At 58.3% G+C, this 101,448-nt stretch carries 89 protein-coding genes, 1 tRNA gene and 1 riboswitch (1 of these 91 running past the window's edge); of the genes, 52 read left to right on the top strand and 38 right to left on the bottom strand.

Annotated elements, in window-relative coordinates; translation table 11 throughout:
* Positions 1 to 72: 72 nt before the first annotated feature.
* From H8B15_RS11510 to H8B15_RS11495, 4 genes are all read right to left on the bottom strand, one after another.
* Positions 73 to 555: a hypothetical protein gene (locus H8B15_RS11510; protein WP_187319827.1), complete on the bottom strand. Its 483-nt coding sequence runs from the start codon at positions 553 to 555 to the stop codon at positions 73 to 75.
* A 202-nt stretch (positions 556 to 757) separates the two neighbouring features.
* Positions 758 to 1,894, bottom strand: a complete 1,137-nt coding sequence (locus H8B15_RS11505; protein WP_187319826.1) for a tetratricopeptide repeat protein — start codon at positions 1,892 to 1,894, stop codon at positions 758 to 760.
* A gap of 103 nt (positions 1,895 to 1,997) precedes the next feature.
* Positions 1,998 to 4,580, bottom strand: coding sequence for a DNA gyrase subunit A (gene gyrA / locus H8B15_RS11500; protein WP_187319825.1), 2,583 nt, complete (start codon positions 4,578 to 4,580; stop codon positions 1,998 to 2,000).
* A 126-nt stretch (positions 4,581 to 4,706) separates the two neighbouring features.
* Positions 4,707 to 4,949 (bottom strand): hypothetical protein, encoded by a 243-nt coding sequence (locus tag H8B15_RS11495; protein ID WP_187319824.1) that lies wholly within the window; start codon positions 4,947 to 4,949, stop codon positions 4,707 to 4,709.
* 181 nt (positions 4,950 to 5,130) lie between these two features.
* Between H8B15_RS11495 and H8B15_RS11490 the strand changes: the two genes are divergently transcribed.
* On the top strand, positions 5,131 to 5,670 hold the full coding sequence (locus H8B15_RS11490; RefSeq protein ID WP_187319823.1) for a hypothetical protein: 540 nt from the start codon (positions 5,131 to 5,133) through the stop codon (positions 5,668 to 5,670).
* A gap of 293 nt (positions 5,671 to 5,963) precedes the next feature.
* Here H8B15_RS11490 and H8B15_RS11485 read toward each other — a convergent pair whose 3' ends face one another.
* A complete protein-coding gene (locus tag H8B15_RS11485) occupies positions 5,964 to 6,623 on the bottom strand; it encodes an STN domain-containing protein (RefSeq protein WP_187319822.1) in 660 nt (219 codons plus the stop codon).
* A gap of 17 nt (positions 6,624 to 6,640) precedes the next feature.
* Entirely contained in the window at positions 6,641 to 7,312 is a 672-nt protein-coding gene (locus H8B15_RS11480) for an HD domain-containing protein (protein WP_187319821.1), read from the bottom strand.
* 358 nt (positions 7,313 to 7,670) lie between these two features.
* Here H8B15_RS11480 and H8B15_RS11475 point away from each other — a divergent pair, with 358 nt between their 5' ends.
* The 3 genes from H8B15_RS11475 (at position 7,671) to H8B15_RS11465 (ending at position 9,680) form a co-directional block, all read left to right on the top strand.
* Positions 7,671 to 8,003 carry a DUF7674 family protein gene (locus tag H8B15_RS11475; protein WP_187319820.1) on the top strand — a complete coding sequence of 111 codons (333 nt, stop codon included), beginning with the start codon at positions 7,671 to 7,673 and terminating at the stop codon, positions 8,001 to 8,003.
* A gap of 314 nt (positions 8,004 to 8,317) precedes the next feature.
* Positions 8,318 to 8,584 (top strand): hypothetical protein, encoded by a 267-nt coding sequence (locus tag H8B15_RS11470; RefSeq protein ID WP_185283679.1) that lies wholly within the window; start codon positions 8,318 to 8,320, stop codon positions 8,582 to 8,584.
* A gap of 274 nt (positions 8,585 to 8,858) precedes the next feature.
* Positions 8,859 to 9,680 (top strand): alpha/beta fold hydrolase, encoded by an 822-nt coding sequence (locus H8B15_RS11465; RefSeq protein ID WP_187319819.1) that lies wholly within the window; start codon positions 8,859 to 8,861, stop codon positions 9,678 to 9,680.
* Between the two features lie 38 nt (positions 9,681 to 9,718).
* Here H8B15_RS11465 and H8B15_RS11460 read toward each other — a convergent pair whose 3' ends face one another.
* The 4 genes from H8B15_RS11460 to H8B15_RS11445 form a co-directional block, all read right to left on the bottom strand.
* Positions 9,719 to 10,561: an alpha/beta fold hydrolase gene (locus H8B15_RS11460; protein WP_187319818.1), complete on the bottom strand. Its 843-nt coding sequence runs from the start codon at positions 10,559 to 10,561 to the stop codon at positions 9,719 to 9,721.
* 244 nt (positions 10,562 to 10,805) lie between these two features.
* Positions 10,806 to 10,878 (bottom strand) — tRNA-Thr (locus H8B15_RS11455).
* Positions 10,879 to 11,046: 168 nt separating this feature from the next.
* The gene (locus H8B15_RS11450; protein ID WP_187319817.1) at positions 11,047 to 13,407 is read right to left on the bottom strand and encodes a DUF349 domain-containing protein; all 2,361 of its coding nucleotides are present in this window, start codon (positions 13,405 to 13,407) and stop codon (positions 11,047 to 11,049) included.
* A gap of 61 nt (positions 13,408 to 13,468) precedes the next feature.
* Positions 13,469 to 14,035, bottom strand: a complete 567-nt coding sequence (locus H8B15_RS11445) for a YqgE/AlgH family protein (protein ID WP_187319816.1) — start codon at positions 14,033 to 14,035, stop codon at positions 13,469 to 13,471.
* Between the two features lie 174 nt (positions 14,036 to 14,209).
* On the opposite strand from H8B15_RS11445, the gene pdxH reads away from it, so the two are divergent.
* The 5 genes from pdxH to H8B15_RS11420 all read left to right on the top strand — a co-directional run bounded on the left by pdxH (position 14,210) and on the right by H8B15_RS11420 (position 19,159).
* A complete protein-coding gene (pdxH, locus tag H8B15_RS11440; RefSeq protein ID WP_187319815.1) occupies positions 14,210 to 14,860 on the top strand; it encodes a pyridoxamine 5'-phosphate oxidase in 651 nt (216 codons plus the stop codon).
* Positions 14,861 to 15,030: 170 nt separating this feature from the next.
* Positions 15,031 to 15,993: a glycosyltransferase family 2 protein gene (locus H8B15_RS11435; protein WP_187319814.1), complete on the top strand. Its 963-nt coding sequence runs from the start codon at positions 15,031 to 15,033 to the stop codon at positions 15,991 to 15,993.
* Positions 15,994 to 16,032: 39 nt separating this feature from the next.
* Positions 16,033 to 17,184: a dTDP-4-amino-4,6-dideoxygalactose transaminase gene (rffA, locus tag H8B15_RS11430; protein ID WP_187319813.1), complete on the top strand. Its 1,152-nt coding sequence runs from the start codon at positions 16,033 to 16,035 to the stop codon at positions 17,182 to 17,184.
* 84 nt (positions 17,185 to 17,268) lie between these two features.
* A complete protein-coding gene (locus tag H8B15_RS11425) occupies positions 17,269 to 18,585 on the top strand; it encodes a DUF1015 domain-containing protein (RefSeq protein ID WP_187319812.1) in 1,317 nt (438 codons plus the stop codon).
* Complete coding sequence (locus H8B15_RS11420) at positions 18,554 to 19,159, top strand: Maf family nucleotide pyrophosphatase (RefSeq protein WP_187319811.1); 606 nt, start codon at positions 18,554 to 18,556, stop codon at positions 19,157 to 19,159. The genes H8B15_RS11425 and H8B15_RS11420 overlap by 32 nt, the downstream gene beginning before the upstream one ends.
* A gap of 123 nt (positions 19,160 to 19,282) precedes the next feature.
* On the opposite strand, the gene H8B15_RS11415 is transcribed toward H8B15_RS11420, so the two are convergent.
* The 6 genes from H8B15_RS11415 to sdaAB form a co-directional block, all read right to left on the bottom strand.
* Positions 19,283 to 19,693 (bottom strand): DUF4259 domain-containing protein, encoded by a 411-nt coding sequence (locus tag H8B15_RS11415; RefSeq protein ID WP_187319810.1) that lies wholly within the window; start codon positions 19,691 to 19,693, stop codon positions 19,283 to 19,285.
* 154 nt (positions 19,694 to 19,847) lie between these two features.
* Positions 19,848 to 21,014: an MFS transporter gene (locus H8B15_RS11410; protein ID WP_187319809.1), complete on the bottom strand. Its 1,167-nt coding sequence runs from the start codon at positions 21,012 to 21,014 to the stop codon at positions 19,848 to 19,850.
* Between the two features lie 372 nt (positions 21,015 to 21,386).
* On the bottom strand, positions 21,387 to 22,376 hold the full coding sequence (locus H8B15_RS11405) for an NAD(P)H-dependent glycerol-3-phosphate dehydrogenase (protein WP_246455406.1): 990 nt from the start codon (positions 22,374 to 22,376) through the stop codon (positions 21,387 to 21,389).
* Positions 22,377 to 22,507: 131 nt separating this feature from the next.
* Positions 22,508 to 23,896: an efflux RND transporter periplasmic adaptor subunit gene (locus H8B15_RS11400; protein WP_187319808.1), complete on the bottom strand. Its 1,389-nt coding sequence runs from the start codon at positions 23,894 to 23,896 to the stop codon at positions 22,508 to 22,510.
* Positions 23,897 to 24,026: 130 nt separating this feature from the next.
* Positions 24,027 to 25,574, bottom strand: a complete 1,548-nt coding sequence (locus H8B15_RS11395) for a TolC family protein (protein ID WP_187319807.1) — start codon at positions 25,572 to 25,574, stop codon at positions 24,027 to 24,029.
* Between the two features lie 33 nt (positions 25,575 to 25,607).
* Positions 25,608 to 26,288 carry an L-serine ammonia-lyase, iron-sulfur-dependent subunit beta gene (sdaAB, locus tag H8B15_RS11390; RefSeq protein ID WP_185283692.1) on the bottom strand — a complete coding sequence of 227 codons (681 nt, stop codon included), beginning with the start codon at positions 26,286 to 26,288 and terminating at the stop codon, positions 25,608 to 25,610.
* An 85-nt stretch (positions 26,289 to 26,373) separates the two neighbouring features.
* On the opposite strand from sdaAB, the gene H8B15_RS21030 reads away from it, so the two are divergent.
* The 4 genes from H8B15_RS21030 to H8B15_RS11370 all read left to right on the top strand — a co-directional run bounded on the left by H8B15_RS21030 (position 26,374) and on the right by H8B15_RS11370 (position 29,359).
* Entirely contained in the window at positions 26,374 to 26,952 is a 579-nt protein-coding gene (locus tag H8B15_RS21030; RefSeq protein ID WP_246455404.1) for a nuclear transport factor 2 family protein, read from the top strand.
* 143 nt (positions 26,953 to 27,095) lie between these two features.
* Positions 27,096 to 28,073, top strand: coding sequence for a tryptophan 2,3-dioxygenase family protein (locus H8B15_RS11380; protein ID WP_187319806.1), 978 nt, complete (start codon positions 27,096 to 27,098; stop codon positions 28,071 to 28,073).
* A gap of 54 nt (positions 28,074 to 28,127) precedes the next feature.
* A complete protein-coding gene (locus H8B15_RS11375) occupies positions 28,128 to 29,042 on the top strand; it encodes an SRPBCC family protein (RefSeq protein ID WP_187319805.1) in 915 nt (304 codons plus the stop codon).
* 176 nt (positions 29,043 to 29,218) lie between these two features.
* On the top strand, positions 29,219 to 29,359 hold the full coding sequence (locus tag H8B15_RS11370) for a hypothetical protein (RefSeq protein WP_187319804.1): 141 nt from the start codon (positions 29,219 to 29,221) through the stop codon (positions 29,357 to 29,359).
* Positions 29,360 to 29,504: 145 nt separating this feature from the next.
* Here the strand turns inward: H8B15_RS11370 and H8B15_RS11365 are convergent, their stop codons facing one another.
* The gene (locus H8B15_RS11365; RefSeq protein WP_246455402.1) at positions 29,505 to 30,056 is read right to left on the bottom strand and encodes a DUF2911 domain-containing protein; all 552 of its coding nucleotides are present in this window, start codon (positions 30,054 to 30,056) and stop codon (positions 29,505 to 29,507) included.
* Between the two features lie 152 nt (positions 30,057 to 30,208).
* Between H8B15_RS11365 and mgrA the strand changes: the two genes are divergently transcribed.
* The 4 genes from mgrA to H8B15_RS11345 all read left to right on the top strand — a co-directional run bounded on the left by mgrA (position 30,209) and on the right by H8B15_RS11345 (position 34,716).
* Positions 30,209 to 31,210, top strand: coding sequence for an L-glyceraldehyde 3-phosphate reductase (gene mgrA / locus H8B15_RS11360; protein WP_187319803.1), 1,002 nt, complete (start codon positions 30,209 to 30,211; stop codon positions 31,208 to 31,210).
* 329 nt (positions 31,211 to 31,539) lie between these two features.
* Complete coding sequence (locus tag H8B15_RS11355) at positions 31,540 to 32,862, top strand: OmpA family protein (RefSeq protein ID WP_187319802.1); 1,323 nt, start codon at positions 31,540 to 31,542, stop codon at positions 32,860 to 32,862.
* A gap of 151 nt (positions 32,863 to 33,013) precedes the next feature.
* A complete protein-coding gene (locus H8B15_RS11350) occupies positions 33,014 to 34,102 on the top strand; it encodes an NADH:flavin oxidoreductase/NADH oxidase (protein WP_187319801.1) in 1,089 nt (362 codons plus the stop codon).
* A 179-nt stretch (positions 34,103 to 34,281) separates the two neighbouring features.
* Positions 34,282 to 34,716 carry a hypothetical protein gene (locus H8B15_RS11345; protein WP_187319800.1) on the top strand — a complete coding sequence of 145 codons (435 nt, stop codon included), beginning with the start codon at positions 34,282 to 34,284 and terminating at the stop codon, positions 34,714 to 34,716.
* A gap of 7 nt (positions 34,717 to 34,723) precedes the next feature.
* On the opposite strand, the gene H8B15_RS11340 is transcribed toward H8B15_RS11345, so the two are convergent.
* Complete coding sequence (locus H8B15_RS11340) at positions 34,724 to 36,004, bottom strand: MFS transporter (protein ID WP_425489801.1); 1,281 nt, start codon at positions 36,002 to 36,004, stop codon at positions 34,724 to 34,726.
* Positions 36,005 to 36,207: 203 nt separating this feature from the next.
* Here H8B15_RS11340 and H8B15_RS11335 point away from each other — a divergent pair, with 203 nt between their 5' ends.
* From H8B15_RS11335 to H8B15_RS11310, 6 genes are all read left to right on the top strand, one after another.
* Entirely contained in the window at positions 36,208 to 36,567 is a 360-nt protein-coding gene (locus tag H8B15_RS11335; protein WP_187319798.1) for a hypothetical protein, read from the top strand.
* 84 nt (positions 36,568 to 36,651) lie between these two features.
* A riboswitch (cobalamin riboswitch) is annotated at positions 36,652 to 36,849 on the top strand.
* A 181-nt stretch (positions 36,850 to 37,030) separates the two neighbouring features.
* Positions 37,031 to 37,438, top strand: coding sequence for an acyl-CoA thioesterase (locus H8B15_RS11330; protein ID WP_187319797.1), 408 nt, complete (start codon positions 37,031 to 37,033; stop codon positions 37,436 to 37,438).
* 218 nt (positions 37,439 to 37,656) lie between these two features.
* Entirely contained in the window at positions 37,657 to 39,234 is a 1,578-nt protein-coding gene (locus H8B15_RS11325) for an NAD(P)/FAD-dependent oxidoreductase (protein WP_187319796.1), read from the top strand.
* A 52-nt stretch (positions 39,235 to 39,286) separates the two neighbouring features.
* Positions 39,287 to 40,168, top strand: coding sequence for a helix-turn-helix domain-containing protein (locus tag H8B15_RS11320; RefSeq protein ID WP_187319795.1), 882 nt, complete (start codon positions 39,287 to 39,289; stop codon positions 40,166 to 40,168).
* Positions 40,169 to 40,330: 162 nt separating this feature from the next.
* Entirely contained in the window at positions 40,331 to 41,125 is a 795-nt protein-coding gene (locus tag H8B15_RS11315) for an SDR family oxidoreductase (RefSeq protein ID WP_187319794.1), read from the top strand.
* A gap of 152 nt (positions 41,126 to 41,277) precedes the next feature.
* A complete protein-coding gene (locus H8B15_RS11310; protein WP_187319793.1) occupies positions 41,278 to 41,637 on the top strand; it encodes a CoA-binding protein in 360 nt (119 codons plus the stop codon).
* Between the two features lie 101 nt (positions 41,638 to 41,738).
* Here the strand turns inward: H8B15_RS11310 and H8B15_RS11305 are convergent, their stop codons facing one another.
* On the bottom strand, positions 41,739 to 42,533 hold the full coding sequence (locus H8B15_RS11305; protein ID WP_187319792.1) for an SDR family oxidoreductase: 795 nt from the start codon (positions 42,531 to 42,533) through the stop codon (positions 41,739 to 41,741).
* 188 nt (positions 42,534 to 42,721) lie between these two features.
* Between H8B15_RS11305 and H8B15_RS11300 the strand changes: the two genes are divergently transcribed.
* From H8B15_RS11300 to H8B15_RS11290, 3 genes are read left to right on the top strand one after another with little or no spacing between them, the layout of a single operon-like run.
* Positions 42,722 to 43,300 (top strand): RNA polymerase sigma factor, encoded by a 579-nt coding sequence (locus tag H8B15_RS11300; RefSeq protein WP_185283708.1) that lies wholly within the window; start codon positions 42,722 to 42,724, stop codon positions 43,298 to 43,300.
* Complete coding sequence (locus tag H8B15_RS11295; protein WP_187319791.1) at positions 43,281 to 44,066, top strand: hypothetical protein; 786 nt, start codon at positions 43,281 to 43,283, stop codon at positions 44,064 to 44,066. Before H8B15_RS11300 ends, H8B15_RS11295 begins: the two co-directional genes overlap by 20 nt.
* 12 nt (positions 44,067 to 44,078) lie before the next feature.
* On the top strand, positions 44,079 to 45,290 hold the full coding sequence (locus H8B15_RS11290) for an outer membrane beta-barrel protein (RefSeq protein ID WP_187319790.1): 1,212 nt from the start codon (positions 44,079 to 44,081) through the stop codon (positions 45,288 to 45,290).
* Between the two features lie 178 nt (positions 45,291 to 45,468).
* On the opposite strand, the gene H8B15_RS11285 is transcribed toward H8B15_RS11290, so the two are convergent.
* Positions 45,469 to 46,209, bottom strand: a complete 741-nt coding sequence (locus tag H8B15_RS11285; RefSeq protein WP_187319789.1) for a TrmH family RNA methyltransferase — start codon at positions 46,207 to 46,209, stop codon at positions 45,469 to 45,471.
* Between H8B15_RS11285 and tamL the strand changes: the two genes are divergently transcribed.
* Positions 46,200 to 48,689 (top strand): translocation and assembly module lipoprotein TamL, encoded by a 2,490-nt coding sequence (gene tamL / locus H8B15_RS11280; RefSeq protein WP_187319788.1) that lies wholly within the window; start codon positions 46,200 to 46,202, stop codon positions 48,687 to 48,689. The genes H8B15_RS11285 and tamL overlap by 10 nt on opposite strands.
* A 213-nt stretch (positions 48,690 to 48,902) precedes the next feature.
* On the opposite strand, the gene H8B15_RS11275 is transcribed toward tamL, so the two are convergent.
* On the bottom strand, positions 48,903 to 51,008 hold the full coding sequence (locus H8B15_RS11275; RefSeq protein ID WP_216859138.1) for an alpha-ketoacid dehydrogenase subunit alpha/beta: 2,106 nt from the start codon (positions 51,006 to 51,008) through the stop codon (positions 48,903 to 48,905).
* 136 nt (positions 51,009 to 51,144) lie between these two features.
* Here H8B15_RS11275 and hemF point away from each other — a divergent pair, with 136 nt between their 5' ends.
* The 7 genes from hemF (at position 51,145) to H8B15_RS11240 (ending at position 63,052) form a co-directional block, all read left to right on the top strand.
* Positions 51,145 to 52,095: an oxygen-dependent coproporphyrinogen oxidase gene (gene hemF, locus H8B15_RS11270; RefSeq protein ID WP_281383933.1), complete on the top strand. Its 951-nt coding sequence runs from the start codon at positions 51,145 to 51,147 to the stop codon at positions 52,093 to 52,095.
* Entirely contained in the window at positions 52,088 to 52,675 is a 588-nt protein-coding gene (locus tag H8B15_RS11265; protein ID WP_187319787.1) for a phosphatase PAP2 family protein, read from the top strand. The genes hemF and H8B15_RS11265 overlap by 8 nt, the downstream gene beginning before the upstream one ends.
* Positions 52,676 to 52,813: 138 nt before the next feature.
* Positions 52,814 to 56,005, top strand: a complete 3,192-nt coding sequence (locus H8B15_RS11260) for a GH92 family glycosyl hydrolase (protein WP_187319786.1) — start codon at positions 52,814 to 52,816, stop codon at positions 56,003 to 56,005.
* 192 nt (positions 56,006 to 56,197) lie between these two features.
* Positions 56,198 to 57,967 (top strand): class I mannose-6-phosphate isomerase, encoded by a 1,770-nt coding sequence (locus tag H8B15_RS11255; RefSeq protein ID WP_187319785.1) that lies wholly within the window; start codon positions 56,198 to 56,200, stop codon positions 57,965 to 57,967.
* A 246-nt stretch (positions 57,968 to 58,213) separates the two neighbouring features.
* A complete protein-coding gene (locus tag H8B15_RS11250; RefSeq protein WP_216859137.1) occupies positions 58,214 to 59,014 on the top strand; it encodes a DeoR/GlpR family DNA-binding transcription regulator in 801 nt (266 codons plus the stop codon).
* Positions 59,015 to 59,147: 133 nt separating this feature from the next.
* Positions 59,148 to 60,524 (top strand): sugar porter family MFS transporter, encoded by a 1,377-nt coding sequence (locus H8B15_RS11245; RefSeq protein WP_187319784.1) that lies wholly within the window; start codon positions 59,148 to 59,150, stop codon positions 60,522 to 60,524.
* Between the two features lie 152 nt (positions 60,525 to 60,676).
* Positions 60,677 to 63,052 (top strand): GH92 family glycosyl hydrolase, encoded by a 2,376-nt coding sequence (locus H8B15_RS11240; protein WP_187319783.1) that lies wholly within the window; start codon positions 60,677 to 60,679, stop codon positions 63,050 to 63,052.
* Positions 63,053 to 63,125: 73 nt separating this feature from the next.
* Here the strand turns inward: H8B15_RS11240 and H8B15_RS11235 are convergent, their stop codons facing one another.
* The 3 genes from H8B15_RS11235 to H8B15_RS11225 form a co-directional block, all read right to left on the bottom strand.
* The gene (locus tag H8B15_RS11235) at positions 63,126 to 63,716 is read right to left on the bottom strand and encodes a riboflavin synthase (protein WP_187319782.1); all 591 of its coding nucleotides are present in this window, start codon (positions 63,714 to 63,716) and stop codon (positions 63,126 to 63,128) included.
* Between the two features lie 98 nt (positions 63,717 to 63,814).
* Positions 63,815 to 64,165 carry a four helix bundle protein gene (locus H8B15_RS11230; protein WP_187319781.1) on the bottom strand — a complete coding sequence of 117 codons (351 nt, stop codon included), beginning with the start codon at positions 64,163 to 64,165 and terminating at the stop codon, positions 63,815 to 63,817.
* Between the two features lie 78 nt (positions 64,166 to 64,243).
* Positions 64,244 to 65,662, bottom strand: coding sequence for a sugar transferase (locus H8B15_RS11225; protein WP_246455400.1), 1,419 nt, complete (start codon positions 65,660 to 65,662; stop codon positions 64,244 to 64,246).
* A 157-nt stretch (positions 65,663 to 65,819) separates the two neighbouring features.
* Between H8B15_RS11225 and H8B15_RS11220 the strand changes: the two genes are divergently transcribed.
* A complete protein-coding gene (locus H8B15_RS11220) occupies positions 65,820 to 66,473 on the top strand; it encodes a protein-L-isoaspartate(D-aspartate) O-methyltransferase (RefSeq protein ID WP_187319835.1) in 654 nt (217 codons plus the stop codon).
* 167 nt (positions 66,474 to 66,640) lie between these two features.
* On the opposite strand, the gene H8B15_RS11215 is transcribed toward H8B15_RS11220, so the two are convergent.
* Complete coding sequence (locus tag H8B15_RS11215) at positions 66,641 to 67,849, bottom strand: serpin family protein (protein ID WP_246455415.1); 1,209 nt, start codon at positions 67,847 to 67,849, stop codon at positions 66,641 to 66,643.
* Positions 67,850 to 68,057: 208 nt separating this feature from the next.
* On the opposite strand from H8B15_RS11215, the gene H8B15_RS11210 reads away from it, so the two are divergent.
* Both H8B15_RS11210 and H8B15_RS11205 read left to right on the top strand, forming a co-directional pair.
* Positions 68,058 to 68,573 (top strand): acyl-CoA thioesterase, encoded by a 516-nt coding sequence (locus H8B15_RS11210; RefSeq protein ID WP_187319779.1) that lies wholly within the window; start codon positions 68,058 to 68,060, stop codon positions 68,571 to 68,573.
* Positions 68,574 to 68,576: 3 nt separating this feature from the next.
* On the top strand, positions 68,577 to 69,344 hold the full coding sequence (locus H8B15_RS11205; protein WP_187319778.1) for a hypothetical protein: 768 nt from the start codon (positions 68,577 to 68,579) through the stop codon (positions 69,342 to 69,344).
* 268 nt (positions 69,345 to 69,612) lie between these two features.
* Here H8B15_RS11205 and H8B15_RS11200 read toward each other — a convergent pair whose 3' ends face one another.
* The 5 genes from H8B15_RS11200 to alaS form a co-directional block, all read right to left on the bottom strand.
* Positions 69,613 to 70,746, bottom strand: a complete 1,134-nt coding sequence (locus H8B15_RS11200) for a TlpA disulfide reductase family protein (protein WP_187319777.1) — start codon at positions 70,744 to 70,746, stop codon at positions 69,613 to 69,615.
* A 174-nt stretch (positions 70,747 to 70,920) separates the two neighbouring features.
* Positions 70,921 to 71,931 carry a TlpA disulfide reductase family protein gene (locus H8B15_RS11195; protein ID WP_187319776.1) on the bottom strand — a complete coding sequence of 337 codons (1,011 nt, stop codon included), beginning with the start codon at positions 71,929 to 71,931 and terminating at the stop codon, positions 70,921 to 70,923.
* A 185-nt stretch (positions 71,932 to 72,116) separates the two neighbouring features.
* A complete protein-coding gene (gatB, locus tag H8B15_RS11190; RefSeq protein ID WP_187319775.1) occupies positions 72,117 to 73,574 on the bottom strand; it encodes an Asp-tRNA(Asn)/Glu-tRNA(Gln) amidotransferase subunit GatB in 1,458 nt (485 codons plus the stop codon).
* An 88-nt stretch (positions 73,575 to 73,662) separates the two neighbouring features.
* The gene (locus H8B15_RS11185) at positions 73,663 to 74,457 is read right to left on the bottom strand and encodes an energy transducer TonB (protein ID WP_187319774.1); all 795 of its coding nucleotides are present in this window, start codon (positions 74,455 to 74,457) and stop codon (positions 73,663 to 73,665) included.
* A 93-nt stretch (positions 74,458 to 74,550) separates the two neighbouring features.
* Positions 74,551 to 77,244, bottom strand: coding sequence for an alanine--tRNA ligase (alaS, locus tag H8B15_RS11180; protein ID WP_187319773.1), 2,694 nt, complete (start codon positions 77,242 to 77,244; stop codon positions 74,551 to 74,553).
* Between the two features lie 321 nt (positions 77,245 to 77,565).
* Here alaS and H8B15_RS11175 point away from each other — a divergent pair, with 321 nt between their 5' ends.
* From H8B15_RS11175 to H8B15_RS11160, 4 genes are all read left to right on the top strand, one after another.
* Positions 77,566 to 78,642, top strand: a complete 1,077-nt coding sequence (locus tag H8B15_RS11175) for a glycoside hydrolase family 53 protein (protein ID WP_187319772.1) — start codon at positions 77,566 to 77,568, stop codon at positions 78,640 to 78,642.
* A gap of 77 nt (positions 78,643 to 78,719) precedes the next feature.
* Entirely contained in the window at positions 78,720 to 79,088 is a 369-nt protein-coding gene (locus tag H8B15_RS11170) for a MerR family transcriptional regulator (protein ID WP_187319771.1), read from the top strand.
* A gap of 226 nt (positions 79,089 to 79,314) precedes the next feature.
* On the top strand, positions 79,315 to 80,436 hold the full coding sequence (dprA, locus tag H8B15_RS11165; RefSeq protein WP_187319770.1) for a DNA-processing protein DprA: 1,122 nt from the start codon (positions 79,315 to 79,317) through the stop codon (positions 80,434 to 80,436).
* Positions 80,437 to 80,630: 194 nt separating this feature from the next.
* Positions 80,631 to 81,461: an aminotransferase class IV gene (locus H8B15_RS11160; RefSeq protein ID WP_187319769.1), complete on the top strand. Its 831-nt coding sequence runs from the start codon at positions 80,631 to 80,633 to the stop codon at positions 81,459 to 81,461.
* A gap of 17 nt (positions 81,462 to 81,478) precedes the next feature.
* Here H8B15_RS11160 and H8B15_RS11155 read toward each other — a convergent pair whose 3' ends face one another.
* The 5 genes from H8B15_RS11155 to H8B15_RS11135 all read right to left on the bottom strand — a co-directional run bounded on the left by H8B15_RS11155 (position 81,479) and on the right by H8B15_RS11135 (position 85,631).
* Positions 81,479 to 81,748 carry a hypothetical protein gene (locus H8B15_RS11155; RefSeq protein ID WP_187319768.1) on the bottom strand — a complete coding sequence of 90 codons (270 nt, stop codon included), beginning with the start codon at positions 81,746 to 81,748 and terminating at the stop codon, positions 81,479 to 81,481.
* A 195-nt stretch (positions 81,749 to 81,943) separates the two neighbouring features.
* Positions 81,944 to 82,501 (bottom strand): energy transducer TonB, encoded by a 558-nt coding sequence (locus H8B15_RS11150; RefSeq protein ID WP_187319767.1) that lies wholly within the window; start codon positions 82,499 to 82,501, stop codon positions 81,944 to 81,946.
* Positions 82,502 to 82,708: 207 nt separating this feature from the next.
* Positions 82,709 to 83,320 (bottom strand): energy transducer TonB, encoded by a 612-nt coding sequence (locus tag H8B15_RS11145; RefSeq protein ID WP_187319766.1) that lies wholly within the window; start codon positions 83,318 to 83,320, stop codon positions 82,709 to 82,711.
* 94 nt (positions 83,321 to 83,414) lie between these two features.
* Positions 83,415 to 84,209: a thymidylate synthase gene (locus tag H8B15_RS11140; RefSeq protein ID WP_187319834.1), complete on the bottom strand. Its 795-nt coding sequence runs from the start codon at positions 84,207 to 84,209 to the stop codon at positions 83,415 to 83,417.
* Positions 84,210 to 84,509: 300 nt separating this feature from the next.
* Positions 84,510 to 85,631, bottom strand: a complete 1,122-nt coding sequence (locus tag H8B15_RS11135; protein WP_187319765.1) for a type I restriction endonuclease — start codon at positions 85,629 to 85,631, stop codon at positions 84,510 to 84,512.
* 261 nt (positions 85,632 to 85,892) lie between these two features.
* Between H8B15_RS11135 and H8B15_RS11130 the strand changes: the two genes are divergently transcribed.
* The 5 genes from H8B15_RS11130 to H8B15_RS11110 all read left to right on the top strand — a co-directional run bounded on the left by H8B15_RS11130 (position 85,893) and on the right by H8B15_RS11110 (position 93,042).
* Positions 85,893 to 88,193, top strand: coding sequence for an efflux RND transporter permease subunit (locus H8B15_RS11130; protein ID WP_187319764.1), 2,301 nt, complete (start codon positions 85,893 to 85,895; stop codon positions 88,191 to 88,193).
* 341 nt (positions 88,194 to 88,534) lie between these two features.
* Positions 88,535 to 89,149 carry an RNA polymerase sigma factor gene (locus H8B15_RS11125; RefSeq protein WP_187319763.1) on the top strand — a complete coding sequence of 205 codons (615 nt, stop codon included), beginning with the start codon at positions 88,535 to 88,537 and terminating at the stop codon, positions 89,147 to 89,149.
* A complete protein-coding gene (locus tag H8B15_RS11120; RefSeq protein ID WP_187319762.1) occupies positions 89,146 to 89,589 on the top strand; it encodes a hypothetical protein in 444 nt (147 codons plus the stop codon). The genes H8B15_RS11125 and H8B15_RS11120 overlap by 4 nt, the downstream gene beginning before the upstream one ends.
* Before the next feature lie 254 nt (positions 89,590 to 89,843).
* Entirely contained in the window at positions 89,844 to 90,269 is a 426-nt protein-coding gene (locus tag H8B15_RS11115) for a hypothetical protein (RefSeq protein ID WP_187319761.1), read from the top strand.
* Between the two features lie 367 nt (positions 90,270 to 90,636).
* A complete protein-coding gene (locus H8B15_RS11110) occupies positions 90,637 to 93,042 on the top strand; it encodes a TonB-dependent receptor (protein ID WP_187319760.1) in 2,406 nt (801 codons plus the stop codon).
* A gap of 153 nt (positions 93,043 to 93,195) precedes the next feature.
* On the opposite strand, the gene H8B15_RS11105 is transcribed toward H8B15_RS11110, so the two are convergent.
* Together H8B15_RS11105 and H8B15_RS11100 are read right to left on the bottom strand one after the other, a co-directional pair.
* The gene (locus H8B15_RS11105; RefSeq protein WP_187319759.1) at positions 93,196 to 94,338 is read right to left on the bottom strand and encodes a multinuclear nonheme iron-dependent oxidase; all 1,143 of its coding nucleotides are present in this window, start codon (positions 94,336 to 94,338) and stop codon (positions 93,196 to 93,198) included.
* A gap of 19 nt (positions 94,339 to 94,357) precedes the next feature.
* On the bottom strand, positions 94,358 to 94,519 hold the full coding sequence (locus H8B15_RS11100) for a chryseobasin-related MNIO class RiPP peptide (protein WP_187319758.1): 162 nt from the start codon (positions 94,517 to 94,519) through the stop codon (positions 94,358 to 94,360).
* A 161-nt stretch (positions 94,520 to 94,680) separates the two neighbouring features.
* On the opposite strand from H8B15_RS11100, the gene H8B15_RS11095 reads away from it, so the two are divergent.
* From H8B15_RS11095 to H8B15_RS11080, 4 genes are all read left to right on the top strand, one after another.
* The gene (locus H8B15_RS11095; RefSeq protein WP_187319757.1) at positions 94,681 to 95,244 is read left to right on the top strand and encodes a hypothetical protein; all 564 of its coding nucleotides are present in this window, start codon (positions 94,681 to 94,683) and stop codon (positions 95,242 to 95,244) included.
* 11 nt (positions 95,245 to 95,255) lie between these two features.
* Positions 95,256 to 95,606 carry a hypothetical protein gene (locus H8B15_RS11090; protein WP_187319756.1) on the top strand — a complete coding sequence of 117 codons (351 nt, stop codon included), beginning with the start codon at positions 95,256 to 95,258 and terminating at the stop codon, positions 95,604 to 95,606.
* 314 nt (positions 95,607 to 95,920) lie between these two features.
* Positions 95,921 to 98,443: a zinc-dependent metalloprotease gene (locus H8B15_RS11085; protein WP_187319755.1), complete on the top strand. Its 2,523-nt coding sequence runs from the start codon at positions 95,921 to 95,923 to the stop codon at positions 98,441 to 98,443.
* A gap of 219 nt (positions 98,444 to 98,662) precedes the next feature.
* The gene (locus H8B15_RS11080) at positions 98,663 to 99,184 is read left to right on the top strand and encodes a hypothetical protein (protein WP_187319754.1); all 522 of its coding nucleotides are present in this window, start codon (positions 98,663 to 98,665) and stop codon (positions 99,182 to 99,184) included.
* 97 nt (positions 99,185 to 99,281) lie between these two features.
* Here H8B15_RS11080 and H8B15_RS11075 read toward each other — a convergent pair whose 3' ends face one another.
* Positions 99,282 to 99,578 carry an HPF/RaiA family ribosome-associated protein gene (locus tag H8B15_RS11075; protein ID WP_187319753.1) on the bottom strand — a complete coding sequence of 99 codons (297 nt, stop codon included), beginning with the start codon at positions 99,576 to 99,578 and terminating at the stop codon, positions 99,282 to 99,284.
* Positions 99,579 to 99,785: 207 nt separating this feature from the next.
* Between H8B15_RS11075 and H8B15_RS11070 the strand changes: the two genes are divergently transcribed.
* Both H8B15_RS11070 and H8B15_RS11065 read left to right on the top strand, forming a co-directional pair.
* The gene (locus tag H8B15_RS11070; protein ID WP_187319752.1) at positions 99,786 to 100,655 is read left to right on the top strand and encodes a helix-turn-helix domain-containing protein; all 870 of its coding nucleotides are present in this window, start codon (positions 99,786 to 99,788) and stop codon (positions 100,653 to 100,655) included.
* Between the two features lie 104 nt (positions 100,656 to 100,759).
* Positions 100,760 to 101,448 carry the 5' portion of an SDR family oxidoreductase gene (locus H8B15_RS11065; RefSeq protein WP_187319751.1) on the top strand. The gene runs 172 nt beyond the window's last position, so 689 of the gene's 861 nt are visible here — the first part of the coding sequence; its start codon is at positions 100,760 to 100,762; its stop codon lies off the right edge, out of view.

Genomic DNA, 101,448 nt, shown 5'->3' with positions numbered 1-101,448 from the left:
CTTTATGACCCCAACCGAGTTTCGTCAAGCCGCCTGACCTCTATTTTTCACTGGCCTACCGGACAGGGAAGCCTACAGGCGCTCAGTAGTAGTGCCAACGAGGGTTTCGGCATATCTTAGAGCTAGGTGCCCGCCAGCGGAAAAGCCTCCAATAAATATATTGCGCCCCACCGTTGGGTACTGCTGCAGCACGCGCTGAAGAACTTCATCTAGGAAGTGAGTACCCGCTGAGTCCAAGTAGAGTCGATTATTCAGCGTCGGAACTATGGTTAGTATGCCAGCCCGGGAAGCTTCCCAACCTAAAGCTGTTTCCCGAAATACGCGTTTAGCTTTTCCTCCAAGCCCAGGTAACAAAAGCAACACGCCGCGCGGAGTAGGTGTCTGTGCGGGCAGGCAGTAGAAAGCTAACTCACTGGTCGAGTTACTGGTGCGATATAAATGGGTAGGGTCGTGCAGTGGCAAGCGCTGTTTTTGCACCGTTTGGGCGGCCATCGGCAACACTATACCGATCTGCAATAACAAAGCATTTTGTAGAAGGCGAAGAACGGAAGGCATAAAACAGAAAGGCAGGTGTATATATGTGCATACCCAGATGTCTCTTTAGTGCCTTCAGTTGCCTACAAACGACGCAGCCTTTTCTCCTTTATCCTGTTTGTCTTATAATTTATATTATGTTAAGTAGAATTTCCAAAAAAACTGCCCGAAGCTAAGTAGTAGCCTCGGGCAGCATCCCCTATCCTTTTGGATAAGGCAAACTCTATTTGCCTTCCAGCTTGGCGTTCAAGCGGTCAGCATCTGCGTTGCGGCCCAACCGAACATATACTTTCTGCAAAGGCACAATGACGGCCCGTTCGTCTGGCTGTAGCTCAAGTGCTTTTTCAAAGTATGGCAACGATTGCTGGAAATACTTCTTACCATTCGCTTCTAAAGCCTTACCTGACTTCTGGTACGCTGCCAGATCCATTTTGCTGGCTTTGGTATACAGTTCCGCTGCTTTGTTGTAGTAGTATACGCCAAGGTTGTACTGCGCATCGAAGTTGTTTGCGTCCAGCTCAATGGCCTTCTTATAAGCTGCTTCCGCTTGCTCTGGCTGTTTCAGCTTATCGTACACCGAGCCAAGCACACTTTGCAGGTTGGAATTCTTTGGGTCCAACTCAATCGCGTGCTGTAGTTTGCTGATGGCTTCTTTATCCTTACCCGCCGTGATTAGCTGGTTCAGATCCTCCAACACAAAGGTTTTGTTGTTTGGATACGCCTGCAAACCGCTTTGCAATAGCTTATTGTACTCGTTGGTATTGTTCTCCTGCCGGGCAATCTGCATCAATTGGCTGTACATAGTAGGCGATTTATAGTTCATCGCCATCAGCTTGCCATAGTATTCTTTGGCGCCGGCAGTATTCTCGTTGGCCAGAGACGCATATGCAGCATACAGATACGCCGTTGTATCCTGAGGATTCATCTGCTGCGCCATCTTATACGACTTGATAGCCTCATCGTAATTTTTGGCATTGTAGCTTTCCACGCCGGCATTCAGTGCCAGGCCATACAGACCCTGCATCTTCGCCGCGGCCTGCTTACCGAACTCCCCATCTTTGCCATCCAGCTCTATCGCCTTCTGATACGACTCATAGGCTATGTTCATGCCTTCGCCTGCTTTCAGCGTTTTGCCGTAGATAGGGTTACTAGTCATGGCGTCATAAATCTCGCCACGGGTGTACCAGGTTTTGGCCTTATCCTTGGTTTTATCGTTCGTAATGGCCTTGTCAATTTCGGTGCGGGCCTTATCTAAAGTGCCTTGCTTTTGGTAGAGCAACGCGTTATTGACAGCTGAGTTTTGAGCTGATGCAGTAGTTAGCGCGGCCGCAGCCACGAGGGTTAACACAAGTTTCTTCATGGTGTTCTTTGCGAAGAATAGGTAGAGATTGGGTGAATTTAGAAAGCAAACTAACGCAAAACGGCAGAACCCATTGCTGAGTTCCGCCGTTTTATCGTAGCTTTTAGTTTGCGCTGAGGGTATCAGGGTCGGTTAGCGAGGTCAGATCTGTGTCTGTTGCGCCCTCCGGTAGCCCCTCCCCGCTCCCATTGTCTGGGGTGCCATTTGGCTCTACAAAGCCGTCAACAGCCTCGTCGTCTTTCTCTTCGGCCGCCACCTTGGCTACCGACGAAATTTCGTCGCGCTCGTTGATTTTCAGTAGCCGCACACCCTGCGTGGCCCGGCCAATGGTGCGCAAATCGGCCATTCGCAGGCGAATGGTGATGCCCGATTTGTTAATAATCATCAGATCATCGGTGTCCGTTACGGCCTTGATGGCCACCAGCGCACCGGTTTTGTCGGTAATCTTCATGGCGCGCACGCCCTTACCGCCGCGGTTGGTGGTGCGGTACTCCTCCAGCTCCGAGCGTTTGCCGTAGCCGTTTTCGGATACCACCAACAACTCCTGGGTCTGGTCGGAGAGGCACACCATGCCTACTACCCTATCGTTGCCGTCTTCGGCCAGCGAGATACCACGCACCCCGGCCGCGTTGCGGCCCATGGAACGTACTTTCTCCTCGTCGAAGCGCACGGCCCGGCCGGCGCTGGAAGCCAGAATTACCTGGCTGTTGCCGGTAGTGAGCTGCACGTCCAGCAGCCGGTCGCCCTCGTTGATGCTAATGGCGTTGATGCCAGCGGTGCGGGGACGCGAGTAGGCTTCCAGCGGCGTTTTCTTCACGGTGCCCTGCTCGGTGCAGAACATCAGGAAAGTATTTTCCAGATAATCGGGGTCCCGCAGGCCGCGCACGTTCAGAACAGAACGCACGTTGTCTTCCCGTGGAATCTCAATTAGGTTCTGAATTGGGCGACCTTTGGCGGCCTTCCCTCCTTCCGGCACCTCGTATACTTTCAGCCAGAATACGCGGCCGGCTTCGGTGAAGAACAGCAGATACTCGTGGGTAGTAGCCACAAACAGGTGCTCCGTGAAGTCGTCCTGCTTGGTGGCGGCGCCGCGGGCACCTACCCCTCCCCGCCCCTGCGAGCGGTATTCATCCAGCGGCGTGCGCTTGATGTAGCCTTCGCGGGAGATGGTAATCACCATGCTCTCGTCGGCAATCATGTCCTCCATCGAGAAGTCGCCGCCGGCATACTCAATGGCCGTGCGGCGCTTGTCGCCGTACCGCTCCCGAATATCCACCAGCTCATCCTTGATGATTTGCCGCTGCAATGTGGGCGAGGCCAGTACCGATTTCAGGTAGTCGATCTGCTGCATCAGCTCCTCGTACTCCTGCACAATCTTGTCGCGCTCCAGGCCGGTGAGGCGCTGCAAGCGCATGTCCAAAATGGCGCGGGCCTGTACCTCGCTCAGCTTAAACCGCTCGATGAGCTGGCCACGGGCCACCTCGCCGTCGCGGGAGCCGCGAATCAGGGCAATTACTTCGTCGAGGTGGTCGAGAGCAATCAGCAGGCCTTCCAGGATGTGGGCACGCTTCTCCGCTTCGGCAAGCTCGTAGCGTGTACGGCGCACTACTACCTCCTCGCGGTGCTCGATGAAGTAGACAATCAGGTCCTTCAGGTTCAGCGTCATGGGCCGGCCTTTCACCAGCGCCACGTTGTTGACCCCAAACGAGCTTTGCAGCTGCGTGTATTTGTAGAGCTGATTCAGCACCACGTTGGGCATAGCATCGCGCTTCACTTCGTACACCACCCGCATCCCCTCGCGGTTCGACTCGTCGCGGATGGCGGAAATGCCCTCGATTTTCTTGTCGTCGACCAGCGCGGCGGTTTTTTCCAGCATGGCGGCCTTGTTCACCATGTAGGGAATCTCGGTCACCACAATCTGCTCGCGGCCTGAGGGTAGCGTTTCGAAGTGCGCTTTGGCGCGCATCACGACCCTACCCCGACCGGTTTCGAAGGCCTGCTTCACGCCCTCGTAGCCGTAGATGATACCGCCGGTGGGGAAGTCTGGGGCGATGATGTGCTCCATCAGCTCGGCAATGGTCACGTCCTCGTTGTCGAGGTAGGCTACGATGCCGTTCACCACTTCCGTGAGGTTGTGAGGGGCCATGTTGGTGGCCATACCCACGGCAATGCCCGAGGTGCCGTTCACCAGCAGGTTCGGGAACTTGGCCGGCATCACCGACGGCTCCTCCAGGGAGTCGTCGAAGTTGGGCTGGAAGTCTACCGTGTCCTTGTCCAAGTCGCCCAGCAGCTCGTCAGACAGGCGCTTGAGGCGGGCCTCGGTGTAACGCATGGCAGCGGCCGAATCGCCGTCCACGCTACCAAAGTTACCCTGACCGTCTACCAAGGGGTAGCGCAGGCTCCAGTCCTGGGCCATGCGCACCATGGTATCGTACACGGAGGAGTCGCCGTGCGGGTGGTACTTACCCAGCACCTCGCCCACGATACGGGCGGATTTCTTGTAGGATTTGTTGTAGGAAACGCCCAGCTCCGACATGCCGTAGAGCACGCGGCGGTGCACAGGCTTCAGGCCGTCGCGCACGTCGGGCAGGGCCCGGGAGATGATAACCGACATCGAGTAATCGATGTAGGCGCCACGCATCTCGTCTTCAATGTTAATCGGAATGATCTTTTCGCCTTCCGCCATAAGAGAACAAAGTCGGCCGGCGTGCCCCGAAACGAGGCCCGCCGGCGCCGGTGAATGTGTACTGCGTTAAGCCTGCAAGATACGAAAAAAAGGCCATTTTCCCTTGCTTGGCGGGCTTTTGGCAGCCTACTTCAGCGGCTTGCTCTTATCGGCTTTGTGCTTACCTTTTTCTTGCCGGTGCCATTTGATTTTCTCGCCAATGGCGGGGTTTTGTTTCTTCCACAACGGCTGCCCGCGGTACTTGGCGCCATCGTGCATGTGCACCTTGCGGGTATGGCAGGAAGCAATAGGACACGTGCGGCAGCCGGCGGCCAGCAGCAATACAAGTAACAGAAGATACAGGCGTGAGAAGGGGTAGCGAAGCGTCATGCAACAAAGGTAGGCAGGTTGCGCAGGGCGTGCGCAAAAGCCGGGCCGGGGTTACTCATATGCGCCTTGTTATAAACTAGTTTCTTGTTTATTTGAGATTTTTCGTTTTATCCCCACACTCGCCTACTCATTCATTATAGTACTTTTGAGAATTCTCTACAAACAAAAAACAAATACTACCATGCAAGTTCTATCTCATCGAAATACGGAAGAGTTTGTTGTTTACAAGGAATTTAATTACACCTATTTAACTCCTATAAATAAATATGTACAAGGAAAGCTAGAAGAAAACCGATGGGATGATTACAATGAACTTTATCACGCAATTAAACTAGTGGAAACGGTACAACGGGCACCCGACCTCTGGATGGAAACTCATTGTCTTATCCGTCAGGAAACTATTTTGGGAGTACTATTAATTTTGGGCGGCGAGATAGATAAAATAGAAACCAAATATCCTATTCCTAATAAAAACAACTCTCTGTTACTGAAGTATTTTCACATTATTGAAAAGGGTAAAGGATATGGAAGCCACTGGTTAAATTCTGTTGTTCTTCCTTATTATAAGGAAAGAAATTACAAACAAATTTATATTAATTCAAGCCATGTCAACTCATTTCCTTTTTATCAAAGATTGGGTTCACAAATCATAGACTATCAGCAAAGCAGTGACAATGGTTTGTATCAAAGACAAGGAAAAAGCTTCTTAATTACATTATAGTATAAAGCCGTTTCCTGGTACCGTGTATTCTCGTAGAGAGGATGGAAAGGTCCATCGTTTTTCTTGAGACTCCCGCAGAAACTGCATCAGAAATGCCTCCATAAACCGCTGCCTACCCTCGGCCACGCGCTTGGCGGCGGGCGTGTTCAGCCGCTCCCGCAGGTGCAGCAGCTTCTCGTAGAAGTGGTTGGTGGTAGGGCCGTTGTTCTTCTTGTAGCCATATCCAAAAAGGCCCCTATCCGCTCACCATGAGTAACGCGGATAAGGGCCTTTTCAAATACCCGTCAGCCCTTTTATTTCGGCTGATTCGGCTGAGCCAACGCTTGCTCTGCTTTAGCAAACGTGCGCTGATAACTCGCTTTTTCTGCCGCGCTGACAAAACCTTGCTTTTTCGCCAATTCCACCACTGAGGTTCTAACCTCTCCCAATTCTGAATACAGGGTATTGGCCGTATTCTGCGTGAGCTGTTGGGACTTTACCGCCTGCCCTAGCTGGGCTTGCAGCGTAGCCACTCTAAGCCCGATAGCGGCTTGATCGACCCGACTAACCTCCAGTCCATTCCGGTCGACATGGGCTTCCAAACCAGTACCCTGTACTATCCGGATCAGCGCATCCGTAGGCGTGAATGTTCCTTGCACGGCCGGGCTACGGAACTGCTGCGCTATCTTCTTATCGTAGTGCACCGGGCAACCCAACTGCTTGGCAAGGTCGGTAAGCGCTTTATCCAACGAACCCGCCGTAATGCGTACGGCGGCAGGAGTGGTTTTGCAGGAATTCTGCGCGGAGGTCGATATGCTGGATCCGGTGAAAACACCTAGTGACAACAGAAAGACCACATGTTTTGTGTTCATGTTTTTGCTCTTGGGGAGAGCGTGCCCGTTAGAAGTTGATTGAGGAACAAAAATACCTTTAAACAGATCAAAAATCCAGCTTTCTACCCCTCTAACGGGCAAGAAATTTTATCCACAAATCACCCCACATCCTCCCCCTCCCACTCCCGCAGGAACTGCGTCAGAAACGCCTCCATAAACTGCTGCCTACCCTCGGCCACGCGCTTGGCGGCGGGCGTGTTCAGCCGCTCCCGCAGGTGCAGCAGCTTCTCGTAGAAGTGGTTGATGGTAGGGGCATCGTTTTTCTTGTAGCTCTCGAAGGAGTCGTGCTGCACGGGCGGCACGGCGGGGTCGTGGAGCAGGCGGCCTTTGTGGCCACCGTAGGCAAAGGCCCGCGCCACGCCAATGGCACCAATGGCGTCGAGACGGTCGGCGTCCTGCACCAGGGCGCCTTCCAGGGTGCTCATGGGGGTAGGCACGCCCAGGCCCTTGAAGCTGATTTCGCGGATGATGGTTTCGACGGGTTGAATGGCCTCCTCGCCTACCCCCTGGCTCTGGAGCCACGTGCGGGCGGCGCGGGGGCCGGCTTCCTCGTCGCCGCCGTGGAACTTCCAGTCGGCTATGTCGTGCAGCAGGGCGCCCAGCTCGGCAATGGTAGCATCGGCGCCAGGCGTTTGGCGGGCCAGCGCCTGCGTGGTGCGCCAAACGCGCTCAATGTGCGCCCAATCGTGGCCGGAGCCTTCATGCAGGAATTTTTCGCGCACGAAGGCAGCGGTATTGGTAATCAGGGTAGGCGCAGATGGCATGGACATGGTATGCGAATGGCACTGAATGATACGGGTACCAAAAGTACGACGCTCACTATAGAACGTGCATCCAAACGATTACGAAAAGGTATTTTCAGTTTACACTATAGTATCGTGTATAATGGCCTTGCAGGCAGGAGGCAGATACTTATTTCCGCATATATTATCTTCATTTTATCCCATTATATCCGCTTTTATTCTCGAATCTGGAAATCTTCACCTCTGTAGCCTTAGATTGCTCAGCTGTAACTCATTGATAGTTAGCTATTGGACGATACAGCAGGTGGATGGCACAACAGTTGGCTTAGTACAGCAACTTAACAGTGGCTTTGTTGTGTGTCGATTTGCTTTACCAGGAATAGCTATGATTTGCCCCACCCAGGTTAAAGATTTTTTAGTTAGTCATTTTCCAGAATTAGCCCCTGAGCTAAACGTACCGGAAATACAGTATTCCCTGCCGCAGCAGCTCCGCATCTTTGCCGTTTTCACCCAACAGGCAGTAGAAGAAGGTAGCTTAACGACATTGAAGGAATGTCTTATGGTAGCGGATATGCTGCGGGCAGAAGACGAGCAGTTGGCGTATGCCATTCAAAACACGTACCTACGTGGCCTACATTTCAAGCAAAGTACGTATTCGGCTCAGCTGGCGCGGCTGCTGATGCCTACTCAACTCTACGCCGTTTTCACCCGTAATTAAGCTAGCCGCTAACGTTTCTCACTTCTATCTGTTAGCTGCAAGAACTCTTTCACCTCTGCGGCTATGAAACCAACCGAAATAGAACCCCGTCAGAATCGGGTTTTGTATATTCTGATGAGTGCCGTGGCTTTCACAGCTTTAGTATATGCTATTTGGCACCATTTTCAGTAAGTAAATTACTATAATTACCTTATTATAGTTCTATAAATACCGGTTTGCCATATATTGTATTTCAAATTTCTGCTCTACGCCTGATTAAGCAGTAGATCGGCATACCATTTGACCATTGGAGTATTCGACTAACTGTTTACTCTATGGCTCACTCCTACTTTACTACCCTACCACCAGATTTACCGGTGGCTGAAATTACTGCCCGCCGCCGCCGCCAACGCCACGCTGAGTGGGGCGTTGCCGTTGCCCGTATGGGTGGCGCGCCCCTTGATGATACCATTATTGCCGGCTTGCAGGCTTACATCAATGGCGTACTTTCTATTGAAGAGCTGGCCCGGATAGAATCCGAGCAACAGCCCTCCCCTGCCTACTTGGCTACGCTCACCCGCCATCGCCTGAGTGGGAGCTGAATGGTCATAAAAGCTACTGATACCGCACTTACCAGGGGGCCAACTTCACAAGTGAAGTTGGCCCCCTGGCGTTTTTACAGCTATTACAATCAAGGTTGCACCCTTACGCTCTAGGTGTATAGACCCACGGCGGGAAAATATGTACTTTGTTGGGAACAGCTTGTCTTATATGCATAGTATTAGCAGATTTAGCTCAATTCTCTTACAGAGATGGATCTGCCTCCTTCGCATCGTACGGTACGCTCAGATAAGCGTACACAAGTACTTATCTCCTATGGATGTTTTTTGTCGTCACCACGTCTGTTCTTATGGTACTGGGCCACGCCCGATTGTATTTTCGCATGGGTTTGGCACTGATCAGCAGATATGGCATTATGTAGCGCCTGCTTTCGCTGCACACTACCAAGTAGTGCTGTTTGATCTCATGGGGGCAGGCAGCTCCGACAAAGCCGCTTATGACTTCACTCGGTATCAGACCCTAGATGGCTACGTATCTGATCTACTGGAACTGATCCGTGCTCTACAAACACCTAAGGTGGTCTACGTAGGACACTCCGTAAGTGGTATTATAGGAGTACTCGCGGCTATTCGGGAGCCCGCATTATTTGAGCGGCTGATCTTGCTAGCTGCTTCCCCTTGTTATCTTAATGATGGCGAGTACGCAGGCGGCTACGACTCAGCTGATCTGGAAGAGCTTCTTGGGTTTCTGGACCGGGATTATAATGCCTGGAGCAGCAGTGTGGTCCCAAACCTAGTAGGCGGCGATATGCGCCCAGATTTGGTGGACGAAGTACTGCAGAGTTTTTCCCGCGTAGACCCGGCTATTGCCCGGCAGTTTGCCCGCGCCACATTTCTATCTGATTACCGGCATATAATATCCCAGTTGCAAGTACCGGCGCTCATTCTGCAGTGTGCAGAAGATTTTATAGCTCCCCCCAGTGTAGGACACTACCTGCACCAGCATCTACAAGGCAGTACTCTACAAATCCTTGACACTACGGGGCACTACCCTCATTTGAATGTACCTGTTGCTACTATTGCTCACATGGAACACTATTTAGCATCTCTGCCCACCGGCTCCGCTTCAGCATACTAAAAGGTGACTTCTTACACTCTGAGAGAAGCCCGGCAGTGCTACCCCAAAAAAGCTTCTATGGCAGCAAGTGTCTCCAATGGGGCACTCAAATGGGGGCAGTGCCCCGTTGCTTGCATAGATACGAGGATACCCTGGGGTAAGTGTCGTGCCAAATAAGCTCCTACCTCCTCGGGAGCAGCTACATCTTGCTGACACTGCAAAATAAGCGTAGGCACATGCACACTGGGCACCACAGGGCGAACATCGGTATAGAACGTTAAGCGCGCGAGGTTTTTCGTGATAAGATGATCGGCCTGACAAAAGAAGCCATTCAATTGTTCGCCCAGTGTGGCGGGGTTTTGCGACCCGATCAGTAAAGAGGACAGTAATGAAGCCCAGCCATCGTAGTCCTGTTCCATTAACGACAGAAGCTGGTCTACATCCGCCTGTTCAAACCCTCCATAGTAGCCTGGTTCATTCAAATAACAAGGCGATGGCGCGAGTAATACCACCGACGCCAAGGTAGGCGCGTGCACAGCGGTTAACAGCGCAATACCAGCCCCCACGGAATGCCCAACAAGAATAATACGCTGTAGATCCAGCGCCTGGCAAATTGCTACAATATCCTCTACGTACCCTTGTAGCGTACTGTGGCGATGAGCATCATATGCATCCGGCTGTGCATTGCCGGTGCCCGGATAGTCAAACAATACCAATTGATAGCGCGTACTGAGGCGCGGCGTAAGGTATTGCCATATTTCCTGACTACATCCCAAGCCATTGCAGAAGAATAAGGTCTGCTCTCCTTCTCCCTGCACATGCACATTGTAGCGCTGTAGTAACTGGCTATTGACAGTGGATGTAAGAGCGCTGTTATTCTCTGGCTTACTAGCTGGCGTCATAACAATCAAAAAAAGAACTTACTATTATCCTATTCACTCCTTAATTACACCCTAAAAATACAATTAGTCAACTAAACACAACTGCTCAATCTGTTTTTTGAGTAGATATCCCCTCGCTATTCAGTAGAAATCCCGATACAAAACATGAATCTCTTTCCACAATATTCCCAGTATGAAACCATCCAGGCTTTAATAAAAAAACGCCTTGCAAATCATTGATTTACAAGGCGTTTCAGGAACCGTGAGCCCCCAGCCGGGATCGAACCAGCGACCTACTGATTACAAGTCAGTTGCTCTACCAGCTGAGCTATGGAGGCGTGTTGGTGGTGCAAAAGTAGCTACGCGAGACTATTTTGCAAATAGCAAACGAATAATTTTACACCGCATATCTGTATCCTTCTCCGTATCAGCGGCTTAAATTTTTCAACAAAAAAGGGCCTGCTAATGCAGCAGGCCCTTTTTGTTGGTTTTATGTCAGTGTAGTACTAGCTACGCACTACCTTCAGTTGCTTTTTCAGCTGCTCGATGCGGACCTTCGCCTCATCAATGCGGCCTTGATACTCACCGCGCAACTGATCCGCATTCTTCGAGCGAGCGAAGAAATCGAGGTTGGTTTGCAGGGTAGCAATGTCGTTTTCCAACTCGTTAATTTCGCGGCGGAGCATTTGCTCTTGTTTGTGCAGGGCTTGCTGCGAATCGGGACTCGCCTTCAGTCGTTCTACCTGCAATTGAAACAGCAGGTTGGCGCGCTCTGAGTAGCTTACCCCAGGTACCGCATCTAAGTATTGCCCCATCAGTGACTGAAACTTCTCCTCAGCGCGGTCGGCGCCACGGCCACCACTGGCGCCAGCTTGCGTGCGCCACTCCGCGGCGTGCTGGCGGAAGCCTTCTAGCGTGCCCGGTGCCTCTGGCGTGAGCAGCGAAATGCTTTCCTCCAGTTGATCGAGGTAGGCCGACTGCTCCTGCGACACTTGCTGCTGCTGCTGCTGACGCTGGCGGGTCTCCTCGTGCTTGCGTTCAAAGAACGCGTCGCAGGCGGTGCGGAACCGGTTCCAGATTTTATCCGACTGTTTCTCGGGCACACGACCCACCGTCTTCCATTCCTTTTGCAGCCGAATGACGATTTCCCTACCCTCTTCCCAATTCGGATTGGCCAGGGCAGCTTCAGCCTGCTCGCACATTTCCTGCTTGCGCTTCAGATTGGCGTTCTTCTCCTCGTCCATCGCCTTGAAGAACTGATTCTTGCGCTGGAAGAAGCCTTTGTAACCGGCCCAAAACTGCTTGTTGATAGCCTCAGCCTGCTGGCGAGGCACCAAACCGGTGGCGTCCCATTCTTCCTTCAGCTTTTGCAGCTCGTCGGTTTTGGCCCGCCACTCATTTACCCGTTCCGTCTGGAAATCCGCCAGCGGTTGCAGGCGCTCTAGCAGGGCTTGCTTACGGGCTAGGTTTTCTTTTTCCTGAGTGCCGCGGGCGTCCAGAAGTTCCTGCTTGCGGGCGTGCACCTGCTCCGAGGCAGTCAGGAAACGAGCCCACAATGGCTCACGCTGCTCATTGGGCACAGGCCCAATGTTCTTCCACTCCTCATGCAGCTGCCGCAGCTCCTGCAAGGCTTTGTTAACGTTGGACTGCGCGCTCAGACCCTCGGCCCGCACAATCAGCGCTTCTTTGGCCTCTTGGTTGCGGCGACGGTCCAGCTCCTTCATTTCGAAGAACAGGCCGCGGTTGTTGTAGTAAATATCAAGCAGGGCGTGGTAGTTGTTCCACAGCTCCTGCGAGTCTTGCTGGGGCACAGGACCAATAGCCTTCCAATCGTTTTGCAACGCCTTCAGACGGGCAGAACTATCTTTGGTTTCGGCCGATTCTACCAGCTGCCGGAGCTGGGCCAGCAGATGCTGCTTGTGCGTGAGGTTGCGGGCGCGCTCCTCATCTTCCGCTTTCGCATCACGGGCGCGGCTCTCGCGGAACTCCTGCACCGCTTTGCCCACTTCCGGGTAGCCCTCGGGGCCCAGGTAGGCAAAGGCGTCGGCAGGGTTGCCTTCGTCCACAAAGCGCTGTTGGGCAGCGGTGCGGTCGGCAGCCACGGCGGTTTCGTACTGGCGGTTGAGGTCGAAGATACGCTTGCGGTTCTTGCGGGCACCCTTGTCGCGCAGCAGCCCCAATAGGTAGGTACCTTGCTCGGGTAGGCTCAGGGAGCTGAAATCGGGTTCGGTTGCACCAGCATCGGTGGTTTCTTCACCTGTTTCGTCCGCAGTAGCATCTGCCTCCTCGGCTACAACAGATTCGCCACTTACGGGCGTTTCGGCGGAGGTGGAGAGCATCGCTACGCCTTCAGGAGCTTGCTCGATGGCCTCTGCTGAAGACAACGACACGTGCGGCACATGCTCTTCTATCTCCTTGATATCGGCAATGCCATGCGGGGTAGTAGGTTCTTCGGTAGTAACGGACGCAGCGGACGCGGAGGCGGTATCTGCCAGCACTTCATCGTTCTGGGCGCCTTCGTGCGCCTGAGCCCGCTGCTGCGAAGCCGAAATATCGGAAGCAGGCGGCGTGGTTTCCGGCGCCACATCGGCCGGCGACTGGGCGCTGCCGGGTGCTGGGGCGGGGGCTGCTTCGGGCTCCGGCTCAGCAGTACCGGCACCGGGTGGCGTGCCCTCGGGCAGCGCGGGCGTACCCTGGGCGGGCCGCTCCTGAATCTGCTCGGTTTCCGAGTCAGTCGAAGGGGCGGGTGTAGTAGCGGGCTGCTTCTGGGCGTTGATTTCGGCCAGGCGGCGCTCCAGAATGCTCTGCGGGGTTTCCGCAGAATTTTCGGGGCTCTGAGGGGCGGTGTTGGGGTTCTCGGGTTGCATACGATTCAAACAAAAAGCCGGCGGCTTGGGTGGGCGCCGACGCGGCACATGACCAACTGATTTAGTTCAGGCGAGGGTCTACGGGATAGTTGGACAGCATTCGGTAGCGGCCCCCTTTTTCGCGCAGAATAGCTTGCCAGAAGGCATCATTATCCAAAGTAAATACTTTCCCGGCAGCATTAGGGTGCACGATCCAAACATTTTCCCGCACTTCCTCGCGCAGCTGCCCCGCCGTCCAGCCCGAATAGCCGGCATAAAGACGAATATCGGTGGGCGGCAGCACACCGGTTTCTACCAGGGTGAGCAGTTGTCGGAAGTCGCCGCCCCAGTATACCCCATCGCCCAGGGGTAGGGCGTCGGGTAGGTTGGGGGAGCGGTGCAAGTAGTGCAGCGTGTCGGGCTCCACGGGGCCACCCAGGTGTAGCGGCAGGGTAGCCACCACCGAATCGGTGGGGCCGGGCAGCTCCAGCACGTCGCCCAGCCGCAGGTTCGACAAGCGGTTGAGGGTCAAGCCAAATGCCCCATCGTCGTCCTCGTGGCGGCAGAGCAGCACCACGGAACGCTCGAAGTTTGGGTCACCTAGAAATGGCTGAGAAATCAGGAGGCTGCCGGTACGTAGCTGAGACATAAGACAAACAGTGAAAAGGGTAGCCGATAGGATAGTTAGGGAAATAGAGGGTCAATAAAGTACTTTTACTGGAAGTAAGACCGTAGGTTCGGCTGCTTTGCGCTGGCGCCTGATGGCTGCCGGGGCGAGGGCAGGCCTCTTTCTTCGTTACGCATTCCTTTTTATTTCGCTGCCATGACCGACCAGGAACTTGCCGACCTGCGCCAGAGCTACTCCCAACGCACCCTCTCCGAAGCCGATGTACAACCCACGCCCGTCCCGCAGTTTCGGGCCTGGCTGGATGAGGCCCTGGCCGCTCATCTCGACGAGCCCACGGCCATGACGGTTTCCACCGTTGGCCCCGATGGGCAGCCCTCGGCCCGGGTGGTGCTGCTCAAAGGCTTGCCCGACGACGCCACGTTTTTGTTTTATACTAACTACGATTCGCGCAAGGGCCAGGAGCTGGCCGCGCAGCCGCGCGCAGCCCTCACCTTTTTCTGGCCCGGTCTGGAGCGGCAGGTACGCGTGGAAGGCCGCATCGAAAAAGCCCCGGAAACCATGTCGACGGAGTACTTTCAGAGCCGGCCGCGCGGCAGTCAGGTAGGCGCCTGGGCCTCGCCCCAAAGCCAGCCCATTGCCGACCGGGAGACGCTGGAAGCCCGGGAGCATGAAATAGAGGAACGTTTTACCGGGCAAGATCCCCTACCCCGCCCTCCGCACTGGGGTGGCTATCTGCTCCGTCCTACCCGCGTAGAGTTCTGGCAGGGCCGCCCCTCGCGTCTGCACGACCGGATTGTGTATGAGCTGGCCAGCGACACCTGGCGTTTAAGCCGCTTGGCGCCGTAAGGGTTGTCTTGCTATTTTGCTTTGTCATCCTGAGCTTGCAAAGGACCTTCGCACGTAGGAACGACAGACGTAACAACGACTCGTTCAACCGGCAGAAGGTCCTTCAACACTGGCTTGATGCGCCACATGCTCAGGAGGACAGGTGTTTTCTAACTCCCTACCTCACCCCCATGCCCCCCATCGGCCACGCCCTATCAGTGCCCCATCTCTCCATTGTCAGCCCGGTGTATCAGGCGGAGGCGATGCTGGTGGAGCTGGTGGAACGGATTGCGGCCAGCGTGCAGCCGATTACGGAGAGTTTTGAAATTATCCTGGTGGATGACCGCAGCCCGGACAACTCCTGGCCGGTGATTGAGCAACTCATGCGCCAGGACCACCGCGTGCGCGGGGTGCGCCTGAGTCGCAACTTTGGGCAGCACCGCGCCATCACAGCCGGCCTCGACTACAGCCGCGGCGAATGGATAGTAGTGCTGGATTGCGACTTGCAGGACCGCCCCGAGGAAATCCCTACGCTCTACGCTCAGGCACAGCACGGATACGAGTTGGTACTGGCCCGGCGCCACCAACGGCAGGATGGCTGGGAGCAAAAAGCCTTCTCACGGCTGTTCTACGCCACGCTGGCCTACCTCACCGACACACCCCAGGACCGCACACTGGCGAATTTTGGCATCTATCACCGCAAAGTGGTGGATGCCATTGGGCAAATGCGCGAGAGTGCGCGCTACCTGCCCACTATGGCCCGCTGGGTAGGGTTTCGGGCCGCTACGGTGAACGTGACACACGCCGAACGAGGCAGCGGCACTACCGGCTACCGCTTCCGCAAGCGCCTGCATCTGGCCCTGGACGTGATGCTGGCCTACTCCGACAAGCCCCTGCGCCTCACGGTGCAGTTGGGCCTGCTCATTTCGGGAACGGCGTTTCTGGCAGTGCTCTACACGCTAGTGCGCTACTGGCTCGGACAGATTACAGTACTCGGCTATGCCAGCCTGATTATTTCTATCTGGTTTTTTTCGGGCTTACTACTCAGTGTGTTGGGCGTGGTGGGACTGTACGTGGGCAAAACCTTTGAGGGCGTGAAGAACCGCCCACTCTATATCGTCGATGAGGCGCCCCCTACCCCGCCACGTGCGTAATCCCCACGGGCTGTACCTTTGTTGAAGTCCCTGCCGCGCATGTCCGTTTCGCCTATTCCGTTCAGCAAGCCCTATTTCTCCGGCCGCGAGTTCCAGTATATGGAGCAGGCCATACGCTCGGGCAAGATTTCCGGCGACGGGCTATTCACCCAAAAATGCCACGCTTTTTTTGAGCAGGAACTAGGATTTCAAAAAGCCCTGCTGACCTCGTCTGGTACCGATGCGTTGGAACTGGCGGCCCTGCTGCTCAACATCCAGCCCGGCGACGAGGTGCTGGTACCCTCCTACACGTTTGTATCCACGGCCAACGCCTTTGTGCTGCGGGGGGCGCGCATCGTGTTCGTAGACAGCACCGCCGAGAACCCCAACCTCGACGTTGCACAGCTAGAGGCGCTCATCACACCCCGCACCCGCGCCGTTGTGCCGGTCCACTACGCCGGTATTGCCTGCGACATGGACGAACTGCTGGCCGTGGCCACCCGGCACAACTTGGCCGTGGTGGAAGACGCCGCCCAAGCCATCGACAGCTTTTACCGGGGTAGGCCGCTCGGCACGCTCGGCACGCTGGGGGCTTTTTCCTTTCACGAAGCCAAGAATATTATAGCCGGCGAGGGCGGCTTGCTGACCGTGAACGACCCACAACTAGTGCGCCGGGCCGAGATTATCCGGGAAAAGGGCACCGACCGGACTGCGTTTTTTCGGGGCGAAGTGGACAAGTACACCTGGATGGAGCCCGGCTCGTCGTTCCTACCCTCCGACCTTACGGCTGCTTTTCTGTGGGCGCAGTTGGAGAATATGACGCGCATTCAGCAGCGGCGCCATGTGCTGTGGCAACGCTACGACGCAACCCTGCGCGCCCCACTGACGGCCCGGCAAGTGGGCCTGCCCGTCATTCCCACCTACGCCACCAATAACGCTCATATGTACTACCTCACGTGCCGCTCCCTAGCCGAGCGCACGGCCCTGATTGCGCACCTTGCCCGGCAACAGGTACTACTGGTGTTTCACTACCTCTCCCTGCATCACAGCCCCTACTATGCGCCTTACCACGACGGCCGCGCCCTCCCCTGGGCCGACTACTACACCGACCACCTGGTGCGCTTGCCTCTCTACTATGAGTTGGCCGAAGCAGACCAGGACCGGATTATAGAGGCTATTCTGGAGTTTTATGCGGATTGGGATAAGGGCTAGCTCCCCTCCTTTTTTTCTAGGAGGGGAGCTAGCTCTACTACCTCTCGCTCTACTAACGTTCTTTTCACTTACAACTTCCTCTACTTGGCCGAGATTCAACCCGTACGCGGCTGGCGCTACGCACCGCCCCTAAGCCAACAAATTGACGACTACGTATCGCCGCTGTTTGATGTGGTGTCGGAGCGGCAGCGCGAGGCGTTGTACCGCAATCCACTCAACAGCCTGCACCTGACCGTACCGCGCGGCGACGACCCAGCTGCCGAGGCCCTCACGCGCCTGCGCGAGTGGCAGCAGCAGGGCGTGCTGGCCCAGGATGTGCTGCCGGGCATCTACGTGTACTACCAGTATTTCCGCCTGCCCGGCAACCCCGGCCACGAGTATTGCCGCAAGGGCTTTATGTGCCACATTCGGGCGTATGAGTGGGCCGATAACGTAGTATTGCGCCACGAAAACACCCTACCCTCGTCGGTGAATGACCGCGCCGAGCTGCTCAGCCGCTTGCAGCTGCAAACCAGCGCCACCCACGGCCTCTACCGCGACGACGCTCATGAGCTGGAACGCTACCTCGACGAAGCCATCCAGGACCCGCTCTACCAGACCGAGGAGGACTACCAGGGTGCCCGCGACGTGCTGGCCGTGATTCAGGACCGACGTGTGATCCGGCGGTTTCAGGAGCTGCTGTCCGATAAGCAGGTGATTCTGGCCGACGGCCATCACCGCTACGAAGGTTCCCTGGCCTACCGTCAGGCGCGCCGCGCCGCCGCTGGCGATGCCTATACCGGCCAGGAACCGTGGAACTACCACCTGATGTACCTGACCAACGCCGCGGCCGACGACCTGCGTATTCTGCCTACCCACCGCCTGCTGCTGGAGCTGCCCGGCAACCTGACGGCCGAGGAGTTTCTGGCTCGCCTCCTGCCCTATTTTACGGTTCTGCCCCAAGACGACCCCTACGGCCTGCCCGAACTGATTGCTGGCAAACCCTGGGCCTTTGGGTTGTACCTGGATGGGCAGTCCTACAAAATCAGGCTGCGACCCGAGGTGCACGCCCAACTCGACTGGCCCACCACCCCCGAGGTGAAAGCCTTGGACCTGACCGTATTGCACTACTTTGTGTTGGGTAGGGCATTGGGCCTAGGCAACATAGATGCCCAGCGCAGTTGGCCGGGCGTGGCCTACGTGCGCAACTTTCCTGAGTGCCTCACCCGCGTAGACCGGGGCGAGGCCCGCGCCGCCCTCATCACCAACGAGGTAACCATGCAGGCCGTAGAGCGCGTGTGCCATTCTGGAGCCGTGATGCCACCCAAATCAACGTTTTTCTACCCCAAAACCATCGGAGGCTTTCTGTTCTCCTCCATTCGTGACGACGATGCCCATCACCCATTTGCTGCTTGCTTCTAACTCGCCCCGCCGCCGTCAGCTGCTCACCGAGTTGGGCCTACCCTACGAAATCCGGCTGAAGGAGGTAGACGAGGAGTTTCCGCCCCACCTGCGCCGCGCCGAGGTAGCCGAGTTTTTGGCTGCCCGCAAAGCAGCCGCCTACCGCGAGGAACTGGCCGCAAACGAGGTCATTCTAACCGCCGATACCATCGTCTGCCTCGACGAAGACGTGCTCAACAAGCCCGCCGACGCAGCCGAGGCCATCCAAATGCTTACGCGACTGCAAGGCCGCACCCACGACGTGTTCACCGGCGTGTGTCTGCTCACCAGCGACGGCCGTCAGGTCGTGTTCTCTGACCAAACCCGCGTGACGTTCCGCCCGTTGTCTTTAGCTGAAATTGAATTTTACGTCAAGAAATATCAGCCTCTGGACAAAGCCGGTGCCTACGGCGCGCAGGACTGGATTGGGATGGTAGGCGTGACGCGGCTGGAAGGTTCTTATTTTAATGTGATGGGGTTGCCCGTGCATCGGGTATGGGAAGAGCTAGAACAGTTGCTGGGAGAGGACTTTGTGGGGTTGGTGGGTAGGAAGTAGAAAAAACGTGTGATCCTGCGCTTGCAAAGGACCTTAGCACGCTAGAACAAGCCGTTGTTATGACTTTCGTTCTTACGTGCTAAGGTCCTTTGCAAGCGCAGGATCACACGTTTTTTCTACTCTCTACTCTACCGGCTCAGCCTTGAGCCTACCCAGCAAATCCTGCTGAGCAGCTTCCCAGGCCGCTAACTCGCTACCCTCAGCCCACTGCTCCTGCATTTCCGATTCTTTCAACACCGATTCAACGGCGCGGCGGGCCAGGTCGGTTAGCTCGTCCTCGTCGCTTACGTCGAGGTGCTGCACTTTAGGAAGCAAACCGGGTAGGAAATCGGAGCCGGGGTGGCCGCGCCAGGCAGCTACAATTTCGGCGGCTACCAGTGCGGCGGCGGCTACGTCTACTTCTAAGTATTCGTCGGCCTCGGCGGCGGGTATTAGGGCTTCCAGCAGTGTTACTTCGCTGCCCGAGTCCATAAATTCGCCGGCAAAATCGACGGCGTCGTCGTTGTCAAAGTTGAAATGGCCCCAGGCGCCCATGTGGTGAGTGGTGAAATTGTGAAAGGTGAAGTTGTGAAATGGTACGGCAGCGCTGCGCGAATCGTTATTCTTCTTGCCGTTTCTACCCTTCCTAAGCTCACAACCTTACCCTTTCCCACTGCTCCTTTCGCTCTTCTTTCACAAATTCACAACTTTACAATTGCTGCGCCCTGGTGGCTGCCCACGTTACGCATAAGCCCATCAGGGCAATAAGGGAATAAGACACGCGTAAGCTAGTGGCGCCGGCCACCAGCCCAATCAGGGGCGGGCCAATAAGAAAGCCCAGAAAGCCAATGGTCGAAACCGCCGCCAGTGCCATGCCCGGCGACATCACCTTGGACTTGCCCGCTGCGCTATACACCAACGGCACCACCGACGACACCCCAAAGCCCACCAGCACAAACCCTACCAGCGCCGTGATGAGGGTAGGCACGCCTACGGCAATGAGCAGCCCCACGGCCGTGAGCAGCCCGCTCAATTGAATGACGCGGCGCGGCCCCAGACGGCCCGTTAGCCAGTCGGCCCCGAAGCGACCCAGCGCCATGGTGCTCATGAAGGCCGTATAGCCGGCCCCTACCCACGCGCCCTGGGCCTGCACTACTTTCTTGAAGTAGACCCCGCTCCAGTCGAACATGGCGCCTTCGCAAATCATGGCGCAAAAGGCAATCATGCCCAAACCCAGCAACGGTCCATCGGGACGCACAAATACGGGTTGGTTGGCGTCGGTTTGCGCATCGTGGGTGAGAATTTTGCCCTGGCTGAGTACAGCTAGTACGGCTACCATCCCAATGATCAGCGCAAAGTGCGGCAGCGGCACCACGCGCCACCCAATCATGGTAGTGCCGATGGCCGCACCCACAAAGCCCGCGGCGCTCCACACCCCGTGAAAGGACGCCATAATGTGCCTACCCTCATACAGTCCCTCAACGCCCACAGCTTGGGTGTTCACGGCAATGTTCATCAGGTTGCTGGCAAACCCAAATAGCACCAGGCAAGGCACCAGCAGGCCCACGGTGGGCGCCGCACCCAGGCCCATCAGCCCCAGGCTGTAGAGCACCACACCCAGCAGCAGCACGCGCCGGCTACCGTGCTTGGCAATCAGCCAGCCGGCTAGTGGCAATGAGGGGAGCTGCCCCAGCGGAATAGCCAGCAGCACCAGGCCCAGCTGGCCATCGGTGATGCCCATGCGCTGCTGCACAAACGGAATACGGGAAGCCCAGCTGGCAAAAATCAGCCCTTGCAGGAAAAACCACGTGGCCACGGCTACGCGGTGCACGTGGCGGGCCCGGGGCAAGGAAGGTTGAGTGAGTGTCAGATTCATATACAGCGGCAAAAGCAACAGAACATCTTCTGCCACACAAAGGTAGCGCACTCCCACGCACCATTGTCCTTTTCTGGTACCGGCAGAAGCTGCGCCTGGCTGGCGTAGCCTCGGTTTTGCGTGCCAGATACCGGCTTTGTGGTCTGCGGGTTTGCAAACGTTTCAGGGGGATTTTCAACCGTATTCCTACCCTTTTTGCAGCGCTATTTTCTGGCTGCCGCGCGGCCTGCACATGTTGTCGCCTACCCTCCGCAGCACTCATAAAAAAGATAAACGGCCGCTTTCTTTTCTTTTCCGAAGGGATGATTTTAGTGAGCGAAGGCCCGTGACTACCTCGGTAATCACGGGCCTTCGCTCACTAAACCAGCAACGCTACCGTAGCTTTTCTTTCAGAATTTCCAGCTCCACGGCCGGGGCAATTTTCTCGTAAAGCACATGGTAGGCGGCCGAGGTGATGGGCATCGTTACCTTCAGCTCCCGGTTCAGCTCGTAGATGCTTTTCACGGCGTAGTAGCCCTCGGCAATCATGTTCATTTCCAGCTGCGCCGATTTCACGGAGTAGCCCCTACCCACCATGCTGCCGAAGGTGCGATTGCGCGAAAACTGCGAGTAGGCCGTCACCAGCAAATCGCCCAGGTAGGCCGAGGCCGACAGGTCGCGGGGCTCGGGGCTGAGGGCGTGCAGAAATCGGCGGATTTCCTGCACCGCGTTGCTCACCAGCACCGCCTGAAAGTTGTCGCCGTAGCCCAGGCCGTGGGCAATACCGCAGGTGAGGGCGATGATATTCTTCATAACGGCGCAGTACTCAATGCCGTCGAGGTCGACGGCAGCGTGGGCCCGCACATAGCGGTTGCGCAGTAGCTGGCAAAACTGCTCGGCCAGGGCCACATCGGGCGAGCCGATGGTGAGGTAGCTTTGCTTTTCCAGGGCTACCTCCTCGGCGTGGCAGGGGCCGGCTACTACGCCCATACACCCTTCCTTCAACCGAAACCGCTCCATGGCGTAGTCCGTCACCAGCTCGTTGCGCCCCGGAATCATACCCTTAATGGCGGAGATGATACGCTTGCCTTTCAGCGCATCGCGGTCGAGCTTATCGAGCGCCTCTTTTACGAAGGCAGCAGGCACAGCCAGCACCACCCAGTCGGCCTCTTTCACTACCTCCGCAATATCCGTGGAAGGAAATACCCGTGTCAGATCAAAAGCCACCGACGACAGGTAGCGCGGGTTGTGGCGGGTGGTGCGCAGGTGCTGCACGTCATCTTTGCCGCGCAGCCACCAGTTCACGCGCGCGCCGTTTTCAGACAGAATTTTAGTAAGTGCCGTGGCCCAGGAGCCGCCGCCCAACATGGCTATTTTTTCCAAGGTATCGCTTGCTTTATCAGTTATACATCGATGTCATCCTGACGAAGGAAGGACCTTATCACGCATCGAGCAACTGCCCCAGCGTGATAAGGTCCTTCCTTTGTCAGGATGACAATGAGGGTAGAGCCGCGCTACTTCGCGGCTACGTCCTCCTTCATCTCCGCCTTGTTAATCGTGTTGGCGTCTTTAATGGTCACTAAATCCCCGTTTTTCAGGGTTTTCGACACGGCCCGGAAAGGACCGCTCACCACTTGCTCGCCCGCTTGCAGACCGCTCTTGATTTCAATGTTGGCGAAGTCGCTCACGCCGGTTTTCACGGGCGTCATTACGGCTTTGCCGCCGCGCACCACAAATACCACTTCCTGCACGTCCACTTTCGGAGCGCCTTTGTCGGCCTCGGCGTCGTTGGCGCTGTTGCCGCCGCGCTGGGCCATGGCGGCCTTATAGGCCGTAGAGTCGGAGCGGGTAGCCACGGCGGCCAGCGGCACGCTCAGCACGTTGCTCTTCCGGTTGGTGATGATGTCGACGGAGGCCGTCATGCCGGGCCGGAACGGAATGCGCGTGCGTCCGTTCACAGTGGTAATCAGGTCCTGGTACGAGGCAGGCAACAGACGAATCCGTACTTCAAACTCGGTTACGGCTTCGGCCGTCACCGCATCTTTGGCCGTGTTGGCAATGCTAGTCACCAAGCCCCGGAAGGTTTTGTCCTGGGCGGCGTAGCTGTCTACTTCCACGTCCACCGAGTCGCCCAGGTGCACGTTGATGATGTCGTTTTCGTTCACGTTCACGCGCACCTCCATCGAGTTTAGGTTGGCGATGCGCATGATTTCAGTACCAGCCATCTGCGAGGTACCTACCACCCGCTCGCCCTTCTCCACGCTGAGCTTGCTCACGGTGCCGCTCACAGGCGCGTAAATGGTGGTTTTATCCAGTGTGCGGCGGGCTTCCTCCAACGAGGCCTGCGCGCTGGATACGTTGCTCTGCGCCGCTTTTATGCTGGCGCGGGCGCTGTTTAGCTCTTCCTGCGAGGCATTGTAGGCCGCTTGCGAGGCTTCGTAATCCGCCTGCGAAATCACTTTTTGCTTGTACAGGGAAGCATTGCGGCGGTAGGTCAGCTCGGTTTGCTTGGCGTTGGCAATGAGCTGCTGCAAGCGGGCCTGGCTCTGCGCCACGTTGGCGCGCTGGGTGTTCACCACCGCCGACTGCTGGCTGACAATGGCCTGGTAGTTATCGGGGCGAATGCGCAGCAGCAGCTGGCCCTGCTTCACGGAGTCGCCTTCCTGCACGTACAGCTCCGTGATTTCGCCCGATACGTCGGGCGAAATCTTCACTTCTACCACCGGCTGCACTTTACCCGAGGCGCTGACTTTCTCCACAATATTGGTCGGGCCAGCCTTGGCCACCAGCACTTCCGTGCCCACTGGCTGCCCAATCCAGCCCTGTTTTTTCCCGACTATCACGACGAGTACGACCACCACGACCAGGCCCAGCAGAATATAGAGTAAACGGTTATTTTTCATAGGTTTTGAAGTTGGGGGCTTGGGAGTCTTAGGATCTTGGGGACTTGGGGACTTAGTTGACGTTCTGACACGTAGTGGTTGAACAAAGAAACCAAGTCCCCAAGATCCTAAGACCCCAAGACCCTAACAATTACAATTCAATCGATTTACCCTGGTAGAAGTCCAGCACCTTGCGGCGGAAGATGAAGCTGTACTTGGCCTGAATCATGCTCGACTCAGCAGCCGTAAGGTTGTTTTTTGCAATGTTGAACTCCGTGCCATTGAGCAGACCGTTGTTGAAACGAATTTCCGAGTTACGGTACGAAAGCGTGAGGGCCTCTACCTGCTGGCGCGAGGCAATATACTGACGTTGGGCGGCCAGCGCGTCGGCATAGGCCTGCTGGATGCTTTGGCGCAGCACCAAACGGGCTTGCTCGGCCTGCACCTCGGCCTGCTGCACGGCAATCTGGGTGCGCTGCACGTTGGTGCGTACCTGCAAGCCGTTGAGAATCGGAATCTGGAGGTTGAACTGCAACGAGCGGCCCAGGTTATTTTTCAGCTGGCTGCCAAAGCTGCTCGACTCCTGCGCCCGCACCGGCTGCGTAGTGAGCACGGCATAGGGCGTAGGCTGCGGATTCACCAGCGGGTTCAGCGGATCGAGCTGAAAAACAGGTAGTGGAATCGTAATGGAATCGCCGGTGATAATAGGTCGGGTGTAGACCGAGGAATAGCCCGTGAAGGCGCTGGCCGCAAACGTGAGGCGGGGGTAGTAGGCGCCGCGGGCTACTTCCACGTTGCGCAGGGCGCTCTGCACGCGCAGGTCGGCTGCCTTAATTTCGGGTAGTCGGGCCTGGGCCGTTTCGTATACGCTCGCGGGGCTGGCATCGGCCAGCGACTGCTCATCGGGGTCGGGTAGAGAGGGCATCACAATCTGCAAGCCCTCCAGGCCGGCTTCGTCCAGGTTCATCAGCTGCGCCAGTTGCAGGCGGGCAATCGTCTCTTGATTCTGGGCCGTGATGACATTGTATTGGTCGGTGGCCAGCTGTGCCTGCAAATCGAGCAGGTTACTTTCGGCTACGCTACCGGCCTTTAGCAGCACTTGCGTGCGCTCTACCTGCTGCTGGGTACTGCTCACGCGTACCTGATTGGTCCGCACCAGTTCCTGCGCCAATAAGGCCTGCAAATACACCGAGGCCACGTTCAGGGCCAGATCATTGCGTGCCTTTTCAATATCACTCAGGGCTGCTTGGTAGTTAAGCACGCTCCGCTTGACGGTGTTGCGCAATTGAAAGCCCGAAAACAGTGTAACCTGCGACACAGCCGAGAAGTTGTTGGTGCGCGTGGTCTGGCTCTGGAATGTAAAAGTCAGCGGGTTCACGTTGGTGCCGTAGTTCCAGGCCTGGGTGCCGCTTAGGTTGGCCGTAGGCAGCAGGGCCGCGCGGCTCTGGAGCAGGGTAGCGTCCAGGGCCTGGGCGCTGAGACGGGCCTGCTTCACATCCAGGTTATTGGCCAGGGCGTAGTCTACGGCGGCTTGCAAGGTCCAGGGGCCACTGGGAGTTGGGGCCTGTATGCTGCCGGCGGGCGGCTGCGCGGGCGGATTCCGTTGCTGGGCGTGCGCCCCGGGCAGGTTCCCTACCAGTAGCAACAAGCCAAGGCCAGCCACCAATGGCCGCCGAAACAAAGTAAACGTTGTTTTCATAAGCACAAGCGAAAGAAACAGGAAGCAATTTCTTCAGGCAATATTCGGAATATAAATAACGCGGTGTATCCAGCGCAGCTGGCGCAGGTACTCCAGGGTAATGGGTTTCAGGTCGGAGTCCATCTCGATAAAATGCCGCGCCCGGTCGTTGCGCCCCTTGCGCGACACCGACATGGTCGCAATATTACATTCATCGTGCGCAATGACGGAGGCAATAAAGGCGATGGAGCCCGTGCGGTCGTCGGCGTCGAGAATCAGTGTGTGCAGGGCCGCCGAGAAATCAGCTGGAAAGCCGTCTACCTCCACAATGCGAATGACGCCCCCACCCCGACTCTGCCCTACCACCTCCACCTGGTGGCCGGTGCGCTCATCGCGCAGCTGTAGCTTAATGGTGTTGGGGTGCATGGTAGAGGCGTTGCCCACGCTCTGAAACGTGTACTGCAAGCCGGCCTCTTTCGCATGATCGAAGGCGTCGCGGATGCGCACGTCGTCGGTGGCGTAGCCCAACAGGCCACCAATAATGGCGCGGTCGGAGCCGTGCCCCTCGTAGGTGCGGGCAAAGGAGTTGTAGAACGTGACGGTGGCGTGGGTAGGCAAGCTGCCCAAAATGCGGATGGCGGCGCTGGCAATGCGCACCACGCCCGCCGTGTGCGAGGAGCTGGGCCCGATCATCACCGGCCCAATCATATCAAAAATACTGCTCTTCTCTGCCATAACGGGCTAAAGGTATCAGATTCGCGGGGAAAGGCCATACCCGGTAGCTGCCATTGCCTACTAGATACCAAAAAGTAGGTAGGGGTTGCCTGAGCTTGCCCACACTATTCAGCTACTATGTAATACATTAGCCTGCCTGGAACACAGTCCAGGTGGTCGATCAGCAGCGCCTTATGCGCGGCTCACTTATGTGACCAATCACATACTGGAGCATGTGCTCCCTCAGCCACAATCAAGTAAAGGAGAGCGAATGAGTAAAACCATGCACGCCGTACAGAATAAACCTCATTCATTCAAAAAAATACTACGCATGGATACCCAAGTCCAGGACCTACTTAAAAAAGCATACTTCGCTTTTAACTCAAGGGACATTGCTACAGCCCTTTCAACGTTTCACCCGGACGTGCAATGGCCAAAAGCCTTTGAAGGTGGTTACGTAAGCGGGCACGACGCAATACGAAGCTACTGGACAAGACAGTGGTCAGAAATAAATCCCATTGTAGAACCAACTGGATTTAAGGAAAGACCAGACGGTACAATAGAAGTGACCATTCACCAACTAGTGAAGGACTTACAAGACGCGCCTCTGTTCGATGGTATCGTAAAGCACGTGTATACTGTACAGGACAACTTGTTGCGCAGAATGGATATTGAACTTGAATAGGTTGAGCATAGCTAAGCAGGGCCGATAGTACGACATACTTCGGTGCTGAATATAGCTTTGCCGTTCTTTGCGCAGTAGTTTGCCTGGTTTTAAAAGTTGTACCAGGCCTACCCTGTTGCTGATACGCGCTTGCTTCTATACTTATGCCTACTTCCACTCCCGAAGAATTCTCTCCCGCCGTGCTGGCCCAGCTGCGCCGCTTGCAAGCGAAATACGCCGCCGATGGCCAGGACCTGGCCGCCTACCTCGAAGGCCTCTACTACGCCGACTACGTCAACTACTGGGACTATATTGAGCTGGACACGCTGCTGAGCCTGCAACGCCCCCTCACGCAGATTCCCGACGAGCGGATTTTCATCATCTACCACCAGATTACGGAGCTGTATTTCAAGCTCTGCCTCTGCGAGTACGAGCAGCTCGGTGACCTGCAAGAGCCTACCCTTCAGGAAGTAGTGCTGCGGGTAGGCCGTATCAACCGCTACTTCGAGAACCTGATCGACTCGTTCGACGTGATGGTGGACGGCATGGACAAGCAGCAGTTCCTACAATTCCGGATGGCGCTGATGCCAGCCTCGGGTTTTCAGAGCGTGCAGTACCGCATGATTGAGCTGGCCTCAACCTCCCTCGACAATCTGGTAGACAAGGAAAAGCGCCGCCTGCTGGGCGAATCGGCCGACGCGACGGAGCTACTAGGCTGCATCTACTGGAAGGCCGGCGCTACGGTGGAAGAAACCGGCGCCAAAGCGCTTACGCTCACCCAGTTTGAGGAAAAATACACCAAGCAGCTGCACCAGCACGCCGCCGAATACACGGACCGCAACGTGTGGAGCGTGGTGCAGCGCCTACCCCAGCAAGACCAGCGCCACCCGCGCCTGGTGCGCGCTCTGCGCCAGCTCGATGTGAGCGTGAACGTGAACTGGCCACTGATGCACTTCAAATCGGCGGTGCGCTACCTCCAGCGCGACCCCACCGATGTGCCCGCCACCGGCGGCACCAACTGGCGCAACTACCTGCCTCCCAAGTTTCAGCGCCGCATCTTCTACCCCCAGCTCTGGACCGAGCAAGAGCAAGCCGATTGGGGCAAGGCCTGGGTGGAAGAGGTACTGGGAGAGGAAATGTAGATAAGGAAGTGCTGTGCGGCTAGGCTATTTTTAATCAGGATATATTGAAGTGATATGAAGTCCTTATTCGCCGATAAAAGCTTCCGCACGGCCGCTATTATTTCATTCGTTTTCCTATCGCTCGGCTTTCTGCTGCTCCATTATGGCTTGGTAGCCTATGGTTGGGCATTTTTTATTCTGCTACCCATTGTGACGGGGGTAGCCATTGGGGCGCTGCCTAACCGCAAGTGGGCACACATTGGGTTAATCACAAGCCTGGCGATATTTTTTCTACTGCTACTAGTTGGCCAGCTGGAAGGCATGATTTGCGTACTGATGGCCTTGCCCTTGGTGGTATCGTGCTTGTTTGTGGGGAGCGTGGCCACGCATCTGCTGCGTCGCCGACAACAGCTACTCGACCAGAACAGCCTGCCGGTAATAGTGCTTCCATTCCTGCTTTTTTTGCTGAGCGCCCCTGCCGAAAAAGCGCTGGAAAGTCGTCCTGCCATCGTCGCGGTTCGCACTGATATTCTCCTGCCTTACTCAGCAGCACAGGTGTATGAGCAAATAAAATCGGTGGATACGCTGGATGCGCCGAAGCCCTTCTTATTACAAATCGGCCTACCCATTCCGCAGAAATGTGTGCTGGAGCGCGAAGCAGTGGGTGCCCGTCGCATCTGCTACTTCAGTGGTGGTCAGATAGTAGAGCGCGTCACAGAACTACGCCCAGGGGAAATCCTGCGCATGGATGTGGTGAAGTATCAGTTAACAGGGCGTAAGTGGCTGGGTTTTAAAGAAGCTATCTACCTGTTTGAGCAAGTAGATGCGCACCAAACGCGCCTTAGCCGCATCACCACCTACACCTCCGAGCTAAACCCCCGTGCTTACTGGCAGCCGCTGGAGCAACTCGGCATTTCGCAGGAGCACCAGTACGTATTCGATAATCTGCGGCAGGATTTAGAACGAGCGTACGGGCAAGCCAAGTTCTAACATTACTAAAATAATTAGCAAAATACTTCTACTATCTTGCTAATATCCTTATCTTTGAACTAACGTACGGTTGTCACCCCGCCAACACGGCTGCTTCTGAAACAGCGAAGCCCGTGTTGCGAGCACGGGCTTCTGGATAAGTAGGGTGTTTTGGCCACCCTCAAATCCACTGGACTATGGGTAAGAGACGTATGCCGCTGGATGGCTTGAAGCTGCGCTTCGACATCCAGGTAAGCAGCACTTTCGTTGTAAAAGTGCTGGCAGCCTGCAGCGGCGGGAGCGGATTGTACCTGCTACTGTCGCACTGGCTGAAGTAGTGAAGATGGCAGTCAGCCTAGTAAGGTTGGCTGCCATTTTCGCTACACAAACATACGCGATATTTTCAATATGTAACGGAAACCGGCAAGGTAAGGGTAGCGCCCGGGTATCAAGCGTATGTGGCTGACTTGCTACGCATTGCCTTTACTTCACCATAAATTCCACCCCCGTCGTGGCCCACTGCATGGTCACTTTGCCGGAGTTGGCAGCCGTGATGGTGAAGCGCTCTACAGGTTGTTTGAGCGTGGTAGGCTTCACTTTCACGCGTAGCGCATCCTCGCTTTCTTTATACTCGAAAGCACCCCATTGCTTGGCAGTTTTGTTGAAGATAATCGTCCACTCATCTTTGCCGGGGATGGAAAACAAGGCGTAGGTGCCGGCTGGCAGCGCCTGCCCGTTGATTTTCACGTCTTTGCTTACCGTGAAGGTGGTGGCTTCGTTGGCGCCGGTGCGCCACACTTTGCCGTAAGGCTCCAGGGCACCGAATATTTCCCGGCCTTTCACCGATGGTTGGCTGTAGTCAATCATCACCTTGGTGCCGCCCACGGTGGCCGAAGCAGTAGCTGGCGGGCTGGGCCGCTTGGACTTGTCCTGCGCGGGCTTGGTGGTAGAGGTGGTCATTTGGGCGTGGCTGCGGGTAGGAGCCGCCACTAGCAGAAGGGCGCAGGCGCCCAGCAAGAAGGAAATGCGTTTCATGAGAGAAATAGGTTGAGATGAGTACTGCGGCTATAAGCCAGAACGGTTGGGCTTTGTTTCCTCCCCAATAGCTTTCGCCTGCATAAGTAGACCACTAGATAAGCAGCTTTTCGTTATTTGCGGCTGCTGATCTTCTTTTCACCCCTACCCTCATGACGACGCCCTACCACCCCAACCCCGACCGCTACCACCAGATGGAATACCGCCGCTGCGGGCGCAGCGGCCTGAAATTGCCCGCTATATCGCTGGGCCTGTGGCACAACTTCGGCGACGTAGACGTGCCCGCCACGTTTCGCGAAACGCTGCGCACGGCCTTCGACCACGGCATCACGCACTTCGATCTGGCCAACAACTATGGCCCGCCCTACGGCACCGCCGAAACCAACTTTGGCCGGATTCTGAAAGAGGATTTCCTACCCTACCGCGACGAGCTCATCATTTCCACCAAGGCTGGTTACGACATGTGGCCCGGCCCCTACGGCGAGTGGGGCTCCCGCAAGTACCTCATTGCCAGCCTCGACCAAAGCCTCAAGCGCATGGGCCTGGAGTACGTGGACATCTTCTACTCGCACCGCCCCGACCCCGAAACGCCCCTGGAAGAAACCATGGGCGCCCTCGACCACGTGGTGCGCCAGGGCAAGGCGCTGTACGTGGGCATCAGCAACTACCAGCCCGAGGAGGCCGCCGAGGCCATTCGTATTCTGCGCGAGCTGGGCACGCCCTGCCTGATTCATCAGCCCAAATACTCGCTGTTTGAGCGCTGGGTGGAAGGTGGCCTGCTCGATTTGCTGGAAGAGCAAGGAGTGGGCTGCATTCCGTTTTCGCCACTGGCCCAGGGCATGCTCACGGATAAGTACCTGCACGGCATCCCGGCCGACTCGCGGGCGGGCCGCGAGGGGCGCCACCTCACGCCCGAGCAGCTCACGCCCGAGCGCCTAGAGCAAATCCGGCAGCTCAACGAATTGGCCCAGGAGCGCGGGCAAAGCCTGGCCCAGATGGCACTGTCGTGGCTGCTAAAGGACCCGCGCGTCACGTCGGTGCTCATTGGTGCCAGCCGCCCCGCCCAGCTGCTCGACTCCTTGCAATGCCTGCGCAACACCGGTTTCCAGGACGACGAGCTGCAACGCATTGAGCAGATTTTGGGGGCGCGGTAACTGCTCCCATCTACACCAACTCTGCCTTGATTGAACGCTCAGGGGCAACAAAACCAAAATTTTGCTGCCCCTGAGCGTTTTATTTTATTCCGATACCATCATGCTACAGTACAGCTTGTTTGAAAGAGTATTTTTCCGATACCCAACACTACCTTTTTTCTTCTATCCGCACTGACGTTGGACAGTTGCGGAATTTAGTGCAAACCAGGTAATTTTAGTACAAGTTATCTAATTGAATAATAGCATTTTACCTATCTTTTTTTGTTCAAAAAGCGCTTAAAAACCTTTATCTTCGGTGCATCCATCCGCACGTTCTATCTCTTACAGCCATGGGAAAAAGTTTACTTCAAACGGTGAAAAGCTGCTTCACCGCGCAGCAGATCAGCCAGATTAGCGCCACAGTTCGGGAGAACGAAGCGGGTGTTGAACAGGTCGTCAACCAAGCGGCTACCCTGGTGGTGCAGCACCTGATGGCGCGGGCGCAGCGACCAGGTGGCACCGAAGTACTGGCCACACTGGCGCAGGAAGCTTACCGCGCCGGCGTGTTGCACCACCTAGCCGACCTGCACACCACCGACTGGCAGCGCCGCGGCCTTGACCTGATGCAGGGCCTGCTGGGCGATGCCTATGCTCTCACGCTCAACCGATTGTCTGTATCGGCCTACGTGGAGCCCACGGCGGCCCGCACGCTGCTGGGTACCGTGGCCGCGGCTACGCTGGCAGCGCTGGGGCGCTACGCCGCCGAGCAAGAGCTGAGCGTACAACAGCTCAGTTCCTACCTGCAAAACCAGCCGGAGGAACTAGGGGCCATTGGAGCAGCCGCCTGGCATCCCGTTAGCGCTGGTACACCCGAGCTGGCACCCCGGCCAACGCCCGAGCTGGTGCGTGCTGGGGTGGGTAGCTGGGGCACTTCCCCTGCCTCTCCTGAGCCCGTTGAGGGTGGGCGCGCCGCTACCTCGCTACGCTGGCAGTGGGGACTGCTGTTGCTGCTGGCCGTTAGCCTGGGGTACTATTTCGGGCACGAGCGGCTGTCGGCCGTGCCGGGTACTGTGGCCTTTGCGGGCACTGCTCCTACTCCTGCCGCCACTACCTATGCGGGCACGGAAAACGCGGCTACGGCTACCAGCACAGCTGCTACCGGCCACTACGACAGCGAGAGCGACAGCTACATCTACGATACGGGCCAGCCGGTTATCCTGCAACTCGCCAATGGCACTACCCAGAAGGTAGGCGCCCGCTCCACCGAAAACCGCCTGTATACCTTCCTGGCCGAACCCAGCATTCAGGTGGACCCGGTGAACCGCACGAAGGGCTGGATCAACTTCGACCGCGTGTACTTTGAGCCGGCCAAAGCCGTGCTCACGGCGGAATCGCACCAGCAGCTGGTAAACGTGGCCGGCATTCTGAAGTCGTTTCCGAAGGCCGTGGTGAAGATAGGCGGCTACACCGACAGCCTCGGCAACGACTTACAAAACCTGCACCTAAGCGAGGAGCGCGCCCGCGCCGCCATGTTTGCCCTGGCCGATATGGGAATTCCTGTGGCCCAGCTGCAAGCCAAAGGCTACGGTTCCAAACATTCGCTCACCAGCAACGAAACCGTGGAGGGCCGCGCCCTCAACCGCCGCATCAGCATTCGGGTAGTGAAGAAATAACCACTACTTTCTTTGCCTATTACACGACGCCTCTTCTGCCCCCGCGGAAGAGGCGTCGTAACTTATTGGGGGGCGTGCTGTTTTCCCTACCCCGGCAGTTCCGACTTGGCCGTTGCCGGGGCTAGGGTTTTCGTTCACGCTTTTCCTACCTATGTCTACGCTTCTTTTTTCCCCGCTGCGTTTGCGCGGCCTTGAGCTTAAAAACCGCATTGTGGTGTCGCCGATGTGCCAGTATTCCTCGGAAGACGGCTTTGCCAACGACTGGCACCTGGTACACCTGGGCAGCCGCGCCGTGGGCGGGGTAGGCCTCATCATCTCGGAGGCCGCCGCCGTGGCGCCCGAAGGCCGCATCACGCCCCAGGACCTGGGCATCTGGAAAGACGAGCACGTGCCCTTCCTGAAGCGCATCAACGACTTTGTGCGCCAGCAGGGCACCGCCATGGGCGTGCAGCTGGCCCACGCCGGTCGCAAGGCCAGCACCACGCCTCCCTGGGAAGGCGGCAAAGCCATTGCGGCCACCCAGCCCGACGGCTGGGAGGTGGTAGCGCCCAGCGCCCTCCCCTTCTCCTCCGACAAAGCCACGCCGCACGCGCTGAGCGAAGCCGAAATCCAGCAGATAACGGCTGATTTTAGGGCCGCCGCCCGCCGCAGCCTGGCCGCTGGTTTTCAGCTGATTGAAGTGCACGCCGCCCACGGCTATCTGCTGCACGAGTTTCTGTCGCCGCTCAGTAACAAGCGCACCGACCAATACGGTGGCTCCTTCGAGAACCGCAGCCGCTTGCTGCTGGACGTGGTGGCCGCCATCCGCGCCGAGGTACCCGACGACTACCCCGTTATCGTGCGCGTTTCGGCCACCGACTGGACCGAGGGCGGCTGGACCAAGGACGATTCGGTGCAGCTGGCCCGCGTGCTCCAGGCCAATGGCGTCGATCTGCTGGATGCCTCTACTGGCGGCAACGTGCCCGATGCCAAAATCCCGACCGGCCCCGGCTACCAAGTGGAGTTTGCCGAGGCCGTGAAACAGCAAACCGGGATGCCCACGGGTGCGGTGGGCATCATCACCACCGCCCAGCAAGCCGAGGAAATCCTGCAAAAAGGCCAAGCCGACTTGGTGCTGCTAGCCCGCGAGTTTCTGCGCGACCCCTATTTCCCTTTGCACGCCGCCTCCGAGTTGGACGTGGACCTGGCCTGGCCTGTGCAGTACGAGCGCGCCAAGCGTCCGAAGCGGGCGGATAAGTAGGTTTTCCCGTAAATAAGACTAGTTCTGATATAACCCTGGCTGCTGCAGTAGCCAGGGTTTCTTGTTTACGCCAGTGAGCAACCTAATTTTCCCAAAATAAAAAAGATTGTGTCATATTGATTCAACCTACTACAAATCTTATCTTTATAACTGTACTTTTATAGATATAATCCGTGATTTTGCGCACTATTACCGACTTCTGTTTGCAATATGACGAGGTAGTAAGCGTGCTGCGAGTGGAATGGATAAGCGGGCGCAACGTGCGCCAACTACGCCGTAGTGCCAGTCAGTTGCTCCTGCTGCTACAACAACTAGCCGTGCGCCGGTTGCTGCTTGACATGGACAGCGTCCCCGACCTATCAGTAGAAGATGAGCTATGGCTGGGCACACACTGGATGCCTGGCTTGGTGGCCCTACCCCTGGAGCGACTGGTATTGGTGCTGGATAGCGGGCAGATGCATAACCAGTTGGCCATTGATGCGTTGCACGACCTGGTACAGCCAGCCATTCGCTTCGATGCGCAGTATTTTTCTGATATACAATCGGCTATGGGCTGGCTGACGGATGACTCAGACCGCCTTCCGGCCCTCGCGGCCGAGTGGAGTGCCCGGTAGTCAGCTTTTATACTTGGTTCATGCGCGAGGTGTGCCGGGTGTCGGCCATGCGCAGGTAGGTGACAAGGGAAATACTGGCGCAGGCCGTCACGTACCAGTAAAACCATACTTCCACATTGTGCTGCTTCGCCAACAGCGCTACATACTCAGCCGTACCTCCGAAGATGGCCACCGTGAGGGCATAGGGTAGCCCTACCCCCAACGCCCGGATTTCGGTCGGAAATAGCTCGGCTTTTACCACGGCGTTGATGGCCGTGTAGCCGCTCATAATAAGCATGGCAATGACCAGCAACCCAAAGGCTTCCCAGCTGCTGCCGGCGTGGCCCAAAGCCGTCAGCAGCGGCACGGTGCCCAGGGTGGCGCCTACCCCAAAGGCCAGCAGCACCGGCCGCCGCCCTACCCTATCCGACAGCGCCCCCACCACGGGTTGCAGCACCATAGCCACGGCCAGCGCCCCAAACGACACCAGCGTAGCCTGGTCCTTGCTGAAGCCCGCCGTATTCACTAAAAACTTCTGCGTGTACGTGGTAAACGTATAGAATACAATGGTGCCGCCCAGCGTGAGGCACACCACCGTAAGCACTTCGCGGGGGTAGCGCAGCAGCACGCGCAGCTTGCTTTCGGCTTGCTCTGGTGTTGGCGCGCCCGGCTTATCGGCTTGCACGAAGGCGTCGGTTTCTTCCATATGCTGGCGCAGAAACAGCGCTACTACGGCCGCCGCTGCCCCTATCACAAACGGAATGCGCCAGCCCCAGGCGTGCAGTTGCTCTGCGGTTAGCAGCGCCTGCAGGCCCAGCTGTACCAGTAGAGCCACCAATTGCCCGGCAATCAGGGTCACGTATTGAAAGCTGGAAAAGAACCCCCGATTCTTCTGATCGGCCATTTCGCTGAGGTAGGTGGCCGAGGTGCCGTACTCGCCGCCCACGCTCAGGCCTTGCAGCAGCCGCGCTACTACCAGCATCACCGGCGCCAATACGCCAATGCTGGCGTAGCCGGGCGTGAGGGCAATAAGAAGAGAGCCGGCGCACATCAGCAGCACCGACAGCAACAGGGCGGCTTTCCTACCCCGACGGTCGGCGTAGAGGCCCAGCAGCCAGCCACCCAACGGCCGCATCAGAAACCCCACCGCAAAGATGGCCGCCGAGTTGAGCAGCTGCGCCGTTTGATTGCCTTTGGGAAAGAAAGCCGGCGCGAAGTACAGCGCAAACGCCGAGTAGATGTACCAGTCGTACCATTCTACCAGGTTGCCGATGGAGCCGCTGAAGATGGATTTCACCCGCGAAGCCATAGTGCGGGTAGGTGTTGTTGTCATGCAGTATCCGGCGGGGCGTTGTTTTCTAAATAAGGGTTGAAATTGCTTATTACGCCATTCCATATGCTATGCTTCGTGCAATGTGCAACCATTCTCGCCTTTTCAACCCTCCTATCTGTAGCGAAGAATTTTCTAACAGTCATTCATAAGGCGGTTTCTATCCCGATAACTCTTTGGCCATGATACGCTATTTCCTATTGCTGGGCATTCTATTGGTGGCGTTTAGCTGCCAGAAAAACGACGCTGCACCGAAAGAGTACGAGGTGGTAGCCCAGGGGGTCGGCGGTGACTGCCGCTTGCCGTTGATAGATTTTGTTGATAAGCAGCAGAATAAAGAAGTGGGGCGAATGTTCGGCTCCTCGCTAAGCGCTTACTCTGAGAGCGGACGCTATTACGCTCTCAACCTACCTACAACTATACCTCAAGGCACGAAAGTATACATCACCATCCGTCAACTCAAGCCCGATGAGGAACGCGCTTGCACGACAATGGGACCAGCCTACAATACTGTTTTTACCTTTACCTACCGCGTCGAATAACTGTTGTGTTTGCTGCTATGTAACGCTTACATGCGTATTCCCGCGCCAGCGCCTACCTTTGCCGGCAGTTGTTCTTTGCCTGTTTTCCAACAGACGACGGAAGGTGGCCACTCCTGCGAGTGGCCTGAAAAGGGAATCGGGTGCAACTCCCGAACAGACGCGCTACTGTGAGTGCCCCACAGTGTCCCCGCTTTGCTACCCATTGCCTGGCTCCGCGGCCGGGTGAGAAGGGTCGGGTGATACGGCACGAGTCAGGAGACCTGCCTGCCGTCGACTGGCAACATGTTGCCCCCGCGCCTGGGGCCGTTGTCGGGTATGCGAGAAAGCACACGACCCACCCCGGAGCGCCTCGCGCCGCCGGCCTGGGGTCGTGCGCATCTTCCTACCCTCCTATCGGCTTTGTGGTGCGGTGGCTTCCTGCGGAAGGCCGTCGAAGGGCGTTTCACCCTTTCACTCCGTTGTGATGACCCTCGAAGAAAAGATTACCCGCGCCGAAACGCGCATCTTCAAAGCCGTATTCCCCAACACCACCAACCACTACGACACGCTGTTTGGCGGCGCTACCCTGCACATGATGGACGAGGTAGCCTTCATCGCGGCCACCCGCTTCTCGCGCCTGAAAATGGTAACAGTTTCCTCCGAGCGGGTCGATTTCACCCACCCCATCCCCGGTGGCACCTTGGTAGAGCTAATTGGTCGCGTGGAGCACGTTGGCAACACCAGCCTGAAAGTGCGCGTGGACCTGTTTGTGGAGCAGATGTATTCCGAGGAGCGTGAAAAGGCTGTGTCGGGCGTGTTTACGTTTGTGGCCATTGATGAGAACAAGCGCCCCGTCCGCATTCTGGATACGCCCGTGGAGGCGGTGGGGTAGGCGGTTTGAGAGCATCATTTAGAACGTCATTCCGAGCTTGTCAAGGAATCTCGCGTGCCACGGTAATTTCAATCGTCAGGAATTAGCGGAAGCACGCGAGATTTCTCCCTACGGTCGAAATGACGTTCTAATGGCTATTTTCTGCTACAGAAACCAGCTCCTGCGTATCTTTGCGGTCCTTTTCCTACGCCGGTTTAAAGGGTAACTACCTTTCACCCATGTCTACCCCTTCCCCCCAGGAAGTCGAGCTGCTGCTTGCGCCCGAGCAAGCTTACGACGAACTTACCCGCTACGAAGCCCTACTGGCTGCTGCCGGCTTGCGCCCCGGCCAGGCCGATTTTGTGCACCTGCGCAAGCGCAGCATCGACGCCCGCGGCCGGCAACCGTTGGTGCGCCTGCGCGCCGACATCTACCGCACGGCGCCCCCGGCCGAGCTATTCGGGCCGTGGTTCCAGTTTCCCGACGTCAGTCGGGCCCGCCGCACGGTGCTGATTGTGGGCGCGGGTCCGGCTGGGCTGTTTGCGGCGCTGCGGGCTATTGAACTTGGTATCAGCCCCATTGTGGTGGAGCGCGGCAAGGACGTGCGCACCCGCCGCCGCGACCTGGCCGCCCTCAACAAGCAGCAAGTCGTGAACCCCGACAGCAACTACTGCTTCGGCGAGGGCGGCGCGGGCACCTACTCCGATGGCAAGCTCTACACCCGCTCCACCAAGCGCGGCGACGTGCAACGCATCCTGCGCCTGCTGGTGCAGCACGGCGCTACCCCCGATATATTGGTAGATGCCCATCCGCACATCGGCACAAACAAGCTGCCTGCCGTGGTAGCTGCTCTGCGCGACTCGGTGCGCCAGGCCGGCGGCGAGGTGCGGTTTGACACGCGGGTAGATGATCTGGTACTGACCGGCAACCACCTGCGCGGCGTGGTCACGGCCCAGGGCGAGGAGCTGCTGGCCGATGCCGTGATTCTGGCCACCGGCCACTCGGCCCGCGACATCTACGAGCTGCTGCACCGCCGCGGCGTGCTCATCGAGGCCAAGCCCTTTGCCCTGGGCGTGCGCGTGGAGCACCAGCAGCAGCTTATTGACAAGGCCCAGTACCGCCTACCCGACCGTGGCCTGCTGCCGGCCGCTTCCTACGCGCTGGTGCACCAAACCCAGGGCCAGGGCGGGCAACGGGGCGTCTTTTCGTTTTGCATGTGCCCCGGCGGCTTCATTGTGCCCGCCGCCACTGCCCCCGGTGAGGTAGTAGTCAACGGCATGAGCCCCAGCCGCCGCGACTCGCAGTATGCCAATTCCGGTATCGTAACGGCCGTGGAGCTGGAGGATATGGACCTGCGCCAGCACGGCCCACTGGCCGGCCTGCGCCTGCAACAGCAGATTGAGCAGCGCGCCTGCCAGCTGGCCGGCCACACCCAGGCCGCCCCCGCCCAGCGCCTGGGCGACTTCCTGAAAGGCAAGGTATCGGCCGAGCTGCAGGAAACGTCCTACCAGCCGGGCCTGGTATCGGTGCCCATGGACAAGGTGCTGGGTAAGAATCTGGCGGGCCGGCTGCGGCAGGGCTTCGAGAACTTTGGCCGCAAGATTCCGGGCTACGCCACCAACGCCGCCCAGATTGTGGGGGTAGAAAGCCGCACCTCCTCGCCCGTGCGCATTCCCCGCGACCGGGACACCTTGCAGCACCCGGTGGTGCGCGGGCTGTTTCCGTGCGGCGAGGGCGCGGGCTACGCCGGCGGCATCGTATCGGCGGCAATGGACGGCGAGCGGTGCGCGGAGGCGGTTGGCGTAGCTGTTGGCTGATGGCTAGTAGTTGTTAGTTTGCTTTTTTCAAGCATTTACAGGCTTTTGCCACATGAGCACTACCCTTTCTCCCCTTATAGACTTACAGTTGAAAGGCTTTAAGGTGTACGAGAAAAACCTGACGTTGCAGGAGGCAGAACGGCCGCTGCTGGCGGCGCAGATCTTCAGCCGGCGCGACTATTATAAGGTGCTGCTGCTGGAGAGTAAATGTGTGCTTCACTACGCGCACCAACGCCTGGAGCTGGACGGGGGGCAGTACCTGTTCTTTACCAATCCGCATATTCCGTATTCGCTGGAGCTGCGCACGGACCGGCTGCACGCCTACGCCTGCCTGTTTACTGAGGAGTTTGTGGCCGCCGCCCGGTCAGAAAGCCTGCACCAGTCGCCGCTGTTTCGCATTGGCAGCACGCCGCTGTTTAAACTCCCGGCGTCCCAGGCGGACTACGTTAGGGGTATCTTTCACAAGATGCTGGCCGAACAGCAAGGGGACTATCCGTTCAAGGGCGACCTGATTCGCACGTATGTACAGCTGCTCATTCATGAGGCGCTGCACCTACAGCCGGCAGATCCCGTTGTGCAGCCGAACAATGCCGCCACCCGCCTCACGTCGCTGTTTCTGGAACTGCTGGAGCGCCTGTTTCCCATCGAGCTTCCAACGCAGCAGCTGACCCTCAAAACACCGCAGGACTTCGCCGACCGGCTGGCCGTGCACGTCAATCACCTCAACAAAGCCGTGAAGCAGGTGACGGGTAAGCCCACCAGCGCCCACATTGCCGGCCGCATCCTGGACGAGGCCAAGGCGCTGCTGCAACACACCGATTGGAGCGTAGCCAGCATTGCCACTTGCCTCGGCTTCGAATACCCTACCTATTTCAACAACTTCTTTAAGAAGCACACCGGCGTTACGCCCCTGTCACTGCGCCGCAAAGATTGAGTTAGGCATTGCCCTACTCTACCGGCGCATCATGGCCTGCTGGGGGTAGGGCAGGGATATAGGTGGCGTGATTTGTATACTTTTTCGATTGATTTCAGTTACCTGCCCGTTGGGGAAGGCCGGACCTTTGCGTCTGTATCTTACTTCAGAAGCAACAGTCAGATGGAAAGCAACCACAAACCCTACCCAGACCTCGCCGGGAAAACGGCGTTGGTAACGGGCGGCACCAAAGGCATTGGCAAAGCCATTGCAGACAAGTTAACGCAAGCAGGAGCCCAGGTACTCATTACCGCCCGACAGCAGCCCGCGGAAACCAACCCGGCCCATCACTTTATCGCAGCCGATCTAACCCAGCCGCAACAGGTAGACCAGCTGGCCCAAACCATCCAGGACACATTTGGTGGCCTGGATATTCTAATCGACAATATTGGCGGCGTAACGGCGCCCGGTGGGGGCTTTAGCAGCCTAACGGATCAAGACTGGGAGCAGGAGCTGCAATTCAACCTGCTGGCGGCCATTCGGCTGGATCGTGCGCTGCTACCCCACATGCTGGAGAAAAAAAGCGGGGTGATTATTCACGTTTCGTCGGTGGCGGGGGTGAAGCCCGTGTGGTATCAAAATCTGGCCTATGCCACGTCGAAAGCGGCGCTAAATGCCTACAGCAAAGCTCTGTCGAATGAGCTGGCCCCCAAAGGTATCCGCGTGCTGACCGTTTCCCCCGGGGCCACCAACACGCCCCTGATGCAGCAGCTCATCCAGAAGGCGGCGGCCACTTCCGGCCTGAGTGCAGAGGAAACCTTTCAGCAAATGGCGACGCGAGCGGGCGGCATTCCGATGGGTCGGATGGCGGAACCGGAGGAAGTGGCGGCGCTGGTTCATTTTCTGGTTTCGCCCGCCGCGTCCTACCTCACCGGCGCCAACTATCTGGTTGATGGGGGTACTGTGCCCGTGGTATAGCGTTGGTTACGGGTTGAATGCGGCAGGGTCGACCGACGCCCGTATTTCAAACTAGCGGCGGTTAGTCAACTGGTTTACGAAAACTCTACGTATACCCTTGTGTTTAACCTGAACACAAATGCTAGCAGCCAACCGCTACTAGCCCTCAGCTTATGAAAAAGACCGTTGTTATCGGGGCCAGTGACAACCCCGCCCGCTATTCGTTCCGGGCCGTAAACATGCTCAAAAACCACGGCCACGAGGTAGTGCCCGTGGGCATCCGCAAGGGCCAGGTGGCCGGCCTCGACATTCACACCGACCGCCCCGCAGAGGAAGCCGTAGATACCGTGACGCTGTACGTCGGGCCCCAGAACCAGCCCAGCTGGTATGATTACATCCTGGACCTCAAGCCCAAGCGCATCATCTTCAACCCTGGCACCGAGAATGAAGAGTTGGAGAAAATGGCCCAAGCGAAAGGCATCCGCACCGAAGAAGCCTGCACGCTGGTGATGCTGTCCATCGGGAATTATTAGCACCGGAAACCAGAGATTCTGCTGGTAGTCAGGCCCACAAAGAAGCCCCCGTACGTAGCGTACGAGGGCTTCTTTATTAGCGTGGTTCAAGAAAGACCAGCTTACTCCGCGTTGCCGTACATGTTCGACTCACCGCCATCCACGGCAATGGTCTGGCCGCTCACATAGGAAGCGTCTTCGCTCAATAAAAACGCCACCAACTTCGCTACCTCTTCTGGTTGGCCCAGGCGCCGGGTAGGGTTGTTGCTGGCGTACTGCGCTTCGGCCTGCTTGGGGTCGGTGGGGTTGACCTGCTTGAACGCCTCGGCGACCATGGGCGTCAGGATGGCGCCGGGCGCAATGGCATTGGTAGTGATGCCGTAGCGGCCGTATTCCAGGGCTGCGTTTTTGGTCATGCCCGACACGGCGTGCTTGCTGGCTACATAGGGCATCTGGTTCAGCACGCCCCGGATGCCGCCAACGGAGGCCACATTCACAATGCGGCCACTACCCTGCTGCTGCATCACGGGCAGCACGTAGCGCAGGCCGTAATATACGCCCATCAGGTTGATGTCGATGACCTTTTTGAATACGACCATATCGTACTCGGTGATGCTGGCTTGTTTGCCTTCGATGCCTGCGTTATTGTAGAAGCCATCAATGCGGCCAAACTGGGCCACAGCTTCATCGACGTAGTTTTTCACGGCCGCCTCATCCGATACATCGGCTACTACGGTCAGCACTTCCACCTCTGAGAACTGCTCGGTAATGGCTTGGCGCGCCTCTTGTAGGCCTTGCTCGTTGTAATCCACCAGTACCAGGGTAGCGCCCCGGCTGGCCAGCTCTTTGGCGGCGGCTAGGCCCAGTCCCATGGCGGCGCCCGTAATCAGCATTACTTTTCCTTTCATCGTACTCATAGCAGCAGAATTAATGTTGGTACATATAACAGTACTACTCGTCGAATTGTTGTGCTTGCCCTTTGCCTCTCACGCTATTCCAGGCCCCGCACAATTATTTTTATCAACTCAGGCAACCGTTTTCACTACCCCTCCATCTACCTTCCCAAACACGCTCTCTATTGCCCTAGACCTCTACCCCCGCACCCGTGACCGACGCCGACCTCATTGCCGCTTGCCGCCAGGGCAACAGCCGCGCCCAAAAGCTGCTCTACGAGCGGTTTGCGGGGCTGATGCTCTCCGTGTGCCTGCGCTACCTACGCCACCGCGAGGATGCCGAGGAAGTGATGATTGGCGGCTTCGTGAAGGTGTTTCGGGCGCTGGACCAGTACCGGCACGAAGGCTCGTTTGAGGGCTGGATCCGGCGGATTATGGTGAATGAGGCCCTGGGGCAGCTGCGTCGCAAGGAGCCTCTGCACCTAGCAATCGACGACGTGCCCAGCACCGCCGCCGTGACGCCCGCCACCGCCGACACCCAGCTGCAGGCCGACGACATGCTGGCCCTGCTGGCCGAGCTGCCCGCCGGCTACCGGACGGTGTTCAACCTGTACGCGTTGGAGGGCTACTCCCACCCCGAAATTGCCGAGCTGCTGGGCATTTCGGAAGGTACCAGCAAGTCGCAGCTGAGTAAGGCGCGGGCCATGTTGCAGCGCCGCCTGACCGTAGCCAACGCCACGGCCATTTCTACCACCCCACCAAAAGAATACTATGCTACCGGAAGATATTGATCAGCTGTTTCGGGACCGGCTCCAGGGCCACGCCCCTACCCCGCCCGACCATCTATGGGCTCAACTGGAAGAAGAGCTGCAACCTGCTAAGAAGCGCCCTACCATGTGGTTATATTCCATGGCCGCAGTGGTAGCCCTGCTGCTGGCTGTGGGCCTGGGCTGGCTGCTGCAAGCTCCCGGCACCGTAGATACAGCGGGCCAACTGGCTACTAATTCCCCTACAACTTCAGCCCCAAAAAAAGAATTGCCTACCCAGGCAACCGCTCCCCAAGACCTCGCATCTACCCCTTCAGAAGCCCCGGTTGCTACCGCCCCCGATGCTTCGGCAGCGCAATCGGCGCTACCAGCCTACCACCAAGAAGCAGCCGCTTCGGGTATGGTGGCGGCCGCCACTACTTCTGCTCGCCCGGCGCCGGCTGCCGTGGCTACGCTTGTTACCCCCAAGGCGCGTCCGGAGCGCCTAGGTGCGGTAACGACTTCGGAAGTAGCGGCTGTAGCTGTGCCAGCCACGCTGACCACCACCCAGGTGCCCACCAGGCCCATTGAGGTGGAGGTAGTGCGCGAAACAGCAACACCGGTGCTGGCCGCAGCCGAAACTCCGGCTTCCACGCCCCAGCAGCGTAGCCGCCTGGGTGCGGTGCTGCGCCAGGCCCGCAATGCCGTGGTGGGCGACCCGGTAGACCTACAGCAAGTAGGCTTACCCGAAACCCTGACGGTGCAGGCCCGCGTGGCCGGCCATCAGCTCAACAAAACGATTCAACTCTAACGCTCCCACGCCATGAAACGCGTATCTTCCCTGCTAGCCGCCGCCGCGCTGCTGGCCCTGGCCGCGCCTTGCTCGGCCCGCGCTACCGACCTCTTCTCCGTTCGCTCGCTTCGTCCTACCCCTGTCCACAACGACGATACCATCATCGTGCGCCTACCCAATCAGGCCGTGATGACGCTGTATGTGAAGAACAAAGCCCAGCTGCGCCAGCTCCAGAACTACAAGCTCGACTCGCTGATGACCGTGCTGAACGGCTACATCTCGCAGGCTGAGGCCGCTGGCAAAAACTCACAGTCGGGTGAGGTGACGACGGAGTTCTACCCCGCCAAAGACCACCCCGGCGCCGGCGTACCCGAGCAAATCCGCATCACGGTGCGCAACGAGGACGCGCAGGGTAAGCCTCAGAAGCCCACTGCCGAGCGCGTAGACGTGACCCTGGGCCGCGTGGGGAGCGTGACGGTGGTAGAAAACAAAGACGGCCAAGGCAACGGCCACGTCTCCATCCACATCGACAACGACGGCAAGAAGGAAGTCAACCGCGACTCGGTGCGCCTGGCCCGGCGCCAGCACGAGGCCAACCGCAGCAGTAAAAACGCCTTCGGGATGGATTTGGGCTTGAATGCGCTGGTGAACAAGAGCATGCCCACCAACGGCCAGCCCATTGATCTGCGGCCCTTTGGCTCGCGCTACGTAAGCCTGTACTGGCGCTACGCCCAGCGTTTGGGTAGTAAAGGCTCGCCTATGTACCTGCTGCTAGGCCCCGAGTTTTCCTTCAACAACTACATGCTCGACAACAACACCCGGTTTGTGTCGAACTCCAGTTTGGTAAGCGGCCAGCCCGACTTCACCACCGTGCAGCGCACCGGTTTCAACGTGGAAAAGAGCAAGCTGACGATGTCCAGCGTCAACCTGCCCATCATGCTGCAAGCGAATCTGCGCGACAAGGAATACCGCAAAACGTTCAGGCTGGCCGCTGGTGGTTTTGTGGGCTACCGCCTGGGCACGCACACCAAGCTGAAGTACGACCAGGACGGCGACACCCGCAAAGACAAAGACCGCGGCAGCTACAACCTGGAAGACTTTCAGTACGGCTTGCAGGGTAGCATTGGCTTCCGCAAGGTAGACCTGTTTGCCAAGTACCACCTCAACCAGCTCTTCAAAGACAACCGCGGCCCCCAGGCCCAGAGCCTAAGCTTCGGCATCACGCTCTTCGGGCTGGATTAACGAGTAGTATTGGCTGTATAGAGCCCGTCCCGTCATGCTGAGCGCAGCGGAGCGGAGTCGAAGCATCTCGCGTGCTGACGTTGAATTAGTATCAGACGTCAGCACGCGAGATGCTTCGACTCCGCTCCGCTGCGCTCAGCATGACGTTCTTTTTTTGGAGCAAATGCCCCTCAACTCCCTACCCTGCCCGGAAGAAGTTATCTAGCAGGATAGCCGCTGAAATGGCCACGTTCAGGCTTTCGGCCTGGCCGCGGCCGGGGATGTGCAGGCGCTGGGTGAGGCACTGCTCTACGGCCGGCGTGAGGCCATGGCTTTCGCTGCCCATCACCAGCACGCCCTGGGGTTGCAGTTGCAGGCGGTGCACGTTGTCGCCGTGCAGGTCGGCGCCGTAGATGGGCGTGCCGGGGGGTAGGGCGGCCAGCCATTGTGGTAAGTCGCGCTGCCAGACCGGCACGCGGGTGAACGAGCCCATAGTGGCGGCCACGGTTTTAGGGCTCCAGGGGTCGGCGCAGGTGTCGGAGCACACCACGCCGGGCAGGCCGTACCAATCGGCCAGGCGGATGAGGGTGCCCAGGTTGCCGGGGTCGCGCACTTCATCCAAGGCCAGCAGCAGGCCGGGCGCGGTGGGTAGGGGCGGCTCCTGAGGTAGGCGGGCCACAGCCAGCGCCGTTTGGTTGGTAGCCAGCGTACCTAGGCGCGTCAGCTCCTCGGCCGAAACCACCTCCACGGGTATCTGAGGCGGCAATGGCGAAATTTTTGCCGCAAACTCCGCTGTCACGAACAACCGTTCGGTCAGAAGTGCAGAACTTAGCAGCTCCTGAACGCTTTTGCCCCCTTCCACCAAAAAAGCGCCGTGCCGCAAGCGGTATTTTTTCTGGTGCAAGGCGTGCACGTATTTCGCTACTGCTTTTGAGACCATTGTTATTTCGTAATACATCCGCAGGAAGCCTACCCTGGCGCCGCTTGCTACCCGTGTGCTGGCTGCTGCTGGCGCTAGCCGGCTGCGCGCCCACCAAGCTATTGCCGCCCGGCCGGAATCTGCTGAATGAGATTGAGTTGAAGGGGGTAGACAAGGCCGATGCCGAGCGCATGCAAACGCTCTATCAACAAAAGCCCAACTCCCGGTTTCCCATCCCAAAGCTACTCATCTATCAGCTGGGGACGAATTTTTATGACTCAGCGAAAGTTCGGCGTAAGCTCAATGCCGACCTTGAGCGCTACAACCGCCTCATTGCCCAGGCCCGCCCCGACTCGGCCGAAGTAGCTAAGCTCACGCTGAAGCGGGAGCGGCGCAACCGCCGCTACCAGCAGAAGCTCGATAAGGGCAACGCCATCATGCGCATCGGCGAGCCGCCCGTGCTCTACGACACGGCCCTCACGCGCCAAACTGTTACGCAGCTCGGTATCTTTTTGAAATCCAAGGGTTTCTTCCGCAGCAGCGTGTACGCCACCGATACCGTGGAGGACCGCCGCGTGACCGTGACCTACCACGTGCACGAGGGCCCACCCTTCCATTACGCCCAGCTCGACTACACCATCCCCGACACGGCCGTGGAGCGGCGGGTGTTGGCCTCGCGGCCCCAGTCGTTGCTGCACGTGGGCGACCAGTACGATGAGGAGGTGATTGGGCAGGAACGCACCCGCATCGAGACGCTGCTGAAAAACGCGGGCTACTACGATTTTCGGGACCAGTACATCACGCTGGAGGCCGATACTAGCTTTGTGCCGACCACCGTACGCCTGCGCACCTTCATTGCCGATCCGGCCCCGGGCCAGTCGCACCGCCTGTATACTATTGAGCGCGTGAGCTTTATTGCCGACGCCGGCATCGTGCGCTTCGGGGTAGCCCGCGACACAGTGGTGCGCGACTCCATCAAGTTTCTGGCCTACGAGCACAAAATCCGGCCGCGCATCCTGGACGACAAGCTGGAAGTGCGCCCCGGCGACCATTACAGCCTGGCCAACACCCTGCTCACGCAGCGGCAGCTGGGCACGCTGGATATGTTTCGCTTCAACACGGTGAACTACCGCCGCCTCCCCCGCCAGTCGAACACCCTGGCCGACTCGGTGCAGGGCCAGCTGGCGGCCATCGTGAATGCCTCGCCGGCCAAGAAGTACCAGGAAACCACCGAGTTTGGCGGCACCTACGTGAGCGGTCTGGTAGGGCCGTTTGCCAACGTGCGCCTGCGCGTGCGCAATCCGTTTGGTGGGGCCGAGGTGCTGGAATTTGGCGTGCGTACTGGCTTCGAAGGGCAGTACAACATTGCCAATACCGACAACAACGACGGCAGCACCCCGCGGGCGGTGCTTACCACCCAGATTGGCGGCAACGTGAACTTGGTGATTCCGCAGTTTATCATTCCATTTCGGCCCCAGCGCTACCTGGTGCGCTACAACCCGCGCACCCGCATCAACGCGTCGTACACCTTCGTGAGCCGGCCGCAGTACACGCGCACCAACGCCGAGGCCACCTACGACTACATCTGGCAGCGCTCCGAGTTTCACCAGTATGTGTTCACGCCCGCCGATTTAAGCGTGGTAAATACGCCCTTCAACTCAATTGACAAGGCTTTCTTAGCGAACTTACAAGCGCTGTCAAACCAGGGCTTTCCGCTGATTCAGAGTTTTACGCGGCAGCTGGTGCCCAGCATCAACTTCACTTCCCTCTACAATTCCAACGATTTCAACGAAACCCGCGACGCGCGCTATCTGCGCGTGTACACTGAGGTAGGTGGCCTCACACGCAAGCTTTACCAAGCGGTTTTCCCGAATCTGAACGTATTTAACTTTGCCCGTTTCAGCGCCGATTATCGCCGCTACATCAAGCTGAATCCGAAGTCGTATTTCGTCTACCGCTTCAATGTGGGCGTGGCGCGGGCCCTCACCCCTACCACGTATTACCCCCCCGGCTCCGACGTGCAGCGCACGGGCCTGATTATCCCTTACGATAAATTTGTGTTTGCCGGTGGTAGCTCCAGCGTACGGGCATGGGCGCCGCGCCGCCTGGGCCTGGGCTCGGCGCAGACGCTCGACGCCGATGGCCGCCAAAACCTGGCGCTGGAACAGCCCGGCGAGCTGCTGCTGGAAGGCAACCTGGAGTACCGCTTCCCGCTGTACAGCTTCATCAACGGGGCCGTGTTTACGGACTACGGCAACGCCTGGCTGCTGCACAAAGACAGCCGCGAAAACGCTGATTTCCAGCTCAATCGCTTCTACAAGGAGTTTGCCGTGGGCTCGGGCTTCGGCCTGCGCTTCGACTTCACCTTCCTCATCCTGCGCCTCGACGTCGCCACCAAAGTCTATGACCCTACCCACCCCGGCAACCGTTGGGTGATTCGCAACTTCGGCTTCGGCGCCCGCCAAACGGCCTTTAACCTGGGTATCGGGTATCCATTCTAAGAGTGGTGAAATTGTGAGTGGTGAGTGGTGAGTGGTGAGTTTATAAGTAGAAAATACGCCTGTCATCCTGAGCGCAGCGAAGGACCTTCTCAAGGTAGAACGACAGGCGTAACAACGACTCGTTCAACTGGCAGAAGGTCCTTCGCTCTGCTCAGGATGACAGGCGTATTTTCTACTCACAAACTCACCACTCACCACTCACAATTTCACCACTTACCACCCCAGTAGCTCACCCAGCGTTTTGGCTACCTTCTCAGCGTTGGGGAGCATTTGGTTTTCCAATGCTACGTTTAGCGGAACGGCAGGTAGATTGGCGGCGCCTAGGGTGAAGACGGGCGCGTCGAGGTGCTGGAAGCAGGTGCGCTGGATGCGGCCCGCGAGGCTTTCGGCGAAGGAGTTGAGCAGGGGTTCTTCGGTGAGCACCAGCACTTTGCTGTGCTGACGTACGGCTCGTTCTACTGCCGCGTAGTCGAGGGGATTGAGCGTGCGCAGATCCAGGATTTCGACGCGGCCGGGAAACTGCTGGCTGGCGGTTTTGGCCCAGTACACGCCCATACCGTAGGTGATGACCACGCAGGTAGCGCCCCGGCGCGTCTGCTCGGGGTCGGCGGGTTGGGCAATGGCGGCCTGACCCAGGGGCAGCACGTAGCCGGTGGCGGGCTCGGGCGTGCGGGCGTCTTCGGTGCCGGGTACTTTACTCCAGTACAGGCCTTTGTGCTCCAGCAACACCACCGGGTTGGGGTCGAGGAAAGCGGCGCGCAGCAGGCCCTTCATATCGGCGGCGTTGCTGGGGTAGACCACTTTGATGCCCCGGATGTTCAGCAGGGTGCTTTCCACCGAGCCCGAGTGGTAGGGGCCGCCCCCACCGTAGGCGCCTACCGGCACCCGAATCAGGCTCTGCACCGGAAACTGGCCGTTGGAGAGGTAGCACGATTTCGACAGCTCCTCTACCAGCTGGTTCAGGCCCGGCCAGATATAATCGGCAAACTGAATTTCAACAATGGCCTTCGCCCCTACCGCCGACATACCGGCCGTGCTACCCACAATATACGCCTCCTGAATGGGCGTATTGAACACCCGCGCCGCGCCGTGCTTCTGCGCCAGCAACGCCGCCTCCCGGAACACGCCGCCCAGAGCGCCGCCCACGTCCTGTCCATAGAATAGCGCCTCCGGAAACTCGCGCAGAATATCGTCCACGGCGTGCAGGGCGGCGTCTACCATCGTTACTTTCTCGGCACCGACTGGGCTTCGCTCGCCGGCTTCCTCGGTCACGGCGGGTGGGGCAAATTCATGGTCGGCGAAGGTAGCCGGGTCGGGGTCGGCGGCTTGCAGGGCGCGCTGGTAGTCGGTTGATACCGTAGTGCGGGCCTGGGCGGCGAGGTCGTCCAGCTCGGTTTCGGTGGCCAGGCCCATGTCCAGCAATTGGCGGTGTAGGCGCGGCAGGGGGTCGTGGGGTTCGTGCTGGGCGAGGTTGTCGCCGCGGTACTTTTCGCGCCGCACGCCGCTGGTGTGGTGGGCCAGCAGTGGGCAGGTAGCGTGCACCAGCACCGGCCCGCGGGTGTCGCGGGCGTGGGCAAAGGCAGCGGCCAGCCCGGCGTAGGACACGGCAAAATCGGCCCCATCAATCTTGAGTCGATGCAGCCCCTTGAAGCCGGCCGCAAACTCGTAGGCGTTCATGGCGCGCATCTCCGCGCCAGTGGCCGAAATGCCCCAGTCATTGTCCTGCACCAGAAAAATAATGGGCAGCTCATGCAGCACGGCCATTTGCAGGGCCTCGCTCACCTCGCCCTCGGTCATGGCCCCGTCGCCGATGGAGCACAGCACCACGGGGCGCTGGTCGGCGGTTTTCAGCAGGCCCTGGCTTTCTAGGTATTTGATGCCGTGGGCCATGCCGGTGGCCGGAATGGCCTGCATGCCGGTGGCCGAGCTTTGGTGCGGAATCATGGGGAAACCCTCCCGGCGTAGCGAGGGGTGCCCGTAGTAGGTCCGCCCGCCCGAAAACGGGTCGTCGCGCTTGGCCAGTAGTTGCAGCATCAGCTCGTAGGGCGCCAGGCCCAGGCCCAGCAGCAGGGCGTCGTCGCGGTAGTAGGGAGCGGCGTAGTCGGTGGGGCGCAGGTGGAAGGCGGCGGCCAGCTGCACGGCCTCGTGGCCGCGGGCGGTAGCGTGCACGTAGCGGGCCGTCACGGCCTTATTTTCTTCGTAAAGACGCGCCAGCTCGGCGGCCGTGTGCATCAGGCGGTAGGCGCGCATCTGGGTATCCGGGCGGGGAACGGTGAACGGGGAAGCAGGGTCGGAAAACGGGATGGGTGGGGTGGTCATGCGGGTGGGGTAGGAAAAAGCGAAAGTACGGCTTTGGGCGAAGAATGCCTGCGGGGCAGGTTTTGTACGTATTTTTGCACCTTCGGCCCCGGCGCCCTAGCGCGGCGGCTTTTGTTAGGCTACATCTACCGTGCTTTTGTCTGCAACTCCCTCCCCTCTTCCTACCACTTTTCGCGCCACTGTGGAAAGCTGGATGCGTGACTTTCAGGACCGTCTTTGCCAACAGCTAGAGCAGGCCGACGGCACCAGTGAGTTCCTGACCGATGCTTGGCAGCACCATCAGAGCGGCGGCGGCCGCACCCGCGTGCTCATCGAGGGCACGGTGCTGGAAAAGGCTGGCGTGGCGTTTTCGGCGGTGGCCGGCGAGATGAGTGCCCAGGCGGCCCAGCTGCTGCACATGCCCAACCCAGCGTTTTTCGCCACGGGTGTGTCGGTGGTGCTGCACCCGCGCAGCCCGCGCGTGCCCATTGCCCACATGAACGTGCGCTACTTCGAGGCCGGCGACGGGCAGGCGTGGTTTGGTGGCGGGCTCGACCTAACACCCATTTATGTAGATGAAGCCCAGGCCCGCTGGTTTCACGAGCAAATTCAGGCTGTGTGCCAGCGCCACGAAGTAGCCTCCTACCCCCGCTTCAAGCAGTGGGCCGATGACTACTTTTTCCTACCCCACCGCCAGGAAACCCGAGGCGTGGGTGGCATCTTCTTCGACCGCCTCACGGTGGGCAAAGACGGCTCGGCCGAGGAATTATTTACCTTCGTGCAGGACATAGGCAACCTGTTCGGCCCTACCTACACCGAGCTGATGCGCCAGAATCAGGCCCTACCCTTCGGCGAAGCGGAAAAGCAGTGGCAGCTGGTGCGCCGCGCCCGCTACGCCGAGTTCAACCTGGCTTTCGACCGGGGCACGCGCTTCGGGCTGGAAACCGGCGGCCGCACCGAAAGCATCCTGATGAGCATGCCGCCCCGCGCCGAGTGGCACTACAACCGCGTGCCCGCGCCCGGCTCGCCGGAGGCCGCTACCCTGGCCTGGCTGCGCAAGGGCGTCGACTGGGTATCTTCTACCCCAAACGCCGATTCCCTTGCTTGAGCAACTGCGCGCCTTAGACCGGTGGCTGATCATTGCCATCAACCTGCATCACTCGCCCGCCCTGGATAAATGGATGGTGTTCTTTTCGGAGCGCTTCGTGTGGTTTCCGGCGTATTTTGTGCTGGTGGTGGTGCTTGGCTACCTCTACCAGCGCCGGGCCCTGCTGCTGCTGCCCCTGCTGGGCCTGAGCGTGGCGCTGGCCGACGTGATTTCCAGCCGCTTCTTTAAGCCCTACTTCGCCCGCCTGCGCCCCTGCCACGACCCACAGGTATCGACTACGCTGAACCTAGTGAACGGGTGCGGCGGGCAGTTCGGGTTTCTCTCGTCGCACGCGGCCAATGCCTTTGCCTTAGTCGTCTTCCTGTGGCTGGTACTGCCCACGCGCTACCGCCTGGCTAAGTGGCTCACGCTGGCGTGGGCCGTCGTGGTGTCCTATAGCCGTATCTATTTGGGCGCCCACTACCCCACCGACGTGCTGGCCGGCGCCACGCTGGGCAGCCTCACGGCTTGGGGCTGTGCCGAGCTCTACAAATGGGGCGCTGCTCGCTGGTGGCCGCAGGCAACCACCCGCATGCGATAAAGAGCAGTCAGAAGCACGCGCCCTTTCACGGCGGGGTGCTTCTGCCCTACTGCCGGGAACCGCATGAGTATCAGCCTTACGCAGTTTGTTTCCTCCTAATTCTGCCTATCTTCTGCCCGTTCTTTTGGCACGACAGGCATGATGAAAACACTTTTTGGGCTATTGCTGCTGTTGAGCGTAGCGGCCTCCTCCTACGCGCAACAGCCGGAGCGCGTGCTCTGGCAAATAGGCAAAGCTGATCGATCGGGAGCGGAGTTTGCGCTGGCTCCGGCGGGCTTTCGCAAGTTTGTGGGCCAGGATTTTGGCTACGAAGACAAGTGTTTTTTCATTGGGGCGTCGAAGGAGAAGCAGGACTTTCCCTACGTATTGCCTGGGCCAGTAGACACGTGGGGCGGCACTTGGAGCACCGCCGGCTGGCGCACCAACCAGGTGAATCTTCTATTTACTTTGAAGAAACTGCCCGCTGCTGGCAGCTACAGACTCGTCATTCGCCTGGCCGACTATGCTAAAACGTTTTTGCCGCTGCTGCACGTTAGCATCAACGGGCAGGAAGAACGAATACAACTGACCGCCGCGGGCTACGACGTGCGCCAACAGCGCCGGCCTAAGATGACCGAAAGCCCCGTTGACACAGCTTCTATTAGCGGTAACCTGGCAAAGGCTACCCCCAAAGTCATCGAAATTCCGCTGGATAAAGGCGTTTTGCAAGCAGGTGGCAACCACGTAACTATCACCATCACGGAAGGCTCCTGGATTCTTTTTGACCAGGTAAGCCTGCTTGGCCCAGCGGGCGTGACGGTGCAACGGCCCCAGCAGCTTTTTGTGCGCTCCGTAACGCCCGCTCCGTACGAGCTACCCGCCGATGGGCAGCGCCGGCAGCCGTTGCTGGTGAGCGTGCAGCACGTGACGGGCACGCCTACCCTGAGCGTGCAGCTGGATAAGCAGACTATTTTCAGCGAGCCGGTAGAAAAAGGCGCATACGAGTTTGAGGCGCTGATGCCGGCCGTAACCGCTCTTACCCAAAGTCGCTACGCCATCCTGGAAAATGGAAAAGTGGTGCAGGAAGGCGTGGTGCAACGGGCACCTCAGAAACAGCAAACCCTAGCCGACTACGTGGATACGCGCATGGGCACGGCCCACTCTCGGTGGATGATTGCACCGGGACCGTGGATGCCGTTCAGCATGGTAAAAATGAGCCCCGACAACCAGAACGGCGGTTGGCAAGCGGGCTACCAGCCTACTTATGAAAGCGTGGGCACCTTCAGCCACATCCACGAGTGGACGATGGCCGGCCTGGGCGTATTCGCCACCAACGGCAAGCTCCAGACCAGCATCGGCGACGAGTTGAGGCCAGAATCGGGGTACCGCTCGCGTATCGACAAGAAAACGGAACAGGCCCCCATTGGCTACTACGCCGTGCAGCTGGCTGATTACGGCATCAAGGCCGAGGTGACGGCCACTACTCGCTGCGGGTTCGAGCGGTTCACGTTTCCGCAGGACCGCGACAGCGCCCGCGTGCTGCTCGATTTTCACATTCCGTCGGAGTACGATTATCAGTTGAAGGACGTACAGGTGAAGCAGGTGAGCCCCTACCGCCTCGAAGGGAGCATCCACCAGTTTTCGGGTGGCGTGTGGAGCCACGACGCGGACCAGAACTACACGCTGCATTTCGTGGTCGAGTTCGACCAGCCCATCAAACGGCTGGGTGGCTGGCGCAACAACCAGGTGCAGTACGGTACTACCCTCACTGGCAAAGACTTGAAAGACGCCGGCTTGTTTGCTGAGTTCGACGCCCAGCAGCATCCTGTGGTGCAGGTGCGGTCCGGCATTTCGCTGGTAAGCATTGCCAATGCCGCCCAAAACCTGCAAACCGAAGTAACAACGCCCTTCGGCTGGCGCTTTGAAGCCGTGCGCCAGCACCAACTCGATACGTGGAATGAACTGCTCAATCGTGTGCAGATCACCACCACCAACCGGTTGGAAAAGGCGCGGTTCTACAACGCCCTGTACCGGTCTATTTGCAGCCGCAACACCTGGAGCGACACCAACGGCGACTGGCGCGGCACCGACGGCCAAGTGCATCGCCTACCCCACCCCGCCGACGATGTGGCCCTGGGCTGCGACGCGTTCTGGAATACCTTCTGGAACCTGAACCAGGTCTGGAATCTCATTACGCCCGAATGGAGCAGCCGCTGGGTACGGTCGCAACTAGCACTCTACGACGCCTACGGCTGGCTGGCGAAGGGCCCGGCCGGCATGAACTACATTCCGGTGATGGTGGCCGAGCACGAAATTCCGCAGATGGTGGCCGCCTACCATATGGGTATTCGGGATTTTGACGCGAACAAAGTGCTGGCAGCGGCGGTGAAAATGCAGACTACCCCGGCCCAAAAAGTTTTCACGGGATTTGCCGGCAACCGCGACCTGGTGGCCTACGAGCGCTACCACTACGTGCCCTCCGACAAAGGCCGCTTTTCCAACTCGCTGGAGTATTCCTTCGACGATTGGACGGTAGGGCAACTGGCCAAGTCGCTCAACCAACCTGCTCTCTATCAAAAATTTAATGACCGTGGCTATTGGTGGCAAAACACGATAGATAGCGCCGGCTACAGCCACACCAAACTCAGCAACGGCACCTGGACAAAGAGTTTTGACCCGTTCCGCAGCGGCGCCAACGAGGAATACGTGGAGGGCAACGCATGGCAGCTCACGTTTTTTGTGCCCCAGGATGTACCCGCGCTGATCAACCGGGTGGGTAGGCAAACCTTCATCGACCGGTTGGAGTGGGGCTTCCGCGAAAGTGAGCCGTGGCGCTACAATGGCCTAAACGACCAGTACTGGAACTACCCCGTGGTGCAGGGCAACCAGCAGTCGATGCACTTTGCCTTTCTGTTCAACTGGGCCGGCAAGCCGTGGTCTACCCAGAAATGGAGCCGCTCTATTCTGGAACGCTACTACGGCTACGGCGTGGGCAACGCCTACCTCGGCGACGAGGACCAGGGCCAGATGAGCGCGTGGTTGGTAATGGCGGCCTTAGGCCTGTTTCAGACCGACGGCGGCACCAGCGCCGCCCCGGTGTACGAGATTGGCAGTCCGCTGTATACTAAGGTTGAAATTGACTTGGGGCAGCGGTTTGGGCGGGGCCGTAAGTTTACCATTGAGGCCAAAAACGCTTCCCGCCGCAACCTCTACGTGCAGGCTGCCACGCTCAACGGCAAGCCGTTGCAGTCCTTTCAGTTTCCGGCAGCGGAGTTGTTGAAGGGGGGCTCGTTGGTTCTCGTGATGGGTCCGCAGCTCAACGAACAGTGGGGAATAGCCCCGGCTAAATGAGCGTTATATAGTAAATCGAGCAAGTTATTTTGATCGTTTACTGTCAAAACGATCATATTATTCTTAATATAGCAGCGACAAACTCACCGCTAACTGGTCGACAACAGCCGTCGGCACGCGATGATACCAAGTTTCGCGTCCCTCTTTACAAGTGTGATGCGGTGCCTATACTACCCCTGTTGCTGCCTTTCTATGCGCTCTTCTACTTACGATAAATTTCCCTTTGTGCCGGTTGCCGCGAGGCCGCAGGCTTGCCAAGCCGGGTGGCCTGCTATTGCTGAAGCATTGCGCGCCGCCCTACCCGCAGCTGCCACTCCCCCTGACCACCCTCTGGTGCTGGCCGTGGAATGCTACCCTGGTACCGACCTCAAGCAACTCCAACAAGAACTCGTACAGGCCTTGCAGCCAACGCAGTGCCTGGTAGCCGACGACCTCTACCGCTCCCCCGCCGACATCGACGCCATGGTGGCGGGTCCGCTCACCGACGACCCCGTTTTCGGCCGACTCAATGGGCTGACGGTGGCCGACTTCTTTGCCCCGGCGAAGCTTCAGGAAGCGCAGGCGACGCTGGCTTCGGCAGCGGGCAAACTGGTGGTAATTATAGGCACTGGCGCTACGTTGGTGTGCCCTACCCCTACTCTTGTAGTCTACGCTGACCTGGCCCGCTGGGAGATTCAACTGCGTCAGCGGCGCGGCGAGATTGCCAACCTGGGCAGCGAAAACTTCACCGAAAAAGCCAGCCTGAAGTACAAGCGGGCGTATTTCGTAGATTGGCGTGCGGCTGACCGCCTGAAAAAGCAAGTTCTACCCCGCGCCGATTTTCTACTCGATACCAACGACCCTACCCTACCCAAGCTCATTACGGGCGCCGACCTCCAAGCCGGACTAGCGGCCGCCGTGCGGCGGCCGTTCCGGGTGGTGCCGTTTTTTGACCCTGGGGTGTGGGGCGGGCAGTGGCTGCGCGAGGTATGCGACCTGCCCGACGGTCCGCCCAACTACGCCTGGGGCTTCGACTGCGTGCCCGAGGAAAACTCGCTGCTGCTGGGCTTTGGCGAGGCGCGCGTGGAAATCCCGAGCATCAACCTGGTGTTTGCCCACCCTCGCGAGCTGCTGGGCGAGGCAGTGCACGGACGCTTCGGCACCGAGTTTCCCATCCGCTTCGACTTTCTCGATACCATGGGCGGCGGCAACCTCTCGCTGCAAGTACACCCGCTCACGGAGTACGCTTTCGACAAGTTCGGCCTGGCCTATACGCAGGACGAAAGCTACTACATGCTGGACGCCGAGCCAGATGCTGTGGTATACCTGGGCATGAAGGAAAACGCTGATTTTCCCGCCATGCTGGCCGATTTGCAGCGCGCCCAGGACGACCCCGCCGCACCCTTTCCGGCCACGGAGTACGTCAACGAGTTTCCGGCCCGCAAGCACGACCACTTCCTGATTCCGGCGGGCACGATCCACTGTTCGGGTGCGGGCAGCATGGTGCTGGAAATTTCGGCCACGCCCTACATCTTCACCTTCAAGCTCTGGGATTGGGACCGACTGGGCCTCGATGGTCGCCCCCGACCCATCCACCTCACCCACGGCGCGGCCAACATCCAACCCGACCGCACTACCACGTGGGTAGAGCAGAACCTGGTAAACCACTTGGAGCCCGTAGCCAGTGGCCCCGGCTGGCGGGAGGAGCGCACCGGCCTGCACGAGCGCGAATTCATTGAGACGCGCCGCCACTGGTTTACGGATGTTGTGCCCCACCACACCCACGGCGGCGTGCAGGTGCTCAACTTGGTAGAGGGCGCCGAAGCTATTGTAGAAAGCCCCGATGGCGCCTTCGAGCCCTTTGTGGTACACTACGCCGAGACGTTTATCGTGCCCGCTGCCGTAGGCGCCTACACCATTCGGCCCTACGGCGCAGCCGTCGGGACAGAGTGTGCTACCCTGAAAGCCTACGTGCGAACCTAGTGAGAGCACCCGCCAGCCGGTTCGATGCTTGCGGCGTCGGACCGGTATCGTTGCACGAGCTTCGTGCTACCGTTTACACGCCCTTGCTAGTAGATCGAGAAACAAGCGACGCAGGCATATAGCAACGATACCGGTCGGGCGCCTACGTCGGGCCGGCAGACGCCTCCGGCCCCCATAGGCAAGAAACCGTGAAATGTGAATCCCCTACATTCATAACTTCACTTTTCACCACTTCACCATTTCATCGTGTCTGATTTACTGACCTCCGATAACGCCGCCACCACCCGCGCCCAAACTATTGTTGAAAAGCTTCTGCACACCGGCACCGTAGCCGTGGAGGAGCTGGCCGCCGAGTTTGGTGTATCCGTGGCTACCATCCGTCGCGACCTGACAGAGCTGGAGCAGCAGGGGTGGCTGCGCCGCACCCACGGTGGCGCAGTGCCCCGGGAGCCCCTGCTCTACGAGCCGTTTCGTTATAACTCAAGCTTTCACGAGCAAATAGACCGCAACCTCTCCGAAAAGCGCCGCATTGGACTGGCCGCCGCGGGCCTTATCCAGACTGGCGAAATGATTTCCCTTACGGCCGGCACCACCACCACGCAGGTAACGCGCAGCCTACGGCCGGGGTCCAACGTGACGGTCATTACCAATACTGTGAATGTGGCCATGGAGCTCAGCCACCGCGACGACGTGCGCGTGTTCGTGACGGGCGGTTTCCTGACGGGCAGCTGGTTTTCGGTGGTAGGGCCAGCCACGGTGCAGGCACTCAGCCAATTCTTTGTGGATAAGCTCTTTATCGGCGTCAATGGCATCGATGCCCAGAAGGGACTGACTTCTCTGCACCCCGAAGAAGCCGCCGTAATTCAGGTGATGGTGCGCCAGGCCAAACGCTGCATTGTAGTGGCCGACCACACCAAGCTCGGCACGGTAGCCACGTCGCTGATCTGCCCGGCTACCGATGTGCACCAAATCATCACCGATACCGGCGCGACGGAGGCCCAAGTAGCTCCTTTCCGTGCCCTGGGCATCGACGTGATGCTGGTATGAGGCACCTCGTCTCTATAAATGACCTGAATTGTGTGACACCCGCCTAGAAAAACAGGTGGCCTTTACGAATACTTCTCCTTATCGGCAAAGCGCCGCTTCCTTCTGATTCTTACCCTAACCTACCCACCTTCTGATGCTTACACCCGCTGCCCCAGGCCCTACCCCTCGTCACGCTGCTGATGGTCCAACTGGTAGTGCCGGCTACGTGTACCTGATTGCCACCGTAGCGGCATTGGGTGGCCTGCTGTTTGGTTTCGATACGGCCATCATTAACGGTGCGCTGGTCTTTTTGAAGAAGGACTTTGGCTTGACCGACGCGCAAACCGAGCTGGCGGCCAGCGCCATCCTGTTTGGGGCAGTGGCTGGTGCTGCCGTAGCCGGCTGGCTCACCGACCGCTACGGCCGTCGTCGTTTGCTGTTTGGGGCCGCCATGCTGTTCACGCTTTCGGCGCTGGCGGCGGCGGTGCCGCGCACGCTCACCGAGTTTGTGGTGGCACGGCTGGCGGGCGGCCTCGCCATTGGGGTAGCCTCCTTGCTCGTGCCGCTCTACATAGCCGAAATTGCCCCGGCCCGCATTCGCGGCAAGCTGGTGACGCTGAATCAGTTGGCCATTGTGACGGGTATTCTGCTGGCCTACGTGGCCAGCTACTACCTGGCCGATTTAGGGTTGGCGTCGTGGCGCTGGATGTTCGCGTCGGCGGCGGCGCCTTCGTTGCTGTTTATGCTCACGCTGCTGCTGGTGCCCGAGAGCCCGCGCTGGTTGCTGGGTAGGGGCCGCGAGGCCGAAGCCCTGGGTACGCTCACCCGCCTCAACGGCCCGGCTGCCGCGGCAGCCGAAGCCGAGGAAATTCAGGCGGCCCTGGTGGCCGAGCGCGGCGAAGATGCCAATCTGTATCAGCCGCGCTTGCGCCAGCCGCTACGGATTGCGGTGGTGCTGGCCGTGTTGCAGCAAATCACGGGCATCAACACTATTCTCTACTACGGCTCCATCATTTTCACCGAGTACAACGGGCAAAGCGCCTCGTCGGCCATTGGGGCTAATGCCCTTATCGGGGGCATCAACTTCGCGGGCACTGTGGTGGCCCTGTTCGTGATTGACCGGGTAGGGCGCAAGCCGCTGCTACTTTTTGCCTCGGGGGGCATGGCGCTGGCGCTGGGCGCACTGGTGGTAGCCTTGCAGCTGCACGCACCGGGCACGCTGCTGCTAGGGCTGATTATGCTCTACGTGGCCTGTTTTGCCGTGGGTCTGGGACCGGGCGTGTGGGTGGTCATCACCGAGATTTTCCCGAACGCCGTGCGCGGCCGGGCCGCCTCGCTGGCCACGGTGGCCCTCTGGATAGCCTGCACGCTGATTTCCTACACGTTTCTGTCGCTGGTGAAAACTGCGGGCTTAGCCGGCGCCTTTGGGCTCTATGCGGTGCTGTCGGCCTTCACCTTCTTCTTTGTGTGGCGGGCCGTCCCCGAAACCAAAGGCCGAAGCCTAGAAGAAATCGAGCGCAGCTGGCAGTAGCAAATAGACAGTCATGCTGAGCTTGTCGAAGCATCTCGCGTGCTGACTTCTAATTAGTATCTCACATCAGCACGCGAGATGCTTCGACAAGCGGACGCCAGATCAAGCAGGACATGCTTGATCAACTCTTAAAAATTAACACTACCCTGTATATGAAACTGTCTTTCCCTACCGGCGTTTTGCCCCTGGCTCTGCTGCTAACGCTCAGCGAAGCCGGCGCGCAGAACGTGCTCAAGTACGTGAACCCCAACATTGGCACGGCGCACAGCCGGTGGTTTTTCTACACCCCGGCGGCCGTGCCCTACGGCATGGCCAAGCTAGCGCCTTCCACCAACGGCCACTACGGCAATAAGTCGGGCTGGGAAGCCGTGGGCTACGACACCCGCCAAAACTCTATCGAAGGCTTCGTGCACTTCCACGAGTGGCAGGTAGGCGGCGTGAGCTTCATGCCCACCACCGGCAAGCTACAAGTGCAGCCCGGCGAGCTGGAAAAACCCGACAGCGGCTACCGTTCCCGCTTCGACCGCAAAAACCAGGTGGCCGAGCCGGGCTACTACAAGGTTCTGCTCGATGATTACAACATCACGGCCGAGCTGACCGCCACCAAGCGGGTAGGTTTCCACCGCTACACCTTCCCCAAAAACGACCAGGCCCACATCATCCTCGACATCGGCAACACGCAGGGCGAGAGCGGCGAGGTAACCAATGCCAACATCCGGATGGTAGACGCCACGCACGTGGAGGGCTTCGTGAAAACCTACCCCAAATACGTGAAAACCTACGACCCACAGGGCCAGGTAAACATGTATTTCTTTGGCGAAATCAGCAAAAAACCGGCAAGCGTAGAGGCCTTCACGGCCGCGGGCACGCAGGGAAAGAAGAATGAAGCCACCGGCAAAGGTGCGGGCCTGGTGCTGAACTACCAGACCGCCGCGCAGGAAAAAGTTGAGTTGAAGGTAGGGATGTCCTACACCTCTATTGCCAATGCGAAAGCCAACCTGCAAGCGGAAGCACGCACGCTGACGTTCGATCAGGCCCGCACCGCCGCCCAGGCCACGTGGCAGCGCGAGCTGGGCAAACTGGCCGTAGAAGGACCCAACGAACAGGACAAGACCAAGTTCTACACTGGCCTCTTTCACGCCCTGCTGGGGCGCGGCATTGCCAGCGACGTGAACGGCGACTACCCCAAGCACGCCGGCCAGACGGGCAAGCTGGTAACCACCGGCCGCGGCCCCAAGCCCGAGTTCATCAACACGGACGCCATTTGGGGTGGCTACTGGAACCTCACGCAACTCTGGGCACTGTCCTACCCCGAGTGGTACGGCAGCTTCGTGAACACCCAGCTGCAAGTGTACCGCGACCGGGGCTGGTTTAGCGACGGCATGGCCAACAGCCAGTACGTATCGGGGGTAGGCACCAACTTTGTGGGGCTAGCCATTGCCGCCGCCTACCAAACCGGCATCCGCAACTACGATGTGAACCTGGCCTACCAGGCCGTGCGCGCCAACGAACTGAACTGGCGCAACCGCCCCTTCGGCTCGGGCAAAATGGACGTAAAAGCTTTCACGCAGTACGGCTATGTGCCCTTTAAGGAGGAATACAAAGAGTACAAAGGCGAGTGGTATAAAACCGATTCTACGGGCGCTTATTTCGCCAACTCGCACACGCTGGAGTACAGCTACAGCGCCTTTGCAGCGGCCCAAATGGCGAAGTCTTTGGGTAAAAAGGACGATTACGAACGCCTGATTACGCTTTCCAATGGCTGGAAGAAAATTCTGAACCCGCAGAACAAGCTGATGCAGCCCAAGCTAGCCGACGGCTCGTTTGTGAGCAATTTCAAGCCCTACGAGCCGTGGCGCGGCTTCCAGGAGGGCAACGCCATGCAGTACACCTTCTACGTGCCCCAAAACCCCGCCGGCCTGATTGACGCCATGGGCCGCGAGAAGTTCAACAACCGCCTCGACAGCATCTTCACGGCCTCGGCCAAAACGGACTTTGGGGGCGGCAAGGAAATAGACGCGTTTGCCGGCGTGAATGCCATCTACAACCACGGCAACCAGCCCTGCCTACACATCAGCTGGCTGTTCAACTTCTCGGGCAAGCCCTGGCTCACCCAGAAGTGGACCCGCCAGATCTGCGACGATTTCTACGGCACCGAGCCCATCCACGGCTACGGCTACGGGCAAGACGAGGACCAGGGCCAGTTGGGCTCGTGGTACGTTATCACGGCCCTGGGCTTGTTCGATGTGAAGGGCTTCACCGATGCCCGCCCCATCGTGCAGCTGGGTAGCCCCCTCTTCAGCAAGGCCACCATTCAACTGGGCAATCAGAAAAAGCTGATCATCGAGGCCAAGAACACTTCCAAGGAAAACGTGTACGTGCAGTCGGCCACCATGAACGGCAAGCCGCTCAACAACTGCTGGCTCTACCGCGACGAACTGATGCAGGGTGGCACGCTGGTGTTCACGATGGGAAGCCAGCCTAACACAACCTGGGGCACCAAAACTCCGCCGCCGTCGGCGCAGTAAGGGTTTTACTACCCTCGCATTCGTTGTACAACCAACCGACGCCTACCCTCCGCAGAGGGTAGGCGTCGTGTTTTTATCGCCCCAGCAACTTCGCCACGTACTTGCCCACAATATCAAATTCCAGATTCACCCGGTCGCCGGGGCGCAGGTCCTGGAAGGTGGTATGCTCGTAGGTGTAGGGAATGATGGCCACCGAAAAGCCGTCGTCGGTCGAGTCGAAGCACGTGAGGCTGGTGCCGTTGATGCAGATGGAGCCCTTTTCGACCGTCACGCGGCCGGGTCCGGGCGCGTGACGGAAGCGGTAGCGCCAAGAGCCGTTCTGGTCCTCCACCGACTCGCACTCGGCCGTGAGGTCCACGTGGCCCTGCACGATATGGCCGTCGAAGCGGCCGTTGGCGGAGAGGCAGCGCTCCAGGTTCACGCGGCGGCCAGGCTGCCAGTTGGCCAGGTTGGTTTTTTGCAGCGTCTCGTCGATGGCCGTTACGGTGTGCGTGCCGGCCGCGGCATCCACGGCCACCACCGTCAGGCACACGCCGTCGTGGGCCACGCTCTGGTCGATTTGCAACTCGCCGGCGAAGGGCGATTCAACCGTAAAGTGAATGTTGGAGGCGTCGCGCCGTACGGCGGCGATAGTGCCCAGGGCTTCTATGATTCCGGTAAACACGTTGGTTGATGTGCTGATTGATGATGTGTTGATATGCTAATGGCTGATATGCTGATTATTGATGTGCTACTTGTTGGCAACACATATCCTTTTGTATTTTAAACAGCGCGGGAAGAAGAAATGATTTTTGAGAGAACCTTGCGAATACTCAACAGCTTTGCTCTCAGTTCGTTTGTATCGCCGTAGCCAACGGAATGATGACAGAGCAACAACCAATACTCTGTTTCTTCGGCTTCCTTCGCAGCTACCTTGCACTTATGGGTGAAATCGGCTCGACTCTCCGCGCTCTGCGCTTCCCGCACATTTGCTCCAATGGCAGTGCCACTCTTCAACAGTTGATTCGCTATAACAAACCGCCGTTTATCTTCCAATTGCTGAGTGAATTGAATGATGCACAGCGCAAAATCAAATGTCAGCTGCACAATCAGATTATCCCGTTCCGGCATCATTTATCATCGAAAAATATACATCATCAATCTGTAAAAAATCATTTCAACCAATAAATCAACACATTAAAAATCAGCACATCATTTTCCTCTCCCTTCCATAATAATCTTGAGCGTGTAAAGGAGCACCCGCAGGTCCATAGCCAGGCTCATGTTTTCGATGTAGAGAATGTCGAATTTGAGACGTTCTACCATCTGCGGAACAGTTTCGGCGTAGCCATACTTCACTTGGCCCAGGGAGGTTAGGCCGGGGCGCACGCGGTGCAAGTGGCGGTAGTGGGGCGCTATTTTGGCAATTTGCTCGATGTAGTACCGCCGCTCGGGGCGAGGACCTACTACGCTCATGTCGCCTTTTAGCACGTTCCAGAACTGGGGCAGCTCATCAAGGCGCACCTTGCGCATAAAGCGTCCCCAGCGCGTAATGCGCGGGTCGTAGTCGGAGCTAAGGGCGGGGCCCATTTTCTCGGCGTCTACCACCATTGAGCGGAATTTGTAGATCCGAAATGGTTCTCCGTGACGCCCAATACGCTCCTGCGCGTAGAACACGGGCCCTGTAGAAGTCAGCTTCACCATCAAGGCCGTGAACAGGTAGATAGGCCAAGCCAGCAACAGAAAGATGATGGCCAAGCCTACGTCGCCACTACGCTTGAGCACAGCCTGCCATACGGGTAGCAAATCCTGCTTGATCTCGATAAGCGGCGTTCCGAACAGGTGATTCACCTTCACCGAGCCTAGCAGCATCTGGTAGAGGTCGGGTAGTACACTGATGCGCACAGGCACGCCTTGCAGAAGCGTTAGAATATCCTGAATAAGGCGGTGCTCGGAGGGCTCAATGGCAATAACCACCTGTTCAATCTTCTGCTCCGCGATGATGCTGACCAGTTCCTGGTAGGAGCCCACGTTTGGCAGCTCGGCGGCCAGGCGCGCATCGGGCTGCTCGCCTACCTGCGCAAACCCTACCAGCCGCAGTCCCAGGTGCTGGCCCGTCCGGCGCAAATCGTGGAAGGTTTCATGAGCCAGTGCCTGCGCCCCTACCAGCAGGGTATTAAAGGAGATAACACCACTGCGCACCAACCGCTGCACACTCGATACGGCCCAAGTGCGCACTACCGCCGTGAGCACAAAATGCAGCAGAAAGTAGACCGTAATGGTTTTGTAGTACAGTCGGTAGTCATTCACGCCTTCATCATCGAGCAGCCGGGTGAAAAAGATAACAACGGCGCCCGCTACCGACACGCGCCCCAGCCGGATAACCTCCGTGAGGCGGGACTTGCGAAAAATGTCGCGGTACTCGCCGATGAGCGTGTAAAGTATCGTCCAGAATGTAGCAATCAGCACGGCCGCGCCCAGCATAAAGAACCACATGCTGGTGGTAAGGTGAAAGCCCGCATCGGCTTCCTTCAGTAAGTATTTGCGTAGCAGGAAGAAGCAGATCCAGGCCAGCAGCGCCGCGCCGAAGTCGGCGGCCACCAGTTTGAGCTTCTGCAAGGTTCGGAGCAAGGGAAAGAAAGGAAAAGGTGAGGCGGAAAAGCGGTTTTTCGGGGCCGAAACCGTAGTTTCGCAGCCCGTGCCGCCAGCCTGGCCCTGCGGGCTGGCCGGGCACAAAGGTAGGGCATACACTGGAACCCGCTACACCGCCCGGCCTCTTCCTTCCGCTATGGACCCCGACAGCTACCGGCACCGTGGCCAGCGCCGCGCCCTCGCGGCCGAGCTGCGCCACAAAGGCATTCACGACGAGCAAGTGCTTACGGCCCTGCTGGCCGTACCGCGCCATCAGTTTTTCGATCCTGCATTTCAGGCTCACGCCTACCAGGACAAGGCCTTTCCTATCGGCGAAGGCCAGACCATCTCGCAGCCCTACACCGTGGCCTACCAGACGCAGCTGCTGCGCGTGCGCCCCACCGACCGGGTGCTGGAAATTGGAACGGGCTCGGGCTACCAGTGCTGCGTGCTGCTCCAGCTCACCAGCCACGTATTCAGCATCGAGTACAACCAGGTGCTATTTGAGCGTACGCGCCGCCGCCTGGCCGCCATGCACCAGCCGGCACACCTGTTCTGCGGCGACGGCTCGCTGGGCCTACCCGCCCACGCCCCTTTCGATAAGATTCTCGTGACGGCCGGTTCGCCTACCATCCCGCGCCCCCTACTCCGCCAGCTGCGGGTAGGCGGCGCGTTGGTCATCCCGGTAGGCGATGCGCAAACCCAGCGCATGCTGCGCATCGTGCGCGAAAGCGAAGAGGAATTTGTGCGCGAGGAATTCGAAACGTTCCGCTTCGTGCCGCTGCTGGGTAGGGCCGGCTGGGAGGGGTAGATGGTGAAATGGTGAGTGGTGAAATGGTGAGTTTTGCTGTTCTGTCATCCTGAGCGCAGCGAAGGACCTTGTCACGTGTGAACGATACTCGTTATTACAACTTGTTCTGACGTGAGAAGATCCTTCGCTGCGCTCAGGATGACAGAACAGCAAAACTCACCATTTCACTATTTCACCAACTGTCCAATAAAAAGAATGGCGTTGGAGGATTTTTCCCGAATCAGAAACAGGAAGGGGCGGTTCAGCCAGATTTCGGGCGGGGGGCCAATGCTTGTAGTAACCATGCCTACTGCCGTGGCGGCAGCAGCTTCGGTGCCTTCTTCATCTACCTCTACAAAGGTTTTGTGCAGCACTTTATCAATAGCTAAATCGCTGCGCCCTTCTAGCATCTTGCTAAAGTTGGCTCCTCTGCCAAACGCTTCGCCCATACCAAGCTGTATCAGCACTTGTTTAAGGTCAGCTTCGTACTCCAGCTTGAACTTGGGTAGGCGCAGCGGCATACTCATGGTATCGGCGCGGGACAGGCACGCGGCGAGCTTGGCGCTGCTGAGCGTGGCGGTGAGGGCAGCCAGCGTGCGTGTGCCACTGGGTTGCAGCAGGGTCAGGCTGTACTGGCGGTTGCCGTAGGGCAGGTCGATGAGTTGCATATCGGCGTCGGCAGCGTACAGGTAGCGCCCTTTGGTCAGCGCCATAAAATCACGGGAGGTAGTGCTGCCGTCTTCTAGGTAGAAAGGCGCTTTTTGCGTTTGCTTCTTATCGAAGGTGTAGGTCCAAGTGCCTTTGAAGTAAAGCGCATTCACCAGGTATAGGGCATCATCGCTCGTAGTCTGCTTGATCAGGTCTTTAATCCTACCATTGGTTTTGCTTTCTACCCACTTGTTAATCGTGTTCTTGGTGCTGCTCTCGGCAAAGTTTACGCCCTGCACCTTGGCGTCGAAATACGTTTGGTTGAGCTGTACGAAGGGCGCTTGCAGCTTGTACTGCTGCGCATACCAGAGCGAGTTGGCGGCAGCGAAGTTCACCTTCTTGTCTACCCCTTGCAGCAGCGCAAACAGGCTTTTGTACGACTGGCTGATTTCTTCGTTGGTGGCAGTCGGCGCGTAGCCCAACGTTTTGCGCATGGCCTCTTTGGTCGTCCCATCGGCGCCGTTGTAGGTCATGGTGAGGGCCGCAGAGATACTCAGGGGCGAGATAAATAGGTTGTTGGCAGCCTCGGCCTTCCGCAACGCGGCAAAGCTGCGAAAAGCAAAATCGTTGGCACTCCCAACGGTTTGCGACTCCTGCGCCGTGAGGGGCCGTACGTTGGGTGTATTGTCGGGCGACACGTCGCTATCGGTTTGGCACGCAGCCAGCAGCGCGGCGCTGCATAGTACCATCAATCTGCTTTTTGTAAACAATGCGTTCATAAAACCTGCTCAATGAAAAGTATACGACTCCCAACTCTGCTTATCTGGAAGAGGCAGGTAAGCTAATTAAAGGTTGCAAGGCACGCGTTGCTTAAGTAAACAATTCAGATAAGGCCCGAACATACCCGGCGCGACTACCTATCTTTGCGGCTCTTTTCGCCTACTCTCGCCTACCCCCATGCGCAAGCAAAAACCCGTTAAAGAATCCTTTGTGAGCATGACCGAGCTGGTGCTGCCCAATGATACCAACACGCTCAACAACCTGATGGGTGGCCGCATGATGCACCTGATGGACATTGCCGCCGCCGTGTCGGCACAGCGCCACAGCAACCGCATTGTGGTGACGGCTTCTGTCGATAACGTGTCGTTTCGGGAAGGCATCCGGCTGGGCAGCGTGGTGACGCTGGAGGCGCAAGTGACGCGCGCGTTCAGCTCCTCAATGGAAGTGCATATTGATGTGTGGGCCGAGGACATTCCCAGCGGCACCAAGGTGAAATCCAACGAGGCCTTCTTCACCTTCGTGGCCGTGGATCAGTCGGGCCGCCCCATCGACGTGCCCGATGCCCTCCCCGAAACGCCCGAAGAAGTACGTCTTTTTGATGGTGCCCTCCAGCGGCGGCAGCTACGCCTGGTGCTGGCTGGCCGCATGCAACCTGCCGACGCCACCGAGCTAAAGGCCCTATTCGACCTCTAAACCATGAACCACGACGCGGCTCTGGCTTTCTATCAGCAATTTTACGCCGACCTCACACTCTACGTGGTGCCCGAGGTAGGGGAAGCTGTGGCCGCGCCTACCGCTCAGCCGCCAGCGCCTACCCCAGCGCCGGCTGCGCCCACGCTGCCTACCCCGCTAGCTGCCGCACCAGCACCACATCCCGCCACGCCGGCGGTTGCGGTGCCGCCAACGCCGCCCGCGAGTCGCCCAGCTGCTTCGGTTCCGCCTGTCACACCACCAGTCAGTCGCCCGCCGGCTACAGTGCCCAGTAGTGCACCAATCCCACCGCCTCCTGTTACCAGAATTACCCCCCCGGCTCCTCCCGCCCCACCCCAGCGCACCGCCCCACCCCTCACCGAAACACCGTTTTCTACCCTGGGCAGCAATGCCCGCGGCATTGTGATTCTGGTACGCCTGGATGCGGTGAAGTTTCAGCGCCTGCCCCGACACGTGTTCCTGAACAACGTGCTGAAAGCCATCGGGCAGATTGTGGAAGACACGGTGCTCATCAACGTGGAGTCGCACTTGCCGGTGGCGCTGAGCACGCTGCGTACCAAGCTGGAGGCTAAGCAGATTATCGGCTTCGGCAAAAACCTGCTCGACGTGGCCGTACACAAAACCCAGCTCTACGAGCCCGTTATCCTGGCCGGCGACGCTGCCTACCTACCCGCCGCCGAGCTAGACGTGATTGAGGAAGACCAGGGTCGCAAAAAGCTGCTCTGGAACGCCATGAAACGCATGTTCCTGTAGGGGCGCGTTGCACGCGCCCGTCGTTGCGGATAGTTGCGGTATAGAACGTATTAAGACCGTCATGTTGAGCTTGTCGAAGCATCTCGCGTGCTGACGAAAGTTACTATCTACCATCAGCACGCGTGATGCTTCAACTCCGCTCAGCATGACGGTCCATTTCAGAATTTTTGACTTTATAAACAGCTTCAAAATAAAAAACGCCCGCTGAACGAATTCAGCGGGCGTTTTTTATGCAACGTCAGCAACGAAGGGCGCGTGCAACGCGCCCCTACTTCAGCACCTGGGCCAGCTTGGCTTCCAGGGCTGGGCCGCGTAGGTTTTTGCCGATGATACGGCCCTGCGGATCAAGCAGATACGACTGCGGAATGGCTTCAATCTTATAGGTCTGGGCCGCCGCGCTCTGCCAGTATTGCAGGTCCGATACGTGCGTCCAGGTCAGGTTGTCTTTGGCAATGGCATTCACCCACTTATCGCGGCTTTGGTCCAGCGACACGCTGTAGACGGTAAACCCTTTGTCCTTGTATTTTTGGTAGGCGCGCACCACGTTGGGGTTTTCCTGGCGGCAGGGGCCGCACCACGAGGCCCAGAAATCCAGCAGCACGTACTTGCCACGCAGGCTGCTCAGGGGTACCACGTTGCCCTCGGGGGTAGGCAGCTTGATGTCGGGCGCTACGGCGCCGGTGGCAGTGGCGCGGGATGCGTCCACCTTGGCGGTCAGCGCCTTAGCGTAGCGCGACTCAGGGTGGGCGGCTTTCAGGGCCGTAGCCACGGTATCGGCCAGGCCGAAGTTATCGTCCGGATTCAACACAGCCGTCAGCACGAAGCCCGATACCACCGAGCCTGGGTGCTGGCGCACCAAGCGGCGCACGCCCCCCTGCCCACGCTCCTGTATCTGCTGCGCCTCCTGCTGAATGGCGGCCACCGAGTCGGCCAAGCCGGCCTGCCGGGCCTGCACGTAACGCTGCTCCAAGCGGTCCATGCTGGTCTTGTTCATCTGCAACGCATTGCTCACCTGTTGCAACAGCTCCGAGTCAGGCGAGCCCTGCACGGTGTAGCTGTTGTTAAGCTTGGTAGCGTCGCCGCGCAGCGTGAGCTTGGTTTGGTTGTCGAGGGCTACCAGGGCCTGGTTGGTGTCGTCTACCTTCACCTGATAAATGCTAGGCGCCGGGGTAGTACCCGTAAAGGTGAAGCGACCTTTTTCGTCAATAGTAGCTGTATCACGCGAAACGAGTTGATTATCTTCCAATTCAGCCAGATACACCTTGGCACCGGCCTGGGCGTTGGTTAGCTCGCCGTTGATTTGATAACCAGTGCTATTTCCAGCGCTAGAGGTAGGCGAAGTAGCTTTATTACAGGCGTTTGCCATACCAAGCAGGGCACCAAACAGCAACAGACTTTTCATGGGAGGATGGTTCATTCGAGGAAAGCGGGGTCAAAACGCCAAGGCGTTTAAATAAAATTGACGGAAAAGACAGCGTTTGCGGCCGCAAGTTGCGGATTTTGGACAGAATCCACGGCTTTAGGCGCGTCCTTCGTTGCTACAACCCAAATCAGCCGCGCAGGTTCCCGAATTGGATCAATCCAGCGGAATATAGCTGGCAATGCGCGAGCCCAAGGTATGCCCATGCAGATTGCGGGCCAGTACCCTACCCTCCTGGTCGAGCAGCAGATTGAAGGGTAGCGTCGTCACGCCAAACGCTTGCGCCGCCGCACTCTGCTCGCCCTCAGCAGCCCGAACCTGTACGCCAGGCAAGCTGTCGGCTGCCAGCGCCCGGCGCCACTTCGCGGCGTTTTCGTCCAGCGACACCCCATAGTACGCCAACCCGCGCCCGCGAAACAGCCGATGGATTTTGCGTAGCTCCGGACTGTGGTGCTCCTGGCGACAAGGGCCGCACCACGAGGCCCAGAAATCCAGCAGCACGTATTGGCCGCGCAGGCTACTCAGCCTCACCGTGTTGCCATCGACGGTGGGTAGGGCTATGTCTGGCACCTGTGTGCCGGGCGCCGTGAGGCGGTAGGCGCGCTGCCACTGGTAGAGCCCCAGGGCGGCCCGGCTGGAGTCGCCGGCCACCTGGAAACGCGTGGTCATGGAGTCCACAAAATCGTCGGGCGCACCGGCAGCGCTCAGGTCCCACACTGCATTGGGGGCGAGGTAGGACGTGGCGTAGCGCCGCACAATGCGCGGTTTTTCAGCGAGTTCGGCCTGGGCCAGGGTATGTAGCAAGTCTACTTCCGGCGAACCTTGCCAGTGCGCACTGGCGGCATCGGCGGTCAAGGTCAGATGAGCGTGATTATCGAGGGGCACGGGGAAAATGCGCGCATCGGCTCCGGGTGCCCGCAGTACCAACCGATAAAGGCCCGGCGCGGGCACTTGCCCCCGCAGCGTGAAATAACCGTTGGCGTCGATGGCTGCAGAATCCAGCCGTATCGTACGGCCTACCTGCTGCTCCAGCACCACCTGGCTCTGCGGGGCCGCGGGTCGAATACTACCCTGTATTTTGTAGCCTGTGGCCGATGCTGTGTGCGGCGCTTGACTCGCCGGTTGGCAACTTAGTAATAGGAAGGGCAATAACTGCAGAGTACGCATTAGCTAAAGATCAAAAAAAAGCGTGTGTCATCCTGAGCTTGCGAAGGACCTTCTCACGTTAGAACGATAAGCGTACTTAACGACTCGTTCTGCGGGCATAAGGTCCTTCGCAAGCTCAGGATGACAGACGCTTTTTCAACGATTACCTTACGCGTCCGGCAACGACGGGCGCGTGCAACGCGCCCCTACGCGTCCAGCGCCTTGCGCAGGAGCTGGTTGGCCATTTTCGGGTCGGCTTTACCGCCGGTGAGCTTCATCAGCTCACCCATAAACATACCCGTCAGCGACTTTTTACCGGCTTTGTATTCGGCTACCTTGGCCGGGTTGGCAGCCAGCACCTGCTGCACCTGGGCTTCCAGCGCCCCGGCATCCGACTGTTGCAACAGGCCCAGCTGCTCGGCCGCGCCGGTTACGTTGGCCGTGGGATGCTCCAGCAGGTAGGGAAACAGCTGCTTGGACGCCACTGAATGGCCGATTTTGTTTTCGTCAATCAGCTCAATGATGCCGGCCAAGTGCTGCGCCGTGAGCGGAAACTCAGCCATGGGCAAAGCACGCTCGTTGAGGTAGGCCTTCACCGGACCCGTTACCCAGTTGGCAGCAGCTTTAGCATTGGGCGTCAGGCGGGTCAGTTCGTCGAAGAACAAAGCCACGTCCTTCTCTGCGGTCAGCACCGTGGCGTCGTAGTCCGACAGGCCCAGCTCGCCGGTGAAGCGGGCGTAGAGCTGCTGGGGCAGCGCCGGCAACCCGGCCTGAATGCGGTGCAGCCACTCGTCGTCAATTACCACCGGGGGTAGGTCAGGCTCGGGGAAGTAACGGTAGTCGTTCATCGTCTCCTTGGAGCGCTGGCCGTTGGTGGTGCCGCTGGCCGCGTCGAAACCGCGGGTTTCGCTGATGATTTCCTCGCCGGCTTCCAGCAGCGCAATCTGCCGCTCAATCTCGTAGTCGATGGCGCGCTGCACGTTGCGGAAGGAGTTCATGTTCTTCACTTCCACCTTCATTCCGAACTTATCGGCGCCCTTCAGCATCACCGACACGTTGGCGTCGCAGCGCAGGGAGCCTTCCTCCATGTTGCCGTCGCACACTTCCAGGTACTCCACCAGCTTCTTGATTTCGGCCAGGTAGGCGTAGGCTTCGTCGGCGGTGCGCAGGTCCGGCTCGCTCACAATCTCAATGAGCGGCACGCCGGCGCGGTTCAAATCTACCAGCGTTTCCACCTCGCCGGCCAAGTGCATCGACTTGCCCGCGTCTTCCTCCATGTGAATGCGCGTGATGCCGATACGCTTGGGCTCGGCACCCGCTACCCGAATATCCACGTGGCCGCCGGTGCAGATGGGGGTTTTATCCTGCGTAATCTGGTAACCCTTGGGTAGGTCGGGGTAGAAGTAGTTTTTGCGGGCAAATAAGTTGTCGCGCGTGATCTGGCAGTTGGTGGCCAGGCCCATTTTCATGGCGTACTCCACGGCCGTGTAGTTCACCTTGGGCAGCGTGCCGGGGTGGCCCAGCGTAATCGCGCTCAGGTTGTTGTTCGGCATGGCGCCGTACTCGTTTTCATCCGAGGAGTACATCTTGCTGTGCGTGAGCAGCTGCGCGTGTACTTCGAGGCCGATGACCGGCTGGTATTTGGCTTTGATGCTTTCGTCCATATCAAGGTGCAAGTTAAACATAGAAGCCGTAATAGGCCGACTATGCCAGTCATTAACTTCGCCCGCGTACTAACACGGCTTTCTCCGTTTATTCAGCAGAAATACGCTTTTTTATCTTCTTGTTTTGAATAGCAAATGTAACAGGCACCGTGAAGCTCACCGTAACCGGGTTGCCATCCTGATAACCTGGCTCCCATGCTGGCAAGCTAGCAATAACTCGTACCGCCTCATTATCGATGGACGGATGTACACCTTGTTTAATATGTACATTACGGACTACCCCTAGCGTGTCGACATAAAAGTTGATGAAGACTTTGCCCTGAACGTTCTTTTTTAATGCCTCCGCAGGGTAGCGCATATTCTTACCAATAAACTGAAGCATTCCATTAAAGCCCCCTAGAGGTGGTGAAGGCATCCTTTCAAATGCGTAGAATGCAACAGGTTTTCCAGCGGCATCAAAACATTCTCCGCCTAGGCTTTCCCCTTCTTTATATAATTCACGGCGCTTTAGTGTGCCGTTTGGGTGATAGGATACTAATTCTCCATCCCTCTTACCATGGCTCACGCGCGCTCGGCGGCGCAGTTGGCCGCTTTCGTACCACATCTCGCTCGTACCATGCACGGTATGCAGACGGATATTTTCATATTCACTACGCCATTTTAATTGGCCATTGGCGTAATAGCCTTGTACAACGCCTCGAATACTATCCTGATAAATTGACTCGCTCCATTCAACTGCGCCTTCAGCTGACGACAGCTTTTCACCGGCGGCATCAAAATATTCCTTGACTGTATGTGGCTCATTATTGATTTGAGCAGTGGCATTATAACCACCAATACTTCCCGCAGCTAGTAGAAAACAGAATACGTAAAACTTCTTCATTAAAGAATGATTGGGATAGTTGTGAATTGCAAACGCGGGTCTGAGCACTCCAATTAGATAAGTGCTCAGACCCGCGTTTGCAATTCACAACTATTACGCCAGCGCTTGGCTTACCAACTCCTCAGCCTTGCCGATAGCCGCCGGCAGACCAGCCACGTTCTTACCACCGGCCGTAGCGAAGAACGGTTGGCCACCGCCGCCGCCCTGGATTTCCTTGGCTAGCGCGCCAATCAGGGTTTTGGCGTTGAGCTTGTCGGCTTTAGCGATTTCGTCGTCCAGAATCACGGCCAATTGGGGCTTGCCATCGATGTCGGCGCCGAGGACGGCTACGAGGTTAGGCACTACCTGGCGCAAGTCGTAGGCCAGCTTCTTGAGAGCGTCGGCGGAGCGGGCGGGCACCTGGGCGGCAATGAGCTGCACGCCACCTACCGTTTTGGCTTGTGAAACGAGTTGGTCTTTTAGTTGGCTGAGCTGCTGGTTTTCGGCCTGCTCCAGTTGCTTGCGCAGGGCGACGTTCTCTTCGCCTACCTTTTGCAGGCTGGGCAGCAGGTGCTGGGGGTTGCCCAGCAGCTCGCGCACCTGGCGCAGCAAATCCAGCTGCTGGTCCACGTAGGCCTCGGCCGCGTCGGCCGTTACGGCCTCAATGCGGCGCACACCGGCGCCTACCGCCGACTCGCTGGTGATTTTGAAGAAGCCGATTTCACCGGTGGCACGCACGTGAATGCCGCCGCACAGCTCCACGGAATACTCCTTATCGAAGGTAATCACGCGCACGAAGTCGCCGTACTTCTCTCCAAACAACGCCATAGCACCCAGCGTTTTGGCCTCGTCAATCGGCACGTTACGGCGCTCATCCAACGGGATTTGCTGACGGATACGCTCGTTCACGATCTGCTCGATTTCGCGCAGCTGCTCGTCGGTTACCTTGGTGAAGTGGGAGAAGTCGAAGCGCAGGAGCTTGTCGTTCACCAGGGAGCCTTTCTGCTGCACGTGCTCGCCCAGCACGCGGCGCAGGGCGGCTTGCAGCAAGTGCGTGGCTGTGTGGTTCTTGCGAATCAGGGCGCGGCGGCTCTGGTCGATGCGAGCCGTGAACTCGCCCTCCAGATCGTCGGCGAGGGGTAGCTCCAGCACGGTGTGCACGATGAGGTCGTTTTCCTTGCGGGTGTCAATCACGCGCACCCGCGACAGGCCGCCTTCCAGGTAGCCCGTGTCGCCTACCTGTCCGCCCGACTCGGCGTAGAACGGCGTTTGGTCGAGCACCACGTGGTACTCGGTTTTGCTCTTCTGCGTCACTTTGCGGTAGCGCAGCAAGCGGGCGGGGGCTTCCTCCACGTCGTAGCCCACAAACACGGGCAGCTCGCCGTTGTCGGAGTTCACCACTACCCAGTCGCTCTGCTCCGTTTCCTGGGCGTTGCGCGAGCGGTTTTTCTGGGCTTCCAGCTCTTTCTGGAATCCGGCCTCGTCTACCGTTAGGCCTTTCTCGCGGGCAATGAGGGCGGTGAGGTCGAGCGGGAAGCCGAAGGTGTCGGACAGCTCGAAAGCCGTTTTGCCGTCGATGGTGTTGCCTTGGTTTTTGAAGCCTTCTTCCAGCGCATCAATGCGGCGCAGGCCGTTTTCCAGCGTTTTCAGGAAGCTGATTTCCTCCTCCTCAATCACGCGCTGCACAAACTGCTGCTGGGCTTTCAGCTCGGGGAAAATACCGGCCATCTGATCGGCCAGCACGGGCACCAGCTTATACAGGAAGGGCTGCTTCTGATTGAGCGACGAAAACGCGTAGCGCACGGCGCGGCGCAGAATGCGGCGAATCACGTAGCCGGCCTTCACGTTGCTGGGCAGCTGGCCGTCGGCAATGGTGAAGCTGATGGCGCGAATATGGTCAGCAATAACGCGAATGGCGATGTCGGTTTTCTCGTTTTCCGTGGTGGGCTGGTCGTTCACGGTGGCCGGGGCGGTGCCGTGGTATTCTACGCCGGCTTCCTTGGCGATGAACTGAATCAGCGGCTGGAACACGTCGGTATCGTAGTTCGACTTCACGCCCGACACGGCCATCATCAGGCGCTCGAAGCCCATGCCGGTATCCACGTGCTGCGCGGGCAGCTTGATGAGCGACTTATCGGCCAGGCGCTGAAACTCCATGAACACGTTGTTCCAGATTTCAACCACCTGCGGGTGGTCGGCATTCACCAGCTCGCGGCCGGGCTTCTGGGCTACCTCTTCTTCGGAGCGCAGGTCGATGTGAATTTCGGTGCAGGGGCCGCAGGGGCCGGTGTCGCCCATCTCCCAGAAGTTGTCCTTCTTGTTGCCGGGCAGGATGCGGTCCTCGGTGGTGTACTGGCGCCACAGGTTTTGCGTCTCGGTGTCGGCGGCCAGCTTATCGCCCTCATCGCCCTGGAAATAGGTCACGTAGAGGCGGTCTTTGGGCAGCTTGTATACGTCAGTCAGCAGCTCCCAGGCCCAGGCAATGGCTTCGGTTTTGAAGTAGTCGCCAAACGACCAGTTACCTAGCATCTCGAACAGGGTGTGGTGGTAGGTGTCGTAGCCTACCTCCTCCAAATCGTTGTGTTTACCGCTCACGCGCAGGCACTTCTGGGTGTCGGCCACGCGCTTATAGGGGGCGGGCTTGTTGCCGAGGAAGTAGTCTTTGAACGGCGCCATGCCCGAGTTGACGAACAGCAGGGTAGGATCGTCTTTGAGCACCAGCGGGGCCGAGGGCACAATGTGGTGACCTTTGGAGGCGAAGAAGTCGAGGAACTGTTGGCGAACGTGTGAGGCCTTGGGGAGTGACATAGAGGGAGGAGTAGCACCAAGCGCCGGCTTGGCGAAGCAGGGGTTTCGTAGTAGGCCGCCGTAGCGGTTAGCAGGGTAGTATTTTATATAAATGCCAGATCCCGGCTTGGTGGTTCCGAAGGGCATTTCCGGCAAAGGTAGCCAGAACAGCGTAGAGACGCATACTTGCGTCTCGTCGTTGCTGATGGTGTTTATACCACTTTGTAGTTGTTCGATGCGTACCGTTCGACGCTGAGAGATACACACCATCAGCAACGACGAGACGCAAGTATGCGTCTCTACCGCGTTTCGTAACTTCGCTACCTACCTATTTCACCCCCTATGCGCCTTTGTGCTACCTATCCGGTTTCAAAACTCCAGCTGCTCAGCAGCGTCCTGTTACTTCTGCTGTTGGGCCTCTCCTACCCTTCCGTAGCCCAGACCACTAGCTTTTCGCCAGCAACCACCACTCACAAAAAGAAAAAGCCCGGCAAGATGCTGGGCGCTGATATTTCCTTCCTACCCCAGCTGAAAGCCCGCGGCATCACCTTCACCGACCAAGGCCAGCCGAAAGACGCCATTCAGATTCTCAAAGATCACGGCTTCAACTATATCCGGCTACGCCTGTTCCACAACCCGGCGGCCGACAGCGGCTACTCGCCCGGCAAGGGCTTCTGCGACCTGGCCCACACCCAGCAGATGGCCAAGCGCATCAAGGCGGCGGGGCTGAAGTTCCTGCTCGATTTTCACTACAGCGACACCTGGGCCGACCCGCAGAAGCAGTTTAAGCCCGCCGCCTGGCAAGGCCTGCACGGCGCCCTGCTAGAGCAAGCCGTGCACGACTACACCCGCGACGTGCTGCTGGCCCTGCAAGCCCAAGGCACCGCGCCCGACATGGTGCAGGTAGGCAACGAAATCAACCACGGCATGATCTGGCCAGACGGCGACATTCACAGCGCCGACAGCGTGGCCCGCCTCGACAACCTGGCCGGCCTGCTACGCGCCGGCGTGGCGGCCGTGCGCGAAACCACACCCAAGGCCCTAGTCATGATGCACATTGCCCTGGGCGGGCAGAACGAGCAGTCGGTGTACTGGCTGGACAATATGATCCGGCGCGGCGTTACGTTCGACGTCATCGGGCAGTCGTACTACCCGCAGTGGCACCGCACCATCCCCGATCTGCGCGCCAACCTGACAGATCTGGCCCGGCGCTACCCGCAGGACGTTGTAGTGGTGGAGTACTCCGCCCGCAAGCGCGAAGTGAACGAGGTGGCCTTCAACCTACCCCACAAAAAAGGCCTGGGCACTTTCATTTGGGAGCCGCTGAACACCTGGGAGCAGATCTTCGATAAAGAAGGGAAAGCCAATGAGCTGCTGCCGGTGTATGATGAAATCAGCAAAAAGTATAAAGTAAAATAGAACCCGTTTCAACTCCGTTGTGTGGTCTTTAGCTTTGGGTCACCCCGCAACGGACGCCCGCCAGGTGCCCCTACCCCATGCCGTACAAAGAGCGCGAGATCAAGAAAGAGTACTACACCATTGGCGAGGTGGCCCGCATGTTCGACGTGGCGCCCTCGCTGATTCGGTTCTGGGAAACGGAGTTTGAGGACCTCAGCCCGCGCAAAAACCGCAAGGGCAACCGCCTCTACACGCCCCAGGACATTGAAACGTTCCGCACCATCTACCACCTGGTGAAGGAGCGCGGCTACACCATTCCCGGTGCCCGCGACCTGATGCGCCAGCGCGGCCCCCAGCTCAAGGAGCGCATGGAAGTGGCCCACTCCCTGGAAAAAGTGCGCGGGTTTCTAGTGGAGATGAAAAAGCAGCTGGACGCGCTGGGGAAGCAGTCGGGTACCCCATCCTAGTAGAAAAAGCCTATCATTTCTAAAACTGAATTTTAGGGATTAACTCCCCTCTTTCAAGGAGGGGTTGGGGGTGGTCCAATCGTTGCACGATACTATAGCACTATATCTTATTCCTAACTCTAGCTTGACCACCCCCAACCCCTCCTTGAAAGAGGGGAGCTAGTTCCTAGAATTTAGCTACGGGCTCCCCTCTTCGTTGCGGGAGCTAGGAGGTGAGGCCTACCCTATGCACGACGACACCCTCCTCCACGAAGTCGCCCTGACGCTGTTTCCCGGTATCGGGCCGCAGCTTACGCGGCAGCTGATGAGCTACGGCAGCTCGGCCAAAAACGTGCTGCACCTGCCGCCGGGCAAGCTGCGCAAGATTCCGGGGGTAGGGCCCAAGGCCGTAGCCACGCTCACCGGCCCCGAGCGCACCACCGCCCTGCGCCGGGCCGAGGAAACCCTCCGCCGCGCCGAAAAGGAGGGCGTGCAGCTGCTGTTCTACACCAGCAAGCAGTTTCCGAAGCGCCTCAAGCAGCTGCCCGACGCTCCTACCCTGCTCTACTACCAAGGCACCGCCGACCTGAACGCGCCCAAAACGGTAGGCATTGTGGGCACGCGCCAAGCCACCGACTACGGCCGCGAGCAAACCGAGCAGCTGGTGCGCGGCCTGGTGCCGCACCGCCCGCTGGTGGTGAGTGGTTTAGCCTACGGCATCGACATCTTTGCCCACCGCGCCGCCTTGCAGGACGGCCTGGAAACCGTGGGCGTGATGGCCACGGGCCTCGACGTGCTCTACCCCGCCGCCCACCGCAAAACCGCCGAGAAAATGCTCACGCAAGGCGGCTTGCTCACCGAGTTTCCCTTCAGTACCCAGCCCGACAAGTACAACTTCCCCTCGCGCAACCGCATCATCGCCGGGCTTTCCGACGGCACGGTGGTGGTAGAAGCGGCCCGCAAAGGCGGTGCCCTTATTACGGCTGAGCTGGCCATCAGCTACGACCGCGAAGTGCTGGCCCTACCCGGCCCGCTGGGTAGCCCTGTCTCCGCCGGCTGCCACGACCTCATCAAAACGCACAAAGCGGCCCTCTACGCCGAGCCCAGGGACCTGGAGGAACTGCTGAACTGGGATGCCGCTTTGCACCAGTCGGGCAAGTACAAGGCCGCGCCTGCTTATTTACCCAACGACTTCACCCCCGAGGAATTTCAGCTTATCACCCTGCTCGCTGCCGTAAAAGAAGAACTACTGGACAACCTGAGTTGGAAAGCTCAGTTGCCCGTACACCAAGTAGCTACGCTGTTGCTTGGATTGGAATTCAGAGGGATAGTGAAAGCCCTACCCGGCAAAAAGTTCGTGCTCATATAGAAGTGCCTGAGCAAGTAAAAACACGGCTGTCATCCTCTATCTGACGTCCGCTTGCGAAGTACCTTATGTTCGCAGGACGAGTCGTGGTTATAGTAATCGTTCTATCGTGACAATGTTCTTCACAAGCAGACGTCAGATGGAGGATGACATACTTTTGGCTCTGGCACTCTGTTCACTCAATTACTCACCCATCCGTGCTGCTATACAACGACCACCTGCTGCCAGCAGCTGACTTTGCTCTCTCCCTACCCAACCGCGGGCTTCAATTCAACGATGGTTTCTTTGAAACGCTGGTGTGGGCCGCCGATACTGTGCGCTACCTGCCGCACCACCTATACCGAATGCAGGCCGCAGCCGTTGCGCTGCATCTGCCCCTACCGCCTGCCCTCGCCACTACCGAATCCCTGGTTGCCTCGGTGCGGCGCGTGGCTACGGCCAACTCGCTAGCCGAGGCGCGGGTACGCATACAGCTCTGGCGCGGCGGCGGGGGCCTATATACCCCGCTGCCTGCTGCCCCCACCGAATACCTCGTCTCGGCCCTACCCTTTCAACCCAACGACCAGCCGATCGATCAGGCCGGCTTTGCCCGGGAAACGCACACCTTTCATACGCCACTGTCGTTTTGCAAAGGACCACACGCGCTCTATTACGTGCGGGCCGGGCTGGAGCGGCAAACCCGTGGCCTGGATGAATTGCTGTTGCTGGATGCCAACGGGCATGTGGCAGAAGCTGTATCGGCGGCGGTATTTTGGGTGCGAGAAGGACAGCTATACACACCTGCCCTAGCAACGGGCTGCGTGGCAGGCGTGCGCCGGGCGCATCTGTTGGCTGTGGCCCGGCAACAAGGCCTACCCTGTCAGGAAGAGTTAGTTACCCCCGATCAATTACTAGCTGCCGAAGCCGTTTTCACAGCCAATGTTGCCGGAGTGCGACCTATACAGCGCCTAGAAGGCAGTACGTTAGCCTCGGCGGCGCATCCGTTGCTGCGGGCACTCCGCCATTGGGAAACCAGTGCAATCAGCTAGCCAGGTAGTTTACCAGCTTAGGTAGTCGGCGAATCCACAACCGGCGGCAAGTCGAGCCGTGTAGGTAGGGTACCGCCGGGCCGGCAACGCAACTGGAGCCAGCTGGCTTCAAATTCGTCCAGATCTGCCTCCGTAACTTCGTTGATGCGTAGAATATCGGCGCGGGGCCGCTCATTTGCATCCAGGGCATATAAGGCTATCCAGGCTCGGTACTGGCGGGACAGGCTGCTCGGCCTGCCCCCGTACTCTGCAATAGCGTCGGAAGAAAAATTAGGAGTAACCCGCATGAAAGGCAGATACGAAATCCACCGCAATATTGGATTTTATTTTTGAAGTATAAATTTAAAAACAATCGAATATGGCTTTAAAAAGCCCACAATGCACGTTTCATGAATAAACAAATAATATAGTTATATAGTAAATATAACTATCACAATAAAACTTAATTTACATATCATATAAATAATATAAATATTCTAATTCTATTGCAACGAGAAACTAGCACTAAGCTCCTCTTCTGACGTACTGGATGCTGGCTCAAATTTCAACATCCGAAATACGCGCTGCGCCTCATTGGCCAGCGCATCCATGGCAGCGGGAGGCACAGTGGTGTTATAGCCCGGAATGGGCCGCGGCTCCACTGCTACCACCGAGGTGCGACTCACGTGGCCATCGGGTGCTATTTGCAACCGGATAAGCACATTGCCCTGAGCGCCGGCCATAGCCGCCGCCGTCGGATAGCGGCTGTTGTTGGCGAAGAACTCCACTGATGTATTGTCTTCTTCCAGCGGTTTGTGCGCTTTCATGCGTTGCGTCAGGCCGCGCTTGATGAGCCTGGACTGCTCTACCTTGGGCACCTCTATGGCCACCGTATCCCGCACTTCGGGTTTGGGCTTGGGTTTGGAAGCCGGCCGCTTGCGTAGTGGGGTGATAGGGGCGGGAGGATCGGCCGTCCAGGTATTAAAGTTTTGGGCTTTTGCCTCGGCCGTGGCCACTAGCGTTAGCAAGCAAATAGCTGGGTAGTAAAACCATTTTTTCATTGCTCTAGACTGCATTAAACTTTCTACTATCTCTGAAAAACCGATTATCGCTGGCCGGTTTTTCAGAGCAGAACATACAACTGCACGCAACAGGTGCCCCTTTTGCTGCAATTTTATCTTGTTTTATGCCTAAAAATACAAAGTTTACGGTAAAGTATGACCTTCCGCGCCACCATTATCGCAGCTTCTACTACCCGTCTGAAATGCTTACTGAATAACGTAGCGTACGGGCACGTCTTCCTGCGTAGTACCCGCAGCAGGCTCAAAATGCAGTCCCCACAGCAAATCTTCGGCACTTTGGCGCATGGCAGCCTTACCAGCCGACGCGGCAGCTTCTTTGCCGATAGCAGCCTGCCGAATATCTGTACTCAGCACCTCCGAATCAATCACATCTCCGGCCGAGTTGACGTTGAGGCGCACCAGCACTTGCCCCGATAGCCCCGCCTGCAAGGCCGTGGCGGGGTAGTGCAGGTGCTGCCAGGCGTAGCGGTAAAACTCCGCATCGGGGGCGCTGTAGGCGCTGGCCCGCACGCGCTGCCCCAAACCACGCCGCAGGGGCTTGGAGTAGGCTGCCACGGCGGGCGGCGTGCGCCGGGCCGGCTCGGGGGTGGCGGTGGTAGTTCCTGCTGATGACGTGGCATCGGCAGTGGCTCGCTTACCAGACTTGCGAACGGGCGTATCGGTGGGGCTGCTGGTGCCGCCTTCCCAACGGTTGAAGGACATTTGCGCGTAACCGGCCTGGGCCAGCAACACCAGCGCGCCTACTGGCAACCAACGCTGGATACGGGCCTTGTGGGAGAGAATAGTCTTCGTTGTCATATCCTTAGCAGCACGTTAACGAGATGAAATAGGAGTTTACCTATTTTACTCCCTTAACGCCGCAAGGTTACCGCTCGGTATGCTCGCCCGAATGTTACACGGCTACCGGGGCCTTAATAGCCGGCCAGGGGTCGTAGTTTTCCAGCTTGAAATCGTCGTACTGAAAGCCGAAAATGTCGGTTACGGCCGGGTTCAGGCGCATTTGGGGGAGCGGCCGCGGCGTGCGGGTGAGCTGCTCGCGGGCCTGCTCCAGGTGGTTGCTGTAGAGGTGAGTGTCGCCGCCGGTCCAGATGAACTCGCCGGGTTGCAGGCCGGCTACCTGCGCCAGCATGAGCGTGAGCAGGGCGTAGCTGGCAATGTTGAAAGGCACGCCCAGGAACACGTCGGCCGAGCGTTGGTAGAGTTGGCAGGAGAGCTTGCCGTCGGCCACGTAGAACTGAAACAGGGCGTGGCAGGCTGGTAATTTCATTGCTGGCAAATCGGCTACGTTCCAAGCAGAAACTACCATGCGACGAGAATCTGGCTGTGTTTTAAGCTGGTGAACTATTTGACTGATCTGGTCAATATGCCCACCATTACCATCCGGCCATGAGCGCCATTGATAACCATAAACTGGACCTAAATCGCCATTCTCATCAGCCCATTCATTCCAAATTTTTACTCCATGTTGCTGAAGATAAGCAACATTAGTATCACCTTTTAGGAACCACAGCAACTCATGGATAACACTTTTCAGATGTACCTTCTTTGTAGTTAACAAAGGAAAGCCCTGGTTTAAATCGAATCGCATTTGATGGCCGAAAATGGCCATCGTGCAGGTGCCCGTACGATCAGTCTTGAGAGTACCTTGATCCAGAATGTGTTGAAGAAGATCTAGGTAGGATTTCATGGCGTCTGGAAAAATATTGGAATCCACAAAAGTAAGCAACCTGTTAATGCCAATAAGATTTCTTTACATACACTTGACCAATAGAATGTTATATATTTATTTAGCCTAATCATTCTCAATAGCAGATTTCTAATCCGCCTGTTTACGCTATTGATTTCTACTGCGCAGATTGCAAATCCGCTACTCATGGCAGCCGGATTGAAAATCCGGCCGAGCGGTGTCAGAAAAGGAAGATCAGAAATAAGAAAACCTGCTAGGGGAGCAGGTCTTCTTACTTTGAATAGGTGATTCTACTATGCTCTAAGAAGCTGGTGCTTCTATTGGCTTCGTCTCATGACGCTGCACAGCGGCGCGAATTCGAGAGGCAAGTCCATATAAGTCGTCTAATGAGCTAATATCGACCCGTTCCCCACCTTCTACATCAAATACTGTTACGAACTTCTTACTGCTATTGAAATGCAGGCGACAGATAGGCTTACGATTATTGTCGTCCAGTAGGATACCACAATACGATTGCACGTCACGCATTATTACACGATTGACGGCTACTGTTTTGCGCAAAATAGCGCGTACAATCATAAAGCCTTCTGTCTCCTCTACTGTCGTTACAATATCTCGATCTTTCACCTCCGGTTCGGGAGCAGCAGAAGCACCTAATGCTTCTGCTGCAGGTATGGGCGGTAAATCAGTTGGTAGTAATGGTTGGCTGGTATCAAGCATAGCCGATCGTAGCCGAGAAGTTATTTTGTCGTTGAGAAACTGATGAAACGAGCGATGTACCAGTATAGCAAACTGCTCTTTTAATTTAGGTGTCAGCACGCCATCATATACCTGCTTCGATACAAAATTTATGAAATCGGGCGAGGGCTGTGTGAATTGCTCATCGAAATACTTTTTGAAGGCCCGCATATATTTTAAGTTATACGCGGCGAAAAGCATGTCCTCTATGCTGAATGAAGCCTTACTTAGCTTCTTGATTTCAGCAACGTCATTCTCCTGAAAATTGAACAGATCAAATTCCATAAATGGACGTTCATCCATTTTATTTGGCTGCTCCAAATCGGTAAACAGCTTATAAGTAGTGCCATTCGTTAGTATGGCAATGCGGGCCTCCGTTACGTGGAAATAGCGAAACAACTGGCTAGCGTGATTGATACTTAAATCACCGCTCACTGGCTTGCATTCCACCAGAATGATAGGTTTACCCTCACGCATAATGGCATAATCTATTTTTTCTCCCTTTTTAGTGCCGATATCACAAATAAACTCCGGCACTACTTCCGTAGGATCGAAGACATTGTATCCTAGTGCGTTGATAAACGGCATCACCAACGCGTTTTTCGTTGCTTCTTCCGTCTGAATGTGTCCAATTTGTTTTTGTGCGCGTGCGGCCAAATTGGTAAGCTGGTCAATAAGCTCCATATATCATTTTTTATAAAATTGTAAGATTCTGAAATCTAATATTCTTGCTCAAACTCTCCAAAATACTTTCATACTGTTGGTCGAAATACACTCATTGTAGCTGGCTTATCAGTGCAGATATGGGAGCCAATGAAAGTGAACAAAAGCCCTTCCCGTAGGGTTGGCAAAGGAAGTTAAAAGGTAGGCAATCCGGCGCCGGTTTCCTCCCCTACCTTTGTTTCTAGTTCACTGGCGGACTTTGCGCGTCCGCCCTCCTACCCTATGCCCACTCGCCGACTCGCCTACCCTATCCTGCTGGCCCTGTTTCTCCTTACGGGTCTGGCGGGCTACTTTGCCGCCCAGCTGCGCTTCAACTACAATTTCAACGATTTCTACCCCGCCGGCGACCCCGACCTGGCCTACTACGAGCAGTACGCCCAGCGCTTCGGCAACGACAACGACTACGTGCTGCTGGGTCTGGAAGCGCCCGCCGGCAAGACCGTCTTCGACCCGCAGTTTCTGGTGCGCGTCGATTCGCTGACGCGGTTTGTGCAGCGGCGGCCGCACGTGGTCAGCGTCACGTCGCCTACCACGGCCACCAACCCGGTGGTAGAGGGCTTTGGCGTGTTTAATATCCCTTATTTCCACCCCGGCGATACGGACCCGGCGCGGCGGGCGCAGGACTCCAGCACTGTGTACCGCACGCCGGGGCTGGTGGGCAACCTGATTTCGCCGGACGCCCGCGCCGCTACCGTGCTGCTGCAAACCTCGCCCAATCTCGCCAAACCGCCCGGCGACTCGCTGCTGGCCGCCGTGCGCCGGGAGCTGACGCGCCAGGGCTTCGCGGAGACCGACTACCATCTGGCCGGCAAAATGGTGGCGCAGTCCGTATTCGTGGACCGCTTGCAGGTGGAGCTGGCCGTGTTTATGAGCCTGTCGGTGATTCTGGTGACGGCCCTGCTCTGGTTCACATTTCGGACGTGGTGGGGCGTGGTGCTGCCGCTGGTGGTGGTGCTGGGCGCCATTGTGTGGGGGCTGGGCGTGATGGGCGCCTTCGGTATCAGCATTGATCTGATGACGGCCCTGCTGCCGGTGATGCTGTTTGTGGTGGGCATGTCGGATACTATCCACATCATCACGCGCTACGTCACGGAGCTGGGCTACGGCACCGAGAAACGGGCCGCGCTGTGGGTCACGCTCAAGGAATCGGGCTTTGGCTCAGGGCTGTCGGCCTTGACCACCAGCATCGGCTTTTTCACGCTGATGACCAGCACCATCCGGCCCATTTACAACTTCGGACTGTTTACGGGTATTGCCGTGCTGCTCACGTTTGTGCTCAGTTTCACCCTCCTACCCGCTATGCTGCTGTTGCTGCGCAAGCCGCAATTGCGGGTGCCGCGCCGGGAAGGTCGCAGCTGGGACGGCGTGCTGGGCCGGCTGTTCCGGCAGGTGCTGGCGCGGCGGCGGCTGGTGGTGGCCGTAAGTGCCGTGGTGCTGATTGCCTCGGTGGCCTCGGCCTCGCGCATCCGTATCAACTCGGCGCTGCTGGACGATTTGTCGCAGAATGACCCGGTGAAGCAGGATTTTCGGTTTTTTGAGCGGCAGTTTGCCGGCGTGCGGCCTTTTGAAATGGCACTCACGCCCGCGGCCGGCGGTTCGGTGCTTTCCCTACCCGTGCTGCGCCAGACCGAGCAGATTGAAACCTACCTCCAGCGCACCTATGGCCTGCGTTTCGTGGCCTCGCCCGTCACGCTGGTAAAATCGGTGCGCAAGGCCCTGAACGGCGGCGACGTGGCCGAGTACCGCCTCCCCGCCTCCGACGCCGAGCTGCAACGCCTGCTGCGCCGCGCCAAGCCCTTCCGCAAAAAGCCCGAGTTCCGGGCGCTGGTCCTACCCAATGGCTCGGAGGGTAGGCTCACCGGCCGCATGCCCGACGTGGGCAGCCTGCGCGCCGGTGCCCTCAATGCCGACCTACGCCAGTTTTTGCGCCAGCGCATTGATTCTACCATCGTGCAAACCCGCCTCACCGGCTCGGCCAACCTCATCGACAAAAACAACGAAAACCTGTCGCTGAACATGATAACCGGCATGAGCATCGACATCCTGATGGTGACGCTGATTGTGCTGGCCCTGTTCCGCTCCCTGCGCATGACGCTGATTGTGCTGATTCCCAACCTGGTACCCATCCTGATAGTAGCGGGCGTGATGGGCCTGGCCGGCGTGAGCATGAAAGTCAGCACCAGCATCATCTTCACCATCGCCTTCGGCATTGCCGTGGACGATACCATCCACTTTATCAGCAAGTTGAAATTGGTGTTGCTGAAAGAAGACAGCTTGTTCCGGGCCGTGCGCAAAACCTACCTCATGGCCGGCAAGGCGGTCATTGTCACGTCGTTGATTTTGGTGGGCGGCTTCTCTACCCTGATCTTTTCGTCGTTTGACGGCACGTTTTACGTGGGCCTGCTCATCGGCCTCACGCTGCTGTTTGGGGTAGTGGCCGAGCTGACGTTGCTGCCGATTCTGATTCTGTGGTTCTACCGCCACCAACCCGCCGCCGTGCGCGAGGCCGTGCCGGTGTCGTAGGGTTAGAAGGTATTTGGGCCAAACACTGAACGGTGTAGAGACGCATATTTGCGTCTCGTCGTTGAGCAACTCGCGTCAGCACCGCTCTAGGCCAACAACATCAGCAACGACGAGACGCAAGTATGCGTCTCTACACCGTTCTGGCTGCCTTTTCAGTAGAGACACAACATTTTGTGTCTCGTCGTTGCTGATGTTGTTGGCCTAGAATAGTGTATTTGTTCAACGACGGCACTACCTGCATGACGGGCGGTATCAACATCAACACTATCCTCTTTTCAGAAAAACGAGGCGCCTGCGCAAGGTAGTGCAACATCCTGCGGGTTGGCCGGTCTCATGCCTAGATGAGCGACGCGCCTACCCCTTCCGCCACCGACCAGCAGCTTGTCCGGCAAGTGCTGGCCGGCAACACTGCGGCCTTTGGGCAGATTGTGCAGCGCACGGAAGGGTTGGTGACGCAGCTGGTATTCAAAATGATCCGGCACCCGGCCGACCGGCCAGATATTGCGCAGGAAGTTTATTTGAAGGTGTTTAAGAACCTGGCCGGGTTTAAATTTCAGGCGAAGCTCTCTACGTGGGTCGGCCAAATCACCTACAACACCTGCCTGCACTACCTGGAAAAAAAGCAGCTGGTGCTGGTAGACCCCGCCGAGCCTCCCCCGGACGATGCCGCCGAGGAAGGTCGCCGTGCCCTACCCCCGCTCGTGGCCGGCTCCGACTACGACCCCGAAACGGCTCTGTTCGACAACGATTTAACGGCCATTCTGAGCGCGGCCATTGAGCAACTCCCCCCGCTCTACCGCACCCTAATTTCCTTGTACCACCAGCAGGAGCTGAGCTACGAGGAAATTGCCCAGATAACGTCCTTGCCAGACGGCACCGTGAAAAACTACCTCTTCCGGGCCCGGAAGCTCCTAAAACAGCAGCTCCTAACCCGTTACCAACGCCAAGACCTATGACCAGTACCCACCTTTCCGAGCGCGACCTGCAAGCAGCGGCCGAATCGGAGGCCCTGCTGCCTACCCCCCAGGCCGACCACCTGCGCGGCTGCCGCCTGTGCCAAGACCGGGTGGCTACCTATCAGCACTTGTTTGTGGCAACGGCCCGCCTACCCCAGCCAGCATTTACTTTCGACCTCACGGCCAGCGTATTGGCGCAGCTACCCCGTCAGAAACCTGCCTTTCCCTGGATGCTTGGCGGGGTAGCGGCCCTTGTGCTGGGGGTAGTTGTGGTGTTTCTGCTGGTGTTTGGTGGCGCCGTGGCGCAGGCCTTCCAAAGCCTGCCGACGCCCCTGCTTGGGACTGGGCTGGCCCTAGTGGCTACCCTCTTGGTAGCGGGGCAAGGCGTGGAGCTGCTGGCCCGCCACCGCCGGCAAATGCGCCTACTGTCTTTTTCATAAATTTTTGCAACACGAACGGCACTGACCGGTCTCATGCAGTGAGGCTGTTTAGAAAGTCGCTGAAATCAACCAGAACGTCATGCTGAGTTTGTCGAAGCATCTCTACCGCTTCGTTACCTCAGAATTGTTCGGTAGAGATGCTTCGACAGGCGGACGCCAGATGAGCATGACAGTTCTGTTGGTTTTCTAAACAGCTTCAGTACCACCCCACGGCCCGGCGTATGAAAGGTTTTTTGCTGCTTCTGCTTCTCACCATGACCACCTGGCACGCCCAGGCTCAGGGAACTTCTGCCCTCGACAGTATTGCTACCCTGTCCTTCGACTTCGATAGCAGCCCGTCGTATCTGCTTGCCAAGCATGTTTTCCTGCCACTATTCGGGTTCTACCTGCTCTGTAGCTTCGTACTGACCGCCATCAGGCTGATTTTGAACTACCTGCTGAAAAAGCAAATTGTGGCGTCGGCCGTGTCGGATAACGTGGTGGAGCGCCTGCTACCCGGCCCCCAGGACGAGCAGAACAAGGTAGTGAAGTGGATTGCGCTGCTGCTGAGCAGCGGGGCGGGGCTTACGCTCTGTAGCCTGTTTCTGCCGCTAGGGCTGCATTCCGTTATCATTCTGCTGTTTAGCACAGCGCTCGGTTTTCTGGTTTACTACCTGTTTCTGCGTCGCCAGGCAAAATAGGCTCCGCCTCGTCCTTCTGCTTCTTTCGTGTCTTCATCCGCAGCGTATAGCGACTGGATGAGGGCTTTGCAAACCGCACGTCCCAGGGCTGAAGCCCTGGGCTGTAGAGTGGCTTCGTGCAATATCGCGCTGACTAACCCAAAGCCTTAGCTCTGGAGCACATAGTTTGCGAAGCTGCTCTAGTGTCTTCACATCTTCTGTCACCCTAATCCTTTCTTTTATGAAACTGATGATACACGCAGCGTTACCTACTATGTATTACATGGTAACTTGCATTACAAATAACTTTATTAATCAATCACTTATCAAACTAATAGCATATATACAGCCTCGTCCTACTCGCTCCGCATGGCCGTTCGGGCTGTTCTTGCTTCTGTTCTTCGGACTGTTCGCCGGCTCGGCTTCTGCTCAAATGGTAGGCGAAGTATCGGGCACGCTGCTGGACCAGAGTACGCGTCAGCCGCTGCCTTTCGCCAACGTTTTGCTAGTGCGGCTGCCCGACTCTACCCTGGTAGGCAACACGCAAACCGCAGATAATGGCACATTTGCGCTGCCCAACGTGCCATTGGGCCGCTACGTGGTGCGGGCGGTAGCGCTGGGCTACCAGCCTGCCCGCCGCGTGGTCGCGCTGAGCCTGGCTACCCCAGCCATTCGTCTGGGCGAGTGGCCCGTCGTACCCATGGTGGTGCAGCTTGATGGCGTGGTGGTGCAGGGCGAAAAGGCGGTGCTGGTAGAAGACCTCGACAAGAAGGTTATCAACGTAGACAAAGACCTGAACAGCGCGGGCGGCACGGCGGCGGATGTGCTGCAAAAGGTACCTTCGGTGGCCGTCGATGCGAATGGGCAGGTGAGCCTACGGGGCAACGCGGACGTGACGCTCTACCTCGATGGCAAGCCCGCGCCCAGCAGCCTGCGCCTCGACCAGCTACCCGCCAGCCGCCTCGAAACGATTGAGGTCATCACCAATCCGGGGGCGCGGTACTCGGCCCAGGGTACGGGCGGCATCATCAACCTGGTGCAGAAAAAGCAGCGTCCGGACGGTTGGAACGGGGAAGCGCTAGCCACCGTGGGCACCCGCGACAAGTACAGCGCCTCGCTCAACCTCAGCCGCAGGGTAGGCAAATTCAATGTATTTGGCAGTGTTGATGGGCTGAGCAATCGGTTTCAGGGAAGCTCCGCCTTGCAGCAAACAGCCACCGCTGAAGGCCGCACCACCAGTCTCGACCAAGCGGGCCGCACGGCCCGTCACCAGACCAATAAAGCGCTTCGCCTGGGTGCGGAATACGCCTGGCACCCAGAACATACCCTGACGCTGACCACCGAATTCTATAAGAACGATCTGCGCCACGCCAACGACTTCACCACTCGGCTCACGCGCGGCACCGACTCGACGGTTACGCTGCAAAACCAATACCCGGAAACCGACGACCTGTATACCCTGCGCTTTGCTGGCAACTACCGGCGCACCTGGGCCGCCCACCCCGGCCGCGAGCTAACGGCCGGCGCGGTGTATATCCTGGATGGCGGCACCGTGACGACCGCGCAGCGCGTGCTGGATGGCCCGGCCGACTACCCGCAACAGGCGCGTCGCCAGGTGCTCGACGTGACCATTCACATGCCCTCGGCCCAGCTAGACTACGTGCACCCGCTGGACGACAAGCGCCGCTGGGGAGCCGGCCTAAAAACCGACGTGATGCTAACGCCCGGCACCGCCGAGTATGGCGTGCAACCGGTGCCCGGCGCTGAGTATATCCGGCAAGAGGCCAGCTCCTACCGCTACCACTACCGGCAGGTGATTCCGCAGGCCTACGGCACGTATCAGCAGCAGGCGGGCCGCTGGGACTACCAGGCAGGCTTGCGGGCCGAGTTTACCGGGTTGCAAGCGCGCGTGCTGCCTACCGGCTCCACCAGCCAACGCATCTTCAACCTATTTCCCTCGGCCACGGTGGCGCGCCGGCTGCCGCGCCACGAGCAGCGCCTTCAGCTCAGCTACTCGCGCCGCCTCAATCGGCCCAACTTCCTGCAAATCGTGGCCCTACCTATTTATGCTGATGCGCGCAACTACGTGGTAGGCAACCCCGCCCTGCGACCCGAGTACGTGCACGTAACGGAGCTGGGCCACCAGGTGGCGTGGAAAAATACTACCCTCAACACCACCCTGTTTGGGCGCTTTGCTAACCAGGCCATTCAGAGTTTGCGCACCGTTGACACGCTGGCGACCCGCCTGAGCGGCCAGCCCGATTTCATCACCCGCACCAGCTACCAGAACCTCGGCCGCACGACCAGCTACGGGCTGGAACTCTCGCTCACGCACCCGCTCACCGCATGGTGGAAACTGGTGGCCAACGGCTCGTTTTACCGCAATCAGGTAGCCGACTACACGGGCAGCGGCACCCGTGCCAACTTCACCGGCACGGCCTATCTGCTCAACACCTTCAGCCCGACCAAAACCCTGGCCGTGCAGCTCAGCGGCAACTACCGCGCCCCGTTGGTGGTGCCGCAGGGCCGCCTGCTGGCCGTGTACGGGGTAGATGTGGCCCTGCGCCAGCGCTTGTTCCACGACCGGGCGGCCCTCACGCTGCGCGTCAGCGACCTGTTCGACACGCGCCGCCAGTACACCCGGCTGGCCGCCGCAAACCTCACCACCGACTTGCGAACCAAGTACGAAACCCGCGTGGGCTACCTGGGCTTCACCTGGTTTTTGGGCACCAACAAGCCCGCCAGCTCCATCGGCAACCAGCCCCAGGGCGACTCGGGTGGGTTTGGGGGGTAGGGATAAAGCGGCAACTATTGTTTATCCTGTCATGCTGCGCGGCGCGAAGGACCTTCTCATGTGAGACTGTTATCGAAACAACGACTCGTTCTCACATGAGAAGGTCCTTCGCGCTGCGCAGCATGACAGACGTTCTTGTTGGTCGAATTCCAGCTACTGCTTCCACTTCTGCGCGATGCTGATGGCTGTTTCCAGCATGTAGGGCGCCCACTGCTCCAGCTGCCAGCTGGTGTGGGCCAGGGAGGAGGCGCGCAGGCGCTGCTGCGCTTCTTCGTAGGAAGCGGCCGTTTCCAGAATCTGCGCGAGTTGGCGCTGCTGGGCGTGGAGGGCTTCATCGTAAGCAACGGAGCCGGCGGGTAGGGATGCCGGCGGCTGGAATGCGTTGGGCTGATGGCCGGACACACGGCCCCGGCCGGCTTCTACAATGGCGGCCATGCGCTGGAAATCCTGCCGGAACTGATGCTGGCTGGCCTCGGTACGAAGGCCGGTGCCGAGCTGTTCCAGCACCACATACTTCAGCTGCGGGCACTGGGGTAGGGTGCGCTCCAGCAGCTCAAATACCTCATCAGGCACGCTTTCGTCGTGGGTGTCGCGCCGGATCTGCCTACCCTGCTCCACTTGCGAGTCCTCCCAGCTGCCGCCCGAAAGGTGGATTTCCCGCACCCGGTGCAGCGGGTAGAGCGCCAGCAGCGAGTCGGAGGACAAGTTGAAGTTGTGCAGTTGACAGTACAGGTTGTGCAGGTCCAGAATCAGAAAGCCGTTGACGGGTGCTACCAGCTCTTCCAGAAACTCGCCGTGGCGCTGCACTTCTGCCAGCGAGTAGGCAAACGCCAGATTTTCCAGCCCCACCGGGCACTGGCAGGCGTCGGCCACACGCAGGAGGCGGTCCTGGCCCAGGCGCAGAGTAGTGGCCGTGTATGGTACAGGTAGCGGCGCGCCGGTATGGAAGTTCTGCCCCGTGAAAGAGCCGAAATGCTCGGTGATGTGGTCGAAGCGGAAGCGCCCGGCGAGCAGGCGCAGCTGCTCCAGCCACTGCGCCTGCTCGGGCGTCCAGCGGCCCGAAAGCAACGAGAAGTACACACCGTGCCCCACCAAGCGGCTCTGCTCGCCGTAGGCTGTCAGCAGCTCGGCAAACCAATTGGGCAGTGATTGGCCGTTGAACAGGGTATCAAACGACCACTCCACGGCCTCTACCCGGCCCGCTGCGAGCAGCGGTAGGGCGGCGGTCAGAATCTGGTCGTCCAGATTGCAGGCAATGGCCGATAGGATGGCAGGCGCTGTTGGCACGGCGGGCATAATTTTCTGCTGCTGTTACTCATCCCATGCCGCAGCCGGGGCAGTAGTCAGGCGTTTTCTTCTCACTACCCTTCGTTACTTTTTCGCCTTTTGGCGCGGGCTCGCCGCCTTTTGTGCAGGCGGTGGTTTGCGCCGTGATGCCGATTAAAACGGCTCCGAGTAAAGCTTTCGACAATTTCATAACAAGCTGTGGATGAGTGGAAAGATAACGTCTACTTGCTAGAGCCTAGCCAGAGGAGCAACAGTTGCATGGCAGCGTTAAAAAATAAAATCTCCCTGAGTTCAGTTAGCGAGAAAAATACCGCGCCCTTGCGCCCGCAACTTTTCAGGATCTTTGCCCTTATGAAACTCCTGCTTCTTCTGCTCCTGCTGCAACAGCCTACCCCGCCCTCGCCTACCCCCACCACCGACCCCATCCCCCGCCTGATTCGGGAGCGCGAAACGCTGGTACGGCAGTATGAGGCGGCCAATGCCCAGCGCAACGCCTTCTTGGCCAACAAGCCTAGCAAGCGTGACTTAGAGGAGGTAGTAGCCGCCCTGAAGGGCATCATCCGCAAGGACACCGAGATTGTGCAGGCCGTGAAAGACGATGCCCTGCGCCAAACCGCCGGCTTGGTGGCCGAGCGCCAGCAGGTGCAGCAGCAGGCCAGCGTGGCCCAGAGCGACCAGAGCACCACCCGCGAACGGTTCTACGACCTGCAACGCCAGATTGCCAACCTGGAAGAGCGGGAACGGCAGCACCAGAAGAAGCTCGCTGAGGCCCAGTCGGTTGTGCACGAGGCCGACCAGAGCCGCACCACCCGCGACCTGATTACGGCGGCGCTGGCCGTGCTCAGCGTGGGACTACTGGTGTACGTGGGGCGTCTGCGCGGGCAGCGCCGGGCGCCCGCCAAGCGCAAGCGGTAGAATTCCTGGCCATGCTGGTTCCCGCCGCGCGCTACCTCACGTACGCCGAAGCCGTTGTCCTCTACAACGACTTGCTAGAGGCCGATATCGTGGCGCTAGTGAAGGCCCACGGCCCGCCTTCCCTACCCTACGGCGAGGGGATGTACTATCAGTTACTGATTGAGGAAGCGTTGGTGGAGGTAGCCCAACCTTTGCTCACTGCTTTCGAACAGGAGCGCCACGCGCCGAAGCCACCGCGCTGCCCGCGTTGCGGCAGTCTGGCCGTGGCCCCCGCCGAGCGCGTAGCGTGGTGGCGCCGATTGCTGTACGCGGGCACCACGCCCATGGAGTGCACCACCTGCGGGCGCGTGTTTGCGGGGTAAAGTATGCTCAGCGCCGTTACCTTTCAGTTTAATAATACAAACAAGGTTTAATTATCAAACTGAAAGGTAACGGTGCGTTTCACTGAAATAGTTGCGTAATCGACAATGCTTTTTTAACATTGACGCAACGGCTTGGACGGTTGTTCGTCCATTTGTTAGGCAGCGTCCTTTTTGCACGAAGGGTAGAGTAGATTCTCCCTACCTGGTTCTGGCGGCAGATTAGCGGTGTCCCATACTTGCTGATCAGCCGCCAGCGCACATGCCTCAAGGAAGCGTCGAAAGCCCCCTCACGCACCACACCACTACCCTATCGAATGAAGCGTACTCCTTTCTTTGTGGCCGCGCTGCTGGCGGCCAGCTACGTTGCGCCGGCTCAAAACCAGGGCGGCAGCGCCCCTACCCGCACCGAGGCGAAGCCAGCAACCACCATTGCCAGCGTGACGCAGGGCGCCAAAAAATACGATGGCTATTTCCCGTTTTACTACGACGAGAAAACTGGCAAAGTCTACCTTGAACTCGACAAGTTCGACCAGGAGTTTCTTTACTTCACCTCCCTACCCGACGGCGTGGGCATGGGCGGCCCCGAGCGGGGCGGCGCTTCTTCGGCCATTGCCAAGTTTGTGCGGGTAGGGCCCAAGGTGATGCTGGTGGAGCCCAACTACAGCTACCGCGCCTCCCGCGGCGGCGACGAGCAGCGGGCCGTGGAAAGCGCCTTCGCCAAATCGGTGCTGTGGGGCTTTATGCCGGTGGCCACGGAAGGCAACAAAGTGCTCATCGACCTGACACCCTTCCTGGTGCGCGACAGCCAGAAAATAGGCGACCAGCTGGGCCGCCGCAGCTTTGCCGGCCTGCGCGGCGGCAACGCTGGCGGCGGGGCCTCGGCGGGCTACCGGCTCGATGAGTCGCGCTCGGCCGTGAACCCCGACGCCACCAAGAACTTTCCCAAAAACACGGAGTTCGACGCGCTGATTACCTTCACCGGCGGCCCCAGCAGCCAGGGCTACGGCCGCACCATCGCCCCCGACCCCAACGCCGTGACCGTGCGCATGCACCAGGCCTTCGTGGAGCTGCCCGACGACAAATACCAGCCGCGCAAGTTTGACCCGCGCTCGGGCTTTTTTCAGTTTTCCTACCTCGACTTTTCGGCGCCCATGACCGAGCCGCTGGAAAAGCGCTTCTCGCGCCGGCACCGCTTGGAGAAGAAGAACCCCGGCGCCAAAGTGAGCGAGCCAGTAGAGCCGATCGTATACTACGTGGACCGCGGCGCCCCGCCGGACATCAAAAAGGCCCTCATCGAAGGCGGCGCGTGGTGGAACCAGGCCTTTGAAACGGCCGGCTACAAAAACGCTTTCCTGGTGAAGGAGCTGCCCGCCGATGTCGACCCCATGGACATTCGCTACAACGTGGTGAACTGGGTGGACCGCGCCGGCAATCCGCGGGCGTTTTCCTTCGGCTCGTCCTACATCGACCCGCGCACGGGCGAGATTATCAAGGGCGTGGTCACGCTCGGCTCCGACCGCCACCGCCAGGACTACCTGATTGCTGAGGGGCTGTTGCAGCCTTACCGCAACGGCAAGAAGGCTCCCAAAGAGCTGGAGGACATGGCTTTGGCCCGCATCCGGCAGCTCTCGGCCCACGAAATTGGGCATACGCTGGGGCTGTACCACAATTTCACCTCCTCGGGCACGCAGGACCGCGGCTCGGTGATGGACTACCCTTTCCCGCGCTTCGCGCTGAAGTCGGACGGCACGATTGACGTGTCGGACGCCTACGCCAAAGGGATTGGCAGTTGGGACAAGCGCGCCATTTTGTGGGGCTACCAGGACTTCCCGAAGGGCACCGACGAGGATAAGGCGCTCGACCAGATTCTGGTGGAAACCCTGAAGCAGGGCCACATTTTCATTCCCGACATTGGCGGCTACGTGCACCCCGAGTCGCACCAGTGGGACGACGGCACCAACGCCGTAACCCAGCTCGACAAGCTGATGAAAGTACGTCGCCACGTGCTCGATAATTTCTCCACTAACGCCATTCCCGACAATGCCCCCATGGCGACGCTGGAAGAAGTGCTGGTGCCCATGTACCTGCTGCACCGCTACCAGGTAGAGGCCGCAGCTAAGTCGCTGGGTGGGCTATACTTCACCCACGCCGTAAAAAACGACGGCCAGGTAGTGACGCGCATGGTGGAGCCCGCCGAGCAGTGGCGCGCTTTCGATGCGCTGATGGCCACCGTGTCGCCCGATGCCCTGGCGCTGCCCGAGAAGCTGCTGCAACAGCTGCCGCCTCGCCCGGCGGGCTACCCCAGCAGTATGGAGAACTTCACGGGCCACACCGGCCCTACCTTCGACCCCATGGCCGCGGCCGAAGCGGCGGCGGCGCCTACTATCCAGTCACTGCTGAACCCGGAGCGCGCTACCCGCCTAGTAGAGTACCAGGCCCGCGACAGCAAGCAGCCGGGCTTTATGCCGATGGTGGATAAGCTGCTGACGCAGACCTGGAAAGCGCCCCTGGCCGCCGGCTACAAGGGCCAGTTGCAGGTGCTAGTCAACAACCTCACGCTGAAAAGCCTGCTCCAGCTGGCTGCCGATCCGCAGGTGGCCGAGAGCGTGCGCGGCGAAAGCCTGGCCGAAATCGACGGGCTGAAGCAGTGGATGACCGGCCAGCTCGCCAGCGCTGACCTGCGCCGCAAGGCCAACCTGCTGTTCGGCCTTTCGCAGATCAACACCTTCACCACCGACCCCAACAAGTTCACCGTGCCCGCGCCGTTGGATATGCCGCCCGGCGCCCCTATTGGTATGCCGGGGATGGACTTTCTGGGCGACGACGTGGCGTATTAAGGTCGTCTGAACCACGGATTTGCTCGGATTTGACGGATGACACGGATTTTGTGAGCGGGTAGCTGTTCTTCCTCACTGTGTATGAAGAATAGCTACCCATTCAATTGCCTTTAACCTGGCTAGCATCAACTTGAACGATTAGCGGTCCGATAACTTTCACCAACAGGCAGGCGTAGAGATTGGTATATCACTGTCAATCTATCATTTACCCTGCGCCCTATGTTCTCTCGTCAGTCTTTGCTCCTGTGGTGGGGTCTCACCGTCACCATTGCCTACCTCATCACCCAATACATCGGCAATACCATGGAACACGGCCACAGCGCGGTGCTCTGGACCTGGGGAGTAGCTATGGCCATCCCTACCCTGATGACGCTGCTGATGGGCAAGGATACCAACGCGCTGATTTGGGTTTGGGTACTGATTACGGCCGCCGCCACGCTGGAAAACGTGTGGGTGCACGCCACCCAGTCGAAAGCTCTGATGCCGTTCAGCTACCACGCGCTGTGGTGGGTTTTTGGGGCCGTGGGCTTCGGCTATACTGCCGCCGCGGTGGAGGGCGCCGACCGCAAGCGGATGTACGCCATCGTCGCGGCTCTGCACGTGGTAGGGGCCATTATCATGCTGATCGACAAAGAGTTGATGAAAGGCTACGAGTACATTGTACTGGCCCTCATTCAGGGCGTGCCAATGCTGCTGGACGTGCCGTTGCGCAAACGGCAACACGCCGCGGCTACGGCGTAAGGCGCAGCCCGTACTCAACTGCTAACGAAGTGGTTGAAGTAAATTCAAAAAGCCCCGAAACCAAGTGGTTTCGGGGCTTTTTTGGGTCTATCACCTGTTAGTCCACAAATTGTCGACGCAGCTTTTCGCTGGCGTCGCGCAGGCCTGCGCCCCACGAGCCGGCCGCGGCTTCGGCAAACAGGTCTTTGCCGGGAATGCCCAGGCGCCAGCGTACTACCTTGTTGGTTTCGGGATTGTGGCCATCCTCACGCAGGTACACGTCGGCGGCAACGATATCCTGCCGGAAGCGCATCACGCGGCGCAACTCGCTTTCTACCTGGTTTACAATTTCTGATGTTTCTTGAAAACCAACGGTTTGCAAATCCATCTTTACGTTATCAATGTTATACTCCATGGTGATTGGATTGGGTGGTTGAGAAGGGCGTGGCGCCGCGCGTTTGAGCAAACGGGCACTGCCCTTTTGTGGCGTATACTGACTCGAAAAGCGTCGTATCAGTATACTTACAGATGAGTTTCTGATTTAGTTAACGCAGCAGACCGGTATTGGTTTTTCTTGGTGCTGTGCCCTACCCTGCTCCTGTACCCTCACTGGTGGTTCATTATGACGACTCCTATTCCTACTTATTCGCTCCGGTATTTTTCCGGCTCGGTTGATGCCCCGGCCGACGTGTTTTTTCTGGATGAACACACGCATACCGACGGCCCGCCGCTCTACACGCCGTACCGGGGCACTTACTACAAAATTGGGATCTGCCTGCGCGGCACACTGGAGCTGAAGGCAAACCTGGAAACCTACACTATTGACCCTAATTGCCTGATGCTCATTACCCCACACGTGATTAAAGAATGGACGGCCATGTCGGAAGACCACGACAGCCTGTCGGTCTTTTTCACCAGGGAGTTTATCACGAGCCATACTACCGTGCCCACCGACAGCTTCCATTTTCTAGAGAACATCACCCGGCACGTGCTGCCACTGTCGGATGCGGAGGCAGCCGCCATTACGTCTTCACTGCGCTTTCTACAGCAGAAATTTCCTACCCCACACCCGTACCGTGAACAAGTCATCAGGAGCCTGATTAACAGCTTGCTGTACGAAGTAATTGCCCTATACGAGCAGCAACACGCGGTGCTACAATCCACCCAAACGCGTAGTCAGCAGCTCGCTTCTGCGTTTAAAAACCTGGTAAATATGCATAGTGTGGTAGAGCGCAGCGTGAAATTCTACGCCGACCGGCTGTGCATCACGCCCAAGCACCTCACCGAAACCCTGAAGGAAACCACTGGCAAAACCGCCAGCGCCTGGATAGAGCAAGCGGTGTTGCTGGAGGCCAAGGCCCTACTGCAAAATCAGCAGCTATCAGTGGCGCAGATTTCCGACTTGCTGCATTTCGCCGATCAATCGGCCTTTAGTCGGTTTTTCCGAAAAAGCATTGGCCTCTCGCCCACAGCCTATAAGCAAGCCGGATAACACCGCTTCCCGACTTCTGGCCCAATTTTGCCGCCGTTTGGCCCTTCCGCCCGCTTGTGGTAGGTGGCACCTTTGCAGTACACATTTCACCTAACGTACTGTATATGATTCTCATCACTGGTGCTACTGGCCATATTGGCATGGCCGTTATTCAACAACTGCTGACTAAACTTGCTCCCAGTCAGGTGGCGGGCCTGGTACGCAACGCTGCCAAAGCGGCGCCTTTGCAAGAGCTGGGCATTGCTACTCGCCTGGGCGACTACGACGACCCGGCTGCGCTGGAACGCGCCATGCAAGGCATCGACAAGGTACTTCTCGTGTCTGGCGGGGGCGACGACCACGGCCTGCAACAGCACTACAACGTGGTAGATGCCGCCAAAAGAGCCGGCGTTTCGTGCATTGCCTACACCGGCCGCGCCTTGCAAGACCGCGACAGCCTGGCCAACGAATTGATGGTAAGGCATTTTCAAACCGAAGATTATATAAAGGCCAGTGGATTGCGCTATGTGTTGTTTCGCAACATTCTGTACATGGATACGCTGCCGCAGTTTGTAGGTCCTGCTGTGTTCGAGTCAGGCATCAACCTACCCGCTAGCGAGGGTAGGGTTTCCTTTGCCCTGCGTAGCGATATGGGCGAAGCTATTGCCAATGTATTGGCTGAAGGCGACTGCGAAAACCGCACTTATACATTCACCAACACCGAAACGTATTCTTTCGCCGATGTAGCCGCCGCGCTCAGCGAGCTATCGGGCAAGGAGGTGCGCTATACGGCCCTTGCTGATGAGACTTTTGC

Source organism: Hymenobacter citatus, from assembly GCF_014333615.1.
GTDB lineage: Bacteria > Bacteroidota > Bacteroidia > Cytophagales > Hymenobacteraceae > Hymenobacter > Hymenobacter citatus.
Note: the sequence above shows the minus strand (reverse complement) of the source record. Positions and strands in the feature narration are given on the sequence as shown.

Excerpts from the sequence above, each read along its gene's own strand:
- H8B15_RS11510 (WP_187319827.1), bottom strand. The coding sequence starts at position 555 with ATGCCTTCCGTTCTTCGCCTTCTACAAAATGCTTTGTTATTGCAGATC.
- H8B15_RS11505 (WP_187319826.1), bottom strand. The coding sequence starts at position 1,894 with ATGAAGAAACTTGTGTTAACCCTCGTGGCTGCGGCCGCGCTAACTACT.
- gyrA (WP_187319825.1), bottom strand. The coding sequence starts at position 4,580 with ATGGCGGAAGGCGAAAAGATCATTCCGATTAACATTGAAGACGAGATG.
- H8B15_RS11495 (WP_187319824.1), bottom strand. The coding sequence starts at position 4,949 with ATGACGCTTCGCTACCCCTTCTCACGCCTGTATCTTCTGTTACTTGTA.
- H8B15_RS11490 (WP_187319823.1), top strand. The coding sequence starts at position 5,131 with ATGCAAGTTCTATCTCATCGAAATACGGAAGAGTTTGTTGTTTACAAG.
- H8B15_RS11480 (WP_187319821.1), bottom strand. The coding sequence starts at position 7,312 with ATGTCCATGCCATCTGCGCCTACCCTGATTACCAATACCGCTGCCTTC.
- H8B15_RS11475 (WP_187319820.1), top strand. The coding sequence starts at position 7,671 with ATGATTTGCCCCACCCAGGTTAAAGATTTTTTAGTTAGTCATTTTCCA.
- H8B15_RS11470 (WP_185283679.1), top strand. The coding sequence starts at position 8,318 with ATGGCTCACTCCTACTTTACTACCCTACCACCAGATTTACCGGTGGCT.
- H8B15_RS11465 (WP_187319819.1), top strand. The coding sequence starts at position 8,859 with ATGGATGTTTTTTGTCGTCACCACGTCTGTTCTTATGGTACTGGGCCA.
- H8B15_RS11460 (WP_187319818.1), bottom strand. The coding sequence starts at position 10,561 with ATGACGCCAGCTAGTAAGCCAGAGAATAACAGCGCTCTTACATCCACT.
- H8B15_RS11450 (WP_187319817.1), bottom strand. The coding sequence starts at position 13,407 with ATGCAACCCGAGAACCCCAACACCGCCCCTCAGAGCCCCGAAAATTCT.
- H8B15_RS11445 (WP_187319816.1), bottom strand. The coding sequence starts at position 14,035 with ATGTCTCAGCTACGTACCGGCAGCCTCCTGATTTCTCAGCCATTTCTA.
- pdxH (WP_187319815.1), top strand. The coding sequence starts at position 14,210 with ATGACCGACCAGGAACTTGCCGACCTGCGCCAGAGCTACTCCCAACGC.
- H8B15_RS11435 (WP_187319814.1), top strand. The coding sequence starts at position 15,031 with ATGCCCCCCATCGGCCACGCCCTATCAGTGCCCCATCTCTCCATTGTC.
- rffA (WP_187319813.1), top strand. The coding sequence starts at position 16,033 with ATGTCCGTTTCGCCTATTCCGTTCAGCAAGCCCTATTTCTCCGGCCGC.
- H8B15_RS11420 (WP_187319811.1), top strand. The coding sequence starts at position 18,554 with ATGCCCATCACCCATTTGCTGCTTGCTTCTAACTCGCCCCGCCGCCGT.
- H8B15_RS11415 (WP_187319810.1), bottom strand. The coding sequence starts at position 19,693 with ATGGGCGCCTGGGGCCATTTCAACTTTGACAACGACGACGCCGTCGAT.
- H8B15_RS11410 (WP_187319809.1), bottom strand. The coding sequence starts at position 21,014 with ATGAATCTGACACTCACTCAACCTTCCTTGCCCCGGGCCCGCCACGTG.
- H8B15_RS11400 (WP_187319808.1), bottom strand. The coding sequence starts at position 23,896 with ATGAAAAATAACCGTTTACTCTATATTCTGCTGGGCCTGGTCGTGGTG.
- H8B15_RS11395 (WP_187319807.1), bottom strand. The coding sequence starts at position 25,574 with ATGAAAACAACGTTTACTTTGTTTCGGCGGCCATTGGTGGCTGGCCTT.
- sdaAB (WP_185283692.1), bottom strand. The coding sequence starts at position 26,288 with ATGGCAGAGAAGAGCAGTATTTTTGATATGATTGGGCCGGTGATGATC.
- H8B15_RS11380 (WP_187319806.1), top strand. The coding sequence starts at position 27,096 with ATGCCTACTTCCACTCCCGAAGAATTCTCTCCCGCCGTGCTGGCCCAG.
- H8B15_RS11375 (WP_187319805.1), top strand. The coding sequence starts at position 28,128 with ATGAAGTCCTTATTCGCCGATAAAAGCTTCCGCACGGCCGCTATTATT.
- H8B15_RS11370 (WP_187319804.1), top strand. The coding sequence starts at position 29,219 with ATGGGTAAGAGACGTATGCCGCTGGATGGCTTGAAGCTGCGCTTCGAC.
- H8B15_RS11365 (WP_246455402.1), bottom strand. The coding sequence starts at position 30,056 with ATGAAACGCATTTCCTTCTTGCTGGGCGCCTGCGCCCTTCTGCTAGTG.
- mgrA (WP_187319803.1), top strand. The coding sequence starts at position 30,209 with ATGACGACGCCCTACCACCCCAACCCCGACCGCTACCACCAGATGGAA.
- H8B15_RS11355 (WP_187319802.1), top strand. The coding sequence starts at position 31,540 with ATGGGAAAAAGTTTACTTCAAACGGTGAAAAGCTGCTTCACCGCGCAG.
- H8B15_RS11350 (WP_187319801.1), top strand. The coding sequence starts at position 33,014 with ATGTCTACGCTTCTTTTTTCCCCGCTGCGTTTGCGCGGCCTTGAGCTT.
- H8B15_RS11340 (WP_425489801.1), bottom strand. The coding sequence starts at position 36,004 with ATGGCTTCGCGGGTGAAATCCATCTTCAGCGGCTCCATCGGCAACCTG.
- H8B15_RS11335 (WP_187319798.1), top strand. The coding sequence starts at position 36,208 with ATGATACGCTATTTCCTATTGCTGGGCATTCTATTGGTGGCGTTTAGC.
- H8B15_RS11330 (WP_187319797.1), top strand. The coding sequence starts at position 37,031 with ATGACCCTCGAAGAAAAGATTACCCGCGCCGAAACGCGCATCTTCAAA.
- H8B15_RS11325 (WP_187319796.1), top strand. The coding sequence starts at position 37,657 with ATGTCTACCCCTTCCCCCCAGGAAGTCGAGCTGCTGCTTGCGCCCGAG.
- H8B15_RS11320 (WP_187319795.1), top strand. The coding sequence starts at position 39,287 with ATGAGCACTACCCTTTCTCCCCTTATAGACTTACAGTTGAAAGGCTTT.
- H8B15_RS11315 (WP_187319794.1), top strand. The coding sequence starts at position 40,331 with ATGGAAAGCAACCACAAACCCTACCCAGACCTCGCCGGGAAAACGGCG.
- H8B15_RS11310 (WP_187319793.1), top strand. The coding sequence starts at position 41,278 with ATGAAAAAGACCGTTGTTATCGGGGCCAGTGACAACCCCGCCCGCTAT.
- H8B15_RS11305 (WP_187319792.1), bottom strand. The coding sequence starts at position 42,533 with ATGAGTACGATGAAAGGAAAAGTAATGCTGATTACGGGCGCCGCCATG.
- H8B15_RS11295 (WP_187319791.1), top strand. The coding sequence starts at position 43,281 with ATGCTACCGGAAGATATTGATCAGCTGTTTCGGGACCGGCTCCAGGGC.
- H8B15_RS11290 (WP_187319790.1), top strand. The coding sequence starts at position 44,079 with ATGAAACGCGTATCTTCCCTGCTAGCCGCCGCCGCGCTGCTGGCCCTG.
- H8B15_RS11285 (WP_187319789.1), bottom strand. The coding sequence starts at position 46,209 with ATGGTCTCAAAAGCAGTAGCGAAATACGTGCACGCCTTGCACCAGAAA.
- H8B15_RS11275 (WP_216859138.1), bottom strand. The coding sequence starts at position 51,008 with ATGACCACCCCACCCATCCCGTTTTCCGACCCTGCTTCCCCGTTCACC.
- H8B15_RS11260 (WP_187319786.1), top strand. The coding sequence starts at position 52,814 with ATGATGAAAACACTTTTTGGGCTATTGCTGCTGTTGAGCGTAGCGGCC.
- H8B15_RS11255 (WP_187319785.1), top strand. The coding sequence starts at position 56,198 with ATGCGCTCTTCTACTTACGATAAATTTCCCTTTGTGCCGGTTGCCGCG.
- H8B15_RS11245 (WP_187319784.1), top strand. The coding sequence starts at position 59,148 with ATGCTTACACCCGCTGCCCCAGGCCCTACCCCTCGTCACGCTGCTGAT.
- H8B15_RS11240 (WP_187319783.1), top strand. The coding sequence starts at position 60,677 with ATGAAACTGTCTTTCCCTACCGGCGTTTTGCCCCTGGCTCTGCTGCTA.
- H8B15_RS11230 (WP_187319781.1), bottom strand. The coding sequence starts at position 64,165 with ATGATGCCGGAACGGGATAATCTGATTGTGCAGCTGACATTTGATTTT.
- H8B15_RS11220 (WP_187319835.1), top strand. The coding sequence starts at position 65,820 with ATGGACCCCGACAGCTACCGGCACCGTGGCCAGCGCCGCGCCCTCGCG.
- H8B15_RS11215 (WP_246455415.1), bottom strand. The coding sequence starts at position 67,849 with ATGGTACTATGCAGCGCCGCGCTGCTGGCTGCGTGCCAAACCGATAGC.
- H8B15_RS11210 (WP_187319779.1), top strand. The coding sequence starts at position 68,058 with ATGCGCAAGCAAAAACCCGTTAAAGAATCCTTTGTGAGCATGACCGAG.
- H8B15_RS11205 (WP_187319778.1), top strand. The coding sequence starts at position 68,577 with ATGAACCACGACGCGGCTCTGGCTTTCTATCAGCAATTTTACGCCGAC.
- H8B15_RS11200 (WP_187319777.1), bottom strand. The coding sequence starts at position 70,746 with ATGAAAAGTCTGTTGCTGTTTGGTGCCCTGCTTGGTATGGCAAACGCC.
- H8B15_RS11195 (WP_187319776.1), bottom strand. The coding sequence starts at position 71,931 with ATGCGTACTCTGCAGTTATTGCCCTTCCTATTACTAAGTTGCCAACCG.
- gatB (WP_187319775.1), bottom strand. The coding sequence starts at position 73,574 with ATGGACGAAAGCATCAAAGCCAAATACCAGCCGGTCATCGGCCTCGAA.
- H8B15_RS11185 (WP_187319774.1), bottom strand. The coding sequence starts at position 74,457 with ATGAAGAAGTTTTACGTATTCTGTTTTCTACTAGCTGCGGGAAGTATT.
- alaS (WP_187319773.1), bottom strand. The coding sequence starts at position 77,244 with ATGTCACTCCCCAAGGCCTCACACGTTCGCCAACAGTTCCTCGACTTC.
- H8B15_RS11175 (WP_187319772.1), top strand. The coding sequence starts at position 77,566 with ATGCGCCTTTGTGCTACCTATCCGGTTTCAAAACTCCAGCTGCTCAGC.
- H8B15_RS11170 (WP_187319771.1), top strand. The coding sequence starts at position 78,720 with ATGCCGTACAAAGAGCGCGAGATCAAGAAAGAGTACTACACCATTGGC.
- dprA (WP_187319770.1), top strand. The coding sequence starts at position 79,315 with ATGCACGACGACACCCTCCTCCACGAAGTCGCCCTGACGCTGTTTCCC.
- H8B15_RS11155 (WP_187319768.1), bottom strand. The coding sequence starts at position 81,748 with ATGCGGGTTACTCCTAATTTTTCTTCCGACGCTATTGCAGAGTACGGG.
- H8B15_RS11150 (WP_187319767.1), bottom strand. The coding sequence starts at position 82,501 with ATGAAAAAATGGTTTTACTACCCAGCTATTTGCTTGCTAACGCTAGTG.
- H8B15_RS11145 (WP_187319766.1), bottom strand. The coding sequence starts at position 83,320 with ATGACAACGAAGACTATTCTCTCCCACAAGGCCCGTATCCAGCGTTGG.
- H8B15_RS11140 (WP_187319834.1), bottom strand. The coding sequence starts at position 84,209 with ATGAAATCCTACCTAGATCTTCTTCAACACATTCTGGATCAAGGTACT.
- H8B15_RS11135 (WP_187319765.1), bottom strand. The coding sequence starts at position 85,631 with ATGGAGCTTATTGACCAGCTTACCAATTTGGCCGCACGCGCACAAAAA.
- H8B15_RS11130 (WP_187319764.1), top strand. The coding sequence starts at position 85,893 with ATGCCCACTCGCCGACTCGCCTACCCTATCCTGCTGGCCCTGTTTCTC.
- H8B15_RS11125 (WP_187319763.1), top strand. The coding sequence starts at position 88,535 with ATGAGCGACGCGCCTACCCCTTCCGCCACCGACCAGCAGCTTGTCCGG.
- H8B15_RS11120 (WP_187319762.1), top strand. The coding sequence starts at position 89,146 with ATGACCAGTACCCACCTTTCCGAGCGCGACCTGCAAGCAGCGGCCGAA.
- H8B15_RS11115 (WP_187319761.1), top strand. The coding sequence starts at position 89,844 with ATGACCACCTGGCACGCCCAGGCTCAGGGAACTTCTGCCCTCGACAGT.
- H8B15_RS11105 (WP_187319759.1), bottom strand. The coding sequence starts at position 94,338 with ATGCCCGCCGTGCCAACAGCGCCTGCCATCCTATCGGCCATTGCCTGC.
- H8B15_RS11100 (WP_187319758.1), bottom strand. The coding sequence starts at position 94,519 with ATGAAATTGTCGAAAGCTTTACTCGGAGCCGTTTTAATCGGCATCACG.
- H8B15_RS11095 (WP_187319757.1), top strand. The coding sequence starts at position 94,681 with ATGAAACTCCTGCTTCTTCTGCTCCTGCTGCAACAGCCTACCCCGCCC.
- H8B15_RS11090 (WP_187319756.1), top strand. The coding sequence starts at position 95,256 with ATGCTGGTTCCCGCCGCGCGCTACCTCACGTACGCCGAAGCCGTTGTC.
- H8B15_RS11085 (WP_187319755.1), top strand. The coding sequence starts at position 95,921 with ATGAAGCGTACTCCTTTCTTTGTGGCCGCGCTGCTGGCGGCCAGCTAC.
- H8B15_RS11080 (WP_187319754.1), top strand. The coding sequence starts at position 98,663 with ATGTTCTCTCGTCAGTCTTTGCTCCTGTGGTGGGGTCTCACCGTCACC.
- H8B15_RS11075 (WP_187319753.1), bottom strand. The coding sequence starts at position 99,578 with ATGGAGTATAACATTGATAACGTAAAGATGGATTTGCAAACCGTTGGT.
- H8B15_RS11070 (WP_187319752.1), top strand. The coding sequence starts at position 99,786 with ATGACGACTCCTATTCCTACTTATTCGCTCCGGTATTTTTCCGGCTCG.